The 113,809-nt window shown below is 71.5% G+C and carries 99 protein-coding genes and 1 pseudogene; 56 read left to right on the top strand and 44 right to left on the bottom strand.

What is annotated here, in order from left to right; genetic code table 11:
• Window positions 1-1,110: 1,110 nt before the first annotated feature.
• Both ACWEVS_RS03350 and ACWEVS_RS03345 read left to right on the top strand, forming a co-directional pair.
• The gene (locus ACWEVS_RS03350; RefSeq protein WP_354905777.1) at window positions 1,111-1,419 is read left to right on the top strand and encodes a hypothetical protein; all 309 of its coding nucleotides are present in this window, start codon (window positions 1,111-1,113) and stop codon (window positions 1,417-1,419) included.
• A 75-nt stretch (window positions 1,420-1,494) separates the two neighbouring features.
• On the top strand, window positions 1,495-2,865 hold the full coding sequence (locus ACWEVS_RS03345) for a hypothetical protein (RefSeq protein WP_452549695.1): 1,371 nt from the start codon (window positions 1,495-1,497) through the stop codon (window positions 2,863-2,865).
• 502 nt (window positions 2,866-3,367) lie between these two features.
• Here the strand turns inward: ACWEVS_RS03345 and ACWEVS_RS03340 are convergent.
• The 7 genes from ACWEVS_RS03340 to ACWEVS_RS03310 all read right to left on the bottom strand — a co-directional run bounded on the left by ACWEVS_RS03340 (window position 3,368) and on the right by ACWEVS_RS03310 (window position 10,984).
• The gene (locus ACWEVS_RS03340; RefSeq protein ID WP_354905780.1) at window positions 3,368-4,120 is read right to left on the bottom strand and encodes a succinate dehydrogenase/fumarate reductase iron-sulfur subunit; all 753 of its coding nucleotides are present in this window, start codon (window positions 4,118-4,120) and stop codon (window positions 3,368-3,370) included.
• Entirely contained in the window at window positions 4,117-5,994 is a 1,878-nt protein-coding gene (locus ACWEVS_RS03335) for a fumarate reductase/succinate dehydrogenase flavoprotein subunit (RefSeq protein ID WP_449917847.1), read from the bottom strand. The genes ACWEVS_RS03340 and ACWEVS_RS03335 overlap by 4 nt, the downstream gene beginning before the upstream one ends.
• A 25-nt stretch (window positions 5,995-6,019) precedes the next feature.
• On the bottom strand, window positions 6,020-6,805 hold the full coding sequence (locus ACWEVS_RS03330; RefSeq protein ID WP_449917846.1) for a hypothetical protein: 786 nt from the start codon (window positions 6,803-6,805) through the stop codon (window positions 6,020-6,022).
• A 151-nt stretch (window positions 6,806-6,956) separates the two neighbouring features.
• Window positions 6,957-7,385, bottom strand: a complete 429-nt coding sequence (locus tag ACWEVS_RS03325; protein ID WP_449917844.1) for a response regulator — start codon at window positions 7,383-7,385, stop codon at window positions 6,957-6,959.
• The gene (locus tag ACWEVS_RS03320; protein ID WP_452549692.1) at window positions 7,385-8,896 is read right to left on the bottom strand and encodes a sensor histidine kinase; all 1,512 of its coding nucleotides are present in this window, start codon (window positions 8,894-8,896) and stop codon (window positions 7,385-7,387) included. The genes ACWEVS_RS03325 and ACWEVS_RS03320 overlap by 1 nt, the downstream gene beginning before the upstream one ends.
• A gap of 5 nt (window positions 8,897-8,901) precedes the next feature.
• Window positions 8,902-10,029, bottom strand: coding sequence for a PP2C family protein-serine/threonine phosphatase (locus tag ACWEVS_RS03315; protein ID WP_452415835.1), 1,128 nt, complete (start codon window positions 10,027-10,029; stop codon window positions 8,902-8,904).
• A 1-nt stretch (window position 10,030) separates the two neighbouring features.
• Window positions 10,031-10,984 carry a LysR family transcriptional regulator gene (locus tag ACWEVS_RS03310; RefSeq protein WP_449917835.1) on the bottom strand — a complete coding sequence of 318 codons (954 nt, stop codon included), beginning with the start codon at window positions 10,982-10,984 and terminating at the stop codon, window positions 10,031-10,033.
• A 281-nt stretch (window positions 10,985-11,265) separates the two neighbouring features.
• Between ACWEVS_RS03310 and ACWEVS_RS03305 the strand changes: the two genes are divergently transcribed.
• From ACWEVS_RS03305 to ACWEVS_RS03285, 5 genes are all read left to right on the top strand, one after another.
• Complete coding sequence (locus tag ACWEVS_RS03305; RefSeq protein WP_354905978.1) at window positions 11,266-11,898, top strand: succinate dehydrogenase cytochrome b subunit; 633 nt, start codon at window positions 11,266-11,268, stop codon at window positions 11,896-11,898.
• Window positions 11,895-13,817, top strand: a complete 1,923-nt coding sequence (locus ACWEVS_RS03300) for a fumarate reductase/succinate dehydrogenase flavoprotein subunit (RefSeq protein ID WP_452549691.1) — start codon at window positions 11,895-11,897, stop codon at window positions 13,815-13,817. The genes ACWEVS_RS03305 and ACWEVS_RS03300 overlap by 4 nt, the downstream gene beginning before the upstream one ends.
• Window positions 13,814-14,554, top strand: coding sequence for a succinate dehydrogenase/fumarate reductase iron-sulfur subunit (locus tag ACWEVS_RS03295; RefSeq protein ID WP_354905793.1), 741 nt, complete (start codon window positions 13,814-13,816; stop codon window positions 14,552-14,554). Before ACWEVS_RS03300 ends, ACWEVS_RS03295 begins: the two co-directional genes overlap by 4 nt.
• Window positions 14,555-14,685: 131 nt before the next feature.
• Window positions 14,686-16,374 (top strand): ABC transporter ATP-binding protein, encoded by a 1,689-nt coding sequence (locus ACWEVS_RS03290; RefSeq protein ID WP_449917828.1) that lies wholly within the window; start codon window positions 14,686-14,688, stop codon window positions 16,372-16,374.
• A 1-nt stretch (window position 16,375) separates the two neighbouring features.
• On the top strand, window positions 16,376-18,133 hold the full coding sequence (locus tag ACWEVS_RS03285) for an ABC transporter ATP-binding protein (protein ID WP_449917826.1): 1,758 nt from the start codon (window positions 16,376-16,378) through the stop codon (window positions 18,131-18,133).
• Here ACWEVS_RS03285 and ACWEVS_RS03280 read toward each other — a convergent pair whose 3' ends face one another.
• A complete protein-coding gene (locus ACWEVS_RS03280; protein ID WP_452549689.1) occupies window positions 18,134-19,228 on the bottom strand; it encodes an alpha/beta hydrolase family protein in 1,095 nt (364 codons plus the stop codon).
• Between the two features lie 109 nt (window positions 19,229-19,337).
• Here ACWEVS_RS03280 and ACWEVS_RS03275 point away from each other — a divergent pair, with 109 nt between their 5' ends.
• The 3 genes from ACWEVS_RS03275 to ACWEVS_RS03265 are packed head-to-tail and all read left to right on the top strand — an operon-like array spanning window position 19,338 to window position 22,598.
• Window positions 19,338-20,441 (top strand): sensor histidine kinase, encoded by a 1,104-nt coding sequence (locus ACWEVS_RS03275; RefSeq protein ID WP_452549687.1) that lies wholly within the window; start codon window positions 19,338-19,340, stop codon window positions 20,439-20,441.
• Window positions 20,438-21,088, top strand: a complete 651-nt coding sequence (locus tag ACWEVS_RS03270) for a response regulator (protein ID WP_452415840.1) — start codon at window positions 20,438-20,440, stop codon at window positions 21,086-21,088. The genes ACWEVS_RS03275 and ACWEVS_RS03270 overlap by 4 nt, the downstream gene beginning before the upstream one ends.
• A 40-nt stretch (window positions 21,089-21,128) precedes the next feature.
• Window positions 21,129-22,598, top strand: coding sequence for an AAA family ATPase (locus ACWEVS_RS03265; RefSeq protein WP_452549684.1), 1,470 nt, complete (start codon window positions 21,129-21,131; stop codon window positions 22,596-22,598).
• Window positions 22,599-22,677: 79 nt separating this feature from the next.
• Here ACWEVS_RS03265 and ACWEVS_RS03260 read toward each other — a convergent pair whose 3' ends face one another.
• On the bottom strand, window positions 22,678-24,747 hold the full coding sequence (locus ACWEVS_RS03260; protein WP_452549682.1) for a prolyl oligopeptidase family serine peptidase: 2,070 nt from the start codon (window positions 24,745-24,747) through the stop codon (window positions 22,678-22,680).
• A gap of 120 nt (window positions 24,748-24,867) precedes the next feature.
• Between ACWEVS_RS03260 and mshB the strand changes: the two genes are divergently transcribed.
• Together mshB and ACWEVS_RS03250 are read left to right on the top strand one after the other, a co-directional pair.
• Window positions 24,868-25,773, top strand: a complete 906-nt coding sequence (gene mshB, locus ACWEVS_RS03255; protein ID WP_449917816.1) for an N-acetyl-1-D-myo-inositol-2-amino-2-deoxy-alpha-D-glucopyranoside deacetylase — start codon at window positions 24,868-24,870, stop codon at window positions 25,771-25,773.
• An 11-nt stretch (window positions 25,774-25,784) separates the two neighbouring features.
• Window positions 25,785-26,240 carry a DUF6113 family protein gene (locus tag ACWEVS_RS03250; RefSeq protein ID WP_449917814.1) on the top strand — a complete coding sequence of 152 codons (456 nt, stop codon included), beginning with the start codon at window positions 25,785-25,787 and terminating at the stop codon, window positions 26,238-26,240.
• A 46-nt stretch (window positions 26,241-26,286) separates the two neighbouring features.
• On the opposite strand, the gene ACWEVS_RS03245 is transcribed toward ACWEVS_RS03250, so the two are convergent.
• Window positions 26,287-27,210 carry a hypothetical protein gene (locus tag ACWEVS_RS03245; protein WP_452549680.1) on the bottom strand — a complete coding sequence of 308 codons (924 nt, stop codon included), beginning with the start codon at window positions 27,208-27,210 and terminating at the stop codon, window positions 26,287-26,289.
• Between the two features lie 75 nt (window positions 27,211-27,285).
• On the opposite strand from ACWEVS_RS03245, the gene ACWEVS_RS03240 reads away from it, so the two are divergent.
• On the top strand, window positions 27,286-27,735 hold the full coding sequence (locus ACWEVS_RS03240; protein ID WP_452549679.1) for a hypothetical protein: 450 nt from the start codon (window positions 27,286-27,288) through the stop codon (window positions 27,733-27,735).
• Window positions 27,736-27,750: 15 nt separating this feature from the next.
• Here the strand turns inward: ACWEVS_RS03240 and ACWEVS_RS03235 are convergent, their stop codons facing one another.
• From ACWEVS_RS03235 to ACWEVS_RS03200, 8 genes are all read right to left on the bottom strand, one after another.
• Window positions 27,751-30,261 (bottom strand): penicillin acylase family protein, encoded by a 2,511-nt coding sequence (locus ACWEVS_RS03235; protein WP_452549677.1) that lies wholly within the window; start codon window positions 30,259-30,261, stop codon window positions 27,751-27,753.
• 120 nt (window positions 30,262-30,381) lie between these two features.
• Complete coding sequence (gene cysS, locus ACWEVS_RS03230; protein WP_452549675.1) at window positions 30,382-31,749, bottom strand: cysteine--tRNA ligase; 1,368 nt, start codon at window positions 31,747-31,749, stop codon at window positions 30,382-30,384.
• A gap of 174 nt (window positions 31,750-31,923) precedes the next feature.
• Window positions 31,924-33,738, bottom strand: coding sequence for a sigma factor-like helix-turn-helix DNA-binding protein (locus ACWEVS_RS03225; protein ID WP_452549674.1), 1,815 nt, complete (start codon window positions 33,736-33,738; stop codon window positions 31,924-31,926).
• A gap of 52 nt (window positions 33,739-33,790) precedes the next feature.
• On the bottom strand, window positions 33,791-35,596 hold the full coding sequence (locus tag ACWEVS_RS03220; RefSeq protein ID WP_452549673.1) for a UvrD-helicase domain-containing protein: 1,806 nt from the start codon (window positions 35,594-35,596) through the stop codon (window positions 33,791-33,793).
• Between the two features lie 4 nt (window positions 35,597-35,600).
• A complete protein-coding gene (locus tag ACWEVS_RS03215; RefSeq protein ID WP_452549672.1) occupies window positions 35,601-38,852 on the bottom strand; it encodes a hypothetical protein in 3,252 nt (1,083 codons plus the stop codon).
• A 225-nt stretch (window positions 38,853-39,077) separates the two neighbouring features.
• A complete protein-coding gene (locus ACWEVS_RS03210; RefSeq protein ID WP_452415852.1) occupies window positions 39,078-39,833 on the bottom strand; it encodes a class I SAM-dependent methyltransferase in 756 nt (251 codons plus the stop codon).
• 106 nt (window positions 39,834-39,939) lie between these two features.
• Window positions 39,940-40,980 (bottom strand): ABC transporter substrate-binding protein, encoded by a 1,041-nt coding sequence (locus ACWEVS_RS03205; protein ID WP_452549671.1) that lies wholly within the window; start codon window positions 40,978-40,980, stop codon window positions 39,940-39,942.
• A gap of 23 nt (window positions 40,981-41,003) precedes the next feature.
• On the bottom strand, window positions 41,004-41,225 hold the full coding sequence (locus ACWEVS_RS03200) for a putative acetyltransferase (protein ID WP_452549669.1): 222 nt from the start codon (window positions 41,223-41,225) through the stop codon (window positions 41,004-41,006).
• 85 nt (window positions 41,226-41,310) lie between these two features.
• On the opposite strand from ACWEVS_RS03200, the gene fdxA reads away from it, so the two are divergent.
• The 3 genes from fdxA to ACWEVS_RS03185 are packed head-to-tail and all read left to right on the top strand — an operon-like array spanning window position 41,311 to window position 43,352.
• Window positions 41,311-41,637 carry a ferredoxin gene (fdxA, locus tag ACWEVS_RS03195; RefSeq protein WP_354905819.1) on the top strand — a complete coding sequence of 109 codons (327 nt, stop codon included), beginning with the start codon at window positions 41,311-41,313 and terminating at the stop codon, window positions 41,635-41,637.
• 3 nt (window positions 41,638-41,640) lie between these two features.
• The gene (gene dapC / locus ACWEVS_RS03190) at window positions 41,641-42,711 is read left to right on the top strand and encodes a succinyldiaminopimelate transaminase (protein ID WP_452549667.1); all 1,071 of its coding nucleotides are present in this window, start codon (window positions 41,641-41,643) and stop codon (window positions 42,709-42,711) included.
• An 11-nt stretch (window positions 42,712-42,722) separates the two neighbouring features.
• Window positions 42,723-43,352, top strand: a complete 630-nt coding sequence (locus tag ACWEVS_RS03185; protein WP_354905821.1) for a DUF4178 domain-containing protein — start codon at window positions 42,723-42,725, stop codon at window positions 43,350-43,352.
• A 70-nt stretch (window positions 43,353-43,422) separates the two neighbouring features.
• Here the strand turns inward: ACWEVS_RS03185 and ACWEVS_RS03180 are convergent, their stop codons facing one another.
• Window positions 43,423-44,223, bottom strand: a complete 801-nt coding sequence (locus ACWEVS_RS03180) for a hypothetical protein (RefSeq protein WP_452549666.1) — start codon at window positions 44,221-44,223, stop codon at window positions 43,423-43,425.
• 37 nt (window positions 44,224-44,260) lie between these two features.
• On the opposite strand from ACWEVS_RS03180, the gene ACWEVS_RS03175 reads away from it, so the two are divergent.
• The 4 genes from ACWEVS_RS03175 to ACWEVS_RS03160 all read left to right on the top strand — a co-directional run bounded on the left by ACWEVS_RS03175 (window position 44,261) and on the right by ACWEVS_RS03160 (window position 47,780).
• Entirely contained in the window at window positions 44,261-45,094 is an 834-nt protein-coding gene (locus tag ACWEVS_RS03175) for a 2,3,4,5-tetrahydropyridine-2,6-dicarboxylate N-succinyltransferase (protein WP_354905824.1), read from the top strand.
• Between the two features lie 70 nt (window positions 45,095-45,164).
• A complete protein-coding gene (gene dapE, locus ACWEVS_RS03170) occupies window positions 45,165-46,226 on the top strand; it encodes a succinyl-diaminopimelate desuccinylase (protein ID WP_354905825.1) in 1,062 nt (353 codons plus the stop codon).
• Window positions 46,227-46,386: 160 nt separating this feature from the next.
• Window positions 46,387-47,181 carry an LOG family protein gene (locus ACWEVS_RS03165; RefSeq protein WP_354905826.1) on the top strand — a complete coding sequence of 265 codons (795 nt, stop codon included), beginning with the start codon at window positions 46,387-46,389 and terminating at the stop codon, window positions 47,179-47,181.
• An 11-nt stretch (window positions 47,182-47,192) separates the two neighbouring features.
• A complete protein-coding gene (locus ACWEVS_RS03160; protein ID WP_354905827.1) occupies window positions 47,193-47,780 on the top strand; it encodes an LOG family protein in 588 nt (195 codons plus the stop codon).
• A gap of 715 nt (window positions 47,781-48,495) precedes the next feature.
• Here the strand turns inward: ACWEVS_RS03160 and ACWEVS_RS03155 are convergent.
• On the bottom strand, window positions 48,496-48,777 hold the full coding sequence (locus tag ACWEVS_RS03155; RefSeq protein WP_354905829.1) for a hypothetical protein: 282 nt from the start codon (window positions 48,775-48,777) through the stop codon (window positions 48,496-48,498).
• Between the two features lie 28 nt (window positions 48,778-48,805).
• Between ACWEVS_RS03155 and ACWEVS_RS03150 the strand changes: the two genes are divergently transcribed.
• The 3 genes from ACWEVS_RS03150 to ACWEVS_RS03140 all read left to right on the top strand — a co-directional run bounded on the left by ACWEVS_RS03150 (window position 48,806) and on the right by ACWEVS_RS03140 (window position 51,527).
• Window positions 48,806-50,128: a hypothetical protein gene (locus tag ACWEVS_RS03150; protein WP_452549665.1), complete on the top strand. Its 1,323-nt coding sequence runs from the start codon at window positions 48,806-48,808 to the stop codon at window positions 50,126-50,128.
• Window positions 50,125-50,682, top strand: a complete 558-nt coding sequence (locus tag ACWEVS_RS03145; RefSeq protein WP_354905832.1) for a DNA-3-methyladenine glycosylase I — start codon at window positions 50,125-50,127, stop codon at window positions 50,680-50,682. The genes ACWEVS_RS03150 and ACWEVS_RS03145 overlap by 4 nt, the downstream gene beginning before the upstream one ends.
• Before the next feature lie 290 nt (window positions 50,683-50,972).
• The gene (locus ACWEVS_RS03140) at window positions 50,973-51,527 is read left to right on the top strand and encodes a histidine phosphatase family protein (RefSeq protein ID WP_452549664.1); all 555 of its coding nucleotides are present in this window, start codon (window positions 50,973-50,975) and stop codon (window positions 51,525-51,527) included.
• Between the two features lie 352 nt (window positions 51,528-51,879).
• Here the strand turns inward: ACWEVS_RS03140 and ACWEVS_RS03135 are convergent, their stop codons facing one another.
• The 5 genes from ACWEVS_RS03135 to ACWEVS_RS03115 form a co-directional block, all read right to left on the bottom strand.
• The gene (locus tag ACWEVS_RS03135; protein ID WP_452549662.1) at window positions 51,880-54,450 is read right to left on the bottom strand and encodes a DUF2264 domain-containing protein; all 2,571 of its coding nucleotides are present in this window, start codon (window positions 54,448-54,450) and stop codon (window positions 51,880-51,882) included.
• Entirely contained in the window at window positions 54,447-56,723 is a 2,277-nt protein-coding gene (locus tag ACWEVS_RS03130) for a polysaccharide lyase 8 family protein (protein WP_452549661.1), read from the bottom strand. The genes ACWEVS_RS03135 and ACWEVS_RS03130 overlap by 4 nt, the downstream gene beginning before the upstream one ends.
• A gap of 355 nt (window positions 56,724-57,078) precedes the next feature.
• Window positions 57,079-58,395, bottom strand: a complete 1,317-nt coding sequence (locus ACWEVS_RS03125; RefSeq protein ID WP_452549659.1) for a M60 family metallopeptidase — start codon at window positions 58,393-58,395, stop codon at window positions 57,079-57,081.
• An 86-nt stretch (window positions 58,396-58,481) separates the two neighbouring features.
• Entirely contained in the window at window positions 58,482-59,528 is a 1,047-nt protein-coding gene (locus ACWEVS_RS03120; RefSeq protein ID WP_354905980.1) for a LacI family DNA-binding transcriptional regulator, read from the bottom strand.
• A gap of 34 nt (window positions 59,529-59,562) precedes the next feature.
• Complete coding sequence (locus ACWEVS_RS03115; RefSeq protein WP_452549896.1) at window positions 59,563-60,573, bottom strand: hydroxyacid dehydrogenase; 1,011 nt, start codon at window positions 60,571-60,573, stop codon at window positions 59,563-59,565.
• Between the two features lie 162 nt (window positions 60,574-60,735).
• On the opposite strand from ACWEVS_RS03115, the gene ACWEVS_RS03110 reads away from it, so the two are divergent.
• The 6 genes from ACWEVS_RS03110 to ACWEVS_RS03085 are packed head-to-tail and all read left to right on the top strand — an operon-like array spanning window position 60,736 to window position 69,395.
• On the top strand, window positions 60,736-61,731 hold the full coding sequence (locus tag ACWEVS_RS03110) for an ABC transporter permease (RefSeq protein ID WP_452549657.1): 996 nt from the start codon (window positions 60,736-60,738) through the stop codon (window positions 61,729-61,731).
• The gene (locus ACWEVS_RS03105) at window positions 61,718-62,605 is read left to right on the top strand and encodes a carbohydrate ABC transporter permease (RefSeq protein WP_452415862.1); all 888 of its coding nucleotides are present in this window, start codon (window positions 61,718-61,720) and stop codon (window positions 62,603-62,605) included. The genes ACWEVS_RS03110 and ACWEVS_RS03105 overlap by 14 nt, the downstream gene beginning before the upstream one ends.
• Before the next feature lie 28 nt (window positions 62,606-62,633).
• Window positions 62,634-64,301 carry a hypothetical protein gene (locus tag ACWEVS_RS03100; protein WP_452549655.1) on the top strand — a complete coding sequence of 556 codons (1,668 nt, stop codon included), beginning with the start codon at window positions 62,634-62,636 and terminating at the stop codon, window positions 64,299-64,301.
• Between the two features lie 31 nt (window positions 64,302-64,332).
• Window positions 64,333-65,715: a M1 family metallopeptidase gene (locus ACWEVS_RS03095; RefSeq protein ID WP_452549653.1), complete on the top strand. Its 1,383-nt coding sequence runs from the start codon at window positions 64,333-64,335 to the stop codon at window positions 65,713-65,715.
• Complete coding sequence (locus tag ACWEVS_RS03090; RefSeq protein ID WP_452549651.1) at window positions 65,712-68,111, top strand: right-handed parallel beta-helix repeat-containing protein; 2,400 nt, start codon at window positions 65,712-65,714, stop codon at window positions 68,109-68,111. Before ACWEVS_RS03095 ends, ACWEVS_RS03090 begins: the two co-directional genes overlap by 4 nt.
• A gap of 57 nt (window positions 68,112-68,168) precedes the next feature.
• A complete protein-coding gene (locus ACWEVS_RS03085; protein WP_452549649.1) occupies window positions 68,169-69,395 on the top strand; it encodes an alpha-L-fucosidase in 1,227 nt (408 codons plus the stop codon).
• Window positions 69,396-69,465: 70 nt separating this feature from the next.
• Here the strand turns inward: ACWEVS_RS03085 and ACWEVS_RS03080 are convergent, their stop codons facing one another.
• Window positions 69,466-70,242, bottom strand: a complete 777-nt coding sequence (locus ACWEVS_RS03080; RefSeq protein ID WP_354905847.1) for an enoyl-CoA hydratase-related protein — start codon at window positions 70,240-70,242, stop codon at window positions 69,466-69,468.
• Entirely contained in the window at window positions 70,239-71,015 is a 777-nt protein-coding gene (locus ACWEVS_RS03075; protein WP_449917753.1) for a PaaX family transcriptional regulator, read from the bottom strand. Before ACWEVS_RS03075 ends, ACWEVS_RS03080 begins: the two co-directional genes overlap by 4 nt.
• Before the next feature lie 178 nt (window positions 71,016-71,193).
• Between ACWEVS_RS03075 and ACWEVS_RS03070 the strand changes: the two genes are divergently transcribed.
• Both ACWEVS_RS03070 and ACWEVS_RS03065 read left to right on the top strand, forming a co-directional pair.
• On the top strand, window positions 71,194-71,361 hold the full coding sequence (locus ACWEVS_RS03070) for a DUF3117 domain-containing protein (RefSeq protein WP_020545024.1): 168 nt from the start codon (window positions 71,194-71,196) through the stop codon (window positions 71,359-71,361).
• A gap of 74 nt (window positions 71,362-71,435) precedes the next feature.
• A complete protein-coding gene (locus ACWEVS_RS03065) occupies window positions 71,436-72,836 on the top strand; it encodes a leucyl aminopeptidase family protein (protein ID WP_452549647.1) in 1,401 nt (466 codons plus the stop codon).
• Between the two features lie 72 nt (window positions 72,837-72,908).
• Here the strand turns inward: ACWEVS_RS03065 and ACWEVS_RS03060 are convergent, their stop codons facing one another.
• The gene (locus ACWEVS_RS03060; RefSeq protein ID WP_449917748.1) at window positions 72,909-73,547 is read right to left on the bottom strand and encodes an O-methyltransferase; all 639 of its coding nucleotides are present in this window, start codon (window positions 73,545-73,547) and stop codon (window positions 72,909-72,911) included.
• 161 nt (window positions 73,548-73,708) lie between these two features.
• Between ACWEVS_RS03060 and sigE the strand changes: the two genes are divergently transcribed.
• The 5 genes from sigE (at window position 73,709) to ACWEVS_RS03035 (ending at window position 77,810) form a co-directional block, all read left to right on the top strand.
• Complete coding sequence (gene sigE, locus ACWEVS_RS03055; protein WP_354905982.1) at window positions 73,709-74,347, top strand: RNA polymerase sigma factor SigE; 639 nt, start codon at window positions 73,709-73,711, stop codon at window positions 74,345-74,347.
• A gap of 1 nt (window position 74,348) precedes the next feature.
• Complete coding sequence (locus ACWEVS_RS03050) at window positions 74,349-74,870, top strand: anti-sigma factor family protein (RefSeq protein ID WP_354905855.1); 522 nt, start codon at window positions 74,349-74,351, stop codon at window positions 74,868-74,870.
• 35 nt (window positions 74,871-74,905) lie between these two features.
• Entirely contained in the window at window positions 74,906-75,832 is a 927-nt protein-coding gene (locus tag ACWEVS_RS03045; protein WP_452549646.1) for a sigma-E factor regulatory protein RseB domain-containing protein, read from the top strand.
• A 72-nt stretch (window positions 75,833-75,904) separates the two neighbouring features.
• Window positions 75,905-77,350, top strand: coding sequence for a S1C family serine protease (locus ACWEVS_RS03040; protein WP_354905857.1), 1,446 nt, complete (start codon window positions 75,905-75,907; stop codon window positions 77,348-77,350).
• 106 nt (window positions 77,351-77,456) lie between these two features.
• Window positions 77,457-77,810, top strand: coding sequence for a sec-independent translocase (locus ACWEVS_RS03035; RefSeq protein WP_354905858.1), 354 nt, complete (start codon window positions 77,457-77,459; stop codon window positions 77,808-77,810).
• Window positions 77,811-78,001: 191 nt separating this feature from the next.
• On the opposite strand, the gene ACWEVS_RS03030 is transcribed toward ACWEVS_RS03035, so the two are convergent.
• Complete coding sequence (locus ACWEVS_RS03030) at window positions 78,002-79,141, bottom strand: Mrp/NBP35 family ATP-binding protein (protein ID WP_354905859.1); 1,140 nt, start codon at window positions 79,139-79,141, stop codon at window positions 78,002-78,004.
• Between the two features lie 92 nt (window positions 79,142-79,233).
• On the opposite strand from ACWEVS_RS03030, the gene ACWEVS_RS03025 reads away from it, so the two are divergent.
• On the top strand, window positions 79,234-79,677 hold the full coding sequence (locus ACWEVS_RS03025) for a MarR family winged helix-turn-helix transcriptional regulator (RefSeq protein WP_354905861.1): 444 nt from the start codon (window positions 79,234-79,236) through the stop codon (window positions 79,675-79,677).
• On the opposite strand, the gene ACWEVS_RS03020 is transcribed toward ACWEVS_RS03025, so the two are convergent.
• The gene (locus ACWEVS_RS03020) at window positions 79,649-80,116 is read right to left on the bottom strand and encodes a DUF1003 domain-containing protein (RefSeq protein WP_354905863.1); all 468 of its coding nucleotides are present in this window, start codon (window positions 80,114-80,116) and stop codon (window positions 79,649-79,651) included. The two genes, ACWEVS_RS03025 and ACWEVS_RS03020, sit on opposite strands and share 29 nt — an antisense overlap.
• Window positions 80,106-81,320, bottom strand: a complete 1,215-nt coding sequence (locus ACWEVS_RS03015) for a magnesium transporter MgtE N-terminal domain-containing protein (protein ID WP_354905865.1) — start codon at window positions 81,318-81,320, stop codon at window positions 80,106-80,108. Before ACWEVS_RS03015 ends, ACWEVS_RS03020 begins: the two co-directional genes overlap by 11 nt.
• A gap of 83 nt (window positions 81,321-81,403) precedes the next feature.
• Here ACWEVS_RS03015 and ACWEVS_RS03010 point away from each other — a divergent pair, with 83 nt between their 5' ends.
• A complete protein-coding gene (locus ACWEVS_RS03010) occupies window positions 81,404-82,336 on the top strand; it encodes an EamA family transporter (protein WP_449917737.1) in 933 nt (310 codons plus the stop codon).
• Window positions 82,337-82,581: 245 nt separating this feature from the next.
• On the opposite strand, the gene ACWEVS_RS03005 is transcribed toward ACWEVS_RS03010, so the two are convergent.
• Both ACWEVS_RS03005 and ACWEVS_RS03000 read right to left on the bottom strand, forming a co-directional pair.
• The gene (locus ACWEVS_RS03005; RefSeq protein WP_452549644.1) at window positions 82,582-85,125 is read right to left on the bottom strand and encodes a protein kinase domain-containing protein; all 2,544 of its coding nucleotides are present in this window, start codon (window positions 85,123-85,125) and stop codon (window positions 82,582-82,584) included.
• 10 nt (window positions 85,126-85,135) lie between these two features.
• Window positions 85,136-85,486: a hypothetical protein gene (locus ACWEVS_RS03000; RefSeq protein ID WP_354905869.1), complete on the bottom strand. Its 351-nt coding sequence runs from the start codon at window positions 85,484-85,486 to the stop codon at window positions 85,136-85,138.
• Between the two features lie 211 nt (window positions 85,487-85,697).
• On the opposite strand from ACWEVS_RS03000, the pseudogene uppS reads away from it, so the two are divergent.
• Together uppS and ACWEVS_RS02990 are read left to right on the top strand one after the other, a co-directional pair.
• A pseudogene (gene uppS / locus ACWEVS_RS02995) lies at window positions 85,698-86,452 on the top strand (polyprenyl diphosphate synthase).
• Window positions 86,453-86,600: 148 nt separating this feature from the next.
• Window positions 86,601-87,539 (top strand): HpcH/HpaI aldolase/citrate lyase family protein, encoded by a 939-nt coding sequence (locus ACWEVS_RS02990; RefSeq protein WP_354905872.1) that lies wholly within the window; start codon window positions 86,601-86,603, stop codon window positions 87,537-87,539.
• A 5-nt stretch (window positions 87,540-87,544) separates the two neighbouring features.
• On the opposite strand, the gene ACWEVS_RS02985 is transcribed toward ACWEVS_RS02990, so the two are convergent.
• Both ACWEVS_RS02985 and ACWEVS_RS02980 read right to left on the bottom strand, forming a co-directional pair.
• Complete coding sequence (locus tag ACWEVS_RS02985; RefSeq protein ID WP_449917728.1) at window positions 87,545-88,084, bottom strand: DUF6529 family protein; 540 nt, start codon at window positions 88,082-88,084, stop codon at window positions 87,545-87,547.
• Complete coding sequence (locus tag ACWEVS_RS02980; RefSeq protein WP_452549642.1) at window positions 88,081-88,746, bottom strand: hypothetical protein; 666 nt, start codon at window positions 88,744-88,746, stop codon at window positions 88,081-88,083. The genes ACWEVS_RS02985 and ACWEVS_RS02980 overlap by 4 nt, the downstream gene beginning before the upstream one ends.
• Window positions 88,747-88,842: 96 nt before the next feature.
• Here ACWEVS_RS02980 and ACWEVS_RS02975 point away from each other — a divergent pair, with 96 nt between their 5' ends.
• On the top strand, window positions 88,843-89,859 hold the full coding sequence (locus tag ACWEVS_RS02975; RefSeq protein WP_449917723.1) for a CPBP family glutamic-type intramembrane protease: 1,017 nt from the start codon (window positions 88,843-88,845) through the stop codon (window positions 89,857-89,859).
• A 599-nt stretch (window positions 89,860-90,458) separates the two neighbouring features.
• Complete coding sequence (locus tag ACWEVS_RS02970; RefSeq protein WP_452549640.1) at window positions 90,459-93,593, top strand: hypothetical protein; 3,135 nt, start codon at window positions 90,459-90,461, stop codon at window positions 93,591-93,593.
• Between the two features lie 295 nt (window positions 93,594-93,888).
• On the opposite strand, the gene ACWEVS_RS02965 is transcribed toward ACWEVS_RS02970, so the two are convergent.
• Window positions 93,889-94,293, bottom strand: coding sequence for an NUDIX hydrolase (locus ACWEVS_RS02965; RefSeq protein WP_449917719.1), 405 nt, complete (start codon window positions 94,291-94,293; stop codon window positions 93,889-93,891).
• 74 nt (window positions 94,294-94,367) lie between these two features.
• Here ACWEVS_RS02965 and ACWEVS_RS02960 point away from each other — a divergent pair, with 74 nt between their 5' ends.
• From ACWEVS_RS02960 to ACWEVS_RS02945, 4 genes are all read left to right on the top strand, one after another.
• Window positions 94,368-94,997, top strand: coding sequence for a DUF6758 family protein (locus ACWEVS_RS02960; protein WP_354905880.1), 630 nt, complete (start codon window positions 94,368-94,370; stop codon window positions 94,995-94,997).
• A gap of 39 nt (window positions 94,998-95,036) precedes the next feature.
• Entirely contained in the window at window positions 95,037-95,645 is a 609-nt protein-coding gene (locus tag ACWEVS_RS02955; RefSeq protein ID WP_354905881.1) for a MarC family protein, read from the top strand.
• Window positions 95,646-95,752: 107 nt separating this feature from the next.
• Window positions 95,753-96,460 (top strand): MBL fold metallo-hydrolase, encoded by a 708-nt coding sequence (locus tag ACWEVS_RS02950; protein WP_354905883.1) that lies wholly within the window; start codon window positions 95,753-95,755, stop codon window positions 96,458-96,460.
• Window positions 96,461-97,288: a RecB family exonuclease gene (locus tag ACWEVS_RS02945; protein WP_449917714.1), complete on the top strand. Its 828-nt coding sequence runs from the start codon at window positions 96,461-96,463 to the stop codon at window positions 97,286-97,288.
• Window positions 97,289-97,491: 203 nt separating this feature from the next.
• On the opposite strand, the gene ACWEVS_RS02940 is transcribed toward ACWEVS_RS02945, so the two are convergent.
• The 3 genes from ACWEVS_RS02940 to ACWEVS_RS02930 all read right to left on the bottom strand — a co-directional run bounded on the left by ACWEVS_RS02940 (window position 97,492) and on the right by ACWEVS_RS02930 (window position 101,238).
• On the bottom strand, window positions 97,492-98,400 hold the full coding sequence (locus tag ACWEVS_RS02940; protein WP_452549638.1) for an oxygenase MpaB family protein: 909 nt from the start codon (window positions 98,398-98,400) through the stop codon (window positions 97,492-97,494).
• A gap of 13 nt (window positions 98,401-98,413) precedes the next feature.
• Window positions 98,414-99,292 (bottom strand): alpha/beta fold hydrolase, encoded by an 879-nt coding sequence (locus ACWEVS_RS02935; RefSeq protein ID WP_452549636.1) that lies wholly within the window; start codon window positions 99,290-99,292, stop codon window positions 98,414-98,416.
• Between the two features lie 140 nt (window positions 99,293-99,432).
• Window positions 99,433-101,238 carry a DEAD/DEAH box helicase gene (locus ACWEVS_RS02930; RefSeq protein ID WP_452415883.1) on the bottom strand — a complete coding sequence of 602 codons (1,806 nt, stop codon included), beginning with the start codon at window positions 101,236-101,238 and terminating at the stop codon, window positions 99,433-99,435.
• A gap of 337 nt (window positions 101,239-101,575) precedes the next feature.
• Between ACWEVS_RS02930 and ACWEVS_RS02925 the strand changes: the two genes are divergently transcribed.
• Complete coding sequence (locus ACWEVS_RS02925) at window positions 101,576-102,220, top strand: ferritin-like fold-containing protein (protein ID WP_354905890.1); 645 nt, start codon at window positions 101,576-101,578, stop codon at window positions 102,218-102,220.
• A gap of 369 nt (window positions 102,221-102,589) precedes the next feature.
• Here the strand turns inward: ACWEVS_RS02925 and ACWEVS_RS02920 are convergent, their stop codons facing one another.
• The 5 genes from ACWEVS_RS02920 to ligD (ACWEVS_RS02900) all read right to left on the bottom strand — a co-directional run bounded on the left by ACWEVS_RS02920 (window position 102,590) and on the right by ligD (ACWEVS_RS02900) (window position 105,594).
• On the bottom strand, window positions 102,590-102,820 hold the full coding sequence (locus ACWEVS_RS02920) for a DUF3107 domain-containing protein (RefSeq protein WP_354905892.1): 231 nt from the start codon (window positions 102,818-102,820) through the stop codon (window positions 102,590-102,592).
• A gap of 86 nt (window positions 102,821-102,906) precedes the next feature.
• A complete protein-coding gene (locus ACWEVS_RS02915; RefSeq protein WP_449917703.1) occupies window positions 102,907-103,527 on the bottom strand; it encodes a TetR/AcrR family transcriptional regulator in 621 nt (206 codons plus the stop codon).
• Between the two features lie 59 nt (window positions 103,528-103,586).
• On the bottom strand, window positions 103,587-103,793 hold the full coding sequence (locus tag ACWEVS_RS02910; RefSeq protein WP_452415885.1) for a hypothetical protein: 207 nt from the start codon (window positions 103,791-103,793) through the stop codon (window positions 103,587-103,589).
• A gap of 35 nt (window positions 103,794-103,828) precedes the next feature.
• On the bottom strand, window positions 103,829-104,701 hold the full coding sequence (gene ligD, locus ACWEVS_RS02905; protein WP_449917698.1) for a non-homologous end-joining DNA ligase: 873 nt from the start codon (window positions 104,699-104,701) through the stop codon (window positions 103,829-103,831).
• Window positions 104,698-105,594: a non-homologous end-joining DNA ligase gene (gene ligD / locus ACWEVS_RS02900; protein ID WP_452549634.1), complete on the bottom strand. Its 897-nt coding sequence runs from the start codon at window positions 105,592-105,594 to the stop codon at window positions 104,698-104,700. The genes ligD (ACWEVS_RS02905) and ligD (ACWEVS_RS02900) overlap by 4 nt, the downstream gene beginning before the upstream one ends.
• 83 nt (window positions 105,595-105,677) lie before the next feature.
• On the opposite strand from ligD (ACWEVS_RS02900), the gene ku reads away from it, so the two are divergent.
• The 9 genes from ku to ACWEVS_RS02855 all read left to right on the top strand — a co-directional run bounded on the left by ku (window position 105,678) and on the right by ACWEVS_RS02855 (window position 113,741).
• Window positions 105,678-106,505, top strand: a complete 828-nt coding sequence (gene ku / locus ACWEVS_RS02895; protein WP_449917694.1) for a non-homologous end joining protein Ku — start codon at window positions 105,678-105,680, stop codon at window positions 106,503-106,505.
• Between the two features lie 74 nt (window positions 106,506-106,579).
• Window positions 106,580-107,476 carry an alpha/beta fold hydrolase gene (locus ACWEVS_RS02890; protein ID WP_452549633.1) on the top strand — a complete coding sequence of 299 codons (897 nt, stop codon included), beginning with the start codon at window positions 106,580-106,582 and terminating at the stop codon, window positions 107,474-107,476.
• Between the two features lie 41 nt (window positions 107,477-107,517).
• The gene (moeZ, locus tag ACWEVS_RS02885; protein ID WP_449917691.1) at window positions 107,518-108,699 is read left to right on the top strand and encodes an adenylyltransferase/sulfurtransferase MoeZ; all 1,182 of its coding nucleotides are present in this window, start codon (window positions 107,518-107,520) and stop codon (window positions 108,697-108,699) included.
• Window positions 108,700-108,914: 215 nt separating this feature from the next.
• Entirely contained in the window at window positions 108,915-109,634 is a 720-nt protein-coding gene (locus ACWEVS_RS02880) for a hypothetical protein (protein ID WP_452415892.1), read from the top strand.
• Window positions 109,628-110,830 (top strand): S8 family serine peptidase, encoded by a 1,203-nt coding sequence (locus tag ACWEVS_RS02875; protein ID WP_449917686.1) that lies wholly within the window; start codon window positions 109,628-109,630, stop codon window positions 110,828-110,830. The genes ACWEVS_RS02880 and ACWEVS_RS02875 overlap by 7 nt, the downstream gene beginning before the upstream one ends.
• A gap of 207 nt (window positions 110,831-111,037) precedes the next feature.
• Entirely contained in the window at window positions 111,038-111,859 is an 822-nt protein-coding gene (locus ACWEVS_RS02870) for a hypothetical protein (protein ID WP_452549631.1), read from the top strand.
• Window positions 111,853-113,019, top strand: coding sequence for a S8 family serine peptidase (locus ACWEVS_RS02865; RefSeq protein ID WP_354905907.1), 1,167 nt, complete (start codon window positions 111,853-111,855; stop codon window positions 113,017-113,019). Before ACWEVS_RS02870 ends, ACWEVS_RS02865 begins: the two co-directional genes overlap by 7 nt.
• A gap of 72 nt (window positions 113,020-113,091) precedes the next feature.
• A complete protein-coding gene (locus ACWEVS_RS02860; RefSeq protein WP_354905909.1) occupies window positions 113,092-113,427 on the top strand; it encodes a hypothetical protein in 336 nt (111 codons plus the stop codon).
• Window positions 113,421-113,741 carry an MGMT family protein gene (locus ACWEVS_RS02855; protein ID WP_354905911.1) on the top strand — a complete coding sequence of 107 codons (321 nt, stop codon included), beginning with the start codon at window positions 113,421-113,423 and terminating at the stop codon, window positions 113,739-113,741. The genes ACWEVS_RS02860 and ACWEVS_RS02855 overlap by 7 nt, the downstream gene beginning before the upstream one ends.
• Window positions 113,742-113,809 lie beyond the last annotated feature (68 nt).

Here is a 113,809-nt window from a genome sequence, read left to right as displayed (position 1 = left end):
TCAGGGGCCGCTGAGCCGCGTCCGAGGAACTACCCGGCACCAGGGCCAGCCGGACCGCGCTCGGCGAACCCGCTGCCGTGGTTCGCCGAGCCGCGCCCGGTCAACTACCCGCTGGCGGGCTTCGCCGAGCCGCGTCCGGTGCGGCATCCCTCGCCCGGATCCGTCGATCCGCGCCCGATGTTGCTCGCTCCCGGTGACGCGCGGCCCGCGCAGGCCGCCGAACTGCCGGAGGTGTCCGAGGGCGCGGGCGGGGGCGCGGACTCGCGCGCCCAGGCCCAGGGGGCGGATGGCGGTGTCCGGGGTGGACCGGTGCGCCGCGTCGACGACGGCGGCAGGGGCACGACGGCGTGGAGCGCGGGGGAGGCGACCCGGCAGCCCAGGACCCTGCCCCACCCTGCCGGGGTCGGAGCCCAGGCCATGACCGGTGTTCAGCCGTCCGTGACGGGCGTTCAGCCGTCCGTGACCGGGGTTCAGCCGCCCGTGACCGGAGTTCAGTCGCCTGCGACGGGCGTTCAGCCGCCCGTGACCGGGGTTGGGTCGCCCGTGACCGGAGCTCGGTCGCCCGTGACCGGGGCCGGGGTTCAGCCGCCTGCGACCGGGGTCCAGCCGCCGGGGGTGAGCGCGCGGTCGTCTGCGACAGGTATGCGGCTTCCCAGGTCCAGGGCCGTGACGGGCAGGAGGCTGCCGAGGACGGGCGTCAAGGCGCCTGCCACGGGCGCCCTGCCTGCCGCCACCGGGCTGCAGCTCCCGGCCACCCGGTCTTCCGGCAGCGGCGTGCAGTCTCCCGTCACGGGGATTCAGACGCCCACCAGTGGGGTGCGGTCTCTCGCCACCGGGGTTCAGACGCCGGCGACCGGCGTCCGGTCCCCGGCCACGGGCACGAAGACCCCCGCGACCGGCGTTCGGTCTCCGGTGACGGGGTCGAAGGCTCCGGCGACTGGCGTTCGGTCTTCGGTGACGGGGTCGAAGACTCCTGCCACGGGTGTCCGGCCTCCGGCCACGGGCACGAAGGCTTCCGCTGGCGTTCAGTCTCGTGGCACGGGGACGAAGAGTCCGGCCACCGGGGTCAAGGCCCCTGCGACGAGCCGGTGGGCCGCGGAGGCGACGCCGATGACCGACGCGGCGCTGACTGGGGCGCAGGAGGCGCAGCAGGCGTCGGGTGGATCGGCGTTGCGCCTTCCGCAGGTCGCGCCCGAACAGTCGGCGGCGAGCGCGCCGTCCGTCATGGCGGCGCCGCTGGCTCGCGAACTCGCCGTCTCGCCCGCGAAGCCGCAGGCCGCGAGGAGGACCGATCTCACCACGGGGCTGAACGGCCTGCCGTACGTGGGGGGCGGCATTCTGGTGCTGCTCGCCGCGTTGTGGGGCGTCGCGCGGGCCCAGCGGAGCCGCGGTGTCAGGAAATCACAGCCGATGTCGTAAATCGGACTTTGCGCTGACATTTACCGTCCTAGTATTCTCGTTGACCAAGGTTTCGGGAATGCGCGGAGGGCAGCGGTGGCACCCAGGCGACTGACGGCCGTCTCCGCCCTGCTGCTCTCCTTAGGGATCAGCGGCGGCGTCGTGCTCGCGGCGATCCCGGTCATCAGCCAGGTCGCCAGCGCGTCGGTCGTGGCACGCGACCCGGGAGACGCGATCCCGCCGTGTGACGCGGGTGAGGCCTGCGAGCCGACCGAGGTCGTCACCACGGTCACGATCACCACCACGCTCGGGTCGCCGACGCCTACGCCGACCGATCCCGTCACGACCGTGACGACCACGGTGACGCCGTCGCCGACGAAGACCAGCAAGGCGCCCGAGCCCGAGAAGACCACGGCCAAGCCGCCGGCGACGCAGGCTCCGCCCGTCCAGCAGCCGCCGCCGGTGGTGCCCTCGACGGACGTGAGCGTGCCGTCGGCCCCCGCGGACACCGCCGAGGAGACGCCGACGTTCTCCTTCCCGACCGTGCAGGACGACACGCCCTCGCAGGCGCCGAGCGAGCCCACGACGGCCGTCTCCGACTCCGAGGAACTGGTGGTGCGCAACGCCGCACCGGAGTACGACCAGACCACGCTCAGCCGCAAGCTCGGCATCCCCGCGCTGGTGCTGGTCCTGCTCGCGCTGTTCGCCGTGCTCATCTTCGAGGGACGGCTGCGCAGGATGGCCCACGCCGCCGCCGTCCGCAGGGCCGGGCCGCAGCAGCCAGGACACCACCGGGGCGAGCCCGCCGCCGAGCCGTACGGCGGCTACCCGGCCGGACCCGGTTTCGCGGGCCCTGTCCCGGCCTACGCGCCGATCATCAGCTTCGTGCCGGTGCAGACCTACCCGGGCGGTCCCGCCCAGTACCAGCCGGTCTACCAGCACCCGTTCCCGCAGGACCCGTCGATGTACGGCCAGCCGGGTCCGACGGCCGACTACTCCGCGCAGGCGGGGCACCCGCAGCCCGGGTACCCGCACCCCGAGTACGCCCAGCAGGAATACCCGCACCCCGAGTACACCCAGCCGGAGTACACGCAGCCGGAGTACGTCCAGCCCGAGTCTGTGGAGAGCCACGACCAGCCGGCCGGCGACTTCGACGCCTTCAAGCCGCGCGAGTTCCACGTGGCCGGCGACGACCCGCTGCCTCCTGACCTGGCGCCGGGGCAGCAGCCGCAGTACCGCGACCTGTTCGAGCCGCTGGTTCCGCCGGACCAGCCGTCGCTCGGCGACATCCCGCCGGGCGGTGACGCGCCCTACGACGATCCGCACCACAAGGGTCAGGCGGGTGGCCCGACGATCGTCGAGGCGGGCGACGCCGAGCCCTGGAAGCTCGACGACGCCGCTCCCGCGGCCGAGGACCGCACGGCGATCCTTCCCCTGCGCGACGTCGACGACCACCGCGAGTTCTGACCGGCCACAGACCCGGACCGGCCCGTGCGCCTGGCGTCCGATTGAAGGGCGCTCGGGGCTCAGCGAGCGTGTGACGGCCTGCCGGGGGTGATCGGTCACTGGATCGCCGTGTGATGGTTCCCCACATGGTCGGCTCGGCGGGTGTCGACGGCCTGCCGGGGATGACGCGAGCGTATGTCGGGTGCCTGACGGGCTTGCCGGGTGGGTCGGTGCGTGGCCCCGGTGTGCGCCTGACGGGGCGCCGTGGCGGGGGGAGGCGAAGTCCTGCTGGAGGAGCGCACGGTGACGGGGCGAGCCCACGACGGCGGTCGGCGCGTGACCCGGCGGCAGCCGTACCGGAAGGAGCCGAGGAGCCTGCTGTACTGGAAGGAGCCGAGAGGCCCGCTGTACCGGATGGATGCGGAGCGCGCCGTATCCGATAAGTCCGGTGCCCGGTGGATACGAGGAGGGGCCGGGTGGGGACCGCCCGGATGGCCGGGCGGTCCTGGAGGGGCCGGTGGGGTCAGCTCTGGCGCTTGAAGATCTTGCTGCCGAGCCAGACCAGCGGGTCGTACTTGCGGTCGACCACGCGCTCCTTCAGCGGGATCAGCGCGTTGTCGGTGATCTTGATGTGTTCGGGGCAGACCTCGGTGCAGCACTTGGTGATGTTGCAGTAGCCGAGCCCGTGGTCCTTCTGCGCGGACTCCTTGCGGTCGGCCACGTCGTAGGGGTGCATGTCCAGCTCGGCGATCCGCATGAGGAAGCGCGGCCCGGAGAAGGCCGGCTTGTTCTCCTCGTGGTCACGGATGACGTGGCAGACGTTGTTGCACATGAAGCACTCGATGCACTTGCGGAACTCCTGCGAGCGCTCGACGTCGACCTGCTGCATCCGGTACTCGCCGGGGCGCACGTCGGCCGGCGGCGTGAACGACGGCACCTCCCTGGCCTTCTGGTAGTTGAACGACACGTCGCACACCAGGTCCTTGATGACGGGGAAGGTGCGCATCGGTGTGACCGTGATCGTCTCGTCCTCCTCGAAGGTGGACATGCGGGTCATACAGCCGAGCCTCGGCTTGCCGTTGATCTCCATGGAGCAGGAGCCGCACTTGCCGGCCTTGCAGTTCCAGCGCACGGCCAGGTCGGGCGCCTGGGTGGCCTGGAGCCGGTGGATGATGTCGAGGACGACCTCGCCCTCGTTGACCTCGACGGTGAAGTCCTCGAGCTTGCCCTCGCCGCCCTCACCGCGCCAGACGCGGAACTTCGCCTTGTAACTCATTCGATCCCGTCCAACTCGTCGTCGGTGAGGTACTTCTTCAGCTCGGCCAGGTCGAACAGGGCCAGCAGGTCGGGGCGCATCGGCTGCTGCTGCTTCTCCTCGACGGTGACGGACGAGCCGTCGGCGGCGGCGGAGCAGACCAGCAGCTTGCGCCGCCATTCGGCGTTCATGCCGGGGAAGTCGTCGCGGGTGTGGCCGCCGCGGCTCTCCTCGCGCATCAGCGCGGCCTTGGCCACGCACTCGGACACGAGCAGCATGTTGCGCAGGTCGAGCGCGAGGTGCCAGCCCGGGTTGTAGATGCGCCCGCCGGCCGCGCCGACGAGGTGGACCCGCTCCTTCAGCTTCTCCACGACCTCGAGCGCCTCGGCGACCTCCGAGGACGTCCTGATGATGCCGACCAGGTCGTTCATGGTCCGCTGGAGCTCGTGGTGGACCTCGTAGGGGTTCTCGCCGGAGCGCTCGAGCGGGGCGATCGCCTCGGCCTTGGCACTGTCGACGCTCTCCTGCGACACGGTGGGCCGCGCGCTCAGCGAGTCGATGTAGGCGGCGGCGCCGGCGCCCGCGCGCCTGCCGAACACCAGCAGGTCCGACAGCGAGTTGCCGCCCAGCCGGTTGGAGCCGTGCATGCCGCCGGAGACCTCTCCGGCGGCGAACAGTCCCGGTACGGCCGCGGCGGCGGTGTCGGCGTCGACCTCGACGCCGCCCATGATGTAGTGGCAGGTGGGGCCCACCTGCATCGGCTCGGCGGTGATGTCGACGTCGGCCAGCTCCTTGAACTGGTGGTGCATCGACGGCAGCCGCTTGACGATCTCGGCGGCGGGCAGCCGGGTGGAGACGTCGAGGAACACGCCGCCCTGCGGCGATCCGCGCCCCGCCTTCACCTCGGAGTTGATCGCCCTGGCCACCTCGTCACGCGGCAGCAGCTCCGGAGGGCGGCGGTTGTTGGCCTGGTCGGTGTACCAGCGGTCGCCCTCTTCCTCGGTGGTGGCGTACTTGTCCTTGAACACCTCGGGGATGTAGTTGAACATGAACCGCTCGCCGAGCGAGTTGCGCAGCACGCCGCCGTCGCCGCGGACCGACTCGGTGACCAGGATGCCGCGCACGGACGGCGGCCACACCATGCCGGTCGGGTGGAACTGGATGAACTCCATGTTGATGAGCTTGGCGCCGGCCAGGAGGGCCAGGGCGTGGCCGTCGCCGGTGTACTCCCAGGAGTTGGAGGTCACCACGTACGACTTGCCGATGCCGCCGGTGGCCAGCACGACGGCGGGGGCGTCGAAGACGACGAAGTTGCCGGTCTCGCGCCAGTAGCCGAACGCGCCGGAGACGGCGTCGCCGTCCTTGAGCAGCCGGGTGACCGTGCACTCGGCGAACACCTTGATGTAGGCCTCGTAGTCGCCGTGGTTCTCGTAGTCCTCCTGCTGCAGGGCGACCACGCGCTGCTGCAGGGTGCGGATCAGCTCCAGCCCCGTCCGGTCGCCCACGTGCGCGAGCCGCGGGTACTCGTGGCCGCCGAAGTTGCGCTGGCTGATCTTCCCGTCCTTGGTGCGGTCGAACAGCGCGCCCCACGCCTCCAGCTCCCACACCCGGTCGGGAGCCTCCTTGGCGTGCAGTTCGGCCATGCGCCAGTTGTTCAGGAACTTGCCGCCGCGCATGGTGTCGCGGAAGTGCACCATCCAGTTGTCGTCGGGGTTGACGTTGCCCATGGCCGCCGCCGCGCCACCCTCGGCCATGACCGTGTGGGCCTTGCCGAACAGCGACTTGCACACGATCGCGGTGCGCTTGCCCTGCTGGCGGGCCTCGATGGCGGCCCGCAGCCCCGCGCCGCCGGCGCCGATGACGACGACGTCGTATTCGTGACGCTCGATTTCCACTTGAGATCCCACGTGTTCCGGGTCCTTACGCGTACGGGAAGGTGATGATGCCCTTGGCCACGAGGCGGACGTAGAAGTCGGCGCCCATCACCGAGAACATCGACGCCCACGCCAGCGGCTGGTGCTTGGCGTTGAGCTTGGAGACGAACGTCCAGGCCTTGTAGCGCAGCGGGTGGCGAGAGAAGTGGTTGAGCCGTCCCGCGGTGATGTGCCGGCAGGAGTGGCACGACAGCGTGTACAGGTTGATCAGGATCGCGTTGCCGATGAGGATCCAGGTGCCGAGCCCGAGCGGCTTGTGGACGAGCGCGAGCACCGCGTCGTAGGCGAGTACGAGGCCGATCACGATCGCCGCGTAGAAGAAGTAGCGGTGGATGTTCTGGATGATCAGCGGGAAGCGGGTCTCACCGGTGTACTTGCCGTGCGGCTCCTGGACCGCGCATGCCGGCGGCGAGAGCCAGAACGAGCGGTAGTAGGACTTGCGGTAGTAGTAGCAGGTGAGCCGGAAGCCACCGGGCAGGCCGAGGATCAGCAGCCCCGGCGGCAGGGTGTACCAGTCGCCGAACGGCGCCAGCCCGAGGAACCTCGCCCCCTCGTGACACGAGGTCGCCAGGCACGGCGACGAGAATGGTGCGATGTAGGGCTCGACGAAGTAGCTGGTGTCGAGAATCGCCCACACACCGTAGACCAGAAAGGACATCAGCCCTAGAAAGGTCAAAAGCGGGGCGATCCACCATCGATCTGTGCGCAACGTGCGCACCGTGATTCGGGCGCGCTCTCGTCTGACCTGGGGTTCAGGGGTCGTCTGGGTCATCGCGGACCTCTCCACCTCCCGCGGAATGGGTGCTGCGAGGGTGGTGGAATCACTCGCCTCTCGCGCATTGGTGGGGGATACGTTACGACGCTGGCATCGGGTTGTGTGAGAAGCATCACTCACCTTTTCCGATGCCTGGCTGTGATTCCCGTCACCCATCCCCGTTAGGGGGCAGTTTAACCACGCTCACGAAGAACTCGTCGATCTGCCGGACGACCCTGACGAACTGATGAAGATCCACCGGCTTGGTCACGTACGCGTTGGCGTGGAGGCGGTAGCTGTGCAGGATGTCCTCCTCCGCCTCGGAGGTGGTGAGGACCACGACGGGAATGCTGCGCAGGTCGGGGTCGCTCTTGACGTCGGACAGCACCTCCCTGCCGTCCTTGCGGGGCAGGTTGAGGTCGAGCAGCATCATGTCGGGCCTGGGCGCGGCGGTGTAGGCGCCCTGCCGGCGCAGGAAGGCCATGGCCTCCTCGCCGTCGCTGACGACGTAGAGCGTGTTGCGCACCCGGTTGAGCTCGAACGCCTCCCTGGTCAGCAGGACGTCGCCGGGGTCGTCCTCGACCAGCAGCACGTTCATCACTCGCCCCTGCCCGGAAGGGTCCACCGCACGGTCGTGCCGGGGCCCTGCCTGGTGTCATTGTCCACCCAGATCCGGCCGCCGTGATACTCCACGATCTTCTTGCACAGTGCCAGCCCGATGCCGGTGCCCGGATAGCGGTCGCGGGTGTGGAGCCGCTGGAAGATCAGGAAGATCCGGTCGGCGTACTTCTGCTCGATGCCGATCCCGTTGTCGGCGCACGAGAACTCCCACATGCCGTCGGCGGCCTGACGGGCCGCGATGTGCACGACGGGCGGCTCGTCGCTCCGGAACTTGACGGCGTTGCCGACGAGGTTCTGGAAGAGCTGGGTGAGCTGGCTCCTGTTGCCCGTCACCTCGGGCAGGCCGGTGCAGGTCACCTCGGCGCCCGCCTCCTCGATCTGGGCGGCGAGGTTGGCCAGCGCGGCGTCGAGCGGCAGCGCGGCGTCGAGCGGCACCTTCTCGCCGCCGATCCTGCCCACCCTGGAGAAGTCCAGCAGGTCGTTGATGAGCAGCTGCATCCGCTTGGCGCCGTCGACGGCGAAGGAGATGTACTGCTTGGCCCGGTCGTCGAGCTGGTCGCCGTAGCGCTGCTCCAGCATCTGGGTGAAGCTGGCCACCTTGCGCAGCGGCTCCTGCAGGTCGTGGCTGGCCACGTAGGCGAACTGCTCCAGCTCGCCGTTGGAACGCCTCAGCTCCTCCGCCTGCTCGTCCGACCGCCGCCACTGGGACAGGATCCTGCGCCGCATCGCGTCGATGTGGCCCGACAGCTCCGCCAGCTCGGCGGGCCTGTCGACGCGCAGCGGGTGGTCGAAGTCGCCGTGGGCGACCGCGCGGACCTGCGCGGCCAGCTCGGTCACCGGGCGCAGCACCATGTGCCTGACGATCAAGCCGATCAGCACGAGCAGGCCGATCAGGACGGCGGCCAGCACGCCGAGGGCGAAGGCGAACGTCCTGGCCCGATCGGTCAGGCGCCCGACGCCGCTGTCATGGTGCAGCTTCAGGGCGGCGCGCTGGCCGGACAGCGCGAACCTCACCTGGTCGAACCTGCCCCGGTCGGCCTGGACGCTCTCCTTGGTCAAGGCTCTGCCCTTGAGAATCGGCTCGGCGACCTCCGCCCGCCAGGCCGCCGCGGCCCGCGTGATGCTGTCGATCCGATGTCCGGGCATCAGGCCGTTGATGCGCGCGACGGCCCTGTCCTCGCTCGCGCGGGCCCGCTCGTAGGCGTCGGCGTACTGCGGGTCGGCGGTCAGGCCGAAGTCGGTGACCGCCTCCCGCTGGCTCGCCAGCGCGCCGGCCAGGTCGAGGGTGGCCAGCATGGTCGGATCGACGACCTCGACCACCTCGTGGCGCGCGTCGGACAGCCGGCCGAGCGAGCTGACCGTCACCGTGGCGCCCGCGACGACGACGAGCAGCCCGACGATCGCGGCGAACAGGAACCAGCGCCCGATGGGCAGCCTGCCGTACCCCGTGGGCGGCTTCGGGGCGGGGAGCGGGCGCAGCGCGGACATGCGGCTCAGCCCTTCCTCGTGATCAGTACGGCTGCGAGGTCGTCGCTCAGTACCTCCCCGTTGATCTCGGTGACGCTCTCGATGAGGCGGTCGAGATCGATGCCGCCGTGGTCGGCGATGATCGCCAGCAGGCCCTCGGTGCCGAGCAGGTCGGGCCCGCCGTCCACGGTGGCCTCGATCAGCCCGTCGGTGTAGGCCAGCAGCGACCACGCGTCGCCGAGCGGCACGTCGATGGCCTTCCACTCCACGTCGGGGAAGATGCCGAGCGGCGGCCCCGAGGGGCCGCCCCTGACGACGTCGATCTCACCCCCTCGGATGAGCACGGGCGGCGGGTGGCCGACCAGGTGCATGGTCGCGCGGGCCAGGCCGGGGTCGATGGTGGCGGTGCAGAGGGTGGTGAAGATCTCGGGAGACTTGCGCTCGTGCCTGAGGACGGTGTCGAGCGTCTGGAGCGCGTCGTTGCCGTGCCGTCCCGCGAGCGTCAGCGTGCGCCAGGCGATGCGCAGCGCCACGCCCAGCGCGGCCTCGTCGGGCCCGTGTCCGCACACGTCGCCGACCACGGTGTGGATCGCCCCGTCGGGGCCCTGCACGGTGTCGAAGAAGTCGCCGGCCAGCAGCGAGCGCTGGCGTCCCGGGCGGTAGCGGGTCCGGTGCTCGACCGCGCCGGGCTCCAGCAGCGGCACCGGCAGCAGCCCGCGCTCCAGGCGGGTGTTCTCCCTGCGGATCAGCTCCGACTGGATGAGCCGCTGGTGGGCCAGGTCGGCGCGCTTGCGCTCGATGGCGTAGCGGATGGCCCTGGCCAGCAGGCGGGCGTCGATGTCCTGCTTGACCAGGTAGTCCTCGGCGCCCTCTGCGACGGCCGCGATGCCGACGTGCGCGTCGTTGAGGCCGGTCAGCACGACCACGGCCACGTCGGCCGCCATGGCCAGCACGTGGCGCAGCGCGTCCATGCCGGTGGCGTCGGGGAGGGAGAGATCGACAAGAACGCACTGGATGTCGCGGTTGAAGCGGTCCTTCGCTTCGGCCATGCTGCGCGCCCACGTGATCTTCGGCGGCTTCTCCACCTCCTGAAGCAGCTCCTCGACAAGGAACGCGTCGCCAGGGTCGTCCTCGATCAGCAGCAGGGGCGGCATTTCAGGAAGGCCGTGGGCTGTCACGTACACCTCTGATGAGCTCGACACCTTGGGGGAGTTCGCCGCCATGCTCCGCTTCGGCCAGGAAGAAGAGCAAAGTGGCACGGAAGGCCTGGGCGGCCCTGGTCTGTTCGACGTCCTTACGATGCGCCAGCGCGATCGTACGGCGCAGGCCGGGAGGGGCGAGGGGGATGCCGGTCAGGCCCGGCCTGCCGTCCAGCACCATGGAGGGCACCACCGCCACGCCCAAGCCGGCTTCGACGAAGCGCAGCACGGCGTCCATCTCGCCGCCCTCGACGGCGAACCGCGGCTCGAACCCCGCCTGCCGGCAGGCGGCCAGCGTGGCCTCCCGCAGGTCGTAGCCGCGCCTGAACATCACCATGGGACGCCCGCGCAGGTCCTCGATCCGCAGGTACGGCCGGCGGACCCGCTCGTGTGACGGCGCGGCGACGACCAGGTTCTCACGCAGGACCTCCTCCGTCACCAGGGCCGGGTCGTCGCTCTGCAACGGCATGATGATCACCGAGAGGTCGAGCTGCCCTCTGGCGAGCGCTCTGACCAGGTCGCGCGAGCCGCCCTCCTCCACGAGCAACTCGATGCCCGGATAAGCACGATGAAAACGAGCGAGCGCGTCGGCCAGCAGGCCCGCGCACAGCGACGGCGTGGCGCCGAGCCGTACGCGGCCTTTCCTGAGGCCGGCCAGCTCGGCCACCTCCTGGCGGGCGGTGTCGGCGTCGGCCAGCATCCGGCGCGCCAGCGGCAGCAGGGCCTCGCCCGCCGGGGTCAGCGTGACGTTGCCGCGCGCGCGGGAGAACAGCGGGGCGCCCAGCTCCGACTCCAGCGCCTTGATCTGCTTGCTCAGCGACGGCTGCGCCACACGCATGCGCTCGGCGGCCTGGGTGAAGTGCCTCGTCTCCGCCACCGCGACGAAGTAGGCGAGCTGCTGGAGCTGCACTTTCCACAGCGTAGGGGTTGTGAGATTGGTCGCACGGCAGCGGGTGCCAAGCGCCCCTCTGCCGGGCGTATAGCCTGAGGCTATCGAAACCAGAACTGTGATGACTTGGACGGATAAACGCAGCGTAAATAGCGTCGGACGTTGTGACAGCCACGATTGAGCGCGGATCCGCCACCGCGCCGGTTTCCACCCCCGCCAAGGCACCACAGCCACCGGCGAAGCCTTCAACGCCCAAGAAGACCGGCAGGTTCCTGGGCTCCTCGAACGGCAAGAAGGCCGTGATGGCCGTCACAGGCGCCATTCTCGTGCTGTTCCTGCTGCTCCACATGGTGGGCAACCTCAAGATCTTCCTGGGGAAGGCCTCCTTCGACGAGTACGCGCACTTCCTGCGCGTCATGGGCGAGCCGCTGGTGCCGTACCGGACGGTGCTGACGCTCACCGAGGCCGTCCTGTTCGTCAGTGTCGTCCTGCACATGTGGGCGGCCATCTCGCTGGCCAGGCGCGCGGCCAAGGCCCGCCCGGTGAAGTACGCGGTCAAGAAGTCGCAGGCCAAGGGCTACACCACGCACATCATGCGGTTCGGCGGCATCACGATCGCGCTGTTCGTCGTCTGGCACCTGCTCGACCTGACCTTCGGCGTCGTCAACCCGGCCGGTTTCTCCTCCGCCCCCTCCGAGCGGCTGGTCGACGGCTTCCAGCCCGGACGCTGGTGGGTGACCGTCTTCTACGTCGTGGCCGTCGTCATGGTGGGCCTCCACCTGCGCCACGGCCTGTGGAGCATGTTCCAGACGCTCGGCTGGTCGAACGGCCGCCGCCGCAAGCCGCTGAACACCGTGGCCGCCCTGGTCTCGGCCGTACTGGTCGCCGGCTTCCTCGCGGTGCCGTTCGCGGTCATGACAGGAGTGGTGAAGTGAAGTACACCGAGGGTCCCGAGATCAGGGACGCCAAGGCGCCCTCCGGGCCGATCGAGGAGCGCTGGGAGAAGCGGAAGTTCGGCGCCAAGCTGGTCAACCCGGCCAACAAGCGCAAGCTGAACGTCATCGTGGTCGGCACCGGCCTCGCGGGCGGCTCGGCCGCCGCGACGCTCGGCGAGCTCGGCTACAACGTCAAGTCCTTCTGCTACCAGGACTCGCCCAGGCGCGCGCACTCCATCGCCGCGCAGGGCGGCATCAACGCCGCCAAGAACTACCGCGGCGACGGCGACTCGATCTACCGGCTGTTCTACGACACGGTCAAGGGCGGCGACTTCCGCGCCCGCGAGTCCAACGTCTACCGGCTGGCCCAGGTGTCGGTGAACATCATCGACCAGGCCGTCGCGCAGGGCGTGCCGTTCGCCCGCGAGTACGGCGGGCTGCTCGACACCCGCTCCTTCGGCGGCGCGCAGGTCTCCCGCACCTTCTACGCCCGCGGGCAGACGGGCCAGCAGCTCCTGCTCGGCGCCTACCAGGCGCTGGAGCGGCAGGTCGCGGCGGGCACCGTGCAGATGTTCACCCGGCACGAGATGCTCGAGCTGATCGTCTCGGACGGCAAGGCGCGCGGCATCATCGTCCGCGACATGGTGACCGGCGAGATCGAACGCCACGTGGCCGACGCGGTCGTGCTGGCCACCGGCGGCTACGGCAACGTCTTCTACCTGTCGACGAACGCCAAGGGCTGCAACACCACCGCGATCTGGCGGGCGCACGAGCAGGGCGCCTACTTCGCCAACCCGTGCTACACGCAGATCCACCCCACCTGCATCCCGGTCTCCGGCGAGTACCAGTCGAAGCTGACGCTGATGTCGGAGTCGCTGCGCAACGACGGCCGCGTGTGGGTGCCGCTGGCCAAGGGCGACACGCGGGCTCCCGGGGAGATCCCCGAGGACGAGCGCGACTACTACCTGGAGCGGATCTACCCCGCCTTCGGCAACCTGGTGCCGCGTGACATCGCCTCCCGCGCCGCCAAGAACGTCTGCGACGAGGGTCGCGGCGTCGGCCCCGGCGGGCTGGGCGTCTACCTCGACTTCCGCGACGCGATCAACCGCCTCGGGCGCGACGCCGTCGGCAAGAAGTACGGCAACCTGTTCGAGATGTACGAGCGCATCACCGGCGAGAACCCCTACGACGTGCCGATGCGCATCTACCCCGCCGTCCACTACACGATGGGCGGCCTGTGGGTGGACTACGACCTGCAGTCCACCATCCCCGGCCTGTTCGTGATCGGTGAGGCCAACTTCTCCGACCACGGCGCCAACCGCCTGGGCGCGTCGGCGCTGATGCAGGGCCTGGCCGACGGGTACTTCGTGCTGCCGACCACCATCGGCGACTACCTGGCCGACGGCCCCTTCGGCGAGGTCGACGAGGAGGCCGTCGCCGAGGCCGAGATCAAGGTCCGCACGAAGATCGACAAGCTGCTGTCGATCAACGGCACCCGCACGCCCGACTCCTTCCACCGGGAGCTCGGCAAGATCATGTGGGACTACTGCGGCATGGAGCGCACCGAGGAGTCCCTGCGCAAGGCGCTGGAGCTGATCCCGTCGCTGCGCGAGGAGTTCTGGCGCAACGTCAAGGTCTCCGGCACCGCCGAGGAGCTCAACCAGGTGCTGGAGAAGGCCGGCCGGGTGGCCGACTTCTTCGACCTGGCCGAGCTCATGTGCCTCGACGCGCTGGTGCGCACCGAGTCGTGCGGCGGTCACTTCCGCGCCGAGTCGCAGGACGCCGACGGTGAGGCGCTGCGCGACGACGAGAACTTCGCGCACGTGTCGGCGTGGGAGCGCGGCCCCGACGGTCCGGTGCTGCACAAGGAACCGCTCGAGTACGAGTACGTCAAGATGAGCCAGCGGAGTTACAAGTGAACCTGACCCTCAAGGTCTGGCGCCAGAGCGGTCCCGGCGACGCTGGTCGGTTGGTGACCTACCAGGCCAAGGACGTCTCGCCCGACATGTCCTTCCTGGAGATGCTCGACGTCGTCAACGAGCAGCTGATCCTGTCGGGTGACGACCCGATCGCCTTCGACCACGACTGCCGCGAGGGCATCTGCGGCATGTGCGGCATGGTGATCAACGGCGTGGCGCACGGCGAGCAGGTCGCCACCACGACGTGCCAGCTGCACATGCGCCACTTCGAGGACGGCGCCACCATCACCATCGAGCCGTGGCGCGCCGCGCCGTTCCCCGTGGTGAAGGACCTGGTCGTCGACCGTTCGGCGTTCGACCGCATCATCCAGGCGGGCGGTTTCGTCTCCGTCCCGGCCGGCTCCGCCCCGGACGCGCACAGCCTGCCGGTGCGCAAGGAGGACGCCGACGCCGCCTTCGACGCGGCGACCTGCATCGGCTGCGGCGCGTGCGTGGCGGCCTGCCCGAACGGCTCGGCCTCCCTGTTCACCGCGGCGAAGATCACCCACCTGTCGCTGCTGCCGCAGGGCCAGCCCGAGCGCGTCAGCCGCGCCAGGGCCATGGTCGACCAGATGGACGCCGAGGGCTTCGGCGGCTGCACCAACACCGGCGAGTGCACGGCGGTCTGCCCGAAGGGCATCCCGCTGGACACCATCGCCAGGATGAACGCCGACTACCTGAAGGCCAACGCCAAGTAGCGCCGTCACCGCGGGCCGTACCTCCCTGGGCGGGGGTACGGCCCGCCGTGTTTCCCGCGGTACCGCTGTGACGGGTGGGCACGGAAAATGGTTTGCCTGGTCAGCCGGGCCTTTGTCAATCTTGACGGGCTATGCGCTCCCTACCCCAGGCCGATCCCGGCATCCCTGACTCACGCACGCCCACGCGCTACCTCCTCTGGACCGCGCGCAACCAGGCGGGCGCCCTTGCCGTCGGCATCGGCTTCGCCACCCTGTGGTGGTTCGCGCAGGCGCTCATGCCGCACGTGCTCGGCAGGGGCATCGACGCCGTCCTGGGCAAGGACTCCGGCGGGCTGGTGACCTGGTCGGCCGCGCTGCTCGGGCTGGGGCTCGTGCAGGCCTACGCCGGCATCATGCGCCACCGGCTCGCCGTCTACAACTGGCTGGCCGCCGCCTACCGCACCGTCCAGGTGACCACCAGGCAGGCGACCAGGCTGGGCGCCACGCTGCCCAAGCGCCTGTCGACCGGCGAGGTGGTCAGCGTCGGCAACTCCGACATCGCGCACATCGGCAACTCGATGGACATCCTGCTGCGCGGCACCGGCTCGATCGTGGCGATCGTCACGGTCACCGTGATCATGATCTCCACGTCGCTGGAGCTCGGCCTGCTGGTGCTCGTCGGCGTGCCGCTCATGGCGATCGCGGTGGGCCCGCTGCTCAAACCGCTGCACAAGCGCCAGCAGGCGCACAGGGAGCTCCAGGGCGAGCTGTCCACCAGGGCCGCCGACATCGTCGGGGGCCTGCGCGTGCTGCGCGGCATCGGCGGCGAGCAGGTCTTCGCCGAGCGCTACCGCGAGGAGTCCCAGCGGGTACGGCACGCCGGCGTGCGGGTGGCCGGTGTCGAGTCGGTCCTGGAGGGCGCGCAGATCCTGCTGCCGGGGCTGCTGATCGCGATCGTGACCGGCATCGGCGCCTCGTTCGCCGTCGGCGGGCAGATCAGGACCGGCCAGCTGGTCGAGTTCTACGTCTACGCGGTCTTCCTGATCGGCCCGATGCGCACGCTGACCGAGGCCGCCGACAAGCTCACCAAGGGCCACGTCGCCGCCCGCAGGGTCATCCGGATCCTGGCGATCGAACCCGAGGTGAGCGGCGGCGCCGAGTCCTCGCCCGGCGGCCTGCTCCACGACGTCAAGAGCGGCGTCACCGTCCGGCCCGGCACGCTGACCGCCATCGCGTCCGGCACGCCCGAGGACGCCATCGAGATCGCCGACCGCCTCGGCCGCTACACCGACGGCCAGGTCTCCTTCGGCGGCATCGACCTGGGCTCGCTCCCGCTGCGCGAGGTCCGCGCCAGGGTGCTGGTCGCCGACAACAACGCCAGGCTGTTCGCCGGCCGGCTGCGCGACGAGCTCGACGTCCGCGGTGACGCCTCCCCCGAGGCCGTACGGCAGGCGCTGCACGCCGCCTGCGCCGAGGACATCGTGGAGGCGCTCCCCGACGGCCTCGACGCCCACGTGGCGGAGGCGGGCCGGGAGTTCTCCGGCGGGCAGCAGCAGCGCCTGCGCCTGGCCAGGGCGCTGGTGACCGACCCCGAGGTGCTGATCCTGGTCGAGCCGACCAGCGCGGTCGACGCGCACAGCGAGGCGCGCATCGCCGACCGGCTGGCCAAGGCCAGGGCCGGCAAGACGACGCTGGTCTGCACGACCAGCCCGCTGGTGCTCGACCGCACCGAGCACGTGATCTACGTGGAAGGCGGCAGGGTGCGCGCCGAGGGCGCGCACCGGGAGCTGCTGGCCACCGAACCCGCCTACGCGGCGACCGTGACGAGAGGGGAGGACTGAGATGGCTCGGGAGATCCTGCCTGTCGCCGACCAGGCGCAGGTGCGCGCCTACGCCAGGCGGCTGACGCTGAAGTACCCGCGCGAGCTGACCGTCGCCCTCGCGCTGCACGCGCTGGCCGCCGCGGCCGGGCTCGCCGTGCCGTGGCAGCTCGGCGACCTCGTGGAGGACGTGCGGCGCGGCGCCGAGGTCGACGGCACGCTGGTGGCCGTCGGCATCGGAACGTTCCTGGTGCTGCAGTCGGTGCTGGTCCGCTTCGCGGTGCTGGCCTCCTCCAGGCTCGGCGAGAAGGTGCTGGCCGAGCTCAGGGAGGAGTTCGTCGAGCGGGTGCTGGCGCTGCCGCTGTCCACGGTGGAGCGGGCCGGTTCCGGCGACCTGATCACCCGGACCTCGCGCGACGTCGACTCGCTGTCGAGGACGGTGCGCCACGCGGTGCCCGAGACGCTGATCGCCCTCGTCACCGGGGCGATCACGATCGGTGCGATGCTGCTGGTCAGCCCGCTGCTCATGGTGCCGATGCTGCTGGCCGTACCGATCATCTGGATCTCGACCCGGTGGTACCTGAAGCGGGCGCGCGACGGGTACCTGCGCGAGAACGCCGCCTACGCCGACATGACCGAGGGCCTGGCCGAGACGGTCGAGGGCGCCAGGACGGTCGAGGCGCTCGGCCTGCAGGAGCGGCGCCACGCCCGCACCGACGGCGACATCGGGCGCTCGTGGGCGGCCGAGCGCTACACGCTCGGGCTGCGCACGGTGTGGTTCCCGGCCGTCGAGCTGGGCTACGTGATCCCCGTGGTGGCCGCGCTGCTGGTCGGCGGGCTGTTCTACATCAACGGGTGGGTGATGCTCGGTCAGGTCACCGCCGCGGTGCTCTACGCCCAGCAGCTCATCGACCCGCTCGACAGGTTCCTGATGTGGATCGACGAGCTGCAGGTCGGCGGGGCCGCGATGGCGCGCCTGCTGGGCGTGGCCAACGTGCCGGACGACCGTACGGCCGGGGCCGACACCCCCGACGGCGAGGACCTGGTGGCCGCCGACGTCCGCTACTCCTACCGCGAGGGCCACGACGTTCTGCACGGCGTCTCGCTGACGTTGCGGCCCGGCGAGCGCCTGGCCATGGTCGGCCCCTCGGGAGCGGGCAAGTCGACGCTGGGCAGGCTGCTGGCCGGCATCCACGGCCCCCGCACCGGCACGGTGACCGTCGGCGGCGTGCCGCTGGTCGACCTGCCGCTCGACGACCTGCGCGGGCACGTCGCCCTGGTGACCCAGGAGCACCACGTCTTCCGCGGCACGCTGCGCGACAACCTGCTGATCGCCAGGCCGTCGGCCTCGTCCGACGAGGTGCTCGGCGCGCTGCGGGCCGTCGACGCGATGGAGTGGGTCGAGTCGCTGCCCGACGGGCTCGACACGATGGTCGGCTCGGGCGGCACGTCGATCTCGCCCGCGCACGCCCAGCAGCTCGCGCTGGCGCGGCTGGTGCTGGCCGACCCGCACACGCTGGTGCTGGACGAGGCCACCTCGCTGATCGACCCGCGCGCCGCCAGGAACCTGGAGCGGTCGCTCGCGGCCGTCCTCGACGGCCGCACGGTGATCGCCATCGCGCACCGCCTCTACACCGCGCACGACGCCGACCGGGTGGCCGTGGTCGAGGACGGGCGTATCAGCGAGCTGGGCTCGCACGACGAACTGGTGGCAGAGGGCGGCTCCTACGCCGCCCTCTGGGCGAGCTGGCACGGCGCCCCGGCGCCGACCGCCCGCTGATCACTTCCAGAAACGCACCTCGGGGTAGGCGCGGGACGGGCCGTCGAGCAGCGGCTCGTCCCCGCCCCTCAGCTGCCGGTCCACGAAGGCGGCGACGTAGGCGCGGGTGATCCCGATCGCCCGCGTGCCCTCGATCGCGCTGCCCGGAAGGCCGAGCTGGGGCCGGAGAACCGCGTAGTCGACGAAGGCCGCGTGGTCGGTGCCCTCCACGGTGATCCACCGCTTCCAGCCCCCGAGATCGGCCCACGACTGCTTCCAGCTGGTGTCGCGGCCGTCCGGCACGTGCGCGGGGTTACCCGCCATCAGCACGGGCCTGTCCAGCTCCGCCACCACCGGGGCGAACGTGCCGTCCAGATTCGCCGCCGCCTTCACCCTTCGGTCGGCCAGCAGCAGCTGGACGGCGCTGTTGCCGCCCATCGAGTGGCCGACCGCGGCGATCCTCGACCGGTCGGCGAGCCCGCGCCCGATCAGCTCGTCGAGGACGAACCGCAGGTCGGCGACCCTGACGGCGGCGACCTTCGCGCCGTCCTGTCCCTTGACGCACGCCAGGCAGGTGGTGGTCCTGCCGTCGGGGAAGGTCGTGGCGACCGACTCGTAGGTGTGCTCGACCGCCGCCACCAGGTAGCCCCTGCTGGCCAGGTCCTCGGCCAGGGAGGTGAGGGTCGCCTTGGGCATGCTGAATCCGGGCGACATCAGCACCAGCGGCAGCCGCTTGTTCGGCGGGGGGCTCTGCCGGGCGTGCGTCCTGGTCTTCACCAGCGCGCCGGGCGGCACGTCGAAGCCCTTCAGCACGGCCGCCGACTCCTCCCCGGTCAGGTACGGCGCGGGCCGGCCGCCGGGCCGCGTGGCGGGGTACCAGAGCGAGACCATCAGCTCCCGCCGGTCGGCCTCGGGGTTCCACGGGTCGGGGCGCGCGGTGTCCACCAGGTGCAGGGTGGTCGTGCCGACGGGCCGGCCGCCGGTCGGTGCGGGCAGGGCGGTCCGCGTGCCGGTCGGTGCGGGGACGGCGGGCCGGGCGCCCTCGGCCCCTGCGGGGACGGCGCCGCTCGTGAGCGCGACCGCCGACAGGGCTGCGACAACAAGTGTTCTCCTCATGCGGGCCACTCTGGTCGGCGTCGCGGGAGCCCGTCCGCCCTCGATCGTCGATCACTCTTTACGACTTTCGTCGTAAAGAGTCCGGTTCGCCGCGCCGTACGCTCGGACCATGCTGCTCGGTGCCGTGGTGTTCCTGGCCTGCCTGGCCGTCGTCAACGGCCAGATGGGGGTGGCGTCCAGCCTGCCCTGGCCGCTGACGACGACGGCCGCCGTGCTCGCCGGCCTGGCCGCCTGCTTCACGCGGCGCGCCTGGTGGCCGCTGGCGGTCGCCGGCGCCGCCGGCTACGTGGCGCTGGCGATGTGGCCGCCGCTGCTCGTCGCCTCCTACTACGCGGGCACGACGTCGCGCGGGCCGCGGAGCGTCGCCGCCTACGCGGGCGCGGGCGTGGCCGTCACCGGCCTGTCGGCCGTGGTGGGCGCGCTGCTCGGCGGCACGCGCGAGACGGTGACCGGCACGTTGGCCAACGCGACCCTCGTGGGCGCGGCGGTGATCGCGCTGCCGCTGGTCTTCGGCCTGTGGGTCAGAGCCAGGCGCGACGTGCTCGCCGCCGCGAGGGAGCGCGCCGACCGGCTCGAACGCGAGCAGGTCATGCGCGCCGAGCAGGCCCGTGCACAGGAACGCGCCCACATCGCCCGCGAGATGCACGACGTCGTCGCCCACCGGGTGTCGCTCATGGTGATGCACGCCGGCGCACTCGAGGTCGGCACCTCCGACCCGCGCACCGCCGAGGCGGCCGCCCTCATCGGCGGCATCGGCAGGGAGGCCCTGGCCAACCTCCGCGACGTCCTGGGAGTGCTGCGCACCCCCGCGCAGGCCCCGCCCCGCGCGCCCCAGCCCACGCTGGCCGACCTCGACACGCTCCTGGACCGCTCGCGCGCCCTCGGCCTCACGCTGACCAGGCTCGACGAGGGCCACACTCGAGAGATCGGTCCCACGGCCGAGCGCACCGCCTACCGCGTGGTGCAGGAGGCGCTCGCCAACATCCACAAGCACGCCGGGCAGACCGCCGCCGACGTCGCCATCCGCTTCCTGCCGTCCGCGCTGGAGGTGGTGGTCACCAACCAGCCCCCCGTACGGCCGGCCACCCCGCTCCCCGAGTCGGGCTGGGGCCTGGTCGGCCTGCGCGAACGGGTCGAACTCGGCGGCGGCACCCTGCACGCCGCCCCCCGCGAGGACGGCGGCTTCGAGCTGCGGGCCAGGATCCCCGCGTGATCCGGGTCCTCATCGTCGACGACGAGGCCCTGGTCCGGTCGGGCCTGCGGCTCATCCTCGAAGCGGCGGGCGACATCGTGGTCGTCGGCGAGGCCAGGGACGGGGCCGAGGCGGTCTCCGCGGTGGCGCGGCTGCGGCCCGAGGTCGTGCTGATGGACGTGCGCATGCCGGGCACCGACGGGCTCGCCGGGGCCGCCCGCGTCCTCGGTGCCGCCGACCCGCCCAAGGTCATCATGCTGACCACCTTCGACCTGGACGAGTACGTGCACGAGGCGCTGCGGCTCGGGGCCGTCGGGTTCCTGCTGAAGGACACCCCGCCGCGTGAGCTGGCCGCGGCCGTACGGACCGTGGCCGAAGGGCAGGCGATGCTGTCGCCGACGGTCACCAAGCGGCTGATCGGGGCGTTCGTGGACAGGACGCCGTCGAGGGCCGAGACGGCCAGGCGGCGGCTCGCCTCGCTCACCGGGCGGGAGGAGGACGTGATCAGGGCGCTGGCCAGGGGACTGTCGAACGCCGAGGTGGGCCGCGAGCTCCATCTGACGGAGGCGACGGTGAAGGCCCACGTCAGCAGGGTGCTGGCCAAGCTCGGCCTGACCAACAGGGTCCAGGCGGCCATCCTCGTCCACGACGCCGACCTCGGCCTCTGATAATAAGCACAGCTATTATAGATGTGTTTATCATTGCCTCATGGACAAGCCTTCCGAGGTTTTCGATCGGGACTACGAGTGGTCTGAGCTCGCCAGGTTCATCGCATACCCGGGGCGAGAGGCGACGCTCGGCGTGGTGTCGGGGCGTCGGCGCCAGGGCAAGACGTTCCTGCTGGACGCGGTCTGCAGGGCGGCGGGCGGATTCTATTTCGCGGCGACGGAGGCGACGCGGGCGGAGTCGCTGCGCCAGTTCGGCACCGCCCTGGCTCACCATCTGGGCGACACCGTCCCGCGTCGCTTCGCTGACTGGGACGAGGCCATGCGCGCGCTCATGGGCATCGCCGGAGATCGGCCCATCCCTGTTGTGATCGACGAGTTCCCCTACCTGGCGAAGGCGTCGCCCGAACTCCCGTCACTCATCCAGCGCGCGCTCGGTCCTCAGGGGCAGCGTGAGGGTTCGCCGGTACGTCTGTTGCTGTGCGGGTCCGCGCTGTCCTTCATGGGGTCGCTCCTGGCCGGAACGGCGCCTCTCCGCGGCAGGGCGAGCTTGGAACTGGTGGTGCCGACCCTTGACTACCGGATGGCCAGGCGATTCTGGGAGATCGATGATCCGGCCCTGGCACTGCGCGTTCATGCCGTGGTCGGCGGGACGCCCGCCTATCGGCGTGAATTCACGCTGGGGGACGTCCCCAGGGATCTGGAGGACTTCGGCCCTTGGGTGATCCGCAATGTTCTCAACCCCGGGCGTCCGCTGTTCCGCGAGGGCAGGTTCCTCCTGGCCGAGGAGCCGGAACTCCGCGACACCGCGCTCTTCCACGGGGTCCTGTCGGCGGTCGCCGGCGGCAACCACACGCGAGGAGGAATCGCCGGTTATCTCGGCAGGAAATCAACGGATCTCGGGCACGCGCTTACCGTGCTCGAGGACATCGGCATGATCTGCAGGGAGCCCGACGCTTTCCACGGCAAGCGGTCGGCCTATCGCATCACCGAACCTATCCTCAGCTTCTATCACGCGATCATGCGGCCCGAGTGGACCGACCTGGAACGGCCAGGGCTGGCCGCGCGGGTATGGGACAGGTCGCAGGCGGCCTTCCGCAGCAAGGTCCTGGGGCCGCATGTGGAGCACCTCGCCCGGCTCTGGACCCGCTGGCATGCCGAGGCCGAGACCGTCGGCGGACGGGCCGCGCGTGTCGCGTCGGGCGTGCTGCCGGATCCCGCCAACCGGACCGGGCACGAACTCGATGTGGTGGCGTTCGCCCGCGCGGACGACGGACGAGAGCGGATCATCGCTATCGGTGAGGTGAAGAGCGGCGACGTGGTGGGTCGGGCGCATCTCGACCGGCTGGAACACGCTCGCGGGCTGCTGTGGAGTAGGGACGAGCGGGCGACAGCCGATACGCGGCTGCTGCTGTTCAGCGCGAACGGGTTCACGCCACAACTGGAGGAGATCGCTCAGAGGCGTACGGACGTGCGGTTGGTGGGGCTGGACGAGCTCTACGAGGGCTCCTGAGCTGTCTGCGGACGTGGGCGGGCAGGTCACCGGCGGGCCCGAACCCCACCGCCTGTGGGGGTTCGGGCCGGACGGTGGATCAGACCAGGCCCAGCGCCTTCTTGAGGAAGTCGACCTGCAGCAGCAGCAGGTTCTCCGCGACGACCTCCTGCGGCGTCATGTGGGTGACGCCGGACAGCGGCAGCACCGTGTGCGGGCGTCCCGCCGCCAGCAGCGCCGACGACAGGCGGAGGGTGTGGGCGGCCACCACGTTGTCGTCGGCCAGGCCGTGGACGAGCAGCAGCGGGCGGTCGAGCTTGGCGGCGTCGGCGAACAGCGACGACTGGTCGTACACCTCGGGCTGGACGGCGGGGTCGCCCAGGTAACGCTCGGTGTAGCAGGTGTCGTACAGGCGCCAGTCGGTCACCGGCGCCCCCGCGATGGCCGCGTGGAAGACGTCGGGGCGGCGCAGGACGGCGAGCGCCGCCAGGAAGCCGCCGAACGACCAGCCGCGGATGGCCACCTTGGACAGGTCGAGGTCGTCGGGGTACTGCTGCGCGACGCCCTGGAGCGCGTCGATCTGGTCGTCGAGGACGGGCGTGGCCAGGTCGTTGAGGACGGCCCGCTCGAAGGCCGGACCGCGACCGGGCGTGCCGCGGCCGTCGATGACGACGACGGCGAAGCCCTGCTCGGCGAACCACTGGCTGGTGAGGTACATACCCTGGGCGGCCAGGACGCGCTGGGCGTGCGGCCCGCCGTACGGGTCGAGGAGCACGGGCAGCTTGCGCGAGCCCGGCTCGTGCCAGGAGGGGAAGACGACCGCGGTCGACAGCTCGCGGGTGCCCGCGCGGCCGAGGTGGACGCGCAGGTCGAGGCCGGGACGCTCGGCGAGCGAGGGGATCGGGATGGTCATGCCGCTGGGCAGGACCGCCGTGGCGGAGACGCCCTCCTTCTCGAGCGACTGCTCGGTCAGCACCCCGACGCCGCCCGACAGCCGGCCCGAGTAGACGCCGGACGAGGTGGAGACGGGCATGAGGGAGTGGCCGTCCCAGGTCCAGAGCTGGATCTCGGTCGGGTCGCCGCTGGCCCTGAACAGCACGGTGTCGCGGTCGATGTCGAGCACGTCGCGCACCTGGAGGGTGGGCGGGGTGATCGCGCGGTCGCCGACGAACAGCCGGCGCCCTCCCTCGTCGTCGGCCACCCAGACCAGGGAGCCGTCGTCGAGATGCCCCGGTACGCCGGTCACGATCTCGACCCAGGCGTCGTCGGTGTCCTCGCGCAGCAGCGTGGCCGCGCCGGTGGCCGGGTCGACGGTGAACAGGCGCAGCGCCTTCTGGTCGCGCGGCATGGTGACGATCGACAGCGCGTGGGAGTCCCAGGCGGCGGTGGTGAGGTACTCGTCCTCGAACGGCACCGCGACCCTGGAGCCGTCGAGCCCGATGACGAACAGCTCGGTGCGGGCGTTGGGCGTGCCCGCCGCGGGATACCGCTGCGGTACGGCGGCGCGGTCCGGATTGGCGGGGTCGGCGATGTACCAGGTCTGGACGGGCGCCTCGTCGGCGCGCTCGACCAGGAGCGCGTCGCTGCCGGGTGCCCACCAGTAGCCGCGGTGGCGGTCCATCTCCTCGGCGGCGATGAACTCGGCCAGGCCGTAGGTGACGGTGTCGCCCTCGGGCTCGGCCAGGGCGCGGTCGTCGCCGGTGGCCAGGTCGTGGACGCGGAGGCCGCCGCCGGTCACGTAGGCGACCAGGCGACCGTCGGGGGACAGGCGGGGGTCGATGACCGCGCCCGGCGTCTCCAGGCGGCGCGTGGCGCCCTCGGCCACGTCGGTGACGTACAGGCCGCCGGACAGCGCGAAGGCGGCCGTCGTGACGGCGGAGTCGGTGGCGTAGGCCACGACGCCGCCGGCCTGCTCCCTGCTGCGCTCGCGGCGGGCGCGCTCCTCCGGCGGCAGGTTCTCGTCGTCGGCGTCGAGGGCGCGGGGGTCGACGAGCAGGCGTTCGACGTGGGTGGCGGTGTCGAGCTCCCACAGGCAGGTCACCGGGTCGGTGCCGGACTGCGTCCGCAGGAACAGGACGCGGGCGCCGTCGGGGGAGATGGTGAAGCCTCTGGGCACTCCCAGGGTGAACCGGCGGGTCCTTGCGTGCAGGCGCGGGAAGCTCTCACTCATAAGCCCCCATCCTGCCAGGTGAGACGGTCGCCCCGCGCGTCCGGTGACGCCGTAGGAAACGCAGGTGGAGCGGGTGGAAGCAGTGGCGGAGGCAGGCGCCGGGTGGCATACGCTCGGGGCATGAGTGATCGACGCCTGCTGCTCGTCCACGCCCACCCCGACGACGAGACGATCGGCACCGGCGCCACCATGGCCAGGTACGCCGCCGAGGGAGCCCACGTCACCCTGGTCACCTGCACGCTGGGCGAGGAGGGCGAGGTCATCCCGCCGGAGCTGGCCCACCTGGCGGCCGACGGCGACGACGCGCTCGGTCCTCACCGCGTCGGCGAGCTCGACGCCGCGTGCAAGGCGATGGGCGTCGACGACCACCGCTTCCTCGGCGGTCCCGGCAGGTGGCGCGACAGCGGCATGATGGGCGCCGCCGCCAACGACCGGCCGCACGCGTTCTGGCGGGCCGACCTCGACGAGGCGGCGGCCGAGCTGGTGGCGATCATTCGAGAGGTGCGGCCGCAGGTGCTGGTCACCTACGACGAGGACGGCTTCTACGGTCACCCCGACCACATCCAGGCGCACCGGGTGGCGTGGCGGGCCTTCGAGCTGGCCGCCGACCCGGCCTTCGGCGAGGGCGAGCCGTGGCGGATCGCCAAGTTCTACTACACCGCCACCGCCAAGTCCGTCATGCGCAGGACGGCCGAGGAGATCGAGCGGTCGGGGGTCGGCTTCGTCGCCGAGAACGTCGAGGACGTGCCGTTCGGCGTTCAGGACCACGAGATCACCACCGAGGTGGACGCCCGGCCGTACCTGGGCAACAAGTTCGACGCGATGCGGGCGCACGCCACCCAGATCACCGTCGACCCGCCCTGGTTCGCGCTGTCCAACAACATCGGGCAGGAGGTGTTCGGGGTCGAGCACTTCATCCTGCGCAGCGGGATCACGGGCGAGACCGGGCCGGGCGCGCCGATCGAGGCGGGCGGGCTGGGCGAGCATCACGCCCTGGAGAAGGATCTGTTCGCGGGCATCCACTAACCTCCTCCGTTATGGAGCAACGGAGCCACGCCGAGTCCGCGCTGGCGGGGGCCGCGTACGGCATGCTGGCCGTGCTGGGGGTCGTCCTCGGCGTGGTGGGCGGGTTCACGCACGCGTGGTACGTCGGGCCGACGTGGCCGCTGGCGGCCATCGGCTGGGTGCCCGCGCTGTTCGCGATCTGTTTCGGCGCGGGCAGGCTGATGCGCGCCAAGCTCGGCGCCTCGGCGGTGGCGGCCGGCTGGCTGCTGGTGTCGATGGTGTTCTCGCTGAAACGCGCGGCGGGCGACCTGGTGATCGCCGGTGACGTGGCCGGCTTCGTCTACCTCTACGGGGGCATGGCGGTCGTGCTGGTGGCCGTGTTGCTCTCGCCGTCGTCGGCGGGCGGCGGCTCGTGGCTGCTGAAGGGCGTCGACCAGCAGGCCCCGATGATGCGGCAGCCCCCGCCGACGGTCGACGGGGGCCGCTGACGCGCTACCGGACCCGGGCTACCGGACCCGGGCCACTGGATCCGGGCTACTGGACCGGGGGCTGCGGAGTCGGGGTCGGGGTCGGGGTCGGAGTTGGGAGCGGGTCGGGCTCGGGCGTCAGGTCGCCTGTCTCGCCGTCGTCGTCCTCGCCGCCGTCACCCCCGTCATCCCCCGTGGTGGGGCAGGTGGTCGGGGTCGGCGTGGCGGCCAGCGGGGTCGTGACGGCCAGGTCCACGGCCGGCGTGCCGCCGTCCGCGGGCGGGACCGCCTGGGGCGTGGGCGGGTTCGGACTCGGCGTCGGGCTCGGGCTCGGGGTCGGGATCGTGTCCTGGGCCGGGGGCGCGGGTGTGCAGGTGACGTAGACCGTGGCGGTCGCCGTGACCGTCGGGCCCGTCGTGACCGTGGTGGTCGCGGTGGTGGTCGCGGTCGTGGTGGCGTTCACCGTGGTGGTCGCGTTCACCGTGGTCGTCGAAGCGACCGTCACCGTGGCCGACGGGACCGCCGACGCGGTGACCGTGGCGGTCGCCGACGGCGTCGCCGTGGCCGTCACCGTGCGCGTCGGCCAGGGCAGCACCTTGAGCGAGACCGAGGCCTTGCCGCTCTTCTTGTAGGTGCCCTTGCCCAGCTTGGTGGAGGCCTTGCCGGCGCCGGTCGTCACCGGCAGGGAGGCGGTGGCCGTCCGGCAGGACTTGCCCTTGCACACCTTCTGCTTCACAGTGAAGCGAGCCGCACCGCCGTACGTGACGGCGACGTCCAGATAGGCGACGCCCTTCTTGGCCACCACCTTGGTGGTCGCGGTGTACTTGGCCGCGGTGGGCGTCGGCGTGGGGGAGGGGCTGGTGGAGACGGGTAACTCCAGCCGGTCAACCGTGGGGGTGTCAGTGGCCGAGGAGGTCTGGGTGACGGCGAGGCCGCCGACGGTGGCCAGCGCCATGGTGCACACCAGGGCGGCCAGAATGATGAATCTCATGATCCTGCTCTTGGGGGAGATTTCAGGACGGGGATCATTATTCCGATTTGTCAAGTCGGGTCAAGGGTGAGAGGCATGGACAGGCGGCACCGGATCCGCAGGATCGCCAACTTCGTCAACCTCTCCACCCCTCTTGGCCTGCTGATCTCCGTCATCGGCGGGACGACGAGAAAGCCCGGCCCTCAGGGACTCATTCTCGCGTACGGCTATCGCTACGGCTTCCCCGTTGCCGGTGCCTTCACCGTCGGGAACGTCGTGCTGACCAAGCACCCCGAGACCTACCTGACCGGCAGGCTGCTCGACCACGAGGACCGGCACGCCACCCAGTGGGCCTGGTGCGCCGGCCTGCCCATGCTGCCGCTCTACCTGCTCTCCCTCGGCGTGTCGCTGCTGATCTGCGGCAACCAGGCCGCCTACAACCCCTTCGAGCGACTGGCCGGGCTCGACGACGGCGGGTATCCCCGCGCGGCGCCGTGGTGGAAGCGCGACCAGTCGCTCCCTGAGGGGATCGAGAAGGGCGAGTGAGCGAGTCGCGCCCGCTCACGGCGTGAGCGTGAGCGTGTGCCTGGCCGCCTTCCTGATCGAGTCGAGCTTGGAGTGCATGGGCGTGGTCCGCCCGTCGGCCCACAGCGCCGCCTGGTCCCAGTAGTTGTCGTGGAAGGCGTGCCCCGAGGCGCCGGTCAGGTTGATCCAGCGGGAGCGGTCCATGTCGGCCAGGTCGACGACCATCCGCATCGAGGGGACGGCGGTGATCCCGTAGTCGTCCTGGATGTTCCATCCCGTGGCGTTGACCGCGTCCTTGTTGCCGGGCGAGCCGAACGGGCCGCGGTTGAACAGCGCCTCGACAGGGCCGATGCCCGAGGTGCCGAAGGTCTGGTTGGTCAGGGTGAGCGTGTGCAGGTCGCCCCACCGCCACGCCTTCACGTCCGGGCCGAGCAGTCCGGCCAGCTCGTGGTGGGCGTCGGCCATGGCGGCGCGCAGGATGTCGTCGCGGGTCTCGGTGACGTTCTTGGTCGTCACGTCGTCCCAGTACGGGTCCTCCGGGCGCTCCAGCAGGTTGCGCACGACCTCGTACCAGCGGTCGCCGCCGCCCGGCCGGGCTCCCGAGGGCAGCTCGTCGTTGAACGTCGCCATGAGCAGGTGCCGCCAGACCGCGTTGAAGTAGGCGGCGGGCGCGGAGTCGAGGCCCTGGGAGCCGTCCCATCCGCGCAGCAGCGCCTGGGCGTCGGCGCTGGGGCCGGCCAGGCCCACCTTCAGCAGCGCGGGGACGAGGACCTCGGCCAGGCCGTTGTGGGAGTCCTGCTGGATGCGGCTCATGGTCTCGGCGTCGATCTTGCCGCTCTTGGTCGCCTGGCGGACCCGTTCGAGGATGCGCTTGGCGCGGTAGCCGTACGACCAGTCCTTGGTGAGGAGCTGCCGGTAGCGGTCGGGGTTGATGACGGCGTTGTTGGCGGTGACCACGAAGCCGTCGGCCGGGTCGGAGACGCTGGGCAGCTCGTCGAAGGGGATCGCGCCGCGCCACTCGTACTCGCCGGTCCAGCCCGGCACGGGCCAGGTGCCGTCGCCCTTGGCGCGCACGGGGATGCGGCCGGGCGCCTGGTAGCCGATGCGCCCTTCGGTGTCGGCGTACACGAGGTTCTGCGCGGGCACGTCGAACAGTGAGGCGGCGGCGCGGAACTCGTGCCAGTCGCCCGCCTCGTTCAGGTCGAAGATCGCCTCGGCGGCGGTGCCGGGGGTGAGCGCGGTCCACTGCAGGGCCACGGCGTTGGCCTCGTCCGACGGTTTGACGCTGCCCATCACCTCGTGCATCAGCGGCCCGTGCCTGGTCTTGCGGACCTTGATGGTCACGGGGTCGCCGCCGGCGACCTTGATCTGCACGTTCTTGGTCTCCAGCGGGAGCCATTCGCCCTTGTAGAGGTAGGTGTCGTCCTTGACCTGCTCCAGGAAGAGGTCGGCGACGTCGGGGCCGAGGTTGGTGAACCCCCAGGCGATCTTGTCGTTGTGCCCGATGATGACGCCGGGCACCCCGGAGAAGGTAAACCCTGTCACGTCATAAGCGCATTTTTCCGACTTCGTACGGCAGTGCAGCCCCGCCTGGTACCAGACCGACGGCAGCTGCGCCGACAGGTGCGGATCGTTGGCCAGCAGCGGCTTGCCCGTCGTGGTGTGCTCGCCCGAGACCACCCACGAGTTCGACCCGATCCCGTCGTTCTCCTCGGCCCCCATCAGGTCGGGCACCCTGCTCAGCGCCTCGGCCGCACCGGTGAGGACGGCCGAGCCCTCGCCGAGCCGCGGCTCGCTGCGCTCGTCGAAGCGGCCGTCGGCGATGGTGCCCTGCGTCACGATCGCCGGGTTGCGGTCGAACGGGTAGCCGGGGAAGAGCTGGTTGACCCGCTCCCTCGGCAGCTTCGTGGCGGCGAGGGCACGGTCGATCTCGTCGTCGAGGTTGGAGCGCAGGTCCCAGGCCATCGCCTTCAGCCACGACACCGAGTCGAGCGGTGTCCAGGGCTCGGGCTTGTAGCCGGAGTTCTGCAGCTTCAGGACGGAGTATTCGAGGCTCCTGTCCGAGGCGTTCGGGTGCTCGGCGAGGTAGGCGTTGACGCCCTTGGCGTACGCGTCGAGGTAGCGCTTGGTGCGCTCGGTGAGGTTCGCCAGCTCCTGCTCGGCCACCTCCCGCCAGCCCATCGTGCGGATGACCTTGTCCTCGGTCAGCGTCGCCGGCCCGAACAGCTCCGACAGGCGTCCCGCGGTGACGTGGCGGCGGAAATCCATCTCCCAGAAGCGGTCCTGGGCGTGGACGTAGCCCTGCGCCATGAAGAGGTCTTCGGAGGTGTCGGCGTAGATCTGCGGGATGCCCCACTCGTCGCGGTAGACCTCGACCTTGCCGGTCAGGCCCGCAACCTTGATGGTGCCTTCGAGCCGCGGGAACGACTGCCGCGCTATCCACACGCCGACCGCCGCGAGGACGAGCGCCAGGGCCAGGAGGACGGTCAGCACCCTCGCGAGCCAACGCAGCGGCCACGGCAACCCCACATAGGGCCTGAACCTCACGAAAACCTCCTTATGCCGTGGCTTCGCACCAAGTGTCGCAGCCGTTTCTCGGTGCGACGACCATGATCACCTCGCGTGACGGAAAGGTCGCGATCAGGCGACGTCCGGGCACGAGGGAAGCTAGGTCCAGGTCTGCCCGTCGGGGGTGTCGGCCACCTTGACCCCGAGCCCGGCCAGTTCCTCCCGCAGCCGGTCGGCCGCGTCCCAGTCGCGCGCCTCGCGGGCCCGCGCCCGCTGGTCGAGCAGCTCGGCCGCCCCCGGCGGGAGCACCCGCACCTTGCCGATCTCCGTCGACAGGTCCAGCGCGAGCACCTGGTCCAGATGCAGGAACGACTCGAACTTCGCGCCGGGCGCCACCGACTCGTCCTTCTCCAGCTCCCGCAGCACCCGCAGCGCCGACGGGGTGTCGAGGTCGTCGTCGAGGGCGGCCTCGGCGCGCCGTACCCACTGCTCGGCCATCGGCGCGCTGGGCGACTCGGCCCACTCGGCGACCCTGGTCCGCCACCGGCGCAGCGTGCGGTCGGCCGCGCGCAGGGTGTCCCACGTGAGGTTCATCTGGTGGCGGTAGCGGTGCTCCAGGAACGCCAGCCGGACGGCCAGCGGGTCGAGCCCGGTGGCGGTCACGTCCCGCAGCAGCACCACGTTCTCGGTGGACTTGGCCATCTTGCGCCCGTCGAACAGCAGGTGCTCACCGTGCACCCACCGCCGCACCACCTCGTGGCCCGCGGCGGTGTCGGACTGGGCGCGCTCGTCCTCGTGGTGAGGGAAGCGCAGGTCGATCCCGCCGGTGTGGACGTCGATCCGATCGCCCAGGTAACGCAGCGACATGGCCGAGCACTCGACGTGCCAGCCCGGGAAGCCCCGACCGCCCCACGGGGTGTCCCACGCCAGCTCGCGGTGCGAGTGCTTCCACAGCGCCCAGTCGGCGTGGAACCGCTTGCGCTCGTCCACCCCCTCCACCCGGTGCCCCGGCCTGAGCGCGTCGAGCCGGTTGCCCGAGAGCTCGCCGTACGAGGGAAAGGTCTGCGCGGCGAAGAACACCGAGCCGTCCGGTACGGCGTAGGCGTGCCCCTTCTCCATGAGCTTGACGATCAGCTCGATCATGAGGTCGACGGACTCGGTGGCGCGCGGGGTGTACTCGGGCGGGCGCAGGTTGAGGGCGGCGGTGTCGCGGTGGAAGGCGTCCTCGTAGAAGCGGGCGATGTCGAGGGTGGAGCGGCCCTCCTCGCGGGCCCGCAGGACGATCTTGTCCTCGCCGACCTCGGCGTCGTCGACGAGATGCCCGACGTCGGTGATGTTCTGGCAGACGAGCACGCGGACCCGGTTGCGCTCCAGGACCCTGCGGACGAGGTCGGACAGGAGGTAGGAGCGCAGGTTCCCGACGTGCGCGAACCGGTAGACGGTCGGGCCGCAGGTGTACATCCTCAGGGCCCTGGCTTGGGGAAGCTCCTCGACCTGCCGGGTGCGCGTGTCGTAGATCCGCAACATGGAACGAGCCTAATCCGGCGCGTCGCCACCCCCAAGGCCCAGCCGTTCGCGGCCGGGCCCTGCTCCCGGCCGCGCCTCCAGGACGGGCTACTCGCCCAGAAAGCCCCCAGGACGGGCTACTCGCCCAGGAAGCCCCCAGGACGGGCTACTCGCCCAGAAAGCCCCCAGGACGGGCTACTCGCCCAGGAAGCCGAGGATGTCGCGGTCGCCGCGCTCGCGCAGCCGGGCGACGACCTCCTCGCGCGTGGCCGTCTCGGGCAGCCCCACCCTGGCCCCGATGAGCCGCAGCCCCTCGGCCTCCGAGTCGACCGGAGCGGTGTAGCCGATCAGGTGCAGCGCCCTGTTCAGCGGGCGCAGCGCCGGCTGGGCGGCGGGAAGGAAGCGCGTCAGCAGCTCCCCGCCGTCCGAGACCGTCAGGAACACGTGGTCGCCCTCGGAGGCGTTGAACTCCGCCAGCACGTTCCTGATCGACCCCATCGTCGGCTGGTTGTGCCAGGAGATCACCACGTCACCCGACGGCGCGGAGGCGGTCAGCGACCCGCCGGGCGCCATCCCGAGGTGCGCGGCGAACCCGGTCGGCAGCGGGGAGCCCGACCCGCGCAGGTGCTCGGCGTTGACGTCCACCCGGTGCCACCAGCGCCCGTCACGCGACCTGAAGCAGCGCCGCGTCTCGGAGACGTCCTTGCGCGGCTGGTAGCCCGGCTGGTCGGGCGCGGCCACCCTGATCCAGCCACGCTGCGAGCGCTCGAACCCCGGCCCGCCCGAGTAGGCGCGCACCGAGCTCTCGCTCACGTCGTATCTCGACGTCAGGTTGGCCACGATGGTGTTGACCGAGGCCTCGCCGCCGGCCCGCTCGATCTCCCTGGCGATCATCTCCCTGATCCCCAGGTACTCCTCGCCGCCCCACCGCGCCAGGCCGTACTTGTTGCGGTCCACGCGGCGGAAGCGCGCGTCGGCGGTCAGCTGGTTGCGGATGCCGACCAGGCTGTAGTCCTCGCCGATCCGCTCCTGGATCTCCTCGGGCGTGAGCGCGTGCCCCGAGACCGCCAGCACGGCCTCGGCCTTCTCGTTCACGCTGCGCGGCCACAGCATGACGTGCCCCTCGTAGACCCGCAGCTGGGGCACCGTGGCCAGCCACCGCTCGGCCACGTCCTCGCGGACACCGAGCTGCGAGGTCATCGCCACGGCCTCCGCCATGACCCTCGGCCCCTCGGCGAACAGCTGCCTGGTCTTCTCCCGCAGCTCGTCGACACCGCCCGCGATCAGCCAGCCGTCGACCTGGTCGTAGCCGGTCAGCAGCGTCCTGACGAACCGCCACACCGGGATGCCGAGCGTCACCAGCTCGGTGCGGTGCCACGGCGCCGCGTCGGCCAGATGCTCAGCGGGTACGGCGGAGCCCAGCTGCCCACGCAGCCAGGTGACGTGCGCCAGCAGCGGCCCCGCGTCGGGCGAGGCCAGCCACGCCTCCACGTGGTCGCGCAGGTCGCGCTCGATCTGCCTGATCCGCTCGCGCGTCACGGAGAAACGCTGGGCGAGCTCGTCGAGCGTGGCCCGCTGCTCGGCGTAGACACGGTCGCGCGCGATCGTGCGCTGCCGCTCGTCGAGGGCGACGAACAGCTCGTCGACCAGCTGCGGCAGCGCGACCGTCCTGATCTCGGCGACCGGCTCCAGCAGCCGCTCGAACACGCCGACGAACAGCTTGTGGACCACGTCGCGGCCGAGCACCTCGGGCGTGCGCTCGCTCTCGCCCGGGTTGGAGAACCTCAGCAACGGCAGGATGTCGCCCACCTGCAGATGCCCCCAGAAGGCCACGGCCACGTCGGCGAGACGGCCGGCCACGGCCTGCGTGCCGATCACGGCACACGCCCGGTCCAGCGGGATCGACTGCCACCACGCGTCGGGCAGCTGAGGATCATCCGCGAGAGGTGCGATCTGGACGGGAGAGGTCCAGCGCAGGGGCGGCGCGAGGTCACTCAGGCTGAGATTCATTGGGGTCCAACCAGCAAAGGGAAAGGATATCCGCAGTTCAGAGACTATGTGATTAGGACGACAAAAATGGGCTCCCTCTTCCCGCATGGGAAACGTAGAGCACCGACCGCGCCCGCGTACAGGCCACGTAGAGCAGCCCCCGCTCGCGCTGGAGCACCCGCGCCCGGTCGGCGGGGTCGTCCGGCAGCGGCTCGGGCACCACGCCCTCGGCGATCCCGATCAGCGCGACCCGCTCGAACTCCAGGCCCTTCAACCCGTGCAGCGTCGTGACCCGCACGTCGTGACCCGCTCGGGCGAGCGCCTCCCTGGCGGACCTGACGAGGCGGGTGGTGCGCGCGGCCACGGCCATCTCCCCGGCGGGCACGCCGTCCTCCAGCCACGACCCGATCGTGGACACCAGCCCGGCCAGCTCGGCCTCCGGCGAGTCGTAGGCCCTGATCGTCGGCCGTTCGCCGTGATGCGTGCTGCGGAAGTCGCGCAGCTCCTGCACGTGCTTGACCAGCCCGAGCGCCGGGCCGCCGCCGCGCAGCCGTACCCCGAAGGACAGCACCTCGTGCGGCAGCCGGTAGGAGATCGCCAGCTCGTGCTGCACGGCGTGGATGCCGACCGCCTCCAGCGCGCTGCGGTGGTCGGTGATGCGCTGGTGCGGGTCGCCGACCACGAACAGGTCGTCCGGAGCGCGCGGCACCGCCGCGCGCAGCAGCCGCCACTGGGCCGGGCTCACGTCCTGCGCCTCGTCCACCACGATGTGCCGGTACGGCTTGCGCCCCGGCTCGCCGAAGCTCAGCACGTCGTCGAGCAGGTCGCCGGCCGCCCTGGTGAGCAGCCGCAGCGCCTCCTCCGCCAACTCGGCCAGCGAGCGCGCCCCCGGCCCCACGAGCACGGGCTGCCGCCCCTCCACGTCGGCCACGATCCTGACCGCCAGCCGGTCGACGTTGTCGACGTCGACGCGCTTGCGGACCGCCTCGTCCTCGATCAGCGTGTCCAGGCGCGCCGACAGGTCGGCCGCGAGCCCCTGCGTCAACGTCACCAGCAGCACCGGCCCGTTGCCGTGCTCGGCCAGGTGCGCGGCCCGGTGCAGGGCGGTGAGCGTCTTGCCCGTGCCGGCGCCGCCGGTGACGAGCACCGGGTGCTCGTAGTGGCCGGCGCGGGCCAGCCGGTGCTGGGGCGGGTGCAGGAAGACGCACCAGTCGGGCTTGCCGACGATCCTGTCGATCTCCTCGGGCCGCGCGGCGAACACCGCCAGGTCAGGGCTGCGCAGCAGCGCCCCGAGCAGGTCGGAGGTGTCGATCGGCTCGGGGGAGTCCCACGAGGTGCGGCGGGAGTCCAGCGCCTTCCACGCCTCGGGCAGCGAGCCGCCCCTGGCCATCACCGCCAGCGGCAGGTACTGCGTGGGCGGCAGCAGCGACTCCAGCGCGTCCACGTCCGCCTCGTTGGTGATTAACCTGACCAGCGGCAGCAGCGCGAGGTCGACCCCCAGGCCCAGCAGGTCGGCGTCGTCCACGTCCGCGAACAGCCGCGTCGCCCCGGCCGAGCGGCGCAGGGCGTGCTCGACCCTGCCCAGCGCCTCGGCGTCCCACTGCTCGATCACCCCGATCAGCGGGTTGACGCTGAAGGCGTGCCGGCCCGCGTAGGTCTCGGCCTCGTCGTCGGGCAGCAGCGTGAGCAGCCACGACAGGTCGCCCTGCCGTACCACGACGCCCTTGAGCCCGTCGGCCATCCGCACCGTCCCCACCCCCTCGGGGGCGGGGACCTCGTCGAGGAATCCGTACAGCGCGGCCATGACCTGCCCGCGCTCTGGCGCAGCCAGAGCGCGGAGCTCCCTGGGGAAGCCGGGGGCGATCGCGAGCCGCGCCACGGGCTCAGTCCAACAGGTCGAGCAGGTCACGGTCCCCGCGTTCGCGGAGCCTGGTCTTGAGGTCGTCCAGACTGACGTTGCCCGACATGCCAATCCTTATGGCGATGATTCTCGCGGCGTGCTCGATCGCGCTGCTCAGGCCGGTGTAGTCGGCCAGGCGCAGCGCCTTGGAGATCTTACTGGCGCCCGGCGTGGCCACCGGCAGGTGCTTGGCCCGCAGCACGCCCTCCTTCGAGAGCGTGATGAACAGGTGCCCGCCCTCCCGCGCGCCGACGTCGGCCAGCAGCCTGCCCATCTGACTGATGCACGGCCTGCCCAGCCAGCTGATCGACAGCTCGCCCGCCGCGCTCCTGACCGTCCAGCTCGCGCCCGCGGTCAGCCCCAGGTAGGCGGCGAACCCGCTCGGCAGCGCGCACTCACCGGTGGCCAGCTGCTCGGCGGTCACGTCGATCCGCAGCCACCAGCGCCCGTCGGGCTGCCGGAAGCAGCGTTTGGTCAGCGAGACGTCCTTGAAGGCCTGGTGCGGCTTGCCGTTGCCGTTGCCGTCGGATGGCGCGGGCGCAGGGAAGTCCTCGAACCGGGCCGCCGCCTCACCGGGCGCACCCTGCGGCTCCGGATGCGGCGGCGCCTGGACGGACCCGGCGTACGGCTCGACCCCCGGCACGGACTGGAACCGCGGCTCCAGCACGGGCGCCGCTGCGGGCTCCTGCGGTCGTTGGAGGTGCGGTTCTCCCGCTCCAGGGCCAGGAAGATGCGGTTCTCCCACCCCGGGACCAGGCAGGTACGGTTCTCCCACCCCGGGACCAGGGAAGGGCGGCTCACCGGCCACCACCGGGCCGGAGAACTGCGGCTCTTCCGCCGGGCCAAGGAACTGCGGCTCCGGAACGGCAGGCGAGCCGGGTACCTCGGCGATCCGCGCCGGTGCGGCCAGCGTCGCCTGCACGAACTGCCAGGCGGGCACGTCGAGCGCGCGCACCTCTCTGCCGTGCCAGTCGGCCGCCCCGATCAGCAGGTCCCGCGGCGGATCCACGCCCAGCCGGGCGCGCAGGTCGTCGAGGTGCGCCCGGTAGGGCGCGGTCTCCTCGGCGGCCAGCCACCGCAGCAGGCGCTGGCGCAGCTCGGCCTCGACGGCGACGATCTCCGCCTTGGGGGCCGCGAACAGCTTGGCCAGCTGCTCCACGGCCGAAGGCGCATCGGTGAAGACGCGGTTCTGCGCGACGGCCCACGTCTTGTCGTCCAGACCCGCGAAGGAGGCCTCGATCAGCGCGTGCAGGTCGACCGCCCCGGCGGGGGCACCCGCCGCCGACGGCTCGCCACCGGACAGACCCGCCTCGGGCAGGCCACCACTCGCGAAACCCGCGTCGGCCGGCTCCCCACTCGCGTCGCCCGCGTCGGGCAGGTCATCACCCGGGACGCCCGCGTCGGGCAGGTCGCCATGTGCGGCGCCCGCGTCGGCCGGCCGGTCGTGGGGGACGTCCGCGTGGGGCAGGTCACCACCCGGGACGCCCGCTTCGGGCAGTTCGCCGCCGGACGCGCCGGTGACAGGAAGGCCGTCGGGCGTGTCCGACCCGAACAGGTCGCCGTCCTGGACGCGCGCAGCGGGCAGATCGTCACCCGGGACACCCGCAGCGGGCAGGTCGTCACCCTGGACGCGCGCTGCGGGCAGGTCGTCACCCTGGATACCCGCAGCGGAGAGGTCGTCACCCGGGACGCGCGCTGCGGGCAGGTCGTCACCCTGGACGCGCGCTGCGGGCAGGTCGTCACTCGGGACCCGCGAAGCGGGCAGGTCGCCGTCCGGGACGCCCGCCGCCGGCTCGTCGTCCGGCACGGCGGCGAAGGACCACTCGCCCACCGGGTCGGCCACCGGGTCGCCCACCGGGTGCGGCCGCTCGCCATCCGGGGCGGCCTCGTCGGCCCTGTCGCCCGCACGCTCGGCGCGTTCCACACCGGGGCTCGCGGCGCCCGTGCCATCGAGGACGTCGGCTGCGGGCTCCTGGACGCCGTCCGCCCACAGAGCACCGGCACCGGCCGCCTCCTGAAGCCGGGACGCCTCGGGCACCCCCGGGGCCGGCGGCTCCTCGGACACCGGCTTGAACGCGGAGTCCTGGCCACTGTCGGCGGGACGCGGGGTGGACGCCTGGAAGGCGTCCCAGCGCTCGGCTCGCGCGGACGCGGCCTGCTCGGGCGCCGCAGGCGGGGCGGCGTCCTGCCCGCCCGTCGTGGTGCCGGTCCCGAAGGCGTCGAACGGCGTGCCGTAGGACTGCTTGGTGGAGCGGGGCTTGCGCGACGGGAGCGGCGGCGCCTCGGCCCGCGACCCGGCGACCGGCCGATCCGGCGCCACCGGGGCGCCCGCGCTCGGCGAGACGGGTTCCGCCGGGGACACGGCGCTCGGTGTGACGGATTCCGCCGGGGACACGGCGCTTGGCGAGGCGGGTTCCACCGGGGACACGGCGCTCGGCGCGGGCATGCCGAACTCGACGGGGGAGTCGGCACCCGACGCCTGCAGACCGTGCCCCGAGGGGTCCGGTCCCAAGGCGTCCGGTCCCAAGGCGTCCGGCGAGGCGTTCGGTCCCGAGGCGTCCGGTGCCGCAGCGGCCGCCTCCGGCTCCAGCGCGTCAGGCGTCGAGGTCTTGGGCTCCAGGTGGTCCGGCGCCGAGGTCTCCGGCTCCAGGGCGTCCGGCGCGAGAGCCTCCAGCCGTGCGACGCCCGCGGCGCCCCGTCCGGGTGCGGCGGACTCCAGGACGTCGGCTGCGTCCCGCTCCGGGGCCTCCGGCCGCGCCGGGGTCGGCTGCGCGGGGGCCGGCTGGGAGAGTTCCGGCTGCGCGACGTTCGGCTGTGCGGTGTCGGACCGTGCGGTGTCCGGCTCCGCGAAGGTGTCCAGGATGTCCCGTTCCGCGGGGGTGTCCAGGACGTCCGGCTCCGGCGGGAGCGATGCCGCGGCCTCCGGGTGCGACACGGCCTCCTCGCCCGGCGTCAGCCGTACGAAGACCGCCGAGAACAGCGAGGTGAGCACCGGCCGCGCCTTCACGAACGGCTGGTCCACCAGCTCGCGGCTGCTCAGCGACAGCAGCCCCGGCCACGAGCCCACCCGGTCGAGGGCGATCGCGACGTGCGGCTCGTCGGCCTCGTCGGGGTCCAGGACGTGCAGCGCGGGCAGGACGTCGCCGATGGCCGCGGCGGGCCACTGCTCCAGCGCGATCTCCGTCAGCAGCTCGCCGAGGGGCTCGGGTCCGATGGCGGCCAGCACCCGCGGCATGGGCAGGCTCCGCCACCACGCGTCAGGCAGGTGCGGTTGCCCGTGGAGCAGTGTGATCGCGGCAGCGTCGCTCCACCGCAAGGGTGGTACGAGGTCGCTCAGGCAGAAGTTCATCCTGTTCCGTTCACCAGTCCCTCGCGCCGCGGTCGCGGCGCAGCCATACTTGTGCCGCCACGGAACAGACCATAGCCGCGCAAAACAGCCCTGTGCATCATGGAGTACGTATCAGCGCCTGACGGCGGCGAAGCGTAGGCGCACGTAATCGGCCATCCAGCCGCTCTCCCTGCGGAGCGCCGGGGCGGCCAGCTCGTTGACCCGCCTGAGCAGCGGTTCGATCAGGTCGGCGGGCAGCCCGTCGAGGAGCGTTCCGGCGTACACGCGGACCCAGTCGGCGGCCCCGCGGGGGCACTCGTCGAGCGGGGTGGGCCGGTCGAAGTACTCGAGCAGCCTGACGACGAAGCCCTCCTTCTCCAGCAGCCTGGAGTGCTCGGCGGGCGTGGGGAAGTACCAGGGCAGCTCGGGCTCGCGCAGGCCGTACTCGCGCCATGCGGTGGAGACGGCGGCGGTCAGCTCCGCGCAGTTGCCGGCGCCGCCCATCTCGGCCACGAAGCGGCCGCCGGGCCGCAGCGCCTCGCGGACGTTGGCGACGACGGTGCGGGGGTCGCGGCTCATCCAGTGGAGGGCGGCGTTGGAGAAGACGGCGTCGTAGGCCTGCGCGACGGTGAAGTCGTGGCCGTCGCCCACGATGAAGTCGATGCCCGGGTACTGGGCCAGGGCCTTCTCGATCATCGCGAGCGAGCCGTCGATGCCGAGCACGCTCGCCCCCCTGGCGGCGATCTCGGCGGTCAGCACGCCGGTGCCGCAGCCGAGGTCGAGCACGCGCTCACCCGGCTGCGGATCGAGCAGGTCGACCAGTGGCGCTCCCTGCGGCGAGACATAGCCGAAGCCGCTGTCGTAGGCGCGAGCGGTCAACCGCGTCATGCTCGGTGTGTCGTATCGCAAGACCGATCAGCTCCCCCGTAGTGGGACAACAACTCTAGGGGCTGAAGGTCTCTACGACATATCAGTCACACCGGGCACACTTGTCTCACCGGGCCCAGTTCTTCTTCAGGTAGGCCTTCGCGGCGTCGGTCTGCGGGATCGTGAGCAGCACCGGTGGCCCGGGAGGGGCGGGCAGCTGCGCGGCGACCTGGGTGTCGAGGGTGCCCTTCATGACCATCGCCTCACCCCGCGCGGGACGGGCGTAGCCCTTGAGGAACAGGTTCTGGCCCTCGTCGGAGAACAGGAACTCCTGCCACAGCCTGGCCGCGGCGGGGTGCGGGGCGTCCTTGTTGATCGCCTGCACGTAGTACGCGCCGAGGGGCGCGTCCTTCGGGATCGTGACCTTCCAGCTCTCGCCGGGCTTGGCGGTGCGGGTCGCGTTGAGGTAGTCCCAGTCGACGACGACGTTGGCGGAGCTCTGCTGGGTCAGCTGGCCCGCCTTCCGCAGCTTGTCGAACAGTTCGACGCCGCGCTGCACCTGGGGCACGCCGTTCACCAGCGAGGCGGCCATGACGCCGTTGAAGGCGGCGGCGGTCTGCCGGGGGTCGCCGGGGAGCGCCACCTTGTAGCCGGGCCTGAGCAGGTCGGCGAAGGAGGCGGGCGGCCTGACGTGGCGGGAGTCGTACCCGAGCGACATGTAGCCGCCGTAGCCGGCGTACCAGGCTCCGTTCCGGTCCTTCACGTGGTCGGGCACGTCCTGCCAGCCCGCCACCTTGTACGGCGCGAAGCGCGCGGCGTTGGCGACCGCGGCCTCCAGGCTGAGGTCGAAGACGTCCGGCTTGAGCTGCGCGGCGGACTCGATCGCGCGCTGGCTGCTGGCGGTGGGCTCGAACTGGTTGACCTTGATGCCGTACTTGTCGGCGAAGGTGTCGATGATCTCGCCGTAGTTGGCCCAGTCACGCGGCAGGGCGATGACGTTGAGCTCGCCCTCCTTCTTGGCGGCCTCCGCCAGCCGCTCGACGGTGGTGAACCCGGCCTTCATCGAGGCGGCCTTCACGTCGACCGGAGGCAGCGGCTTCTCTTCCGTCTTCGCGGCGCCGCATCCGGCGCTGAGGAGAACGGCGGCTACGGCGGCACAGGTACGCACAGTCACATGAAAGATACTCGCCGCTACACTCGCTCAGGTCGAGGAGGCACGACCTTCGCGGCCACCAAATGCTCCTCCTGGATCTCCACGAGCGTGCCGTCGCGCTTGCGGACGCGCAGCACGCCGCCGTCCCACGATTCGAGAATGCCCACGGCGTCGCGGAAACCACCGGGCACCATTCTCCGTGTGGTAACCCTGGCCCCAATATCCGCACTTGTCAGGGCGATGACGAGGCGAGCGGCCATGAGTTTGCCACCCTCCGTTCCCGACACTTGGCTGACCCGGCAATACTAGGGCGTAGAAAACCCGCGGTCTAAGAAGGAGCTCGACGTGACGTACGTCATCGCGCAGCCTTGCGTGGACGTTCTGGACAAGGCGTGCATCGAGGAGTGCCCCGTCGATTGCATCTACGAGGGCGAGCGCATGCTTTACATCCACCCCGACGAGTGCGTGGACTGCGGCGCGTGCGAGCCTGTCTGCCCCGTAGAGGCGATCTTCTACGAAGACGACCTTCCCGAGCAGTGGAAGGACTTCTACAAGGCCAACGTGGACTTCTTCGAGGACCTGGGCTCGCCGGGCGGCGCCTCGAAGGTCGGCAAGATCGACAAGGACCACCCCGTCGTCGCCGCACTGCCGCCGCAGGCCGAGGAGCACTGACAGGTGCACAATCTGCCGGACTTCCCGTGGGACCGGCTGGCGCCTTACAAGGAGCGCGCGCAGGCGCACCCCGACGGCATCGTCGACCTGTCGGTCGGCACCCCGGTCGATCCCGTGCCGCAGATCGTGCAGGACGCGCTGGCCGGGGCCGCCGACAGCCCCGGCTATCCGCTGACGTACGGCACGCGCGAGGCACGCGCCGCGGCGGCGGGCTGGTTGCGCCGCAGGCACGGCGTCACGCTCGACGAGCGTGCCGTGCTGCCGCTCATCGGCTCGAAGGAGTTCGTGGCCTGGCTGCCGACGCTGCTCGGCGCCCGGCGGGTCGTCATCCCCGAGCTGGCCTATCCCACCTACGACGTGGGCGCCCGCATCGCGGGGGCCACGCCGATCGCCGCCGACGGGCTGCTGGCCCTCGGTCCCGCCGACGTCGACCTGATCTGGGTCAACTCGCCCTCCAACCCCACGGGCAAGGTGCTGCCCGCCGAACACCTGCGCAAGGTGGTCTCCTGGGCGCGTGAGCGGGGCGCGATCGTCGCCTCCGACGAGTGCTACATCGAGCTCGGCTGGGAAGAGGAGCCGATCTCCATCCTCCACCCGGACGTGTGCGGCGGCTCCCACGAGGGGTTGCTGGCCGTCCACTCGCTGTCCAAGCGCTCCAACCTGGCCGGATACCGTGCCGGGTTCGTCGCGGGCGATCCCGCGCTGGTCGCCAGGCTGCTGGAGATCCGCAAGCACGCGGGCATGATCATGCCGGAGCCGGTCCAGGCCGCGATGACGGTCGCGCTCGGCGACGACGCCCATGCCGACGAGCAGCGCGAGCGCTACTCCGCCAGGCGGCGGCTGCTCCGCCCGGTGCTGGAGAAGGCCGGCTGGCGCGTCGACCACTCCACGGCCGGGCTCTACCTGTGGGCCTCCGACGGCACCGACTGCTGGGATCAGGTGCGCCGCCTCTCCGAAACCGGCATTTTGGTCGCACCTGGGGATTTCTACGGAACCGCTGGTGGCAGCCACATCCGGATCGCCGTGACGGCCACCGACGAACGCATCAGTGCGGCGGTGCGTCGCCTCCAGTAGGATCCCGCGGCATGACCTCCATGGTCGTCATCGGGCTGAGCGTCGTCACCATCGTCCTCCTGCTGGGCGCCTTGCTCACCACCATGCGCAAGGGCCGCCCAGCCGCGGGCGCGGCGTCCCCCCTTCCTTCCTCCGGGCAGGGCACGGTCGGCTCCGACTACGACGACCCGCGCACGATCAGGGTCGGCGACAAGATCGAGACCCACGGCAAGCCCGCCCAGGTGCGCGGCGCCGTCCACGTGTCGTGCCAGGGCCAGCAGTGGACCGAGTACCTGCTCGACGACGGCTCCCGGCGGCCGGTGTGGCTGTCGGTCCAGGTACGGCACGGCCTCGTCTCCACCGATCCGCCGCACCTGGAGGTCCTGCTCTGGACGGACGTGCCCACGCAGGGCATGATCCCGGCCAAGACCATGCTGATCATGGAAGGGGTGGAGTTCCACCCCGTCGACAGGGGCACCGCGGCCTTCCGGTCGGAGGGCGAGACCGGGCGGCCCGAGCGCGGCCTGCTCGACTTCGCCGACTACCGGGCCGCCGACGGGCGGTTGCTGTCGTTCGAGCGGGTGCAGGGCCAGGGCTGGACCGCCAGCTACGCGCAGCCGCTGCCGCCGGGCTCGATCACCATCGTCAGCCGCGCCGCCTGACCCAGCCCAGCTCGACGTCGCGCCTTCCCGCCGTGCCGCCGGGCGCGGTCTCCGTCGTCTGCCGCCTGGCTCAGGTCAGTTCGACGTCGCGCCTTCCCGCCGTGCCGCCGGCCTTCCAGCCCTCCGGCGACCAGACGATCCCGTCGAAGCCGACGCTGCGCAGGCCGTACTCCTGGGCGTGGGCGACCGACCACGCGGCGATCAGCCACCCGCGCCTCGACGTCGGCACGCTCACGGCGCCCAGCGCCCTGGTCAGCTCCCGCCGCGCCTCTCCCGTCCGCGAAGGCGCGGGCGTCGCCGTCTTCGGATAGGTGCAGTGGACGGCCCGCGGCACCCTGCCGGTGAACGCCGCCGCCAGGATGCGCGCGCTCGTCTCGTGCGGCCCGTAGGCGTACCCGGCGGCGGAGCGCTGGACGGCCTGCGCGGCCTCCGCGACGGGCAGCTTCCGGTAGTCCTTCACCTTCACCAGCGCGGCGAAGAAGCGGTTGGTCGCGTAGACCGGGTCCATGATCTGTTTCTTCCTGCCCCAGCCCTGCGAGGGCCGCTGCTGGAAGACACCCACCGAGTCGCGGTCGCCGTACGAGAGGTTGTAGAGCTTCGACTCCTGGATCGCCGTGGCGTACGCGATGACGACGGCCTGCTCCGGCAGGCGCCTGCGCTCGGCCACCGCCGCGATCGTGGCGGCGATGCGCGCCTGCTCGATGTCGAGCTCCAGCTCGCCCTTCGGGGTGCGCACCACGCAGCTCTCGATGTCCTCGGCCAGCGGATCGGCCTTCCTGAGCAGCACGTAGACGCCCACGGCGATGGCGACCGCGAGCGCGACGACGATGATCGCGATGGTCAGGACGGCTCGGGAGAAGCTATGCCGCACGCTGAGAAACCTACCCGGACAGATAAGCTCCGTGGCCATGAGCAAGAGCCATGCGAGTCCGCTGCCGGCGGCCATCGACGAGCTGTGGGCCCACCGGGAGGCGCTCTCGCCTTCCGACGCGGCCGCCAGAGGCGTCGTCGTCGGCGCGATCGACCAGCTCGACACCGGCAAGGCGCGGGTGGCCACCATCTCCGCCGACGGTGAGGTGGTGGTCGACGAGCGGGCCAAGCGGGCCATCCTGCTCAGCTTCAAGGTGCTCGGCATGGCCAGGTCGCAGGTGGGCGACTTCCAGCACCACGACAGGCTGCCGTTGAAGACCACGTTCGACGGGGTCAGGGTGGTGCCGGGCGCGATCGCCAGATGGGGTTCCTACCTAGCGCCCGGCGTGGTGCTCATGCCGTCGTTCACCAACATCGGGGCGTACGTCGGCGGCGGCACCATGGTCGACACCTGGGCCACCGTGGGCTCCTGCGCGCAGATCGGGGAGAACGTCCACCTGTCCGGCGGGGTGGGCATCGGCGGCGTCCTCGAACCGCCCAACGCGGTGCCCGTCGTCGTGGAGGACGACGCGCTGATCGGCAGCAGGGCGATGCTGGTCGAAGGAGCCCGCGTGGGACGTGGGGCGGTCGTCGGGGCTGGAACGATCCTGTCCGCCTCGATGCCGGTGATCGACGTGGAGACGGGGGAGGAGCTCGGGCGCGGGCGGATCCCCGACTGGTGCGTGGCGGTGGGCGGCACGCGGCCGAAGGAGTTCGCCGGGGGGACGTTCGGGTTGCCGTGCGTGCTGGTGCTCAAGCGGCTCGAGCCCGGCCAGCGGCACGACAAGGCGGCGCTGAACGACGTGCTGAGGGAGCACGGCGTCAACGCCTGACCCCGGCGGCCCCCGTGCCCGCCGGTCCGGCCTGTGGCCGGCCGTACGCCCGAGGTTAGGGTTGGGTGCCATGCTGGACTTGACGCAGGACGTAGGCGCGCTGACCGCCACCATCGTGGACATCGAATCGGTCAGCGGCAACGAGAAGGTGCTCGCCGACGCGGTCGAGGAGGCGCTCAGACGGCTTCCGCACCTCACCGTCGACAGGTCCGGCGAGACCGTCGTCGCCCGCACCAACCTCGGCCGCCCCGAGCGCGTGCTCATCGCCGGACACCTCGACACCGTCCCCACGGCGGGCAACCTGCCCAGCAGGATCGAGGGCGACCTCCTCTACGGGTGCGGCACCTCCGACATGAAGGCGGGCGTCGCCGTCGCGCTCAAGCTCGCCGCCCTCCTTCCCGCCCCCAACCGCGACGTCACCTACGTCTTCTACGACTGCGAGGAGGTCGAGGCCGAGCGCAACGGCCTGACCAGGGTCAGCCGCGACCACGCCGACTGGCTGGCCGCCGACTTCGCCGTCCTCATGGAGCCGACCGACGGCGTGATCGAGGGCGGCTGCCAGGGCACGCTCCGCGCGGACATCACCACGCGAGGCAGGCGCGCCCACAGCGCCAGGTCATGGCTCGGCGTCAACGCCATCCACGCCCTCGAGCCGATCCTGGCCAGGCTCACCACCTACGAGGCCAGGCAGCCCGTGGTCGACGGCCTGCAGTACCACGAAGGGCTCAACGCGGTGTCGGTGCGCGGCGGCGTGGCCGGCAACGTCATCCCCGACCAGGCCGTGGTCACCGTCAACTTCCGCTTCGCGCCCGACCTGTCGCTGGCGCAGGCCGAGGAGCACGTGCGGGAGGTGTTCGACCGGTTCGAGGTGGCCATCACCGACGGCGCCCCCGCCGCCCGCCCCGGGCTCACCCACCCCGTGGCCGCCGCGTTCGTCTCCGCCGTCGGCGGCACACCCCGCGCCAAGCTGGGCTGGACCGACGTCGCCCGCTTCTCCGCCCTCGGCGTCCCCGCCGTCAACTACGGCCCCGGCGACCCCAACCTCGCCCACCAGCAGGGTGAATACGCCTCACTCAGCCAGATCAGGGCCAGCGAGACCGCGATGCTGAACTGGCTCTCCCCGGGCGCGTAACCCCCCTACAACGTGAAAGTGGCTTTCCTCGCCGGCCATTTGGCGGGGAAAGCCACTTTCAGTCCCGAGCAGCACCCTCGGCAGTTAGACGCAGCGGCTTCGAAATCCGGTTCCCTCCTTTTTTCAAGATTTTTTAACCGGGCGCGCTAGCGTGCTCCGTATGAAACGGACACGTCCCGAACGTCGTCAGGGTCTTGCGGTCGTCCGCGGCCAGCTCGTTCCTGAATCCACCTATGACCAGCGCCTTCTCGATCGCCAAGGGCCCACCGACTGGGTTCACATGGATCCGTGGCGGGTGCTGCGCATCCAGGCCGAGTTCGTCGAGGGCTTCGGCCAGCTGGCCGAACTCCCCACCGCGGTCACCGTGTTCGGCTCGGCGCGCACCACCGTCGACTCCCCCGAGTACCAGCTGGGCGTCGAACTGGGGAGCAAGCTGGCCAAGGCCGGATACGCCGTCATCACCGGCGGCGGGCCCGGCGCCATGGAGGCGGCCAACAAGGGCGCGTCCGAGGCGGGCGGCATCTCCGTCGGCCTCGGCATCGAGCTCCCCTTCGAGCAGCGCATGAACGACTACGTCGACCTCGGCATCGAATTCCGCTACTTCTTCGTGCGCAAGACGATGTTCGTGAAGTACTCGTGCGGGTTCATCACGCTGCCCGGCGGGTTCGGCACGCTCGACGAACTCTTCGAGGCGCTCACCCTGGTGCAGACGCACAAGGTCACCTCGTTCCCCGTGGTGCTCGTGGGCACCGAGTACTGGAGCGGCCTCCTCGACTGGATCAAGGGAACGCTGCTGTCGACCGGCAAGATCTCCGCCCCCGACCTCGACCTGATCCACCTCACCGACGACGTCGACGAGGCGGTGAACATCATCGTCGAGTCCGAGCACAACCGCAGCCGCCTCAGCACCGAGGAGTTGGAGGCCGTCGCGAGCCACCGGACAGAGCCTCAATAGACTCCGTTTCCGTGAACATCTGCGTTTTCTGTGCATCCAGTCAGAAGATCGACCCCAAGTACGTGGACCTCGCCACCGAGGTCGGCACCGAAATCGCCCTCAGGGGTCACACCCTGGTGAGCGGCGGGGCCACGGTCTCCTGCATGGGCGCGGTGACCAGCGCAGCCAGAGCCGCCGGTGGCCGCACCATCGGCGTGATCCCCCAGGTGCTGGTCGACATCGAAGTCGCCGACACCGAGTCGGACGAACTGGTCATCACCGCCGACATGCGCGAACGCAAGGGCGTCATGGACGCCCGCTCCGACGCGTTCCTGGTGCTCCCCGGGGGCATCGGGACGCTGGAGGAACTGTTCGAGATCTGGACGGCGCGCGTGCTCGGCGTCCACACCAAGCCGCTGGTGATCCTCGACCCGTGGGGGCTGTACGAGCCGCTGCGGGCGCTGGTGAAGCACATGTACGACGAAGGGTTCACGCGCGCGAACGTCTTCGACGCGATCACGTGGACCACGTCGGTGGAGGAGGCGTTGAACCTCCTGGAGTCGCCGGGACAGCCGATGGAACCCAGCGTGGAGGAGCTGGGCGAGTCGACCGGCGGGTAGCTGCTTCCCGCGCGGGCGCGCGTGGTCCCGATGATGGGCGCGCAGGCTTCCTACGACACGCCGTCACGCTCGGTACGGTCTGCGGGCTCCCGACCAACGGCAGGCCGCCGCGCGCTCGGTGCCTACGGCAGGCGGCCGCGCTGGGTGCGGTCTGCGGGCGTCCACGGGACCCGCGGGCCGGCCCATCCCAAGGGGCTCGGCGTTGGCCGTGGGGTGGGTGGCGCCTGCACTTCCTGCCTCTCGGATCGTTCACGACACGCCAGGCCCCTTGAGCCGCCCACGACACGCCGGCCCCCTCGGGTCGCTCACGACGCGCGTGGCCCCCTCGGGTCGCCCGCGACGCGCGTGGCCCCCTCGGGTCGCCCGCGACGCGCGTGGCCCCCTCGGGTCGCCCGCGACGCGCGTGGCCCCCTGGGATCGCTCATGACTCTGGGCCCTTGGGCCGCTCAACCACGACACGCCCGGCGGGAAACCCTTCTCACACCGATTCCCGGGCCTCAACCCACTCCTTTCCCTGGGACTGGGGTCGCACCGTTCCCTGGGGATGAACCACACGTGTCCCGGGCTGCCTCTCCCTGGGGTGAAGCACACCGCTCGGGCTTCCGGCAAACCCTCGGGAAGGTGCCCGCGCCCGCGAGGTTCCACGTGCCAAGCGCCTCCCGCGCACGCCTTCGCGTACCGGCGACAGCACACCTCGTCGAGGCGCGGCGGGCGATCAGGCCAGGCCGCGGCGGGTCACTGCGGGGGCGCGGGTGCCTGCGAGGGAATCGGTCATGTCCAGCGCGAGCCGTACCTGGTCGGCGTGCTCCGTCACGAACACGCCCGCGCCGGCCCATCGGAAGACGGCCGCGGCGGCGAGGGCGGCGTCGAGCTGCCGCGGCAGCCTGACCAGCGCCGTGCCCCCGTTCCGCACGAGCTGCCGCACCTCGTCGGGGGTGTCGGCGGGCGTCCACCCGGACTCTTCGGGCGCGCCTGGCGTCAGCACTACAGGCCTCATGTCTCGATCGTACGAGTACGATTCCAATGTGCTGGTCGTACTCGCCATCGCCGCGCTGGCGATCCTCGCCTGCGTCGTCGTGGTCTCCCTTGGCAAGGGCGGTGAGCTGGGAGAGTTCCCGCCTGATGTCCCGCCGCTCGGCCTTCCCGAGGCTGGGCAGCTCACGGCCGTCGATTTCATGGCGTTGCAGCTGCCGGTGAACCTGGTCGGCTACCACACGCAGAGCGTCGACGAGAGCCTGCGCAGAGCCGCCAACGCGATCAGCGCCCGCGACACCCGCATCGCCGTGCTGGAGCAGCGCGTGTCGGAGCTGCTGGCCAGCCGGCTGCAGGCGCGCCAGGAGGCTTACGCGAGTCCCGGTGCCGCGCCACGCACCGACCACCGCCCCACCGCGCCCTCCGTCGCGCTGCCTGACGACGACGAGGCCGGGCCCGCCGGCCGTACCGACGAAGACGACGCATCCCTCGCGACCGCACATCAGGATGACAAGGGCGACGCGACCCTCGCCGACACCTTCGCGCACGGGGATGACGAGGACGCCTCCGCACTCGGCGATCGCGACCGCGCCGTCGGCGCTGCCATGCGTGTGTCCGGCGACCATGGCTCTGTTGCCGCCACTACTGCGGGCGGGGATGACGAGGATGCCTCGGCGGCTGGCGATCGCGCTGCGGTGCGTGTGTCCGGTGACCATGGTTCGGTTGCCTCCACTGCTGCGAGCAGGGACGATACGGGCGCTTCCGCGACTGTCGATCGTGACCTCGCGCCCGGCGCTGCGGTGCGCGACGTCGCCGACGATCTCGAGGTCGGCGCTGCTGGCGACTCTGGTGTGGCATCCTCCTCCGCCGCGCACAGCGATGACGCGGACTCCTCTTCGCCTGGCGATGGCGACCACGTCTCTCGCTTGGGGGAGCCCGCGTCTTCTCTCGGGGAGTATGAGCGCGACGCAGGCCTGGCTTCCACCGGCGTGTGGCGGGACAGCGAAGCGGTCTCTTCCCCTGAAGAGCACGAGGGCGACAACGGCGCGTCGCCGGCCGTCGGATCGGATGGGGACGCCGGCTCGCCTGCCCGTCCCGCCGCGCACCAGGATTCTCTGCCCAGCCGCCGCAGCGGGGCGGGTGCCGATGCCCTGGCCGGTGAGCACGACTCCGGAGACGACGGTGACGCCGCTCCGGACGCCGAACACGAGGACGGCGATGCGGCGAGCACCGAGAAGGTCAGCCGCTCGTGGGGCGACATCGGTTCGCCCGTGGTGGGTTCCTCCCATGCCGGGACGGAGCGCGCGTCCGCGAGCCGCGACGGCCGCAGCGGGCGGCCTGCCTCGATCGGCCGCGAGAAGAAGGGCCGTTCGTGAGCGAGGTCATTCGGTGCGAGTGGACCGGCATGACGACCCCGCTCTACATCGCCTACCACGACGACGAGTGGGGTCGCCCTGTTCACGGCGATGACAGGGTGTTCGAGCGGGTGAGCCTGGAGGCGTTCCAGTCGGGCTTGTCGTGGCTGACGATTCTGCGCAAGCGGGAGAACTTCCGAAAGGCGTTCGACGACTTCTCCATCGAGAAGGTCGCGACCTACACCGAGGCGGACGTCGACAGGCTGCTCGCCGACGAGGGCATCATCCGCAACCGGGCCAAGATCCAGGCCACGATCGCCAATGCCCGAGCCGCGCTCGAGGTGCCCGGGGGATTGTCCGAGCTGGTCTGGCGGCATGCTGATCCTGATTCTCCTGTTCCCAGCTCGATGGCTGACGTTCCTGCGATCACGCCCGGGTCGAAGGCGCTCGCCAAGGAGCTGAAGGGGTACGGTTTCCGGTTCGTGGGGCCGACCACCGCGTACGCGCTCATGCAGGCCATCGGCCTGGTGAACGACCACATCGCGGACTGCATCGTGCGCCTTCGCGCTGGCTGATCGACTCGCGCCTTGGTCGGGCTCAGGGCGAAGGATGTTTCTCTCCTCCTACTCGGCCGCCCGCATCGTGCGTCATTCGCTGACTATCAACTCGACATGGCCGTCTGGCTTCCTTGGACGCTGCCAAGGTGCTTGGCCGTCCACAGCGGCTGAACGGCTACGACAAGTGAGCGGCTCGGCCCCTGCGTCTGGAGAGGTCGCGTGAACGCCCTCTCATGCGACCGACCCGGTTCTGTGCGCCGCGATATTGGCGTGCGGCGATGGGCCACCATGGGACATCCTGCGGCAATATGGCGATCTTCTACGTGGTTCAGCATGGCGAGAAGGAGCAAGGCGCCGGTGATCCGGGTCTGACCGCGATCGGGCGCCGCCAAGCGCATCGAGCCGCTCGCCGGCTGCAGGCCGTTGATCCGGGCGCCGTGTTCAGCAGCCCGATGCGGCGGGCCCGCGAGACCGCCGACATCATCGCGTCGGCGGTCGGTGTCCCCGTGCGAGAGGATGCCCGACTGCGCGAACGGATGAACTGGGACGGTACGCAATCTCTCGAGGACTTCCTGGCCGATTGGGCGACAGCAGTACGACATCGCGACTTCGTTCCTCTCAGCGGCGACTCGTCGTACCGGGCTGCCGAGCGCTTCCAAGCCTTCCTCGCTGATCACGCACACGAGTCGTCCGCGATCGTCGTCTGCACTCATGGCGGCATCACCGTCGATCTCCTGCGCACGCTGGTGGGTGACGCATCAGTCCCCGCCCACTTGCTGGTGGACGGAGTGCCACCGTGCGCGATCACCACCCTGGATGGGCGCGTGGTGGACATCGCCTCGGTCAGACATCTCCAGGACTGACAACAGTCGGTTGTGCCGGAGGTTCTGTGGTTGTGCCGGAGGTTCGGTGGTCGTGCTGGGCGCTCGGCGGTTGTGCTGGACGTTCGCTGGTTGTCCCGGAGGTTCGGCGGGTCATGCTGGACGGTTCGTTGGCTGTGCCGGGCGTTCGGCGGTGTGCCGGGCGTTCGGTGGTAGTACCGGGGGTCGAGCCTGGCGTTCAGGCGGGTCGGGTTTTCGTGTGGTGCCCGTGTGGGTGGCGTGCATGGTGTCGCGCGGTCGAGGACGTCTTCTGGGGACGTGGTGTTCGGATCGATCTTCTGGGGACGTGGTGTGCGGGTGGGTGGGCACGGGAGTCGGGGGCGGGCTTCCGGGTTCATGAGGGCATGGCTGGTGGTTCGGCGTGCGGGGAGTGGGCCAGGTGCGTGGGTGAGGTGGTCAGGGGGTGCGTCTGGCGGTCGCCGTCGGGGAAGGCGACGGTGACCGCGTGGGGTGACACGTCGACCGTGATCGCCTCGCGGAGTGCGGACGGGTGGACGGTGTCGCCTGACAACACGACGAGTGAGACGTGCAGGCCCGGCGTGTCGGCGTGCAGGCAGGGGACGGCCGAGTGGGGGCCGAAGGCGTTCGACTCCACGTCACGGGACACGTCGGCGTGTTGCCAGCCGTACAGGCCGATGATCGCGGAGGTGAGCCCGTCCGTACGGCGGGCCAGCGCCCACCCTGGACCGGTGGCGATGTCGGGGGGTGAGGTGTCGGACACGGCGTAGCCGCCTTCTCGTACCGCCGGTCCGGCAGGCCTTTCACTGGTCTGGGTGGCGATGGGGGAGCGCTCGTCGGTGTGGGGAGATCGGGCGAGGGGCGGCGGGGATTCCGCGTCACCGGGGCTAGGGGGGTGCGCTGCCGTGGAGGGTCCTTCTCCGGGTGAGGTCGGGGTGGCGGCATGCCGGGTGGTTTGGGCTGAACCCGGCTCGGTGGTCTCGGCGGGGTGGGGTGCAATCGGCTCAGTGGTGGAGCCGGTGGTCGAGCCGGTTCGGGGTGTGGCCGGCTCGTTGGTCGGGCATGTCGGGCAGGTCGGGGGGTCGGTTCGGGGTGCGGATCGCTCGGTGGGGCGCGTGGTCCAGGCGGGTTGGGATGCGGTCGGCTCGGTGGTGGGGTTGGTGGTCGAGCCGGTTCGGGGTGTGGCCGGCTCGTTGGTCGGGCAGGTCGGGCAGGTCGGGGGGTCGGTTCGGGGTGTGGCCGGCTCGGGGTCGAGGCGGGTCGTCGAGTCGAACTGGGGCGTGGCTGAGTGTGTGGCTGGCTCGGTGGCAGGGCGCGGGGATGCGTGGGGTTGGGATGGCGCTCCGGCTTGGGGCGTCGAGGGGGTGGTGAGGTGGAGGGCGCCTGTGGGCGGATGTGTCAGCGTGGCTGTGGTTGTTGGCTGTAGCGGGGGGCGGCGGGTTGGGTTCGGTGTGGGGGTGAGTGGCTGGGGGGTGGCGATCTCGTGGATGCGGACTTCCCACGGGCCGCGGACGATGGAGGTCGTGGTGATGCGGGTGCCGTCGGGGGTTGCCGTGTAGGAGGAAGCGGTGCGTCCCTCGCAGGTCAGCGGATGGATCGCGCCGCGCGCGGAGGGCAGGCCGTCAGGGGTGACGAGGGCGAGGTGGTTGTCGACGTTTCGGGTCCAGGCGTGTTCGGCGGCTTCGGGGGCGGTTCGGGTGGAGTAGGCGAGCTTGGCGTAGTGGGGGTCGTCGGGTGGCGCGCCATGGTCGCTGCCATGGTTGACCAGACGGACGATGCCGTCGTGGCGGGTGCCGTGAAGGAGCAGGCCGGTGGCGGGGATGGCCACGGTGACATCGTGCTCGTCGATGGGGAGCATCTGTTCGCGGGCGGTCCACACCGGATGCTCGGGCGGGAGCAGCAGGCCGAGCAGGCCCTTGGACGCCCAGTACGGCGAAGCCGGCCCCGAGTACGCCTGCGTGGTGGGCAGAAAGGTGTCGTACCAGCCCAGGGAAAGCAGGCCCCGGCGATCGGGGACACCGCGTTCGGTGAAGTGGCGGGCGACGGACGAGGCCAGCTTCCTCGTCTGACCGGGGGCGAGAGGTGTCGCCTCGACGAGGGCGCCGAGCCAGACCGGGGCGAGTGAGGCGAATCGGTAGCAGAGCGAGCGGCCCTGGTGGATCGGCGCGCCGTCCGCGCCGAAGAAGTGCTGGTAGGTCGTGAGGAACTCGGTCAGGCGGGCACGGTAGAGCTTGGCGCGGTCGGCGTCACCGGACATGCGCGTCCACAGCAGCGGGTAGAGGTGGAGCGCCCAGCCTCCGTAGTAGTCGAAGTTGCGGGTGCCGCCGTCGGTGTACCAGCCGTCGCCGACGTACCACTCCTCGATCCGGTCGAGGCCTCTGTCGATCTCGTTCTGCGCATAAGGCCCGCCGACCGACTTCACGAACTCCTCGCTCACGGTCTGGAACAGCATCCAGTTGTTGTCCCAGGTCCGCTTGCCGAGGAAGCCGCTCAGCCAGGCGACGACCCGCTCCCGCACCTCGGAAGGGAGCCGGTCCCACAGCCATGGCCTCGACTCGTGCAGCCCGACGGCGATGGAGGCCGCCTCGACCATCTGCTGGGAGCAGTCGGTCAGCTCGGGCCACGCCTCGCCGCTGGCGGGGTCGGTGCCGTTGGCGAGGCCGGTCGCGTAGCGCTCGATCAGCGCGGGATGTACCTGGCCGCGCGCGCCCGCGATGCGGAACGCGGCGGCCAGGAACGTGCGGGCGAATCCCTCCAGACCGTCGAGCGCCCTGCCCGACCAGCTGGCGCGTCCCGGGAGCCGGTACTGGGCGAACCCAGGAGACGCGTACGGCACGACCGAGTCGAGCAGGTGGTCGGTCAGCGCCTCCCAATGGGCACGCGTCCAGCCGGTACGCGGCGAGAGCAGCCGGTCGGTGGGCGGCAGGGACAGGTAGGGAGGGATCATGCCCAGCCTTCTCGATGGCGGCCGACGGTGAGCTCGGCCGTGTGGGTGTGACCGTGCGATCCGGCCAGGTTGACGGTGATCGTGGGGTTCTTACCCGGTCGGACGGTCACGGTGTCGTCGCTGCCGACCACGCCGTGGGCGGGGTGGTCGAGGGTGAGCGTGACGGTGCCGACCGTGCGGCCGGGGTCGGAGACCGCCAGGGAGACCCGGTCGCCCGCGCGCCGTACGAGGACGGCGCAGGGCGCCGAGGCGGTGACTCCGCCCGCCTCGCCCGCTGACCAGAAGGTGGCGGCGAACAGCCGGGCGTCGCCCTGCTCGGCGGCGATCGCCTGGACCTGCGCGGTGTTGGTGAGGATCTCGACTCCGGAGTGGGCGGCGGTCTGCGCGGCGGTCGCGTTGGGGAGCAGCAGGTAGGCGTAGCCCGCGCCCGACGGGTTGGCGCCGTGGTCGAACCAGAGCGTGACGTACTCCCTGGACACCGGCCCTGGCGTGCCACCCGTGTCGGCGCCGTCGTTGATCGCCCTCCAGGTGTCGGTACGCACCTCGCGGAGCGTGCGCAGCCGCGCGCCACCAGGGAAGACGTAACCGCCCACGCCCTCCAGGTGTGCCCACGAGGCGGTGGACGTGCTCTCGCCGTCCTCCCGGGGCATGCCGTCGACGATCAGCGGCCCGGAGGTGCCGCGGTTGTCGACGACGGTCTCGATCGTCCTGCCGTCGGTGCTGGTGATGCCCGCTCCCAGGCAGACGACCGCGTCGTCGAGGCAGACCCAGGTCTTCCTGGCCGTGAGCGTGGTGCCCATGGCCATGAGTTCGAGGCTCGCCACGCCGTACCCGCCGAGGACGGCGCCGCCCGCCCACGCGTTCGCCGGGCGGAAGGTGCCGGTGCCGCTGACGGAGACGGCCGGGTCGCGGGGCCGCGTGTCGACCGTGGTGCCCGGCAGCCGGTAGGAGTCGACGGTCGGCCAGTAGTCGGCGCTGTAGTGGTCGAGGTCGGTGTAAAGGTAGGTGACGCCGTCGCCTTGGTACCAGGCGCGGTAGTTCTCCCCGTTGCCGCACTCGTAGCCGGCGATCCGCCTGGAGTCGAGGCTGAGGGCGAACGACCAGGCGGGACGGCGGTGCACGACCCGATCCATGTCGGCGAAGACGTGATGTCCGACCGGTCTGGGCGCGGCGGTGACAGCGGCGTCGGCGAGTACGGCACGCGCCCTGGCCGTCGCCGCGATGCCCGCGCGCTCCATGAACCTGCCCCTGCTCGCCCAGCCCTTGGCCAGCGCCCGGAACCTGCTCGCGTAGGGCTCGGGCGCGCCGGTCGCGAGCTGGAGCACGGCGTCGACCGTGTCACGCCCGGCGTCGTGGTCGCGGTAGGCGCCGCGTGACACCGCGCGGCCTCTGACGCTGTCCATCATCAGGCCGTCGTGGATCCACGGCGCGAACGTCCGCTCCACGGCGTCGAGGATCACCGCCCGCTTGGGGTCGGCGACCTCCCAGCTCGAACCGCCCAGCAGACCGAGCACCGTGCTCACCGACTGGAGCAGCACGACGCCGTAGGAGCCGGTGTAGGCGACGGTGTCGTGCTGGATGAACGAGCCGTCGGCGTAGAAGCCGTCGCGTGCGGTGACGTAGCCGAACAGGGTGTTGCGCCCGGCGTCGCGCACGTCGGACAGCCCGTCGCGGGCCAGGGCGATCTTGGCGGCGTCGTCGCCGACGATTCCGCGCAGGGCGACGATCAGTGCCTTGTCGGCCCGGTTGGCGCCGGTCTCCGAGAAGTTGGTGAGGTTGGTCCGGCGGTCTGGGTTGGGACAGAAGCGGTCCACCGCCCGGATCCAGGCGGCGCGCTGGCCGGGGCTGATGACGTCGTACATCAGCAGGCAGGTGTCGATCAGGGATCGGGCGGCGCCGATCTCCCAGTGCCACCAGTTGCCGACTTCCTTCTTGGTCTCGTTGTAGGCGCGGGCGTAGAGGAAGTCGAGAGCGCTGAGGAGCTCCGTCGCGAGCGTGGTGTCGCCGTGGAGCTTCGAGCCGGGGGTGGCCCAGGCGGTGGCCAGCGTGCGCAGGCGCTGGTGACTGCTGGAGATGTCGCCGGAGGCGCCTTTGAGGGGGAGATCGGGCCAGAGGGAGGTGCGCTCAGGTGAGCGGTCGAGGGTGTCGCGCAGGGTCGTGGCCGAGGCGTCGAGCCGTGCGAGAGGGGCCGCGAAGGCAGGGTCGGCGGGGTGGAAGGGGGCGCCGGTGAGCATCGCGGTGGCCTTGGCGCGGAGGGTGGCGAACTCGGTCACGCCGGAAGTCTGGCTGGTCGGGGTGGTGGGGGTGGGGGCCGAGCGGGGTTCTGTGGAAAAGGTGGGGCCGGCCGGGGTGGCTGTGGACAACGGACCGTCGGGGAGGAGGAACGCGGCCAGGCCACCGGCGAGCCCGAGGAACCCGCGCCGGTGAAGGGCCTGCACCGGATCCGGCGGTGCGGCCCGAAGGAGCGCGCCGCGGGCGTCGGTCGACGTGGGGGAGGGGGTGTCGGGTGCGGCGTTCAAGGAGGGTGTCGGGTGGGGCTCGGAGGGGGTGTCGGGTGCGGGGTTCGGGGAGGTCTGGTGGGGTTCGGGGTTCGGGGTGGAGGGGGAGGGGCGCATCGGTGTCGGGCTCCTACTCGGCCAGCGTGCTCGGGTCCACGTCGGGCGCAGGCAGTCCGAGGGCCGCCACCCGCGCCAGGTACTCCGCCGTCACCGGCGCCCCCCACCGCTCCCAGAACCCGCGCAGGTCCCGCCCCGCCGTCCGAGAGGTGTAGAGCGCCAGGTATCCCCACCGCTTGTCCGTCTCCGTCCACTCCGACGGCGGCCGTTCGTCGCGGACCAGCCGGTGCAGCCGGGGCCAGAAGTCGTCCCCGAACGCCAGCTCCAGCTGCCGGAACGGCACCAGCTTCTCGAAGGCGCCGAACCCCTTCACGTATCCCGAGCTGGGCAGCTTCGGCAGCGCGCTCTGGTACGGCGTGAGCCCGGTCTTCGCGTCCGGCTTGGTGAGGTTCGACGGCTGCCCGAGTGTCCGCTGCGCCGCCAGCGAGTAGATGTTGACCGTGACCTCGGTGAGGTCGGTCGGCTTGTAGGCCATCTGCTGGTGCTGGTGCCCGAGCTCGTGGTAGACGCCCCACCCCCGGGTGCGCAGCCCGTCCACGGTGAGCAGCCGGTCCAGGTAGGTGCGCGGGTAGGCGGTCCAGCCGTGGGTGGCGTAGGCGCCCGCGCCGGTGGGCATGCGCGGTGCCTCGACCAGGTGGAACGGCAGCGGGCTGCGCTCCTGCCGGTCGATGCCCGAGATGGCCGCGTGGGAGGAGATGATCGTCTCGAGCAGGGAGAGCAGCGCGTGGTGGTCCTGGTCGCGCCAGGCCAGCATGCCGTCCCTGGTCACGGTGACGATCCCGTACGGCGAGACCAGCTCGACCTGCGGCGCCGTGGTCAGCGTGTCGAGCTGCGCCTGGAAGGCCGATTCGGTCGTCTCCCCCATCACGAAGGTCGGGACGGGCCTCGCGCCGCTGACGAACTTGACCTTGGCCTTCCTGTCGTCGTCGCTCGCGGCGCCGACGAGCGACAGGTAGATCATGCCGCCACCGGGGTCGGTGACGGTGTTGGCGCCCGCGGTGAGCGGGTAGGCGCGTGGGTTCTTGTAGGTGACGTCGGCGTGGGTGTCGGGGGCGCCGACGTGGAGCGTGGGCAGCAGGCCGTCCTTCGCCTCGACCTCGACGGTGAGCGTGCCGGCGGCGGGCAGGTGGAGGCCGGTGTGGTGGAAGTTCGTGGTGCCGAGGGCCTGCTGGAGCCGCAGCCGCTCGCTCTCCGCGCTGGGCCTGGCCCGCAGCACCACGGTACGGCGGGCGGACGCGGTGGCCGCGCGCGCGGGGGACGAGCCGAGCAGGACGGCGCCGACGGTGGCCGCGCCGAGGAAGCCACGGCGGGAAAGGGGGGTGGTGGTCATGACGGCAGCATGTAAGCGCTTTCTATAGCGCGTCAAGACCAACGGAATCTTTCTATGAGTTTCTACGCAGGGTAGGCCCGCAGTGCTCAGTAAGCGCTTGCTACCGAGTCGCGCACGACGACCGTGGTCCCCACCCGCGTGGTGGTCTGCACGGGCGCCAGGTAGTCGCCCTCGCCCGCCACGCCCAGCGCCAGCCGTACCGCCTGGCGGCCCATCTCCTCCAGCGGGATGCGCACGGTCGTCAGCTGCGGGCGCAGCTCCTGGGCCACCGGCACGTCGTCGTAGCCCACGACGGAGATCTCGCCGGGCACGGAGACGCCCGCCAGCTCCAGCGCCTGCATGACACCGGCCGCGACCGTGTCGTTGGCCGCGAAGACCGCGGTGAAGTCGAGCCGCTCGGCCAGCAGCTCCCTGATCCTGTCGTAGCCGAACCTGCGGCTGAACGACCCGGTGTGCACCAGCTCCTTGGCCTGCGGCAGCCCGCGCATCTCCAGCGCCCGGCGGTGTCCCGCCAGGCGGGCGATCGTCGTGGACAGCGAGGACGGCCCGCCGAGGAACAGGATCCGGCGATGCCCCTGCGTGATGAGATAGTCGGTGATCGCGAACGCGCCGCCCTCGTTGTCGTACTCCACGACCTTGGTCGGCACGTCGTCGCCCAGCGAGGGCCGCCCGCACAGCACCAGTGTCGAGCCGGCGGCGTGCAGCGCGCGGGCCCTGCGGCCGACCTCGGCGGCGTAGGCGCGGTCCTCGTGCGCCCCGCCGACCAGGATCACCGCGTCGGCGCGCTGCTCGTGCAGCAGGTCGATGAGGGCCAGCTCCTGCTGGTGGCTCCCCTCCGTGCAGCACACCATGCACAGCCGGCCGTGCCTGGTCGCCTCGCGCTCGACGCCCCTGGCGATGTAGGCGTAGAACGGGTCGACCACGTCGTTGATGATGATGCCGACGGTCCTGTTGGTGGCTCCGGCCAGCGCCCTGGCGTGGGCGTTGACGACGTAGCCCAGCTCGGCGATGGCCGCCTCGACCCGTTCCCTCGTCGACGTGGCGACGGGGTAGTTGCGGTTGATCACCCTGGAGACCGTCGCGCTGGAGACGCCGGCCCGTCTGGCGACGTCGGCGATGGTCGCCGAGCTCATCTCGGTCACCGGCTCCTCCTTGCCCGTGTGAAGATCATGCCATCCGGTCGAGCGCGTCGAGATGGATCTCGTGCAGCAGCGGCTGCCCCGCGCAGTACCTGGCCACCTCCTCGACCGTGGAGTCGGCCAGTCTGCCGAGCTCGTTGCCCTGCGCGCCCGCCAGGTGCGGGGTGAGGAAGACGTTCGGCAGCCCGAACAGCGGGTGCCCGGCGGGCAGCGGCTCGGGGTCGCTGACATCAAGTATCGCGTCCAGCCGGCCGCTCGCGACCTCTTCGAGCAGGGCCTCGGTGTCGATGAGCGTGCCTCTGGCGGTGTTGACCACGACCGCGCCGTCCATGAGCCTGGCCAGCAGGGAGCGGTCGAGCATCCGGTGGGTCTCGGGGGTGCTCGGCGCGTGCAGGCTCACCACGTGCGATCGGCGCGCCAGCGTGTCGAGGTCGACCAGGGCCGCGCCCAGGCCCGCCACCTCGACGGGGTCGGCGTACGGGTCGTAGACCAGGATCTCGGCCTCCAGGCCGCGCAGCAGCTCGACGACCCGCCGCCCGATCCGCGACAGTCCCACGACGCCGACCGTGATGCGCCGCGCGCCCAGCCACGGAATGCCGCTGAAGTCGCGTTTGGTGCCGTGCTCCCGATACCGGTGCGCCAGGGTGAAAGCGCGTTTCGCGCCGAAGACGATGGCGGCGTAGGTGAACTCGGCCACCGGTACGGCGTTGGCCTCGGCCGCGCTCGACACGCGCACGCCGCGGGCCAGCACCGCGGGGTCGAGGAAGGTCTTCACCGTGCCGGCCGCGTGGGCGATGAACCGCAGCCCGGGCGCCCGCTCCAGCAGCTCGGGCCCGAGCGGCGGGCATCCCCACCCGGTGACCAGCACCTCGGCGCCGGCCAGCGCGCGCCGCGCGGCGCCGGTCGACAGGTCGTGCAGGACGTCGTCGTGAAGGTCGGCCAGCTCGGCGAGCCGGTCGAGGGCGCCCTTGGCGAAGACCTCCTCGCGCACACCCGGCGCCATGGCCAGAACCGTGCGCGGTCTGAGCCGCACCTCCATGACCGTCACATCACTCCCCGCGGTTGAAGACCCAAGGCCATAGTAAGCGCGTTCTATGGAGAACGTGCGCCGCACGCTAAGCCCTTCCTGGGAAACCGTCAAGAAGCCCTTGACGAATGAGGAAAGCGCTTACTACGGTCACGCCAACTGGAAGGACCACGCATGACGACTCCCCTCGAAGCCGTCGGCCCCGGTACGGCACGCCGTACCGGGGCCGAATCCCCCGCGGTCACGCCCCAGCGCCTACCGCTCAGGAAACGCCTCTGGCGGGACCGGGTCATGCTCGCCCTCACCCTGCCCGGCCTGCTGTACTTCCTGGTCTTCCACTACGTCCCGCTCTTCGGCTACGTGGCGGCCTTCCAGGACTACCAGCCGTACATCGGCTTCCTGGACAGCCAGTGGGTCGGGCTGCAGAACTTCGCGACCATGCTGGGCGACCCCCGGTTCTGGGACGCGGTGGGCAACACGCTGCGCATCACGCTCACCCAGCTGGTGCTCTTCTTCCCCGCGCCGATCGCGCTGGCGCTGCTGCTCAACAGCGTCGTCAGCGAGAAGCTGCGCAGGTTCGTGCAGAGCGTGGTCTACCTGCCGCACTTCATCGGCTGGGTGATCATCGTCTCGATCTTCCAGCAGGTCGTCGGCGGCGCCGGCGTGCTCCCCGACGTGCTGGAGAGCGCCGGCCTGCCGCGCTACGACATGATGACCGACCCCGACGCCTTCCCGCTGCTGGTCACCCTCCAGGTCATCTGGAAGGACTGCGGCTGGGGCACGATCATCTTCCTGGCCGCGCTGCTGTCCATCCCCTCCGAGCTGTACGAGGCGGCGGCGATGGACGGGGCCGGCCGCTGGCGCAGGCTCTGGCACGTCACGCTGCCCGGGATCACCCCGATCGTCATCCTGCTGCTCATCCTCAACCTCGGCAGCATCCTGTCGGTCGGCTTCGAGCAGATCCTGCTCCAGCGTGACGCGGTCGGGCCCGAGTCCGGGGAGGTGCTCGACACCTTCGTCTACTTCAACGGCGTCCAGGACGGACAGTGGGGCCCCGCGGCGGCCGTCGGCCTGGTGAAGGCGGTCGTCGGCGCGGTCCTCGTCCTCGGCGCGAACAAGGTGGCGCACCTGCTGGGCCACGAGGGGGTGTACCGCAATGCGGGCAGGTGACCGTCCCGCGTGGATGGAGAAGCCGTCCGGGCTCGGCGCGGGCCTCAAGGCGATCGTCATCACCGCGATCACGCTGCTGGTGATCTACCCCTTCGTCGGCGTCCTCGGCACCAGCCTGTCCTCGGAGTCGGAGATCGCCAGAAGCGGCGGGTTCGTCCTGCTGCCCACCTCACCGCAGCTCGACGCCTACCGGGCGGTCTTCGACGGCGGCACGGTCACCCGCGCGCTGCTCGTCAGCGTGCTGGTCACGAGCATCGGCACGTTGGCCGGCGTCACGGTCACGGTCTGCATGGCCTACGGCCTGAGCCGCCGCGAGGTCACCGGATCGAAGTGGATCCTGATGGTCGCGCTGTTCACCATGCTCTTCAACCCCGGCATCATCGCCAACTTCCTGCTCGTCAACCAGCTCGGCCTGCTCAACAGCTTCGGCGCGCTCGTCCTGCCCAGCCTGGTCAGCGCGTTCAACCTGGTGGTGCTGCGCTCCTTCTTCATGAACCTGCCGGGCGAGCTGCTGGAGAGCGCCCGCATGGACGGCGCCGGCGACCTGCGGATCCTCGCGCGTATCGTGCTCCCGCTGTCGAAGGCGGTGATCGCGGTGGTGTCGCTGTTCTACGCCGTCGCCTACTGGAACAACTTCTTCAACGCCCTGCTCTACATCGACGACTCCGAGCGCCACCCGCTGCCGAACATCCTGCGCACCTTCATCCTGCAGGGCAGGACGCTGGAGAGCGCCGTGGGCACCGAGGCCCCGGCCCCCGTGCAGGCGATCCAGATGGCCGTGCTCGTCGTGGCCATCGTCCCGATCCTGCTCGTCTACCCCTTCCTGCAGCGCTACTTCACCAAGGGCGTGCTCACCGGCGCCATCAAGGGCTGAGCCCGCCCCCCACCCCCGAAGGAAGACCATGAACCTGTCCAGGCGCGGACTCCTCCGCCTCGGCGCGACCGCGACCGCGGGCGCCGCCCTCTCCCCGCTGCTGGCCGCCTGCGGCGGCGCCGCAGGCCCCGCCCCCGCGACCAAGGCGCAGGGCCTGACCATCAAGCTGCCGACGTACGTGCCGCTTCCCGGCGCGGCGCGGCCGGACCTGCCCGGCACGCCCGCGGGCGTGCCCGAGGGCTACTTCACCTACCCGAAGGAGCTGTTCAAGGCGGTGGCCAGGCCGCCGATGTCGGGCGGCACGGTGACGATGGCGTCGAAGACCTTCCTGCCGCCGCCTCCGCCCCGCGAGCAGAACGCCGCGTGGCAGGAGATCGAGAAGCGGCTCGGCGGCCGGGCCGAGCTGATGATCGTGCCGGAGGCCGACTGGCCGACCAAGTTCAACACCATGGTCGCCGGCGGCAACCTGCCCGACCTGTTCCCGTACGTGTCCACGCAGGGCGTCAACAACCTGCCCGCCTTCGTGGCCAGCCAGTGCAGCGACCTGACGCCGTTCCTCAGCGGCGACGCCGTCAAGGAGTACCCGAACCTGGCGGCCGTCCCTGAGGTGTTCTGGAAGCAGGGCATCGTCGCCGGCAAGCTCTACGGCATCCCGATCCCGCGCAACATGGTCGGCGGGCTCGGCTTCTACCGGGCCGACCTCTTCGCCGCCGCGGGCGTGACCGACCTGGCCCAGGTCGGCGACACCGAACGGCTGGCCGAGCTGCTCAAGGCGGTGACCAACCCCAAGGAGAAGCGCTGGGGCCTGGTCACGGCCACCGGTGGCCTGTTCGGCCTGTCCATCTTCGCCCAGCTGTTCGGCGCGCCCAACGGCTGGCGCCTGGAGCCGAGCGGCAAGCTGGTGGCCGGGTTCGAGACCGAGGAGTACCGCGCCGCCGTCGAGTACACCCGCAAGCTGCGCGAAGCGGGCGTCATCTACCCGGGCTCCGAGGGCTTCGACTCGCTCAAGCGCAAGAACGAGTTCAACGCCGGACGCGCCGCGCTGACCTACGACGGCATGCCCGCCTTCCTCGGGCCCGCCGGCTACCTGCAGACCCAGAAGAAGATCGACCCGAAGGCCGATCCCCGGCCGCTGCTCCCGATCGGGAGCACGACCGCGGCCTTCCTCAACAACATCGTCTTCGCCGTCAACTTCGTGAAGAAGGCCGACGCCGCCAAGGTGAAGGAGGTCCTGCGCGTCGCCGACTTCTTCGCCGCCCCCTTCGGCAGCGAGGAGTACACCCTCATCCAGTACGGCGTCGAGGGCACCGACCACACCCGCGACGACAAGGGCAACCCGGTCCTCACCGAGCAGGGCGCCAAGGACACGACGGTGCCGTGGAAGTATCTCGGGGCGCCGACCCAGCCGGTCTTCGACGCCTCCTCAGGCGAGGCCGTCAAGCTCACCCACGACGCGCTGGCCAAGATGATCGCCGTCGGTGTCGAGGACCCGACCACGGGCCTGTTCTCGCCGACCAGCGAGAACCGGTTCGAGGCGCTGTCGACCATGCGCACCGACCGGCTCACCTCGATCATCGCGGGCCGCGCCCCGCTGTCCGACCTCGACCAGCTCATCAAGGACTGGAAGGCACAGGGCGGCGACAAGATCCGCGCCGAGTTCGAGAGCGTCATCCAGAAGAGCGGCGGCACCAGCTGAGCCGTCCCCGACGATAGGTGTGACACCCCCCATGAAGCGAACCATCGCCACCCTGGCCCTCGCCGCCCTGGCGGCGGGCGCCCTCGCCCCACCCGCCGCCGCCACCCCCGCCCCCGGCTCGCCGGGCCTGGGCGACCCGCTCTTCCCCGATCTCGGCAACGGCGGCTACGACGTCCGCCACTACGACGTCTCCTTCGACTTCACCCCGGTCACCTACGACTTCACCGCCACGGTGACGATCAGCGCCACCGCCGTCCAGGACCTGTCGTCCTTCAACCTGGACACCGACGGCCACGTCATCGACTCCGTCACCGTCGACGGCCGGCCCGCGACGTGGGCGCTCGCCCAGGGCCGGACGGGTCAGGAACTGACCGTCACCCCCGCCGAGCCCGTGAAGGAGCATCGCCCCTTCACGGCGACGCTGACCCTGCACGGCAACGGCAAGGCCTCGCGCTCCGGCCTCACCGGGTGGCGGTTCGGCCCCGACGGCGGGTTCGCCGCCGCCGCGCAGGCCAGCAGGGCCGACACCTTCTTCCCCGTCAACGACCACCCCTCCGACAAGGCCACCTGGACCTTCCGCGTCAAGGTCCCCGACGGCTACGTCGCCACCGCCAACGGCGAACTCGCCGCGAAGGAGGGCGACGTCTGGCGGTTCGAGGAGCGCGAGCCGATGCCGCCCGAGCTGCTCGGGCTCGCCGTGGTCAAGGGCACCTACCTGTACGGCACCGGCCCCCACGGCCTGCCCCTGCGCCACGTCGTCCCGCAGGGGCAGGAGGGCACCTACGCCCCGATCGCCGCCGAGACGGCCGGGCAGCTCGAGTGGGCCGAGGCCAGGTTCGGCCGCTTCCCCTTCTCGACCTACGGCGTGCACATCTACCCCGGCTACACCGACGCGCTGGAGAACCAGACCCTGTCCCTGTTCGGCACCGGCTGGTTCACCAGGCCGACGTACTCCAACACCATGGTCCACGAACTGGTGCACCAGTGGTTCGGCGACTCGGTCACCCCCGCCACCTGGCAGGACGCCTGGCTGAACGAGGGCCCGGCGGTCTTCTACGCCGCCGTGTGGGCCGAGGAGCAGGGCGGGCAGCCGCTCGCCGACAAGATGCGGACGGTGTACGGCAAGCTCGACGAGGTCCGCGCCAAGGACGGCCCGCCCGGCAGGCCCAAGGGCCTCGGCGGCTACAACATCTACGACGGCGGCGCGCTGGTCCTCTACGCGCTCCGCCAGGAGATCGGCGAGCGCGACTTCGACCGTGTCATGCGCCGCTGGGTCCAGCGCAACAAGGACGGCAACGCCTCCACCGAGGACTTCATCACGCACGCCGTGAAGACGGCCCACCGCCCGGGCCTGGACGCGTTCCTGCGCGCCTGGCTCTTCGGCGAGAAGAACCCCCCGCTGGAGATCCCATGAGACGCCTGCTCGCCCTGACCGTCCTGCTCACCCTCCCCCTGACCGGCACCGCCGAGGCCGCCTCCCTGACCGGGGCCGCCCCTTCCACCGGCACCGCCGACACCGGGGCCGCCCCGTTCACCGGCACCGCCGACACCGAGGCCGCCTCCCCGACCGGGGCCGCCCCCTTCACTGGCACCGCCGACGCCGAGGCCGGTCCTCTGAGCGGCACCGCCGAGGTCGCGTCGCCGGCCGGCCCGGTCGACGCCGCGCCCGGCCCCAAGGTCTACTACGCCGCCCCAGACGCCACGAGCGAGGCGTGCAACAGCGTCAACCCGTGCTCGCTCGAGCAGGCCAGGGACAAGGTCCGCGCGGCCGTCGCCGGGGGCATGGAGCGCGACATCGAGGTGCGCCTGAGCGGCGGCCGCTACCGGATGGCCGAGCCGCTCGTGCTCGACGCCCGCGACTCGGGGCCCGGCGGGCACACGGTCACCTGGACCGCCGCGCCCGGCGCCAGGCCCGTGCTGTCGGGCGGCGTGCCGATCACCGGCTGGCGGCGGGAAGGCCGGTTCTGGGTGGCGCGGGCGCCCGAGGGCGTCATCCCCCGCCAGCTCTTCGTGGGCGGGGTGAGGGCGGTCCGCGCCCGCGGCGAAGCCTGCCCCGCCAGCGTGTGCGACGCCACCAGGACCGGGATGACCGGGGCGGTGAAGAGCGGTGTCGCGGCGTGGCAGGCGCCGGCCAACGCCGAGGCGGTGATCAGGATCCGCTGGCGCAACTACCACTGCAGGATCGACAGGGTCGACGGCGACCTGCTCACCTTCGCGCAGCCGTGCTGGACCAACTCCGCCGGCGGCACCGGCCGCACCGGGCCGGCGTGGGACAGCACGACCGTCGACTCCAGCCGCTACACCAAGGTGTCCTTCTTCGAGAACGCCGTCGAGCTGCTCGACCAGCCCGGCGAGTTCGTCTACGACCGCGGCAGCCGTACCGTCACCTACCTGCCCAGGCAGGGCGAGGACCTGAGCGACGTGATCACCCCGGCGCGCGAGACGCTGCTGCGGATCGAGGGCGCGAGCGGGGTGACGGTCTCGGGGCTGGCCTTCGAGCACGCCGCCTACACCCAGCCGGACACCGACGAGGGCTACGCCGGCACGCAGGCGGGCCTGACGCTGACCGGGGCCACGGGACCCGTCGACCACGCCGGCCGCCACTACACCAAGCCCGCCGCCGCGGTCGTGGTGCGCGGCGGGCGCCGGGTGACGGTGGCCGACAGCGCCTTCGCCAGGCTCGGCGGCGCTGGGATCATCCTGGAGAAGGGCACCAAGGACTCGGCCGTCACCGGCTCGACCTTCACCGACCTGTCCTCCGGCGCGGTCTACGTCGGCGACACCGAGCCCAATCCGCCCGCCGAGCTGCGCGGCGAGCGCAACACGGTCGCCCGTAACACGATCACCCACGTCGGCGTGGAGTACACCGACGCGGTGGGCGTCTGGGCCGGCTACGAGAGCGAGCTGGCCGTCGACCACAACACCCTGGAGCAGCTGCCCTACTCCGGCATCTCGGTCGGCTGGGGATGGAACCAGCCCGAGGCGCAGCGCCCCGACATGCGCGACAACAGGATCACCGGCAACCGGATCGTCGACGCCATGATGGTCGGCTTCGACATGCACGACGGCGGCGCGATCTACACCCAGGGCCCGCAGCCCGGCACGGTGATCTCCGGCAACTACGTCAACCGCTCCGCCTACGGCAACACCGAGCGCGACGGCAACGGCGTCTACCTCGACGAGCAGAGCTCCCACATCCGCGTCGAGGGCAACGTGCTGACCCGCATGGGCTACAAGTGGGTCTCCAACTGGGCCGGATACGGCATCGAGAACGTCGCCACGGGCAACTGGACCGACACCACGGCGCCCGCGCTGTCCGGTCGTGGCTCCCAGATGGCCGGCAACCACACCGCGCTGGAGCGGCTGCCGGAGGCCGCCGTCGAGGTGGCCGCGGCGGCCGGCGCGACTCCCGGCGGCGCCGTCGAGCAGCTCGCCCCCGACCTGGCCCGCGGCGGGCCCGCCGCCCAGTCCTCCACCGACGGTACGGCGGTCGCCGCCAACGCGGTCGACGGTTCGACCACGACCGACACCAGAACGCTCGGCGAGCCGGGCGCCTGGTGGCAGGTCGATCTCGGCTCCGTCCAGCGGATCGGCTCGGTCGAGCTCTGGAACGACGCCTCGATGACCACCGGTGACGTCGAGGTGGTCGTCGCCACCGCGGCCGACCTGTCGGACGCGAAGCGGGTGAGCCTGCCGGGCAAGGTGCTCCGCCCCTCGCTGGTGGAGATCGCGGCCGATGCCCGCTACGTCCGCGTCCAGCGCGCGGGCACTGGCAGGATCGGGCTCTCCGGAGTTTCGGTCCACCCGTAATCAACGCACCCGGAAGGGGTACGGCGCGGCCGTACCCCTTCCCCGCTTGGAGAGCAGATGAGCTGGTTCACCGAGGCGCGGTTCGGCCTCTTCGTCCACTGGGGCATCTACGCCGCCGCCGCCCGCCACGAGTGGGTGAAGTCCTACGAGAAGCTGGACGACGCGCACTACCGGCGCTACTTCGACCACTTCGACCCCGACCTGTACGACCCCGAGGTCTGGGCGGAGGAGGCGTGGAACGCGGGCATGCGCTACCTGGTCGTCACGACCAAGCACCACGACGGGTTCTGCCTGTGGGACTCCGCGCTCACCGACTACAAGGCCACGGCCACGCCGTACGGCAGGGACCTGCTGCGGCCGATGCTCGACGCCTTCCGGGCCAGGGGGATGCGCGTCGGGCTCTACCACTCGCTGATCGACTGGCACCATCCCGAGTTCCCCGTCGACCTGTATCACCCGCGGCGTGACCTCGGCGAAGACCCCAACCGCGATATCCGGAAATATGCCGACTACCTGCACGGGCAGGTCCGCGAGCTGCTCACCGGCTACGGGCGGATCGACACCATGTGGTTTGACTTCAGCTACCCGGGACGCGGCATGGGCGCCAAGGGCAGGGACGAGTGGCGCTCGGCCGAGCTGGAGGCGATGGTCCGCGAGCTCCAGCCGGACATCATGATCAACAACCGGCTCGACCTGGGCAGCGGCGACTTCATGACCCCCGAGCAGGTCATGCCGCCCGGCGGGGTGCCCGGCCACGTGCCGTGGGAGGCGTGCCAGACGCTCAACGGCAGCTGGGGCTACGACCGCGACAACCTCGACTGGAAGTCGCCCGAGCTGCTGCTGAGCATGCTCGTCGACACCGTCTCCAAGGGCGGCAACATGCTGCTGAACGTGGGTCCGAACGCGCGCGGCGAGTTCGAGCCGCGCGCGGTCGAGCGGCTGCGCGCGATCGGCAGGTGGACCAGGCTGCACGGCAGGGCCGTCCACGGCGCGGGCGCCGCGGCCTTCACCCCGCCGCAGGACTGCCGCTACACCCAGCGCGGCGACCGGCTCTACCTGCACCTGCTGAACTGGCCGATGAAGTACGTGCACCTGGACGGCCTGGCCGGCAGGGTGAAGTACGCGCAGTTCCTGCACGACGCCTCCGAGGTGCGCGTGCTCCGCGTCGATCCGCACGAGCCCGGCCACGCCTACCTGCGCGGCGTGCCCGAGGACACCCTCACCCTGCAGCTGCCCGTGACCAGGCCCGACGTGACCGTCCCCGTGATCGAGCTCTTCCTCTGACCGGGCGAGCCCGCGGGTTTCGGGCCGAAGCCGGGCCGGCGGGAGGACGCCGAGGAGCCGGTGCCGGCGGTCAGCGGCCGGTGAAGGTCGGGCGCTGCTTGGCCAGGAAGGCGCGGGTCGCGCCCTGGTGGTCCTCCGTGGCGGCGAGCTCGTCCTGCAGGTCGGCCTCCAGCGCCAGCGACTCGCCCAGCGTGTGCGTGGCCGCGAACGCCAGGGCGCGCTTGGTGGCCGCGAACGCCTTCGTCGGGCCGGCGGCCAGCCGTACCGCGAGCTCGTGGGCGGTCTTCAGCAACTCGTCGTCGGGCACCACGCGCGCGACCAGGCCGAGCTCGAGCGCGCGGGCGGCGTCCAGCGGCTCGCCGAGCAGCAGCAGCTCGGCCGCGCGTCCCTGACCGACCAGCCGCTGCAGCGTCCACGAGGCGCCCGAGTCGGGAGCCAGCCCGATGCCGGTGAACGCCATCGCGAACTTGGCCCGCTCCGAGGCCACGCGCAGGTCGCAGGCGTAGGCGAGGGAGGCGCCCGCGCCCGCGGCCACGCCGTTCACCGCGGCGACCACCGGCTTGGCCATGCCGGTGATCACCTCGACCAGCGGGTTGTAGTGCTCGCGGACGGTGTCGGCCAGGCCCCTGCCGGCCGCCAGGTTGTCCGCGTGCTCGCGCAGGTCCTGCCCGGCGCAGAAGGCCCTGCCCGCCCCGGTGATCAGTACGGCCCGCACGGCGCCGGACGCGGCCGCCTCGCGCAGCGCTTCGAGCAGGGCGGCCTTGAGCTCGGCGGTCAGCGAGTTCATCGCGTCGGGACGGTCGAGCGTGACGGTGGCGACGGCGTCGGCGACCTCGTAACGGATCACAACAGCTCCTTGTCGACGAAAGCGGCGGCCGCAGGCAGCAACCTGGCGGCCTCCTGTTCGAAGTACGCCCGCGCCTTCTCGCCCTGCCAGCCGGGCGGCAGCAGCTCGGCGGGCAGCCCGGGGTCGCGGAACAGGAAGTTGCGCCAGCCGTGCACCAGTCTGCTCCTGGTGGCGAAGACGCGGGAGTTCGGCGCGCCGCCCGGCAGCCCCGCGATCAGCTCCTGCGCCTCGGACAGCCACTCCTCGTAGGCCCTTCCGATGGCTGCCAGGTCCCACGCGCTCGCGACCAGCGCGCGCGGGTCGCCGTCGAGGACGGCGTCGAACATGTCGGCGCGGACGCCCTCGTTGGCCAGCAGCGGATCGAGCTCGGGGGAGCGGCGAGGGCCGACCCAGGTCGTCTCCGACAGCGGCGCGTAGCCGAGGAAGGCCAGGTCGGCGCGGAAGCGTTCGCGCTTGGCCCGGTCCCTGACCGGCTCCAGCACGACCAGGTGCCAGTGCCCCTGCCAGCTGATCGTTCCGGGTCGGTAAATTCTCAGCGCCGCCTCGTCCAAGCGCCTGACGCACTTGGCGGTGACCTCGTAGCCGGGCCCCTGCGGCAGCCTGACCCGGTCGAGCCAGCCCTGCCGCACCATGCGCGAAACCGCCGTCCTGACGGCAGGAGCCGCGATTTCCAGCGGCGCGAGCAGCCTGACCAGGGCGGCGACCGACGCCTTCCCACCACGGGAACGCAGGTGGTCCCCGTACAGATCGAACAGCGCCGCGCGTGCGTTCACGAGCACCAGTTTGGACGGCTTCGCGACCCTGGACAACGGATGCTGGGAGGAGATCGTTACCCATTTGGCACTCCGATGCGGGAGAATAGGACATCACAGAAGACGTGAATGCGTCGGCCACCCACCGGGGCGGTCGTTGATCGCAACCGCGGAGTCCATGGCAGGAAGGGATACACGCATGGCGGCGATGAAGCCGCGGACCGGCGATGGTCCGCTGGAGGTCACCAAGGAAGGGCGCGGCATTGTCATGCGGGTCCCGCTCGAAGGTGGCGGCCGGCTCGTCGTGGAGATTTCGGCCGACGAGGCGAAGGCGCTCGGCGAAGCGCTGAAGAACGTGGTCGGCTGACGCCGGCTCAACCACCTGATCGAACGGCCCTGGCGTACCCTCCGCCGGGGCCGATCACGTTTGGAGACTATCCCGTGCCCATCCAGACGACGGTGTCCGTGCTCCCCGAAGCGCCCGCCGACGCCGCACTGCTCGCCCTCCCCTACGACGCGGAGCTGAACCCCAAGGTCGAGCTGCCCGTGCCGGTGGCCGCGCTGCTGGCGCACTACGAGGCCAAGGGTGAGGCGGGCGAGATCGTCGAGGTCCCGGTCACGCGCGGCGACGCGGTGGGAAGGGTCCTTCTGTACGGCGTCGGCGACGGCTCGCCGCGTGCCCTGCGCAAGGCGGCCGCCGGCCTGACGCGCAGGGCCAGAGGCAAGCAGGAGCTGACCGTCGTGCTCCCGCCCTGCGACGCCGCCGTCTTCGCCGAGGCCGCCCTGCTGGCGGCCTACACCTTCAAGATCGGCGGCCAGGGCACCCCGCCCGTCGCCGCCCTCACCCTGGCCGGCGCCGACGAGCCGGCCGTACGGCGCGGCGAGGCCGTGGCGCAGGCCGTCGCGCTGGCCCGCGACCTGACCAACACCCCCTCCTCGACCAAGAACCCCGCCTGGCTGGCCGAGCAGGCCGCCGCCACCGGCCTGGAGGCCAAGGTCTGGGAAGAGGACGCGCTGCGCGCCGACGGTTTCGGCGGCATCCTGGCCGTCGGCCAGGGCTCGGTCCACCCGCCCCGGCTGATCCAGCTCTCCTACACCCCTGAGGGCGCCGAGCGGCACGTCGTGCTGGTCGGCAAGGGCATCACGTTCGACTCGGGCGGCCTGTCGCTCAAGCCGACCGACAACATGAAGACCCAGAAGACCGACATGGCCGGCGGCGCGGTGGTCATCGCGGTCATGGGCGCGCTGGCCGCCATGGGCTCGCGGGTGCGGGTCACCGGCCTGATCGCCGCGGCCGAGAACATGCCGTCCGGCAGCGCCCAGCGGCCCAGCGACGTCATCACGCACTACGGCGGCACGACCGTTGAGGTGACCAACACCGACGCCGAGGGGCGCCTGGTGCTCGCCGACGCGCTCGCCTACGCCGACGCCGTGCTCGACCCCGACGCGATGGTCGACATCGCCACCCTCACCGGGGCGATCAGCGTCGCCCTAGGGCGGAGCATCGGCGCCGTCTACTCCTCCGCCGACGAGCTGGCCGACGAGCTGGTCGAGGCGGGCGCCAGGAGCGACGACCGGTTGTGGCGGATGCCGCTGATCGAGGACTACCGCCCGGCCCTCGACTCGCCCATCGCGGACATGCAGAACGCCGACGTGGGCGGGCGCTACGGCGCCGGCTCGATCACCGCCGCGCTGTTCCTGCGGGAGTTCACCGGCAAGCGTCCGTGGGCGCATCTGGACATCGCGGGCGTGGGTCGCAGCACGGTCGACGAGGGCACGCTGACGAAGGGCGCCACGGGCTTCGGCGTCCGCGTCCTGCTCGACTGGCTCACCCGCTCCTGAGCCGCCGCGCGCCGATCCGGTGGGCGGTGACGTCCACCGGATCGTTGTCCGGGGCCGGCGATGGCCGGCCGGTCAGGCGGAGACCTTGACGGCGGCCAGCAGGCCGTCGCCGAGCGGGATCATCACCGATCGCAGCCGGTCGTCGCCCTGCACGAGCTTGCCCAGCTCGCGTACCGCGACCGTGTCGGGGTCGCGCTGGGAGGGGTCGGCGACCCTGTTGTGCCACAGCGCGTTGTCGAAGGCCACGATCCCGCCCACCCGCAGCAACCGCACCGCCTCGGCCAGATAGTCGGCGTACTCCTGCTTGGCCGCGTCGGCGAACACCATGTCATAGCCGCCGTCCGACAGCCTGGGCAGCACGTCGAGCGCGCGCCCGGCGATCAATCTGATCCGGCCGCCGGAGAATCCGGCGTCGGCGAAACTCTGCCGGGCCAGGCGCTGGTGCTCGGGCTCGACGTCCACGCTCGTGAGGGTGCCGTCGGCGCGCATGCCGCGCAGCAGCCACAGCCCCGACACCCCGCACCCGGTGCCGATCTCCACCACGGCGCGCGCGTTGAGCACGGTGGCCAGGAAGCACAGCGCGGCACCGCCTCCGGGAAGGATGGGCGGCGCACCCATCTCATGGCCGCGCTGCCGCGCCGCGTGCAGAATCTCGTCTTCCTGATGGAACTGCTCCGCATAGGCCAGAGTGGCCTCTACCGGGCTGGTCATCGGCCTCTCCTCCCCACTTCCGTGCAATTGGTCACCGATCGCAGCCTAGGGGAGACACGCCAGGACGGGAACTCTGGTCGCGCCCAACGCGTTGCAGGTTTAAACGGGCTTTGCCGGTCCTGAAGGCAGGCAGTGCGCACGAAGGGACGAAACCAGGCACTATGACGGTAGCGGTGGTCCCAGAGAGAGGAGTGCTGGTGGACGGAAGCGACCACCAGGCCGGTCCTCACGTGTCAGATGTGTCTGAGTGGACTCCTCCCACCTGGGAGGAAGTGGTGCGGACGCACTCCGCGCGCGTGTATCGGCTTGCGTACAGGTTGACCGGCAACGTGCACGACGCGGAAGACCTCACCCAAGAGGTCTTCGTCCGGGTCTTCAGGTCGCTGTCGAGCTACACACCCGGCACTTTCGAGGGCTGGTTGCACAGGATCACCACGAACCTGTTCCTCGACATGGCGCGCAGGAGGCAGCGGATCCGCTTCGAGGGGCTGGGCGACGACGCGGCCGAGCGGCTGCAGGGTCGCGAGCCCTCACCCGCCCAGGCGTGGGACGACGCCCACATGGAGCCGGACATCCAGGCGGCGCTCGACTCCCTGGCCCCGGAGTTCAGGGCGGCGGTCGTGCTGTGTGACATCGAAGGCCTGTCGTACGAGGAGATCGCGGCCACGCTCGGCGTGAAGCTTGGCACGGTCAGAAGCAGGATTCACCGTGGCCGGGCACAGCTGCGGGAGGCTCTGGAGCACAGGGCGCCCCGTGGTTCTGAACTCCCCCCGACCGTGACCCGTGGGGAGGAAGTCTGATATGTCGCACCTTGGAGAGCGCGTATCCGCGCTGGTGGACGGCGAGCTGCGCCACGCCGAGCGTGAACGCGCCCTTGCCCACCTGGCCTTCTGCGCCGACTGCAGGAGGGAGGTCGAGTCGATGCGGGCGCTGAAGTCGCGCCTGCGGTCGCTCGAAGGCCCTCCGATGCCGGCCGACCTCACGATGTCTCTGCTGCGAATGGGTGAGCCTGGCGACCCGGTGCCGCCCAGGGAGCGGCCCTTTCCCACCTTCGGCGGTGTTCCGCTTCCCGGCCCGCGCAGCATCGCTCCGCCCGACAACCGGCCTCGCGGCGCCTCGGGCGCTTCGTCGCGGCCCGGACGGTCCCGCAGGCGTCCGGCCTACGTGGCCGTAGGCGTCGTCTCCGCGGCGGTCGCGCTCGGCACCCTGTTCGTGGTCGCGGGCCAGGACCAGGGCCCGTCCGTCTCCCCTCCGGTCGAGGTGTTCAAGCAGGTCCACAAGACCACGGCCCCCTACGGCAACCCGCCCTCCGCCACCCCGTGAGACGGCTGCCCGCCGTCCTCACCCTGGCGCTGCCTATGGCAGTCGGCCTGCCGGGCGCGGTCCACGCCGTGCCCGACGGGTCCGAGAACGAGGACACGGGTCTGTCGCTGCTCAGACGGTCGGCGATGGCCGCGAGGGGCCAGCCGTACGAGGGGACGCTGGTCAGCACGTCCGGCGCGGTGCTCGCCGTACGCAACAGCCCCGGGACCGGGATGACGGTCGACCGGCGCGCCGCCGACCCTGGGACACCCGCGGGCGGCCTGCTGGCCCCCTCCGACGGGATGCTGCGCGCGCTCGCCGCCAACTACCGGGTGGTCGAGGCGCCGGCCGGGAGCGCGTGCGGCAGGACGGCCCGCGTGATCCAGGCGCTCCGGCACGACGGGCGCCCGGCCGCGCGGTTCTGGGTCGACGCGGCCAGCGGTGTCCCGCTGCGGCGCGAGGTGCTGGACGGCCGCGGCAGGGTGGCGATGGCCGAGGCGTTCGTCGACGTGACGATCCCCGCGCCGCTTCCCATGGCGCAGTCCGCCCCGCTCGCCCGGACGGCGCTCGGCTCCGGGACTCTCACCGCCCTGAGGGCGCGGGGCTGGAGCCTGCCCAGCGTTCTGCCCGGCGGTTTCGAGCTCGCCCATGCCGCCGAGAACGACGGCTACCTGAAGCTGGGATACTCGGATGGGGTGTCCGTTGTCTCGGTGTTCGTGCAGCGGGGCACCCTGGACGAGGAGCGGCTGGCGGGCTGGCGTAGCCGGTCTCGCGACGGGAATACGATCTGGATCCGGGACGCTGCAGGACGGGAGATGATCTGGGCGAGTGGAGGCCATGTCTACACCGTCGTCGCCGACGCTCCCGCGGACGTGGTCGAGGCCGCCGTCCGGGGGCTGCCGCACGAGGCGGAGCCTGGCTTCTGGCAGCGGTTCGCCCGGGGCGCCCACCGTGTGCTTTCCTGGGTCAACCCGTTCGCTTGACGCTCGCGTAACAACTCTCGTACACCGTAAGCGGGAAGATGACGGTGTCCGAACAAGGAGTGGTGAGACTAGATGACCGACGAGACGCGCCCCATGGACGGACGCACGCCGTCGGACCTCGCCGAGCCCCAGGGACGGCCCGACTTCCTGCCCGCCCAGGAGGGATGGGACAGCGCGAGGACGGAGCAGCTCGGCTGGGAGCACGCCGAGCAGCCCGCCCAGCCGTACGGCACGGGCTGGGGCGATCCGTCGGGACGACCGGCCGCCAACGACACGGCCGTGTTCGGCGCCCCCGATCACGGTCCTTCGCTGCCGCCCCCGCCCACGCAGGCGGTCGGCATGGGTCACGGATGGGGGCCGCCGCCCACGCCCGCCGACGGCGGGGCCGCGGCCGCGCGCCGGGGGCCGGGCATCGGAGTGCTGGTCGCGCTGGCCGTGGTGATCGCGCTGCTCGCCTCGATCATGGGCAGCGTCGGCACCTACCTGCTCACCAGGCAGGGCAGCTCGGGCACCGACCCGTCCTACTCGCTCGGGCCCGCGCCGTCCGGCGACACCAGCAGGGCGGCCGACTCGATCGCGGGAGTGGCCTCGCGGGTGCTGCCCAGCGTGGTCTCCCTCGAGGTCGAGGGCAACAGCGACGCGGGAACCGGCTCCGGCTTCCTGATCAAGGGCGGCTACGTGGTCACCAACAACCACGTCGTCGCGGTGGCCGCCCAGGGCGGCGCCATCAAGATCGTATTCAACAACCGCAAGAGCACCAGCGGGCGCATCGTCGGCCGTGACCCCGGCTCCGACCTGGCCGTGGTCAAGCCCGAGGAGACCTTCGGCACGCCGGAGATCACGCTCGGCAACTCCGACCAGGTCGTCGTCGGCGACCCCGTCATCGCCATCGGCTCGCCGCTCGGCCTCACCGGCACCGTCACCACCGGCATCGTGAGCTCGCTCAACCGGCCCGTCGTGGCCGGCGAGGACAACGACCCCGACCCCGCCTACATCAGCGCCATCCAGACCGACGCCGCCATCAACCCCGGCAACTCGGGCGGGCCGCTGGTGAACGCCAAGGGTGAGGTCGTCGGCGTCAACTCCGCGATCGCCACGCTCAGCCGGGCGGTCTCCAGCCAGAGCGGCAGCATCGGCCTCGGCTTCGCGATCCCGATCAACCAGGCCAGGCGCGTCGCCCAGGAGATCATCACCACCGGCTCGGCCAAGCGGGTCAAGATCGGCATCGTGGTCGACTCGGGCTACCGCGGTGAGGGCGTGCGCATCGCCTCCCAGCCCACCCAGGGCCGCCAGCCGGTCGAGGCCGACGGTCCCGCGGGCAAGGCGGGCCTGAAGGCCGGCGACGTCATCCTCGAGATCGACGGCCTGCGCATCCAGGACAGCACCGAGCTCATCTCGCTGATCCGCGGCAAGGCCCCGAACTCGAAGATCTCCATCAAGTACAAGCGCGGCGGCGAGGAGCGGATGGCCACCCTCGTCGTCACCGCCGAGCCGGAGCCCACGCCGCGACCCTCCTGACGGTGACCTCGCCCGGGCTCGGGTGCTCCATCGCCCGGGCGAGCCCTTAGTCTGGAACTGGCCCGGATCGTCCCCTGGCCCCGGTTGCACAGTGTAGGAGCTTGCGGTGTTCGGACTCGGTTGGATGGAGGTCGGAGCGCTCGTCGTGATCGCGCTCCTGGTCTTCGGTCCTGACAAGCTGCCGCAGGCGGCCGCGCAGGCTGGCAAGACGCTGCGCAACCTGCGGCGCATGGCCACCAGCGCGCGCGACGACCTGAGATCCGGCCTCGGCCCGGAGTTCGCGGACTTCGACCCCGCCGACCTCAACCCGAAGAACTTCGTCCGCAAGCATCTGCTGGACGACGTCGAGGACGCGTGGAAGGACCGGCCCGCCGCGATCGAGCCCGTGTCCGTCACCGTCGAGCCCGTCTCCGAGCTCGGGTACGGCGAGCTGCCCCCCTACGACTCCGAGGCCACCTGAGGCTCCGGGCCACCTGAGACTGCGGGGCCGCCTCGGGCTCCGGGGCCGCTTCGGGGCCACCTTGAGACTTCGGGGCCACCTGAGGCGGCCGTCACGTCTCGGTGGTCACCCTCGCCGCCCGAGTGCCGTGAAGGACGGGCGGCGAGCGGTGACCACGGTGGGCTGTCGTGGGCGTGCCGTACGGGCGGCGGTCAGCGACCCGAGGGTGACAGGCCCAGCTGCAGGCCCTTGATGCTGGAGGAGCGCTTCGACAGCTGCGCGGCGATGCGGCGCAGCTCGGCCGCCGCGGGAGCGTCGGGGTCGGTCAGCACCAGCGGCTTGCCCTCGTCGCCGCCCTCGCGCAGCCGCGTGTCGAGCGGCACCTGACCGAGCAGCGGCACCCTCGCGCCCAGCGTGCGCGTCAGCGCGTCGGCGACGATCTGTCCGCCGCCCTCACCGAAGACGTTGATCTTCTCGTCACAGTGGGGGCAGGGCAGCCACGCCATGTTCTCGATGACGCCGGCGATCTGCTGGTGCGTCTGCGCGGCGATGCTGCCGGCGCGCTCGGCCACCTCGGCCGCGGCCATCTGCGGCGTCGTGACGACCAGGATCTCCGCGCCGGGCAGGCGCTGCGCGACCGAGATCGCGATGTCGCCGGTGCCCGGCGGCAGGTCGAGCAGCAGGACGTCGAGGTCGCCCCAGTAGACGTCGGCCAGGAACTGGTGCAGCGCGCGGTCGAGCATCGGCCCGCGCCAGACCACCGGCGAGTTGCCCTCGGGCTTGAACATCCCGACCGAGATGACCTTGATGTCATGCGCCACCGGCGGCATGATCATGTCCTCGACCTTGGTGGGCCGCTCCGACGCGCCGAGCATGCGCGGGATGCTGTGGCCGTAGATGTCGGCGTCGACGATGCCCACCTTGAGGCCCTGGGCCGTCATCGCGGCCGCCAGGTTGACGGTCACCGACGACTTGCCGACGCCGCCCTTGCCGCTGGCCACCGCGAACACGCGGGTCAGCGAGCCCGGCTGGTTGAACGGGATCTCCTTCTCGGGAGCCCGGTTGCCGCGCAGCTTGGTCTGCAGGTCCTTGCGCTGCTGCTGGCTCATCACGTCGAGGTCGACGCGCACGGCGGAGACGCCGTCGAGCCGGGAGACGGCGGCGGTGACGTCGCGGGTGATCGTGTCTTTCAACGGACACCCCGCCACCGTCAGGTAGATGCCCACGACGACCTCGCCCGTGGGGGAGATGTCGATGCTCTTGACCATGTCGAGGTCGGTGATCGGCCGGCGGATCTCGGGGTCGTTGACCGTGGCGAGCGCGGCTGTCACCTGTTCCGGGGAAGGTGCCATGAGTCCATGGTATGAACCCAGACAGGGTATGCCGAACGAAGGGGCCGATCTGGGTCCCCGATCGTCACCGCTCTTCTCAGTAGGATGCCGCCATGGTGGGGATCTCGCCGCAGGAGTCGGCCGTCTGGCGCATGATGCAGCGGGCCCAGGTGCGCATCACCCGCCGCCTGGAGACCGAGCTGCTCGCCGCCCACGACCTGCCGCTGGCCTCCTACGACGTGCTGCTCCAGCTCTCCGAGGCGGCGGGACGGCGGCTGCGGATGAACGACCTGGCCGACCGGGTCCTGCTGTCGCGCAGCGGCCTGACCCGCCTCATCGACCGGCTGCAGCGCGAGGGGCTGGTCCAGCGCGAGGCGTGCGCCGACGACGCGCGCGGCCTGTTCGCGGTGCTGACCGAGGCCGGTGCCGTACGGCTGGCCGAGGCCACGCCCACCTACCTGGGCGGCATCCGCGCCGAGTTCCTCGACGTGCTGGAGCCCGAGGAGCTCGCCCAGTGCACGGCCATGCTCACGAAGATCCTGGTCGCTCCTCGCTGAGGCGCTGCAGCTCCGAGCGGAGGAAGTCGCGGGTGACGACCTCGCCCATGGCCATGCGCAGTCCCGCGATCTCGCGGGTCAGGTACTCCAGGTCGGCCTGGGTGCGCTCGTCGGCCATCCGGTCCTGCTCGTACTGCACGCGGTCGCGGTCGTCCTGGCGGTTCTGCGCCAGCAGGATCAGCGGCGCCGCGTAGGAGGCCTGGAGCGAGAGCATCAGCGTCAGGAAGATGAACGGGTAGGAGTCGAACACCAGCTCGTCAGGGGCCAGGACGTTCCAGCCCACCCACAGCACCACGAAGACCGTCATGTAGACGAGGAACCGGGCGGTGCCGATGAAGCGGGCGATCTCCTCCGACAGCCTGCCGAACGCCTCGGGATCGTAGTGGGGGCGGAAGCGGCGTCTGAACTCCCGCGGTTGGTCGAGCCGGTCAATCGCCATCGCGCCAGTCCTCGGTGTAGCGCCAGTCCTCTGGCAGCAGGTGGTCAAGAACGTCGTCGACGGTGACCGCGCCCACGAGCTGGCCGAGCTCGTCGACGACCGGCGCGGCCACGAGGTTGTAGGTGGCCAGGTAGGAGGTGACCTCGGGCAGCGGCAGGTCGGGCCTGATCGGGTCGAGCGAGGCGTCGATGACCGCGCCGAGCAGCGTGGACGGCGGGTCGCGCAGCAGCCGCTGGAAGTGGGTGACACCCAGGTAGGTGCCGGTGGGCGTCTCGTTCGGCGCGCGCGTGACGAAGACCTGCGCGGCCACCGCGGGGGACAGGTCCTTCTGCCTGATCTGCGCCAGCGCCTCGGCGATGGTGGCGCTGGGCGGCAGGATCACCGGATCGGTGGTCATCATGCCGCCCGCCGTGTTCTCGCCGTAGGACAGCAGCCTGCGCACCGGTGCCGCGTCTTGCGGTTCCATCAGCGCCAGCAGCCGCGCGGACTGCCCTTCCGGTAGGTCCTGCAGCAGGTCGGCGGCGTCGTCAGGGTCCATCTCCTCCAGGACGTCGGCGGCCCGTTCGGGCGCGAGGGTGCCCAGGATGCCCATCTGGTCGCGCAGCGGCAGCTCCTCCAGGACGTCGGCGAGACGCTCGTCGTCGAGCGCCGCGGCGACCTCGATGCGCCGCTTGCCGGGCAGGGAGTGCAGGGCGTTGGCGAGGTCGGCGGCCCGCATGGACTCGAAGGCGGCGATGAGGCGCGCCGCGCCCTGGTCGTGCTGGAGGGTGTCGAAGCCGGACACGTCTCGCCAGTCGACGACCCTGGCGTCGCGCCGCTTCCGTCCGACGACCGCCACCTTGGTGATCTCCCAGATGGCCGGCCGTACCTCCTCCATGGCGAGGTCGTGGACGGTCATCGGCTCGCCGTCCACCTCGACCCGCAGGTCGAGCATCTCGCCGAGGACGAGGGTCTCGGTGGGGCGCTGCTCGAACCTGCGCATGTTCAGCCGGCCCGTGAAGATCACCGCGCCGGCCTCGATGCCGCGGACCCGGGTGATGGGCAGGAACACCCGGCGGCGGGGCTGGATCTCCACCACCATGCCGTGGACGCGTGGCGGCTGCCCGGGGCGCACCCCCGCGACGACGTCCCTGATGCGGCCGATCTGGTCGCCGGCCGGATCGAAGACCGCGGTGCCCGACAGCCGGGCAACGAAGATCCTCACGTTACTCAGGGTATCCGGGCCCGAGGCATTGCCTCCGCCGCGACCGGCATGTAAGTATCAAAACCTACTATTGGTGGTGACAGATGAAGCATGCAGGACTGGCGATCGCGTTCGTCTCCTCATGGTGTTTTGCCTTCTCAGGGCCGATGGCCAAGTTCCTGGGCGCCGCGGGACTGGCGCCGCTGGAGGCCGTGTGGGCCCGCATGGCGGGCGCGGGGCTGTTGTTGCTGGCCGTACTCGCGGTGGTCAAACCGCGGGCGCTGCGCATCCCGCGCTCCAGGCTGCCGTTCTTCGGCGCCTACGCGGTCATGGCGGTGGCCGGCGTGCAGTCGCTGTACTTCGTGGCCATCACGAGGCTGCCGGTGGGGATCGCGTTGCTGCTGGAGTTCATGGCGCCGGTGATGGTGGTGCTGTGGGTGCGGTTCGTCCGCAAAGTACGGCTGCCGCGGGCTGCGTTCGTCGGCGCGGTGGTCGCGGTCGCCGGGCTGGCCATCGTGGTCGAGGCGTGGCAGGGCATGCGGATCGACGCCGTCGGTCTGCTGCTCGGCCTCGCGGCGGGCGCCTGCTGCGCCGGCTACTTCCTGATGAGCGACAGCTTCGGGGACGACGTCGACCCGCTCGGGCTGATCGCCTGGGGCATGATCGGGGCGGCCGTCGTGCTGCTGCCGTTCTCGCGGCCCTGGAACATCCCGTGGGAGGTGTTCACGACCGAGGCCACCCTCGGCGGGCACACGCTGCCCGTGCTCGGCGCCTACCTGTGGATGGTCGTCGTGGCGACCGTCGTCGCCTACATCCTCGGCGTCAACGCGGTGCGCCGGCTGTCGGCCGCCGTGGGCGCGACCGTCGCCTCGCTGGAGGTGATCGGCGGCGCCGTGGTGGCGTGGGCGCTGGTGGGAGAGTCGCTCGGCGGCTACCAGATCGTCGGCGGCCTCATCGTGATCAGCGGCGCGCTGCTGGCGCAGACCGCGACCGCCCAGCCCGCCGTCGAGCCGGTGCGCGAGCTCAGCCACGTCTGAGCTTCCCTGACGCTCGGCCGGCCCTGCCAGGGCCTCCCTCGGCTCCTGAGGGCTGTGGACGGGGCGACCGGCCGCTCCCGGGGTGTGGACGGGGCTTACGGCGGGCTGGGTGGTCGGCCGCTGCCGGCGGCTGTGGACGGGTCGTCCCACGGGCGCTCGGCCGCTCCCGGGGCGGCCGCGCTCCGTCAGCTCCCGGGACGGCTGGGGCGGGTCCCCGCCCGCGGGAGCGCGGGCGGGGACAGGGCTCAGCCGCCCTTGAGCTCGGTCAGCTCGGGCTCGGGGCTGGGGGACTCCTCAGCCGTCGTGGGCGTCGGATTCTGCGGCTCGGGCGTCGACTCCTCCGTCGGCTCAGGCTCCTGCTCGCCCGAATCGCCGGGGTCGGTGGTGGGGCTCTGCGACGGGTCGACGGCCTGCTCCCCTTCCGGGCCGGCCGACACGACGATCGTCACGGTGCTGCCCTTGGCCAGGCGGCGGCCCGAGGCGGGCGATGTCGAGATCACGATGTCCATCGCCGCCTCCTCGTCGGGCACGCTCTTCAGCCTGACCGCCAGGCCGAGGTCCTCCAGCTCCGCGACGGCGTCGTCGATGTGCCAGCCCTCCAGCGCGGGAAGGGTCACGGTCGCCCTCGCCTTGGCCTTGGTGGTCTGCTTGACGGGCGGATCCTCGACCTGGCCGGTGATCGGGCCGGGGTCGACGTACTGCTGCCGCACGGATGAGCCGCCGCCATTCCCCGAGCTCGACATGAGGTTCGGCATGATCACCACCGCGGACAGCCCGGCGAGGACGGCCCCGGTGGCCATCAGGAGGGCGGGGCGCAGCCGCCGCCGCTTCCGGGTGAGCGTCGGACGCGCGGCGTTCAGCTCGGGCAGGAGAGCGGTCGGGACCGGCTCGACCGGCGCGGTGTCCTCCCGGCGGCGCGTCCTCCCCCGCTTGCCGGGCATCGCGGGCATGGCGCGGCGGGCAGGCGGGATGCCGGGGTCGGTGGCGGCGTCGCCCACCGCCTGGAGGGCCGCCGTCGCTTCGTCGGGGGTGTTCCTGCGGCTCCCGGTTCTCTTCCGCCGGGCCGTCCCCGCCGCCTTCCTCGGCGCCGAGCCCTCCTCGGCCCCCTGCCCCGCGCGTCCAGGTGACGCCGAGCCGCCGGGCGGCGTTCCGTGCCCAGGGCCGCCAGACGGGGTTCCGTGCCCGGGACCGCCGGGCGGGGTTCCGTGCCCGGCTGCCGGCGCGGGGCCATGGGGTGGCGTTCCGTGTCCGGGGCCGGATGGGGTCGCGTGCCCTGAGCCGGCCTCACCGTTGGGTGGGGCTGGCTGGCCGGGGCGCGCTGGGGTGTCCGCCGGAGCCGCCCGGCCGGGGGAGGGCGGCTGCCCGGGCGGGGTGGCAGGCCCGGACGCCGCGTCCACGGCGGGTGCCGCGTGCCCGGGTACGGCTGAGCCGCCGGGTGCCGCGTGCCCGGGTGGTGCGGTCTCGCCACGGGGCGGGGCCTCCTCGGAGTGCGGCGCTTCCCCGGGCGGCGTGGATCGCCTCGGGGGCTCGGCCTTCCTCGGCGGTCGCCCGGCCGGGTCCGAGGACGCGGCCTCGTTCGAGGACGCCTCATTCGGGTGCGCGGACCCACCCGAGGGCGCGGCCTCGTGCGGGTGCGCGGCCTGATGCGGGTGCCCGGCCGCGTGCTGTGCGTGCTCGTGCTGCGCGGCTTCATACTGCGCGGCCTCGTGTGAGTGCGCGGCGTCGGCCGGGAGTACGGGCTCGCCGAGCCGGGCCGTCCCGCTCGGACCTGCCGTCCCGCTCGGGTGTGCTGCCCCGCTTGGCTGTGCTGTCCCGCTCGCGGGTTCCGGTGCGCTCCGCTCGGCGGCTCTGCCGGGGTGTGCCGGCTCCATCTCGGTCGCGGTCTCGACCAACGTCCGCGGGAGCACGCCCTCAGGACGCGTCGCCGGCCCGGCGGACGGCGGGAACGGCGCCTGCGCGGCCGGTGCGGGCCGTACGTCGGGCTGGTGGCGCACGAGGCGCAGCAGCGCCTCCTGAGCGGTCGGGCGCGCCGACGGATCCTTCGCCAGGCAGCCCCTGACCAGCGAGCCGAGCGGCTCGTCCAGCTCGGGCAGCTCGGGCTCCTTGGTGAGGATCCGGTGGAAGATCGCCGGCACGGTGTCGCCGCCGAACGCCAGGCGCCCCGTCGCCGCGAACACCATCGTCACCGCCCACGCGAACAGGTCCGAGGCGGGGCCGACGGCCTCGCCCGAGATCTGCTCGGGCGACATGTAGGCGGGGGTGCCGATCAGGCCGCTCGCGCTGGCCGTCGTCGCGTCCAGCGCCTTGGCGATGCCGAAGTCGATGACCCTGGCGCCGTCGAGACCGAGCAGCACGTTGCTCGGCTTGAAGTCGCGGTGCACGACGTCGGCCCGGTGGATGGCGGCCAGGGCCGCCATCGTGCCCACCGCCAGCCGTTCGAGGGCTCCCGCGGGTCGCGGGCCGTTCTCCCTGACCAGCTGGTCGAGGGAGACGCCTTCCACGTACTCGCTGACGATGAACGGCCGGTCGCCCTCGGTGGAGGCGTCGAGCACCCTCGCGGTGGAGAACTCCGCGACCTTCCTGGCCGCGGCCACCTCCCGCAGGAAACGGTCGCGGGCGGTGACGTCGCCCGAGAACCGGGCATGCAGCATCTTGACGGCCACGCGCTCGCCCGAGGACGACCTGCCCAGATAGACGACCCCCTGGCCGCCTTCGCCCAACCGGCCGAGCAGCTCGTAGTCGCCCACACGAGCGGCCTCATGGGCCAGGAGGGGCTGTAGTTCCTGCACTTATAGCACCTTATGGGGTAAGTCGAAGAACGGTGGCGGTATCCGCCCATCGGTCGGCCAGCCCGGCCGCGTCGGGCGCGTTGAGCCGCTCCTTCGCCAGCGCGGCCACGGCGTCGGCCGCCTGTGTCTGATCCACCACCTCGACTCGCGCGTCGAACACCACCAGCTCCGCCCCGTTGTCCTTGCTCCTCAGCGTTACTCGCACGCTGTCCTTTTGATCCAGTCCGGGCAGATTTTGTTCCCCGCTGCCAGTAACTAGATAGATCGCCCCATCGTGCCAGACATGCCATGCCAGGCGTGGCCGATCCAGGTGCACCCACAACACTCCGGACTTCTTCGCGCCCTCCTCGATCGCTCCCATGCCCGTCTCCCCTCCTGGTCAGGCCGTACCTGTCTCCGGTCGGCGCAGCTCGTCCCCGGCCCGCCCGCTCGTCCCCCGGCCGCCCGCGCTCCTGCCCGTACGGCAAGCCGCCCCGGCGCCACCGTGGTCACGTGGCCGGCGCCCGTCACACCACGCCACTCCAGCAGGACGTGGCGGGCGTCCGCAACGTCGCCCGTGCAACGGGACTAGGGTGCTGGGCGTGCTGCACGCCGCCTATACCCGCTATCTGCGCTCCCAGGTGCTGAAGGGTCCGCTCCCCGCCCATGTCGCGCTGGTGATGGACGGCAACAGAAGGTGGGCCGAGGAGATGGGCCTCGAGAGCCCGAGCCACGGGCACCGCCACGGCGTCGAGCACATCGAGACCGTGCTCGGCTGGTGCGCCGACCTCGGCATCAGGCATGTCACGATCTACGTCGCCTCCGCGGACAACGTCCGCAAGCGCGAGTCCCGCCAGGTCGCCTTCACATGCGGCTGATCGAGGAGATCATCGCCGGGCGGCTGATCCACTCGGCCACGCGCTGGCGGCTCCACGTGGCGGGACGGCTCGACGAGCTGCCCGACTCCACCGCCCACGCGCTCAAGCTCGCCATGGACCACACCCGTGACAGGGCGGGCTTCGACCTGACCGTCGCCATCGGCTACGACGGACGCCAGGAGGTGGTCGACGCGCTGCGGTCCCTGCTGACCGACCGGGCCGCCGCGGGCGTGCCCATCGCCGAGCTCGCCCGCACGATCACCGCCGACGACATCGCCGCCCACCTCTACACCGCGGGCCGCCCCGACCCCGACCTCATCGTCAGGACGAGCGGGGAGCAGCGGCTGTCGGGGTTCCTGATCTGGCAGGCGGCCTCGGCACGGCTCCACTTCTGCGAGGCGTACTGGCCCGGGTTCCGCCATGTCGACTTCCTCCGGGCGCTCCGCTCATACGCCGCCCGCCACCGCTGACCCGGTCGCACCCACGCTCCGTTTCCTGCGGGCGCTCCGCTCCTACGCCGCCCGCCACCGCTGACCCGGTCGCACCCACGCGCCATGCATGGGCGCGATAGAACGACCCAGGCTCCCCTCCCGCGTGGCGCGACGCTAGCGTTTGGGCATGCGCTCACGCCGTTCCTGCCTCGCGGTCCCGGGATCCAACCCGCGCTTCCTCGAGAAGGCCCAGACCCTCCCCGCCGACGAGGTCTTCCTGGATCTCGAGGACTCGGTCGCCCCCCTGGCCAAGGAGGAGGCGCGCAAGAACGTCGTGGCGGCCCTGCGTGAGGGCGACTGGGGCGGCAAGGTGCGCGTCGTCAGGGTGAACGACCTCACCACCCAGTGGACCTACCGCGACGTGATCGAGGTCGTGGAGGGCGCGGGGGAGTTCCTCGACTGCGTGATGCTGCCGAAGGTGCAGGACCCGACCCAGGTGCTGTGGCTCGACACCCTCCTCACCCAGATCGAGCGCACGATGGGCTTCGAGGTGGGCCGGATAGGCATCGAGGCGCAGATCGAGAACGCGCGCGGCCTGGTGAACGCCGACGCCATCGCCGGGTCGTCGCCGCGGCTGGAGACGCTGGTGTTCGGGCCCGCCGACTTCATGGCCTCGATCAACATGCGGACGCTGGTCGTGGGGGAGCAGCCGCCCGGCTACACCGAGGGCGACGCCTACCACTACATCCTGATGCGGCTGCTGATGGCCGCCCGGACGCACGACCTCCAGGTGATCGACGGGCCGTACCTGCAGATCAGGGATGTCGAGGGATACCGGCGGGTGGCGCGCAGGGCGGCGGCGCTGGGGTTCGACGGCAAGTGGGTGTTGCACCCGTCGCAGGTGGAGGCCGCCAACGAGGTGTTCTCACCGGCCCAGGAGGACTACGACCACGCCGAGCTGATCCTGGAGGCGTACGAGTACTACACGACCGTGGAGCGGCGGGGCGCGGTGATGCTCGGCGACGAGATGATCGACGAGGCGTCGCGCAAGATGGCGCTGGTGGTGGCCGCCAAGGGCAGGGCCGCGGGCCTCCGGCGCACCACCACCTTCACGCCCGGGTCCTGAACGGTTCAGAAGGTCACGCCTACCGCGGTGAAGAACCAGAACGACGAGGTGAGCCACAGCCCGACCAGAGCCGCGAACGCCGTCCCGCCGAGCACCGGCAGACTCCACCCCGGCAGTCCCCTGCGCGGCAGCGCCAGCATCTTCGCCACGAACACCCCGTAGAAGAAGCAGCCGAGGAGCGAGTGGACCAGCACGCGGGGCGCGTCGAACTGCAGGCCGAGCGCGTACAGGCAGTGGAAGGCGACCGGCACGCTGAGCACGAACGCCAGCCGTCCCGACCACCGGTGCACCCAGGCGGGGATGCTGACGCCGAGCTTGCCCCACATCGACAGCGCCGAGACCACCTGGACGATCGCCAGCAGGAAGACGCCCGTCGTCAGCCAGGACTTCATCGCCAGGGCCCCCGAGAACCCGGCGGGCCCGACCGCGTAGCCGGTGGGGGTGTGCAGGCGCCCGTAGACGCCGAGCGCGACCGCGACCAGCGCCCCGGTCAGCAGCGGCACCAGCAGGCCCACGGCGGTGCGCTTGTCCGTGGCGAAGGTCATGGCATCTCCTCGATGAATCCGTCGACGTCCTTCGGGGTGACGGCAGCGCCGTCGATGGCGACCGGCAGACCCGGTGTCAACGTGGGCACGGGCACCGGCTGATCGTCCCTGACCATGGCTCCGACCTGGGTGAAGCCCTTGCCGTCCGGGAGCGCCAGGACGATCCACCCGGCCCGGTAGCGCGCGCCGCGCACCAGGGCGGTCGCCCGGTAGAGCCCCGAGGGCTTCTTGACCGTGGACGCGGAGAAGCTCAACGTCCTGTCGCCGAAGCGCAGCTCGCCCTTCGCCTTGCCGCCGCCGACGACGGCCGTGAGGCTGGCGTCGTTGAAGCCCTTCAGCGTGACCCGGCCGTTGACGGCCTTGCCGGCGAACCAGGCCTCGGTGATGCCGTCGCAGAAGTATCCGATGGCCTTGCCGTCCCTGACGGAGACGGCGACGAGCCCGCCGTTGTCCCGTACCCGGCCCGCGTAGTCGGCCTTGACGGCCGCCGGCCGTACGGATCTCGAGGGTGAGGGGGTGGCGGACGCGGTCGAGACGGCGGTCGCCACGGCGACCGGCGCGGGCGTCGTGTCCGCCGGCTCCCCCGCGTTACTGACCACCCCCAGGCCGACGGCGAGCGCGGCGCCCGCCGCCAGGGTGATGAACGGCCCCAGCCTTGACATGAGTGCTCCCCAGATTCGGATGTCTCTCTTCGAGAATCCGCCTCGCCTGGCGCCTTGTCTGTGAACTAATGCGCATCCGCCGGACAGAATGAAGGGATGCACGACAACCAGCCTCCGGCTCCCTACGGCGCGCAGCCGCCATACGGCCCGCAGTACCAACCTGGGCCATACCCCCAGGCCATGTACGGCACGCCGCCTCCCAAGCCGGCGTGGTTCGTGCCGGCGCCGCCCGGCACCAGGTACGACCACCTGGCGAGGAACCCGCTGAACGCCTGGTGGCGCCAGGTGGTCGGCACGCTGTTCGTGGCGGCGTGCTTCTTCGGGGTGGCGGTGCTGGTGGTGGTGGCCGGAACCGTCGTGGCGGTGATCGCCGGCATCCCGGCGCCGATGGCGGGGGAGCAGCTGTTCGGTGACCCCGTGTTCACGCTGGCCGTCACGCTGCTGTCGATCGCCGGGGTGCTCCCGCTGGTCTACGCGGCCGTGGCGCTGTTCCAGCGCAGGCCGCCCGGCACGCTGTCGTCGGTCGTGGGGCGCCTGCGGTGGGGGTGGCTGGCGCGGTGCACGGGCGTCGCCGTGGCGGCGCTGGTGCTCGGGCAGGGGGCGCTCTACGTCGCCTACGCCGTCACCGGCCAGAACACCTCGGACCTGTTCGGCTGGAAGGGCTGGGCGGCGTTCGTGCCGGGGTTCGTGGTGATCCTGTTGCTGGTGCCGTTCCAGGCGGCGGCGGAGGAATACATCTTCAGGGGCTGGCTCCTACAGGCCTTCGGCGCCTACGTCACCTCGCCGTGGCCCGGCATCGTGCTGGGGTCGGCCGGTTTCACCGCGCTGCACGCCTACACCGACTGGGGCATCCTCGACGTGTTCAGCTTCGGGGTCGTCATGGGCTGGCTGGCGGTGAAGACCGGCGGGATCGAGGCGCCGGTCGCCATGCACGTGGTGAACAACGTGTTCGCGTTCTCGCTCAGCTCGGCTGCCGGAGATCTCGAGGACGCCATGAGGCAGGGCTCCGTGCCGTGGCAGTCGTTGACGGGGACCGTCGTCCAGCTGTCGGTGTTCGCCCTGGGCGTGCTGTGGCTGACCAAAAAGCGGGCGATCGCCACCGTTTCTTCCTAAACCACGCCGGGGGTTCCACGAATCTCGCTAGAGAGGTCTCGTCAGCGCGGCGCGGGCGTGCTGGTGTGGATCCTGTGGAGGTGCGCGCAGGTGATCATTTCGGCGGGATGGGGTAGAAGTACCGGCGTACGTCTCCCGTTTTAGGCGTACATAACTGGACGGTCCGGATATTTCCTGACTAGGAGGTGCGTCGCGTGGCCTCGGGCCCCAGCGATCCGCGCTCGCCACGGCAGCCGCCGGAAGACGATCCGCGCGCTCCAGAGCCTCGCTCACCCGAGGACGCGGCGCACAGGGAAGGCGAGCCGCCGCGCCCCTCGGGCGGATCCGGTACGCCGGAGGAGCCGAGGATCAGGCACGCGCCTCCGGGGCCCAGCGACGACCGCGCCCGTGGGGTGCCCGTCGCCTCGCCGTGGGGGATGCCGCCGTTCGCCTCGCCGACCCCCGACGACCACCAGGCGGAGGAGGAGGCCGCCGCGTGGCCGAAGGGGCGCAGACCTTACAGCTCACCGGCCGCACCCCAGGAGCCGAGAGCCCCCCGGCAGGCCACACCTCCCACATCCGCGTCGTCCGAGGGTGAGCCGTCCCGCCCCCGCAGGATCGTGCACCCCGACAAGCTGGTCGCCACCGGGCCGCCCCGCCCGCGCCCCCCGGTCTCCCCGAGCACGCCGCCCGAAAGCGGAGACAAGCCGAGCACGCCGCCCGAAAGCGGAGACAAGCCGAGCACGCCGCCCGAAAGCGGAGACAAGCCGAGCACGCCGGCCGGGAGCGGTGAGCAGCCGGCCGCGTCGGCCGCGACCGGAGAGCAGCCGGGCACGCCGGCCGGGAGCGGGAAGGAGCCGGGCGCACCCGACCCCGGCCTGTCCGAGCGCGACAGGCCGACCGCTCCGCATCCCCGCCCGCCGGGCATCAGGACGGGACCACCCCCGTCCCGCGTCGAGCCGTACCGGATGCCGCCGCGCCCCGAGCCGCACGAAGACGAGGGGCAAGGCGTCGACGGCCCGCCCCTCCTCCACGAGCACGACCAGGCCCCCGGCGAGGCCTTCGCCCACTCGGAAGGCACACACCGCCAGGCCCAGGCCCCTGCCCAGCCCGGGCCCCACGAGCACCACCAGGCCCATGCTCAGCCTGAGCCCCATGAGCACCACCAGGCCCATGCTCAGCCCGAGCCCCACGAGCACGACCAGGCCACCGCCCACCCCGAAAGGGCGCACGGCGAGACCTCCGCCCAGCCCGACGGCACGCGCGACCAGGTCCCCGCCCACCCCGAAGGGGTGCGCGACCAGGTACCCGCCCAGCCCGAAGGCGGCCCCGGCGACGAGTCCGGGCAGGACGCGCCCGTGCGCAGGGTCGGTCGCCCGCCGGGCGGTCGCCCCACCCGTCCCGACCTGCTCGTCGCCTCGGGCCCGACCCCGCCGGGCGGCGCCGCCGGCAGGCACCACCGCGGTCCCGCGCCCTCGGCGATGCGCAGGTCGAGCCCGGTCAGGCGGCGCCGCGTCGGCCCCTACCTGGTGGTGATCACGCTCGCGCTGACCGTGGCCGCCGGCGTCATCGCCTGGCAGTGGTGGAACGGCGGGCAGCAGGGCCTCCGCCTGGCCGCGGGCGCCGGCCGTTCGGGTGACGAGCTGTTCGTGGTCCCCGCGGCGGGTGACGGCTCCAACCAGAAGCTCAACGATCTGGCCGCCGTCGGCAGCACGGTCGTCGCCGTCGGCAGCGACACCACCAGCCCCGTCCCCCGCCCGCTGTTCCTCTTCTCCCCCGACAGCGGCGCCACCTGGCAGCTCGCCGACGTCACCGGCTCCACGACCACCACCGTCCAGCGCGTGGTCGGCGCGAACGGCCGGTGGCTCGCCTTCGGCCAGGACGGCACGGGCGACGAGCGCGGCCTGTGGACCAGCACGGACGGGTCGACGTGGGCGGCCGTCGAGCAGAGCGGCCTGGAGGCGTTCAGGAAGGGCGACCTCATCCACGACATCGCCAGGACGTCGTCGGGGTTCGTCGCCGTCGGCCGTACGGTCCTGCAGGACGGCACGCCGGGCCCCGTCGCCTGGCACTCGCCGGACGGCCGCGCGTGGACGCGGGTCGACAGCCGCGACATCGGCACGCCCGACAAGGTCCGCGAGTTCAGGACCGTCGTGGCCAGGGAGGATCAGGTCGTCGTCCTCGCCCAGCCGGCCCAGGGCGGCGGGTCGGTCGTCATGCGGTCGACGGACGGCGGGCGGACCTGGGTGCGCACCGCCACCCAGCTGCCCGGCATCGCGCCGCGGCCGGGCACGCTCGCCGTGCTCCCCGAGCGTTTCGTGCTGATCCCGACCAGGCACCGCGAGCCCGGCGGCGACGTGCACGTGTACTGCTCGCCCACCGGCGCGGAGTGGACCAGGTGCGGCGCGATCGGCGGCCTCGGCGCCCAGAGCACCGGCGTCAACGCGGTCGTCGCCCACAGCGCCGGCCTGGCCGCCGTCAGCCAGTCGGGTCTCGACAGCTACACCGTTCACACCAGCCCCGACGCGGCCACCTGGACCAAGCGCGCCGACCTCGGCAGCATGCCGGGCGCGACCGTGCGCGGGCTGGCCCTGGCCGACTCGGGCACGCTGGTCGTCGGCGGCGACCAGGCCGCCGCCGACGTCGACAACCGGCTCGTGCTGATGACGGTCAAGGACGGCGAGCGGCCCGCCACGGTACGGCTGGCCGACATCAGGGGCCTGACCAGGGTGGCCCGCGAGACCGCAAGGGTCGCGGCGGCCGACGGCCGCTTCGTCGCCGTCGGCTCCGCGTCGGCCGACGCGGGCATCTGGACCAGCACGAACGCCGTCGACTGGAAGTCCGTCACGCTCGCCGCGCCCCGCCGGCAGCAGCTGTCCGACCTCGCGCACGGCCGGAAGGGCTGGCTCGCCGTCGGCACCACCATGCCGGACGCCTCCTCCACCGAGCCGTTGCTCGTCGCGTCGGCGGACGGCCGCTCGTGGAAGAAGATCGAAGGGCCCGCCCGGGGTGACGGCCAGCCGTACCTGGCCACGCAGTCGGTGGCCGCGGGCGAGGGCGGCTACGTGATCGCCGGCGAGGAGCGATCGGCCTCGGGTACGGCTGCGGCCGCCCTCTGGTACTCGACCGACCTGCGGAAGTTCAGCCGCGTGGCCAAGCTGCCGCGCGACGGCGCGGGCGTCCGCATCCACGACGTCGCCGCAGGGCCGGGCGGCTACGTGGCGGTCGGCGGCTCCGGCGGCGCCGAACGCGAGAGCGGCGTAGTGTGGACCTCCGCCGACGGGCTCGCCTGGAAGGCACGCGGCCGGCTCCTGCCGCCCGACGCCACCTCCGCCGGCCTGCGCCAGGTCGCCTGGTACGGCGAGCGGGTCGTCGCCATCGGGACCGCCCAGGTGTCGGGCTCGCGCAAGGCGTTCGCCGCCGTGTCCGACGACGAGGGCGCCACCTGGGACTACGCCTGGCTGCCCGCCGAGCGGGCCGCCGCCGTCCACGACCTGGCCGCCGCCCCCCAGGGGCTGGTCGCGGTGGGCTGGCACGGCGTTCCCGGCAGCGGCGACAGCGCGGCCTGGACCTCCGAGGACGGGCTGACATGGCACCGCCAGGACCTGACCAGGGATCGGCTGGGCGGGGAGGGCACGCAGTGGCTCGGCGCCGTCACGGTCTCCGGCTCCAACGTGGTCGCGCTCGGCCGCTCCACGACGTACAACTCCGACCATCTCGTCCTGTGGACCTCCACGCTGTCGTCCGACCGGTGACGGGCGACGTCACGGCGGCCCGCCGAAGTCGCGCTGGAGTGGCGTGATGGACGGGCGCCCGCCACGCGCCCGCGGTGGGGCCGGCCCGGCTTGCCGTACGGGGGGGGGACCCATGGTCAGGACGCGAGCGCCCGGCCCGGCTTGCCGTACGGGGAGGGGGGCGGGCCCAGGGGCAGGACGCGAGCGCCCGGCCAGGCAGCCCCGGCAGGACGTCGGCGGGGCCGTCAGGAGGGCAGGACGTTCCTTCGGGGGCGGCCGGCAGGGCAGGGACGGTGGTCGGGAGGGCAGGACGTTCCTAGGCGGGGTGGTCGGGGGGCAGGACGTGCCACGCCTGCAGGGCGGCGAGCAGGCCGTCGGTCAGCGGCAGGGTGTCAAGTTCCGCGCGCGAGCACCAGCGCGCGTCCGCCGCGTCGTCGCCCGGCGCGAGCGACCCCGCGACCACCGTGGCCACGTAGTCGCGGATCACGTAGACCACCCCGTCGGGCCCCGGCCGCTCGACCACGCCCGCCAGCACGCCGACCGCCACCCGCAGCCCCGTCTCCTCCAGGACCTCCCTGCGCAGCGCCGCCTCGTCGCTCTCGCCCGCCTCGACCCGGCCGCCCGGGATCGACCACAGCCCTTCACCGGGCGGGTGCCCGCGTCTGACCAGGAGTATCTCCGAATCCGCGACGATGATCGCGCCCACACAATTTACGCGCACATGGTCAAGATTACGGCGGCATAACGGGCTCCGCCCTTGACGGATCGGTGCCCGGGGACGCACCGTGAGTAGCTGTGAGAGCGGCACCAACCTGCCCACGGTGTTTCGGCCCGCTTCACGCACCGAGTGCGTGGTCGAGCGCGTGGCGCTGTGGCGCGCATGGCGATGTCCTGCCCTTCCAGACGCTGCAGCCGGCCAATACGGCCCGCGACGCGATCCGGCTCGGCGCGGTCGTGCCGGTGTGGCTGCCCTGGCCGCTGCCGCCCGGCTGGCTGGTGACCGGCTTCGGCGTGGCGGGCGACGAGCGCACGGGTGCGCGGGCGAGCCTGGTCGCGCTGACCGGCCCGTCGGTCACGCACGGCCCCGCCGACCTGGTCGTCATCGCGGAGGAGCCGGGCGTCGGGCTGGGCGCGGCCTACGCGGGCATCGACGGCCCCGACCCTGGCAGGGGTTTCGGCGAGGGGCCGCCCAACGCCAAGATCGAGGTGCTCGGCCACCCGACGCCGCTGTGGTGCGTCGCGGCGCCCGACGACAGGGCCGTCTACGCGGGCGAGGCGCTCGGCAACTGGCTGTGGACCATCGTGTGGCCGGCCGAGGCGGGCTGCCTTCTCGTGCTCGACCAGCTGAGCCTGCGCGACCTGCGCGAACACGACCAGGAACTGGACCTGCCGTTCGGCGCGTTCTCGCCGAGGCTGGAGGGCTAGGCTCGGGCACGGTCCCCCCTGACGGATCTGGGGGGCACGGTGTTCGACGTCAGGTTCTTCGTCGAGGCGTTCGTCACGATGTTCGTCATCATGGACCCGCCCGGCATCATCCCCCTCTTCCTCGCCTACACCGGTGGGCGCACTCCCGCCGAACGCAGGCGCATCGCCAGGCAGGCGGCGGTCACGGCGTTCTGCCTGATCGTGGTGTTCGCGGTCTTCGGGCAGGTCATCCTGGGCTACCTGCACGTCGAGGTGCCCGCCATGCAGATCGCGGGCGGCCTGCTCCTGCTGCTGGTCGCCCTGGAACTGTTGCGCGGGACGACGGAGCCGCAGGCGGGCACGGTCAAGTCGAACGTCAACGTGGCGCTGGTGCCGCTGGGCACGCCGTTGCTGGCCGGTCCCGGCGCGATCGTGGCCACGATCGTCTTCGCGCAGCAGGCGGGGGCGGTGCGGGGCGGCATCCTGACGCTGGGGTTGGCGATCGCGGCGGTGCACGTGGTGCTGTGGTTGTTCATGCGGTTCTCGGTGGGGATCATCCGGGTGATCAAGGAGAACGGGGTGGAGCTGGTCACGCGGATCGCGGGTCTGCTGCTGGCGGCGCTGGCCGTTCAGTTGATCATCACCGCCGTCCGCGCCCTCGTCGCCTGACCCGCCCCGCGACCCCACCCCGCCCGACAGGCCCCGGCCCACGACCCCGCGCCGCTCGACGGCTCGCAAGGCGGGATCCGGGCCCCGGTTGGCGATAGGGTGGCAGCGTGGGAGCGCGTATCGAGCGAGTGGTGACCGAGGGCGTCGTCGAGATCGACGGTGCCGAGCACAAGGTCGAGAACAACACCTGGATCGTGGGCGACGACGAGGAGGTCATCGTCATCGACCCGGCGCGTGACGCCGACAAGATCCTCGACCGGATCGGTGAGCGCGAAGTGCTCGCCGTCATCTGCACGCACGGCCTTCCCGACCACGTCGGCGCCGCCATCGAGGTGGCCAGCAGAGACGAGTCGGTGATCGCCCTGCACCCCAAGGACAAGCCGTTCTGGCGGGAGACCTGGTCGGAGACCTGGCCCGACATCGAGATGGAGGACGAGGGCGTGTTCGGCGTCGGCGACGTCCGTCTCGAGGTGCTGGAGACCCCCGGCATCACGATGGGCGGCGTCTCCCTCTACTCCGAGGAGCTCGGCGCCGTCTTCACGGGCAAGTCGCTGCAGGCCGACGGTCCCGGCAAGCTCGGCGGCGAGTACCCTGCGCTGGCCGACCAGCTGACCTCGATCGGCGGCAGGCTCTTCACGCTGCCCGGCGCCACCAGGGTGCTGCCCAACCAGGGCGAGGAGACCACGATCGGCGATCTGGAGCCGCACTTCGACGACTGGGTGTCCGGGTCGCTGACCCGCGAGGCGCCCGCCGAGGGCCCGCTGACCGACGGCACGAACGCCGCCGGGATCAGGCTGAACCTGGGCGACCGGTAGGTGCTGGAGCAGCTCCCGCTCGAGGGCATGCCGCGACGGCTCTACTCGTGCACGCCGTCGCGGCTCAACTCGTGGCTCGACTGCCGCAGGCGCTACAGGTTCTCCTACCTCGACCGGCCGCAGCCGCCCAAGGGCCCGGCATGGGCGCACAACAGCGTGGGCGCCAGCGTGCACAACGCGCTGGCGGCGTGGTGGCGGCAGCCGTACGAGCGCAGGACCCCGGCGATGGCGGCGATCCTGCTGACCAACGGGTGGATCTCCGAGGGCTTCAGGGACGCCGAGCAGTCCACGCAGTGGCGTGATCGCGCCCGCGGCCTGGTCTCGGGGTACGTCGAGACGCTCGACCCCGCCGACGAGCCGGTCGGCGTGGAGCGGACGGTCGCCACACGGACGAAGGCCATCGCCGTCTCCGGGCGTATCGACCGGCTCGACAGGCGTGGCGACGAGCTGGTCGTGGTGGACTACAAGACCGGCCGGCGCCCGCTGACCGAGGACGACGCCCGGGGCTCGCTCGCCCTGGCGATCTACGCGATCGCCGCCTCGCGGGTGCTGCGGACCCCGTGCGCCAGCGTCGAGCTGCACCACCTGCCGACCGGTGAGGTCGTCGAATGGCGGCACACCGACGAGTCGCTGGGCCGCCACCTGCGCAGGGCCGAGGAGATCGCGGAGGAGGCCGGCGAGGCCGACGAGCGTTACCGCGCGGGCGAGACGGAGGAGCCGTTCCCGCCGAACCCCGGCCCGCTGTGCTCCTGGTGCGACTTCCGCCGCCACTGCCCCGAGGGCCGTACGGCGGCGCCTGACAAGCTGCCGTGGGACGCCCTCGCCTGAGCTCCCTGGGCCTGACCGGTCCTGGCCCGGCACGGCCGGCGGACCGGCGTGCTCTCACCTGGGTCCCGGATCGGGGTGATCGCCGGCGATCGGCGTGCTCTCACCTGGGTCCCGGACCGGGGTGATCGCCGGCGATCGGCGTGCTCTCACGTGTGTCGGTGACCGGGGCGCTCTCGCCTCCGAACCAGGACCGGGCGGGCGGGTCAGGCGGCCAGGGTGGTGCCCGGCCACCTGCGCGGGTCGGTCAGGCCCTTGAGTCCCTTGCTCACGTCGTAGCCGGCCTTGGCCAGGCGCTCCCGCGAGGCGGCCAGCATCTGCCGGGTCGGCTCGGCGAAGGCCAGGTCGTGCACGTGCTCGGGCAGCGAGTTGGCGCCCAGCCGGAACGCCCTCAGCGCCGCCGTGACCGTCGAGCGGGGCACCTCCGGCAGCGTGCCGTACATCCGCCTGGCCCAGCCGGGCAGCGTGTAGTAGCAGAGCGCGCCGAAGGGGAAGTAGACCGGCTTGCCGGGTGAGAGCCTGCGCAGTTCCTGCGGCAGCCGCGGCCACAGCAGGAAGCGCACGGTCGCCGCCGACTCGTCGATGACCCGCAGCTTGGGACGCATCTCGGCGAAGTAGGCGGCCATCTCGGCCTGCGAGCCTGGCACGTCGTCCGGGTGCAGGCCGACGTAGGTGGCGCTCTTGCGCTGCTCGTGGAGGTAGCGGTCGGCCTGCCGGTCGGTCAGCCCGAGACCGCCCCTCCTGGCCACCTCCAGGTAGGACGACACCTCGGCGCAGTGCACCCACAGCAGGAGCTCGGGGTCGTCGACACGGTAGGTCCTGCCGCCGTCGCTGATGCGCAGCATCCGGTGGATGCCGCGCACCTTGCGCCCGATCTCGTCGGCCTCCTGCGGGCTGCCGAACGTGACCCTGCCCACGAAGTCCGCAGTACGGCGGAGCCGCCCGAACGGGTCGTCCTGGAAGTTGGAGTTCTGCCAGACGCCGCGCATGGCCAGGGGATGGAGCGCCTGGAGCATGAGGCCGCGCACGCCGCCCACCCACATGGTGCGGTCGAGGTGCACGAGCCACGTCACAGCCTGGGGCGGCTGGACGACGATCTCTTCGATGCTCGCCATAGTAAGTAAATAATTACACGGCTGGGCGCCGGTTGGCCTCGGCGGTGTTCCAGAATCTCGTCAGCGCGGCCGCCGTCGTCTCCGGCGCCTCGACGGCGGGGGAGTGGACGGCGCCCGGCACCACCACGGTCTCGGCGCCGAGCTGTGTGGCCATCGCCGCCTGCGCGCTGGGCGGCCAGCCGTCGTCGTGCTCGCCGAACAGCACGAGCGTGGCCACCTCGATCTGCTTGAGCTCCTCGGTGCGGTCGGGCTGGTCGAGCACCTGCTCGGCCATCGTCGTCAGCGCCGTGGGGTTGTTGGCGAACAGCCGCTTGCGCAGGAAGGCCACGATCTCGTCGGGCACGCCGCCGCCGAGCGCCTCGGGTTCGTAGCGGGTGGTCCACACGTGTTCGAGGCCCAGCTCGGGCAGCTCGCGCATGATGGCCCGGCCCACCCGCTCGCGCGGTCCGACGATGCCCGAGGGCCCGGAGCTCATCAGCGTGAAGGAGGCGAACTTCGTGCGGCCGTCGATGACCGCCTCCCTGGCCACCAGGCCGCCGAAGGAGTGGCCGACCAGGTGGACGAGACCGCCCCCGCCGACGGCCGTCGCGACCGCGTCGACGTCGTTGCCGAGCGCGGGGCAGGTGTAGGCGGCGGCGTCGTCCGGGCCCGGCGTCTCGTACTGTCCGCGCATGTCGATCGCGACGACCTTGCGGTTGGCGGCGGCCAGCGTCTGCAGGACGGCGATGAAGTCTTCCTTGCTGCCGGTCAGGCCCGGCACGAGCAAGGCGGGTAGCCGCTCGATGACGCCGCTGATCGGCGTGGCCTCCAGGGCGGCGAACGAGCCGAGGGGCGTGTCGATCTGCACGGGGGTGACCCCGGGCGGCAAGGACAGGAAGCGCGGCGTACTCACGTAAGGCAACAATACCCAGAGCGCAGGGTGGGAACACGCCGAAATGGCGCATCTACCCAGCTTGACGTGCCAAAAGGCACACGCGGGAAAGCACGAAGGCCGGGGCGCTCCCGTGGTGGGGCGCCCCGGCCTTCGTGGCGTCAGCGGCGCCTGGGGCCGCCCGAGCCGCCACCGGTGCTACGCGGCCGACGCCGCTGCTGCTGGCGCTCGGACGCGGCCGACGGGGCGATCTCGTCGTCGTCGGTCGCCAGGTCGGGCGACTGGAAGATGACCGTGAACGCGTTCGGCGGCACGATCCGCTCGGGCTCCCTGCGCGCAGGGGGCGGCGGCGGGGTGGTAAGGAAGCTCGGCTCCTCGACGGGCGGAGCCGCCTGCTGCTCGGCCACCGAGGCGAGAGCTCCTTCCAGCGCCTCCGAGGAGGCGCCCCTGCGGGTCCTGGTCCGCCTGGACGGCTGGTCGGCGGCGGCCTCGATCTCCTCGGTGGAGATGATGGCAGGGGTGTCGTCGTTCCTGCGGGAGCGCCTGCGCATGGGCTTCTCCTCTGGCGCGATCGTCGATGCGGTGCTTTCGGTGTCCTCGATCAGCCCGGTCGCGGGCGCGCCGGCCGGAGCGGTGGCGACCGCCTCGGTGACAAGCGCGGCGTCGTCCGGCACGGTCGGGACGAGTTCGTCGGCACCGGCCTCCGTGGAGCGGCCGCCCCTGGTGCGGCGACGCTGGCGGGGCGTGCGGGCGGGGCGCGTCTCGCGCTCCTCCCTGTCCTTGCGGCCACGCGAGCGCGAGCGCCCCGTCTCGCCGAGGTCCTCGAGCTCCTCGGCCGCCAGACCTGCCCTGGAGCGGGCGGCGCGCGGCAGCACGCCCTTGGTGCCTTCGGGGATGCCCAGCTCGCTGTAGACGTGGGGCGAGGTGGAGTAGGTCTCCTCCGGCTCCATGAAGTCGAGGCCGAGCATGTTGTTGATCATCTTCCAGCGGGTCAGCTCCTCCCACTCGACGAAGGTGACCGCGGTGCCGGTGCGTCCGGCCCTGCCCGTGCGCCCGATGCGGTGCACGTAGGTCTTGTCGTCGGTGGGGGCGTCGTAGTTGACCACGTGGGTGACGTCGTCGATGTCGATGCCGCGCGCCGCCACGTCGGTGGCGACCAGCACGTCGATCTTGCCGTTGCGGAAGGCGCGCAGCGCCTGCTCGCGCTGGCCCTGCCCGAGGTCGCCGTGGACGGCCGCCACCGCGAAGCCGCGGGTGTCGAGCTGCTCGGCGACCATGTCGCAGGCGCGCTTGGTCTCGCAGAACACCATCGTGAGGCCGCGGCCGTCGGCCTGCAGCAGGCGGCCCACGATCTCGATCTTGTCCATCCGGTGGGTACGCCAGACGAGCTGGCGCACCTGCGGTGTGGCCTCACCCTCGCCGCTCTCCATCTCGGCGCGCACGTGGGTGGGGCGGTTGAGGTACTTGCGCGACAGCGCGACGATCTCGCCCGGCATGGTCGCCGAGAACAGCATCGTCTGCCGCTGGTCGGGGATCAGCTTGAAGATCCGCTCGATGTCGGGAAGGAAGCCCAGGTCGAGCATGCGGTCGGCCTCGTCGAGAACCAGTGTGGTGATCTGCGACAGGTCGAGGTGCTTCTGCTTGACCAGGTCGAGGAGCCGGCCGGGGGTGCCGACGATGACGTCGACGCCCACCTTCAGCGCCTCGATCTGCGGCTCGTAGGCGCGCCCGCCGTACACGGTGAGCACGCGGGAGCCGAGCTTGCCCGCGGCGGTGACCAGGTCCTCGGAGACCTGGACGGCCAGTTCGCGGGTGGGTACGACGACCAGCCCGCGGGGCTTCTTACGGTTCTTGCGCGGCTTGCCGATGCTCTGCAGCATCGCGATGCCGAACGCGTAGGTCTTGCCCGTGCCGGTGCGGGCCTGACCGATGAGGTCCTGACCGGCGAGGGCGAGTGGGAGCGCCATCTCCTGAATGGGGAACGGCGCGACGATGCCCTCGGTCTCGAGGGCATCAGCGATCTCTGGTGTGACTCCGAGGTCTCGGAAAGTCGTCAGCGTGGCCTGCCTCAGTCTCAAATGAAGGCGGGCCTGCCGGGACCATCGGGCCGAAAACATCCCCGTGCCTGGGTCCTCGCGGTAGAGCCTGCCCTCTCGCGTCATCAGCGACCGCAGGCCCGGAAGTGGGGGTTAGCGGGAGCGAATCTCCCGGATTAACACAGTGCGGTCGCACTTTCACAGAGCAGTGTACTCGATACCACAACGCAGGCCGAGATTCATTATGTTCCCGAAGTACGCTGCCTCCATGACAGATTCCCCGGGTGTCGTCGATCTTCTCGGCGTGCTGGCCTACGCCGAGCTCACCGCCTTCCTCCGGCTGGCCGAGGACGCGGCCCAACTGGCCCCCACGCTGACCGACCGGGCCGTGCTGGGCGAGCTGGCGGTGGCCGAGTACGCGCACTTCCAGCTCCTGCGCGACAAACTGGTCTCCCTCGGGGTCGATCCTGACAAGGCGATGTCGCCGTTCGTGGACGCGCTGGACGACTGGCACGCCAACACCGCCCCGGGCGACTGGCTGGAGGCGCTGGTCAAGGCGTATGTCGGCACGGGGATCGCGCTCGACTTCTACCGTGAGGCGGCCAGGCACCTCGACCCGTCCATCGCCGGGCTGGTCGACGAGGTGCTGGCCGACCAGGGCCGGTCGGCGTTCGCGGTGGAGCGGGTGCGGTCGGCGGTCGAGGCCGACCCCGCGCTGGCGGGACGGCTGGCGCTGTGGGCGCGCCGGCTGGTCGGCGAGGCGCTCAGCCAGGGGCAGCGGGTGGCGGCGGCGCGTCCTGAGCTGGCCCTGCTCCTGGTCGAGGCGGTGCCCGACGACCAGGCGGAGATCTCCAGGTTGTTCGCGCGGCTGACCGAGGAGCACGGCAAGCGGATGGCGGCGCTGGGCATCTGACGGCCTCGCGGGGCGGGAGCGCCCGGGCGCCGGGCTTCGCGGTGAGAGAGAGCTGACCGGGTGCGCGCATCGGGCGGCGCGAGAACGCGGACGGTTGTACCGTGCCAGATATGAGGGCCTCGCGCCGCTACAGCAGCTCTATGACCAGATGTGGACCGAATCGCTGGGCCTCGCGCGCCGTACTCCGGCGGGAGAGCGCGGGCTGCCCCACCGGAGAGCCGAGGCGGGAGCACGTTCCCCGGCGGCGGTGGCCACCCCGATGCCGTCTCGGTCTCCAGGCCCGGGAGCCCCGTCCGCGGCCCTGACGTAAGAAGGGGACGCCCAGGGGTACGGCGGCGCCCGCCGTACCCCGACTGTCATGGGGCCGCCCTACATGGTGCCGCCGAAGCCCACCGGCCTCGTCTCGTCCTCGCCGATCTCGACGAACCCGATCGAGATCACCGGGACGATGACACGCCTGCCCTTGACGTCGCTGATGGCGAAGACGCCCCGGTCGGCGGCGAGCGCGTTCCGGATCTCCTCCTCGACCTGATCGGCCGACAGGTCGGTCTCCACAACGATTTCGCGGTGTACGGAGCGTACGCCGATCTTGATTTCCATCGTGCTCCTCTTCAGACGGGCCAGCTCATCCCATCGTCACCCGTCACGGGGGAACGGGAAGCACTGATCGCCCCGAGCGAACGCGGTTAAGCCGTACGCGGAAAACCGCTGATGCCGCGCCAGGCGAGCCTGGCCATGAGCTGTTCGGCGGCGTCCTTGGGGATGGAGCCGTGCTGGGTGATCCAGTAGCGGGCGCTCACCTCGGCCATGCCCACGAGCCCGACGCCGAGCAGGTGCGCCTCCTCGCTGGAGCAGCCGGTGTCCTCCTGGATCACCTGGCTGACCATCTCGGCGCACTCGCGCAGCGACCGCTCGACGCGCTGCCGTACGGGGGCGACGTTGCGCAGGTCGGACTCGAAGACGAGCCTGAAGGCCTCACCCTGGCTGGAGACGAAGTCGAAGAAGGCGCGGAAGGTGGCCTGGACGCGGAGCTTGTTCTCGTTGGTGGAGGCCAGGGCCTCGCGCACCCTGTTGACCATGTCGTCGACGTGGAGGTCGAGCAGGGCGAGGTACAGCTCCAGCTTGCCGGGGAAGTGCTGGTAGAGCACCGGCTTGCTGACCCCGGCACGGTCGGCGATCTCGTCCATGGCCGCCGCGTGGTAGCCGTTCTCCACGAACACTTCCTGCGCGGCGTTCAGCAGCTGGCGCCGGCGGGCGAGTCGGGGCAGCCGGGTGCCCCGGGGCTTGGCGTCCGGGGTTGCTGTCACGCGGGTCTCCTAGGGGACGGATGCTGTGTGCCCGCACATCCTACGCACGGGTAACCAGGTCAGCGGTAGTCATCGTCGTCATCGTCGCCGACGGTGCGGTCCTGTTCGAAGGCGTCGGCCGGGTCCACGTCGAAGGGATGTTCGTGACGGACGTCGAGATCCTCCTCGCGAAGCGTCCTGAGCTGTTCGGCCGCGTCGGCTTCGGGCACCTCGATCGACAGCGTGGGAGGTACCTCGATGGAGAGCTCGGCCTCGTTCTGCGACATTCCCATCCCCCTCTCGTTACCGGACGGCTTCCACCTTACGCCTGGCCGAACAGGTCGCCGTGTTGCTCCACCCTGGCCAGCGCATCGGGCGCGGTGAAGACCAGCTCGTCGGGGTTCCCGCAGTCCTCGACCTCCGTCCAGAGCAGCGGGGTGGAGACCGTCGGGTGCGGTCTGGCACGCAGCGAGTAAGGGGCGACGGTGGTCTTGGCCGGGTTGTTCTGGCTCCAGTCGATGAAGACCTTGCCGGGCCTGAGCTTCTTGGTCATCACGCTGACGATCTGGCGGGGATGTTCCTTCTCCAGGCGCTGGGCGAGCTCGCGGGCGTAGTGGGAGGGCTCGACCCGGTTGTCCCACGCGGCGTACAGCTGCATGCCCTTGTTGCCGCTCGTCTTCGGCCAGGCGGTCAGCCCGTCGGCGGCCAGCGCCTCGCGCAGCAGCACGGCGACCCGGCAGCAGTCGACGATCGTGGCGGGCGGTCCCGGGTCGAGGTCGAGCACCAGCAGGTCGGGCGGGAGCGGCTTGCCGTCCTCGCCGACCTTCCACTGCGGCACGTGCAGTTCGAGCGCGGCCAGGTTGGCGTAGTAGGCGAGCGAGGGGAGGTCCTCGATGACGGCGAAGTCGATGGTCTCGCGGTTCTTGGTGCTGCCCGGCACGGGCAGCGTCACGACGCGCAGCCACGAGGGGGAGTGCTGGGGCGCGTTCTTCTCGAAGAAGAAGCCGTCGTCGACGCCGTTCGGATAGCGCTTCACGGTCAGCGGCCTGTCCCGCAGATGCGGCAGCAGGACGGGGGCGATCCTGGTGTAGTAGTCGATGACCTCGGCCTTGGTGAAGCCGGTCTCGGGGTACAGCACCTTGTCCAGGTTGCTGAGCGTCAGCCGGCGTCCGTCGACCTTGACGGGAACCTTCACAGGGTCACCTCTGCCGGAAGCTTGTCGGGTCGCAGGCCGCGCCACACCGGGTGCCGCAGCCTGCGGTCGTGGGTCCACATCGTGTAGGCCACCTCCCCGACCAGCTCGGGTCTAACCCATCTGGCGCGTCCCGGTACCTCGCCGGAGAAGGGGCTGTGGGGCACCTCGAGCGGTTCGAGGAGCGCCAGCAGGCGCGCCAGCGCCGCGTCGGTGAACCCGGTGCCCACGTGGCCGACGTAGCCGAAGCCCTCGGCGCCGAACATCCCCAGCAGCAGCGACCCGATGCCGCCGGCGCGCCGTCCCTTGCCCGGCTTCCACCCGCCGATCACCACCTCGGCGCTCTCGTGGTGCTTCACCTTGATCCACCACGGGGAGCGCACCCCCGCGCGGTACGGCGAGTCGAGCCGCTTGGCGATCACGCCTTCGAGCCCCTGCTCCAGCGTCGCGGCCAGCAGGTCGGAGTCGCCAGGGAAGCAGGGCGGCGCGCCGATGTCCAGCTCGTCGAGCAGCGCCCTCCGATCCCTGTACGGCAGGTCGAACAGCGGCCGGCCGCCGAGGTGGAGCAGGTCGAAGGGTAAGAAGGTGACCGGCACCCGGTGCACCAGCGCCGGGCTCGGATCGCTGAGGTGCATCCGCCGCTGTAACCGGGAGAACCACGGCCGCCCGTCGGGGCCGAGCGCCACCAGCTCGCCGTCGACGACGGCCTGGCCGAGCCCGAAGCCCGCCGCCGCCCGGCACACCTCGGGATACCTGCTGGTGTAGTCGGTACCGTGCCGGCCCGTCACCCTGCATCCGCCCGCCGCCAGATGGACGAGGGCCCTGATGCCGTCCCACTTCACCTCCAGCCCGTACTCCTCGCGGTCGGCCGGCAACGGCCCTGGTACGGCGAGCATTGGTTCGATCGGATATGGCATCGGATCGCCCATGAGGGGTATGTGCCCATGAGGACAGCCCGCTATTTCTCCTGGAGTGCCCCATGCGCAGCATCTGGAAAGGTGCGATCTCCTTCGGGCTGGTGACGATCCCGGTCAAGCTCTACTCGGCGACGGAGCAGAAAGACGTCACCTTCCACCAGGTGCACCGCGAGGACGGCGGCAGGATCCGTTACAAGCGCGTGTGCACGGTCGACGGTGAGGAAGTGCCCTACTCCGACATCGCCAAGGGGTACGAGCTGCCCACCGGCGAGATCGTCGTGCTCACCGACGAGGACTTCGAGGAGCTGCCGCTCAGCACCTCGCGGCGGATCGACGTGCTGCAGTTCACCCCGGCCGACCAGATCGACCCGATCTACTTCGCCAAGTCCTACTACCTGGAGCCCGACGCGCAGGGCGCCAAGCCGTACGTGCTGCTGCGCGACGCGCTGGAGAACTCCGGACAGGTCGCGGTGGTCAAGGTGGCGCTGCGGCAGCGCGAGTCGCTGGCCACGCTCCGGGTGCGCGAGGGGGTGTTCGTCCTCGAGACGATGCTGTGGCCCGACGAGATCCGCAAGACCGACTTCGGCTTCCTGGAGGAGGACGTGGACGTCCGGCCCCAGGAGCTGAAGATGGCCGAGTCGCTGATCGCCACGATGGTGGCCGACTTCGATCCCGGCGAGTACCGCGACGCCTACCGCGAGGCGCTGCAGCAGGTGATCGAGGCCAAGGTGGCGGGCAAGGAGGTCATCGCCGCTCCCGAGGGCGAGGAGGAGGCGGGCCCGGCCGTCGACCTCATGGCCGCGCTGCGGGCCAGCGTCGAGGCGGCGAAGAAGGAGCGCGGCGCCACCACGAAGAAGGAGCCGAAGAAGAAGGCACGCAAGTCCGCATAGGGTGCTCCATGTCCGTTTCGGGCTGACCACGCGACAAGCGGGTTATCGTCGAGGAAACGGAAGGGGGACGAGCGGTGACCGAACCCATCGCGCGCTGGCCCGGCAGGATGGTCGGCGACGTGCACGTGCGCTCCACGCCTGAGGGCGGCTCCGAGCAGGCGGTGTTCGTGCACGGCCTGGCGGGCTCGGCCACCAACTGGACCGACCTCATGGGAGAGCTGCGCGACCTGGTCACCGGCCACGCCATCGACCTGCCCGGCGCCGGCTACTCGCCCGCGCCCGCCGACGGCGACTACAGCGTCGCCGCCCACGCCGCGGCGGTGATCGGTCTCATGGAGCGGACCGGCCCCGCCCACCTGTTCGGCAACTCGCTCGGCGGGGCCGTCTCGGTGACCGTGGCCGCCACCCGTCCCGACCTGGTGCGCTCGCTCATCCTCATCTCGCCCGCGCTGCCCGACCTGGTCCCCCGGTACGGCCCGGCGCGCGTGGCCGCCTCGGCGACCCCGCGGCTCGGCGAATGGGTGGCCGACCGGCTGCGCTTCGTGCCCGCCGAGCAGCGCGTCAACGCCTCGCTGGCCATGTGCTACGCCGACATCTCCCTGGTGCACCCGGTCAGGCTCCGGGAAGCGGTCGAGGAGCTGCGCAGGCGGGACGGCCTGCCGTACGCGGGCAGCGCGCTGATCGGCTCGGCGCGCGGGATCGTCACGGAGTACTTCAGACGCGGCGAGCGGAACCTGTGGCGGCTGGCGGAGGGGGTGACCGCGCCCACCCTGATCATCCACGGCCGCAAGGACCGGCTCGTCCGGCCCGCCATGGCCAGACGGGCGCTCAGGGCGTTCCCTCAGGTCAGGCTCGTCCTGCTGCGTGACGCCGGGCACGTCGCCCAGATGGAGGCGCCCGGGGCGGTCGCCGTGGAGGCCCGCCGTCTGATCCGTGAGACGCGATTGGGGAATGCCCCACTCCCGAGCTAGGTTTCAGTGGAGATAGGACCCCTAATCGGGAGCGTAGAACTGTGTCGTTGCCACCTCTGGTCGAGCCGGCCGCCGAGCTGACCGTCGATGAAGTGCGCCGCTACTCGCGCCACCTGATCATTCCCGACGTGGGCATGGCCGGGCAGAAGCGGCTGAAGAACGCCAAGGTGCTGTGTGTGGGCGCGGGCGGCCTCGGCTCGCCGGCGCTGATGTACCTCGCCGCGGCGGGCGTCGGCACGCTGGGCATCATCGACTTCGACGTCGTCGACGAGTCCAATCTCCAGCGTCAGATCATCCACGGTCAGTCCGACGTGGGCCGGCCCAAGGCCGAGAGCGCCGCGGCGACGGTCCGCGAGATCAACCCGCTCGTCGAGGTCGTCATCCACAACACCGCGCTGTCGACCGAGAACGTGATGGAGATCTTCTCCGGCTACGACCTCATCGTCGACGGCACCGACAACTTCGCCACGCGGTACATGGTCAACGACGCGGCGGTGCTGCTGGGCAAGCCGTACGTCTGGGGCTCGATCTACCGCTTCGACGGCCAGGCCAGCGTGTTCTGGGCCGAGCACGGCCCGTGCTACCGCTGCCTCTACCCCGAGCCCCCGCCCCCCGGCATGGTGCCCTCGTGCGCCGAGGGCGGCGTGCTCGGCGTGCTGTGCGCGTCGATCGGCTCGATCCAGGTCAACGAGGCCATCAAGCTGCTCACCGGCATCGGCGACCCGCTCGTCGGGCGGCTGATGATCTACGACGCCCTGGAGATGAAGTACCGCGACGTCAAGGTCCGCAAGGACCCCGAGTGCGTGCTGTGCGGCAAGAACCCGACGGTCACCGCGCTGCTCGACGACTACGAGGCGTTCTGCGGCACGATCTCCGACGAAGCGGCCGAGGCGGCCTCGGGCTCGACGATCACCGCGCAGGAGCTCAAGGCGATGCAGGACGGCGGGGAGAACATCTTCCTCATCGACGTCCGCGAGCCGAACGAGTACGAGATCGTCTCCATCCCGGGCGCGACGCTGATCCCCAAGGGCGAGTTCCTGAACGGGTCGGCCCTGGAGAAGCTGCCCCAGGACAAGCGCATCGTCCTGCACTGCAAGTCGGGCGCCCGCTCGGCCGAGGCGCTGGCCGTCGTGAAGAACGCCGGCTTCTCCGACGCGGTGCACGTCGGCGGCGGCGTGCTGAGCTGGGTCAAGACCGTCGACCCCAGCCTTCCCACGTACTAGCGGCCGGGCCGCGCGACCGGGGACACCGCGCCGCGGTGTCCCCGGTCCCGTTCACGGCACGGTGCGGCCCGACTGGGCGAGCGGCCTCGAGCGCGCTCGCGTGCTTCGACTGCCTCCTCCGAGGCCGCGGGCAGCGAGACGATCCGGAGTCTTGCAGGGACGCGTATGACAGGGTTGAGGGGATGTCGCCGGGCGCTCCGCATTAAGGTCGAGTTGTGAGCAACCGACGAGCATGGCCGTCGCTGGTCGTGACGTCCGCGTTGGCGCTGATCTGCGCAATCACCGCGGGCGTCGCGGCGAGCGCGTCCGGCGCGGAGCTCACCAGAGGGCCCACGCAGGCCGAGCTCGAGAACGCCGCCGAACGCGAGGTCGCCGAACGGTGGCACAGCTGGCCGGCAGGCAAGATCTTCCCGGCCACCCTGCCCTACATCGCCGAGCAGGGCGGCCAGGAGCGAGCGCGCCGCGTGGGCATCGCCCGCTCGACCGGCTGCGCCGGCGCGGTCGACACGAAGGCGGCCGCCGCGCTGCGCAAGGCCGGATGCAGGGGCGTGCTCAGGGCCACCTACCTCGACGCGCTGCAGGGCGTCGTGGTGACCGTGGGCGTGGTCGCGCTGCCCGACGAGCTGCGTGCCGTACGGGCCAAGAAGGTCTTTCCCATCTCGGGGCGGCCGGTGCCGGGGCTGCGGCCCGTGGCGTTCGAGGGAACCGTGACCGACCGGTTCACCGCGCAGGGACGCCAGGCAGGCTCCGTACGGCAGGCCGGCCCCTACCTCGTGCTGACGACCGCGGGCCAGGTGGACGGCAGGCCCGCGCGAGCCGTCGGCGAGCAGCGGCCCGCCGTGTTCGCCTTCGCCGCCGACCTCGGCGAGCGCGTGCTGGCCGAGCTGAGCACGCCGCGGGTGCCGCAGTGCGGGGCCAAGGGGTGGCGATGCTGAGGCGGCTGGGCGTCGCCGTGGCGCTGGCCCTGCTGGTGGCGCCGGTCGCGCACGCCGACAGCGTGCGAGACAGCCAGCAGCAGGTGATCGACACGCTGCGACTGCCGGAGGCGTGGCGGACCAGCAAGGGAGCGGGCGTGCTGGTGGCCGTCCTCGACTCGGGGGTCGATCCCGCCCACCACGACCTGGCCGGTTCGGTGACGGTCGGCGCCGACTTCACCAAGGGCGCCAACCCGCCGAACGTGCAGCCGCTGCGGCTGCACGGCACCTACATGGCCTCCCTCATCGCGGGGCACGGCCACGGGCAGGGCAACGGCGACGGCGTCATCGGCGTCGCCCCGCGCGCCAGGATCCTGTCGGTCAGGGTGATCCTCGAGGACGAGGAGCCGGGGTTCGGCGAGTTCAACACCGCCAAGCGCTACGAGGACGTGGTGGCCAAGGGCATCCGCTACGCCGTCGACCAGGGCGCGCAGGTGGTCAACATGTCGATCTCCAAGGAACTCGCCACCCAGCAGGAGCGCGAGGCGATCCGCTACGCGATCTCCAAGGGCGTCGTGCTGGTGGCGGCGGCGGGCAACGAGGGCGCGCGCAAGCCCGAGGCCAGCGGGTACGCCCCCTACTCCTACCCGGCGGCCTTCCCCGGGGTGGTCTCGGTGGCGGCGACCGACCGGGGGCTGCGCCGGGCGTCGTTCTCCAACTGGAACCCCTCGGTGTTGCTGGCCGCGCCCGGTGTCGACATCCTGGGCGCGGGGCCGGGCAACGAGTACTGGGTGGGCAAGGGCACCTCGCAGGCCAGCGCCCTGGTCTCGGGTGTCGCCGCGCTGATCAAGGCCAGGTATCCGCGGATGTCGCCGGCCCTGGTGTCGCAGGCCATGACGCTGAGCGCGTCCAGGCGCCCGTCCGGGGGCTACGACACGGGCACGGGCTTCGGCGTGGTCGACGCGGCCGGAGCGCTCGCCGAGGCGGGAAGGCTGGCCGGCCACACGCACACGGCCCGAGGGAAGGACGCCTACGATCCGGACCGGCCGCTCGGCAGGGCCGCCGCGCCCATCCAGGTGATCCACCGGGATCATCGCCGGATCGTGGTCTTCGGTTCCATCGCGGCGGCCGCGGCGGTGGTGGCGCTCGCCGCCGTGCTGGTGATGGCCGCACTGGTCAAGCGGACGCGCAGGGCAGACCATCACCAAGAGGCATGATCCGCGTCCGTAGGGGGACGAATTACCTATGAGAAACGCACAAAAGGGGCCGTCACCGCCAGGGTGAGCTCACGTTTCTCCTGGGCGAGAACCAAGAATGAGTGAGGAGCGGTGGGGGACACGTCAGGGAGGGCACGCAGGCGGCCCGTGTCCGGGCTACCTCGATCGGGACAGCCTGCGCGGAGCGGATCGCCGCTCGGCGCCTCTGTGACCCGGCGCTCCCGCGTGCGCTCGTGGCCCTCGGCCACCGGCCGCAGGGACGGGCAGGCGGCGAAGGACCTGGCCGAGCTCGCGGCGTTGGCCCGCGGCGTCAGGTTCCGCACGATGTTCCTCGGCCTGCTGGGCGCGATCGTGACGCTGTCCGCCGTGGTGGTCCTGCTCGGCACCACGGGCCTGTTCGCCGAGTCCAGGTCGCGCCCGCTGACCGCCGCCGAGCAGACCCGGTACAAGCAGGAGGAGGTCGCCCGGCGCTGGCAGGCGTGGCCTGCCACGGGAGTCTTCCCCGAGGAGGTCGCCTACCAGGGCCTCGACCAGGCCCAGCAGTACGCCAGGAGGGTCGGCATCGCGCCCGAGGCCGGGTGCTCGGCGGCGACCGACAGGGCCGTGGCCAGGGTGCTCGAAGAGCACGGCTGCCTGACCGTGCTGCGCGCCACCTACGTCGACCAGAGCGCCATGTTCGTCTTCACCGTGGGCGTCGCGGTGCTGCGGGACGAGGAGTCGAGGGCGGCGGCGACCGAGGAACTGACGATCGACGACCGCGTGGGCGTGCTGCCCGTCGCCTTCCCCGGCACCGTGGCCGAGCGGTTCGGGCTCGACCAGCGCCAGCGCAACGGCTGGGTGGGCGCGGGGCCGTACATCGTCTTCTCCGCCGCCGGCTACACCGACGGCCGCACCCGCGCCGCCATCCCCGCCGAGGAGATCCTGCACAGCGAGCTGTGGTCCGCGGCCAAGTCCGTGAGCGGCCAGATCGCCTACTTCCTCGCCGAACCGCCCAAGGTTCCGCGCTGCACCCAGGGGAACGCGTGCTGACGGTCGTGCGGTCGCTGCTCGCGGCCATCCTGGTCCTGTACGGCACAGCGGCGCCCCCCGAGCGCGAGCAGCAGCGCTGGGTGCTGACCGCGATCAACGCCGAGCAGGCCTGGCCGGTGAGCAAGGGCGCGGGCGTCACCGTGGCGGTGATCGACAGCGCCGTCGCGCCCGGCACGACCGGCCTCAAGGGCAAGGTCACCGTCGCCCCCGACATGTCGTCGCCGACGCTGGAAACGACAGCAGCCGTCCCCGGCGAGCACGGCACCGCGATGGCGGGGCTGATCGCCGCCTCAGGGGACAGGGGCGGCTTCATCGGGGTCGCCCCTCGGGCCCGGATCCTGTCGGTCCCGATCACCGTGGACGAGACGCTGGGCGGCGACGTCGTCCCGCCCCAGGAGGATCTGCTGATGAGCAGGGAGAGCCCGCTGGCCAGGGCGATCCGTTACTCCGTCGACCACGGCGCCAAGGTCATCAGCATGTCGATCGGCACGTACGGCGTGCAGAGGTCCGAGCGCGAGGCCGTCGCCTACGCCCTGGACAGGGGTGTGGTGCTCGTCGCCGCCGTGGGCAACGACGGCGAGACCGCCTACGCCAGGGCCAACAGCACCTCCTACTGGACCTTCCCGGCCGGGTACCCGGGTGTGATCGGCGTGTCGGCGGTCGACCGGCAGGGCAGGCGGGCCGCCTTCAGCAGCGACAACGCCTCCGTCATGATCGCGGCGCCGGGCGTGGACGTGCCCGTGCTCAGGAAGAACGGCGCGCTCGGCTCCGGCAAGGGCACCAGCGTGGCCGCGGCGCTGGTGGCGGGGGTCGCCGCGCTGGTCAAGTCGCGGTACCCGAACCTGCCGCCCAGCACGGTCACGCAGGCCATCACCAGCAGCGCCCGTGCCCGGCCGTCCGCCGGCTACGACGACAAGGTGGGTTTCGGCGTGGTCGACGCGGCCGCGGCGCTCGACCGGGCGGGAGAGCTGTCCGGCCGGCAGCGCGGCGTGCCCGTGCCCGACGACAAGCACTTCGGCGCGGGGAAGAAGGCGCCGCTGCCCTCCCCGCCTGGGCCGAGCCCGTGGCGGATGTGGCTGTTCGGCTCGGGCGTGGTGATCGGGCTCATCGCCTTCGGCGGCGCCGTCATGCTGCTGAGCCAGCGCAACAAAGGACGATGAAACGGGCTTTTCTGTCATAGATTTCGCAAGGTGCCCCAGGACCTGTGGGGATCATGAGTATGCTCCCGCCTCATGAGCTACGAGCTGCACGTGGAGCGTGAGTCTCCGCTCGCCTTCGCCGAGCTCGCGAGAGCGATAGCGCCCGCCGGGTTCTCGCTGCGCGAACCCGGGGAGATCCTGGCCGGGAACGAGCACCACCCCGTCGCGCGCTGGCGCGACCGCGTCGTCGGCACGCCCGCCTCCGACTGGGACGTCGCCCAGCTCGTCCGGCTGGCCGCGGTCCTCGGCGGCCGGCTGCGCGGCGAGGACGGCGAGCACTACTACCTGCGTGACGGCGTCATCGAGGTCGACGGTGACGCCATCGGCAAACTCGACGAGATCCTCGCCGCAGGGCCCGCCGCGTGGTGACACCGTACGGCGAGCGGGTGCTCGACCTCGTCGAACGCATCCCGCCCGGGCAGGTCATGTCCTACGGCGACATCGCCGAGTATCTCGGTGAGGGCGGGCCGCGGCAGGTGGGCACCGTGATGTCGACGTGGGGCGGCGGCGTGCCGTGGTGGCGCGTCGTGCACGCCGACGGAACCGCCGCATCCGGCCTGGTCGACCGGGCACTGCCGCACTGGCGGGAGGAGGGCACGCCGCTGCGTGGCGAACGCGTGGACATGCGCGATGCCCGATGGCTGCCTACAGAGGACTTTCAGGAACCAACTGACCTGGCATGACACCCTTTTTGCGGATTTACGGTATGTGACGCGCATTACCATAGCGAGGGACTGCCCACCGTTCCCGG

Source organism: Nonomuraea sp. NPDC003754 (assembly GCF_053605785.1).
This window is presented reverse-complemented; position numbering and strand designations above follow the sequence as displayed.

Bases quoted from the DNA above. Each gene is read 5' to 3' on its own strand.
- ACWEVS_RS03305 (WP_354905978.1), top strand. From the start codon at position 11,266: ATGGCCGTCACAGGCGCCATTCTCGTGCTGTTCCTGCTGCTCCACATG.
- ACWEVS_RS03045 (WP_452549646.1), top strand. From the start codon at position 74,906: ATGGCAGTCGGCCTGCCGGGCGCGGTCCACGCCGTGCCCGACGGGTCC.
- ACWEVS_RS03215 (WP_452549672.1), bottom strand. From the start codon at position 38,852: ATGCCGCGGGTGCTGGCCGCCATCGGACCCGAGCCCCTCGGCGAGCTG.
- ACWEVS_RS03155 (WP_354905829.1), bottom strand. From the start codon at position 48,777: ATGAGGCCTGTAGTGCTGACGCCAGGCGCGCCCGAAGAGTCCGGGTGG.
- ACWEVS_RS03280 (WP_452549689.1), bottom strand. From the start codon at position 19,228: ATGAGGAGAACACTTGTTGTCGCAGCCCTGTCGGCGGTCGCGCTCACG.
- dapE (WP_354905825.1), top strand. From the start codon at position 45,165: ATGCTGGACTTGACGCAGGACGTAGGCGCGCTGACCGCCACCATCGTG.
- ACWEVS_RS03105 (WP_452415862.1), top strand. From the start codon at position 61,718: ATGCGGGCAGGTGACCGTCCCGCGTGGATGGAGAAGCCGTCCGGGCTC.
- ACWEVS_RS02875 (WP_449917686.1), top strand. From the start codon at position 109,628: ATGCTGAGGCGGCTGGGCGTCGCCGTGGCGCTGGCCCTGCTGGTGGCG.
- ACWEVS_RS03165 (WP_354905826.1), top strand. From the start codon at position 46,387: ATGAAACGGACACGTCCCGAACGTCGTCAGGGTCTTGCGGTCGTCCGC.
- ACWEVS_RS03200 (WP_452549669.1), bottom strand. From the start codon at position 41,225: ATGGCCGCTCGCCTCGTCATCGCCCTGACAAGTGCGGATATTGGGGCC.
- ACWEVS_RS03245 (WP_452549680.1), bottom strand. From the start codon at position 27,210: ATGAGATTCATCATTCTGGCCGCCCTGGTGTGCACCATGGCGCTGGCC.
- ACWEVS_RS03135 (WP_452549662.1), bottom strand. From the start codon at position 54,450: ATGATCCCTCCCTACCTGTCCCTGCCGCCCACCGACCGGCTGCTCTCG.
- ACWEVS_RS02980 (WP_452549642.1), bottom strand. From the start codon at position 88,746: ATGTCAAGGCTGGGGCCGTTCATCACCCTGGCGGCGGGCGCCGCGCTC.
- ACWEVS_RS03350 (WP_354905777.1), top strand. From the start codon at position 1,111: ATGACCGACGCGGCGCTGACTGGGGCGCAGGAGGCGCAGCAGGCGTCG.
- ACWEVS_RS03275 (WP_452549687.1), top strand. From the start codon at position 19,338: ATGCTGCTCGGTGCCGTGGTGTTCCTGGCCTGCCTGGCCGTCGTCAAC.
- ACWEVS_RS03225 (WP_452549674.1), bottom strand. From the start codon at position 33,738: ATGAATCTCAGCCTGAGTGACCTCGCGCCGCCCCTGCGCTGGACCTCT.
- sigE (WP_354905982.1), top strand. From the start codon at position 73,709: ATGACGGTAGCGGTGGTCCCAGAGAGAGGAGTGCTGGTGGACGGAAGC.
- ACWEVS_RS03025 (WP_354905861.1), top strand. From the start codon at position 79,234: ATGGTGGGGATCTCGCCGCAGGAGTCGGCCGTCTGGCGCATGATGCAG.
- ACWEVS_RS02930 (WP_452415883.1), bottom strand. From the start codon at position 101,238: ATGGCGCTCCCACTCGCCCTCGCCGGTCAGGACCTCATCGGTCAGGCC.
- ACWEVS_RS03110 (WP_452549657.1), top strand. From the start codon at position 60,736: ATGACGACTCCCCTCGAAGCCGTCGGCCCCGGTACGGCACGCCGTACC.
- ACWEVS_RS03250 (WP_449917814.1), top strand. From the start codon at position 25,785: ATGGAGCAACGGAGCCACGCCGAGTCCGCGCTGGCGGGGGCCGCGTAC.
- ACWEVS_RS03320 (WP_452549692.1), bottom strand. From the start codon at position 8,896: ATGTCCGCGCTGCGCCCGCTCCCCGCCCCGAAGCCGCCCACGGGGTAC.
- ACWEVS_RS03175 (WP_354905824.1), top strand. From the start codon at position 44,261: ATGAGCAAGAGCCATGCGAGTCCGCTGCCGGCGGCCATCGACGAGCTG.
- ACWEVS_RS03325 (WP_449917844.1), bottom strand. From the start codon at position 7,385: ATGAACGTGCTGCTGGTCGAGGACGACCCCGGCGACGTCCTGCTGACC.
- ACWEVS_RS03115 (WP_452549896.1), bottom strand. From the start codon at position 60,573: ATGGAGGTGCGGCTCAGACCGCGCACGGTTCTGGCCATGGCGCCGGGT.
- ACWEVS_RS03260 (WP_452549682.1), bottom strand. From the start codon at position 24,747: ATGAGTGAGAGCTTCCCGCGCCTGCACGCAAGGACCCGCCGGTTCACC.
- ACWEVS_RS03125 (WP_452549659.1), bottom strand. From the start codon at position 58,395: ATGACCACCACCCCCCTTTCCCGCCGTGGCTTCCTCGGCGCGGCCACC.
- ACWEVS_RS02975 (WP_449917723.1), top strand. From the start codon at position 88,843: ATGCACGACAACCAGCCTCCGGCTCCCTACGGCGCGCAGCCGCCATAC.
- ACWEVS_RS03060 (WP_449917748.1), bottom strand. From the start codon at position 73,547: ATGACCAGCCCGGTAGAGGCCACTCTGGCCTATGCGGAGCAGTTCCAT.
- ACWEVS_RS03100 (WP_452549655.1), top strand. From the start codon at position 62,634: ATGAACCTGTCCAGGCGCGGACTCCTCCGCCTCGGCGCGACCGCGACC.
- ACWEVS_RS03050 (WP_354905855.1), top strand. From the start codon at position 74,349: ATGTCGCACCTTGGAGAGCGCGTATCCGCGCTGGTGGACGGCGAGCTG.
- ACWEVS_RS03240 (WP_452549679.1), top strand. From the start codon at position 27,286: ATGGACAGGCGGCACCGGATCCGCAGGATCGCCAACTTCGTCAACCTC.
- ACWEVS_RS03290 (WP_449917828.1), top strand. From the start codon at position 14,686: ATGCGCTCCCTACCCCAGGCCGATCCCGGCATCCCTGACTCACGCACG.
- ACWEVS_RS02910 (WP_452415885.1), bottom strand. From the start codon at position 103,793: ATGTCGCAGAACGAGGCCGAGCTCTCCATCGAGGTACCTCCCACGCTG.
- ku (WP_449917694.1), top strand. From the start codon at position 105,678: ATGCGCAGCATCTGGAAAGGTGCGATCTCCTTCGGGCTGGTGACGATC.
- ACWEVS_RS03085 (WP_452549649.1), top strand. From the start codon at position 68,169: ATGAGCTGGTTCACCGAGGCGCGGTTCGGCCTCTTCGTCCACTGGGGC.
- ACWEVS_RS03330 (WP_449917846.1), bottom strand. From the start codon at position 6,805: ATGACCCAGACGACCCCTGAACCCCAGGTCAGACGAGAGCGCGCCCGA.
- cysS (WP_452549675.1), bottom strand. From the start codon at position 31,749: ATGTTGCGGATCTACGACACGCGCACCCGGCAGGTCGAGGAGCTTCCC.
- ligD (WP_452549634.1), bottom strand. From the start codon at position 105,594: ATGCTCGCCGTACCAGGGCCGTTGCCGGCCGACCGCGAGGAGTACGGG.
- ACWEVS_RS03185 (WP_354905821.1), top strand. From the start codon at position 42,723: ATGACCTCCATGGTCGTCATCGGGCTGAGCGTCGTCACCATCGTCCTC.
- ACWEVS_RS02925 (WP_354905890.1), top strand. From the start codon at position 101,576: ATGACAGATTCCCCGGGTGTCGTCGATCTTCTCGGCGTGCTGGCCTAC.
- ACWEVS_RS03040 (WP_354905857.1), top strand. From the start codon at position 75,905: ATGACCGACGAGACGCGCCCCATGGACGGACGCACGCCGTCGGACCTC.
- ACWEVS_RS02985 (WP_449917728.1), bottom strand. From the start codon at position 88,084: ATGACCTTCGCCACGGACAAGCGCACCGCCGTGGGCCTGCTGGTGCCG.
- ACWEVS_RS03285 (WP_449917826.1), top strand. From the start codon at position 16,376: ATGGCTCGGGAGATCCTGCCTGTCGCCGACCAGGCGCAGGTGCGCGCC.
- ACWEVS_RS03140 (WP_452549664.1), top strand. From the start codon at position 50,973: ATGGCGATCTTCTACGTGGTTCAGCATGGCGAGAAGGAGCAAGGCGCC.
- ACWEVS_RS02920 (WP_354905892.1), bottom strand. From the start codon at position 102,820: ATGGAAATCAAGATCGGCGTACGCTCCGTACACCGCGAAATCGTTGTG.
- ACWEVS_RS03340 (WP_354905780.1), bottom strand. From the start codon at position 4,120: ATGAGTTACAAGGCGAAGTTCCGCGTCTGGCGCGGTGAGGGCGGCGAG.
- ACWEVS_RS03000 (WP_354905869.1), bottom strand. From the start codon at position 85,486: ATGGGAGCGATCGAGGAGGGCGCGAAGAAGTCCGGAGTGTTGTGGGTG.
- ACWEVS_RS03120 (WP_354905980.1), bottom strand. From the start codon at position 59,528: ATGAGCTCGGCGACCATCGCCGACGTCGCCAGACGGGCCGGCGTCTCC.
- ACWEVS_RS03010 (WP_449917737.1), top strand. From the start codon at position 81,404: ATGAAGCATGCAGGACTGGCGATCGCGTTCGTCTCCTCATGGTGTTTT.
- ACWEVS_RS02990 (WP_354905872.1), top strand. From the start codon at position 86,601: ATGCGCTCACGCCGTTCCTGCCTCGCGGTCCCGGGATCCAACCCGCGC.
- ACWEVS_RS02940 (WP_452549638.1), bottom strand. From the start codon at position 98,400: ATGGCGAGCATCGAAGAGATCGTCGTCCAGCCGCCCCAGGCTGTGACG.
- ACWEVS_RS03095 (WP_452549653.1), top strand. From the start codon at position 64,333: ATGAAGCGAACCATCGCCACCCTGGCCCTCGCCGCCCTGGCGGCGGGC.
- ACWEVS_RS03020 (WP_354905863.1), bottom strand. From the start codon at position 80,116: ATGGCGATTGACCGGCTCGACCAACCGCGGGAGTTCAGACGCCGCTTC.
- ACWEVS_RS03070 (WP_020545024.1), top strand. From the start codon at position 71,194: ATGGCGGCGATGAAGCCGCGGACCGGCGATGGTCCGCTGGAGGTCACC.
- ACWEVS_RS03030 (WP_354905859.1), bottom strand. From the start codon at position 79,141: ATGGCACCTTCCCCGGAACAGGTGACAGCCGCGCTCGCCACGGTCAAC.
- ACWEVS_RS03090 (WP_452549651.1), top strand. From the start codon at position 65,712: ATGAGACGCCTGCTCGCCCTGACCGTCCTGCTCACCCTCCCCCTGACC.
- mshB (WP_449917816.1), top strand. From the start codon at position 24,868: ATGAGTGATCGACGCCTGCTGCTCGTCCACGCCCACCCCGACGACGAG.
- ACWEVS_RS02860 (WP_354905909.1), top strand. From the start codon at position 113,092: ATGAGCTACGAGCTGCACGTGGAGCGTGAGTCTCCGCTCGCCTTCGCC.
- ACWEVS_RS03265 (WP_452549684.1), top strand. From the start codon at position 21,129: ATGGACAAGCCTTCCGAGGTTTTCGATCGGGACTACGAGTGGTCTGAG.
- ACWEVS_RS03315 (WP_452415835.1), bottom strand. From the start codon at position 10,029: ATGCCGCCCCTGCTGCTGATCGAGGACGACCCTGGCGACGCGTTCCTT.
- ACWEVS_RS03210 (WP_452415852.1), bottom strand. From the start codon at position 39,833: ATGACGCGGTTGACCGCTCGCGCCTACGACAGCGGCTTCGGCTATGTC.